Origin of the sequence: Streptomyces sp. NBC_00057 (genome assembly GCF_045041165.1) — a bacterium.
Taxonomy (GTDB): Bacteria; Actinomycetota; Actinomycetes; order Streptomycetales; family Streptomycetaceae; genus Streptomyces.
This window is the reverse complement of the sequence record NZ_CP108256.1, coordinates 400116-512919: the sequence shown is the minus strand read 5'-3', so window position 1 is coordinate 512919 and position 112804 is coordinate 400116. Positions and strand designations below refer to the sequence as shown.

Annotated in this window: 105 protein-coding genes and 19 pseudogenes (1 of these 124 running past the window's edge); 53 read left to right on the top strand and 71 right to left on the bottom strand. The window is 68.6% G+C overall.

Features of this window, described 5'->3' with window-relative positions; genetic code table 11:
- The 8 genes from ppk2 to OG953_RS02595 form a co-directional block, all read right to left on the bottom strand.
- Positions 1 to 155, bottom strand: the 5' end (the start) of a protein-coding gene (ppk2, locus tag OG953_RS02630) for a polyphosphate kinase 2 (RefSeq protein WP_405682240.1). It extends 667 nt beyond the left edge of the window; only the first 155 of its 822 coding nucleotides appear in the window; its start codon is at positions 153 to 155; the stop codon falls past the left edge of the window.
- Between the two features lie 138 nt (positions 156 to 293).
- Positions 294 to 884: a hypothetical protein gene (locus tag OG953_RS02625; protein WP_405682239.1), complete on the bottom strand. Its 591-nt coding sequence runs from the start codon at positions 882 to 884 to the stop codon at positions 294 to 296.
- Positions 881 to 1159, bottom strand: coding sequence for an SHOCT domain-containing protein (locus OG953_RS02620; RefSeq protein WP_405691582.1), 279 nt, complete (start codon positions 1157 to 1159; stop codon positions 881 to 883). The genes OG953_RS02625 and OG953_RS02620 overlap by 4 nt, the downstream gene beginning before the upstream one ends.
- A 520-nt stretch (positions 1160 to 1679) precedes the next feature.
- Positions 1680 to 2642 (bottom strand): hypothetical protein, encoded by a 963-nt coding sequence (locus OG953_RS02615; protein ID WP_405682238.1) that lies wholly within the window; start codon positions 2640 to 2642, stop codon positions 1680 to 1682.
- The gene (locus OG953_RS02610; RefSeq protein ID WP_405682236.1) at positions 2639 to 3316 is read right to left on the bottom strand and encodes a cytochrome b N-terminal domain-containing protein; all 678 of its coding nucleotides are present in this window, start codon (positions 3314 to 3316) and stop codon (positions 2639 to 2641) included. The genes OG953_RS02615 and OG953_RS02610 overlap by 4 nt, the downstream gene beginning before the upstream one ends.
- Complete coding sequence (locus OG953_RS02605; RefSeq protein WP_405682234.1) at positions 3313 to 3501, bottom strand: hypothetical protein; 189 nt, start codon at positions 3499 to 3501, stop codon at positions 3313 to 3315. Before OG953_RS02605 ends, OG953_RS02610 begins: the two co-directional genes overlap by 4 nt.
- A 355-nt stretch (positions 3502 to 3856) precedes the next feature.
- Positions 3857 to 4171 carry an Hsp20/alpha crystallin family protein gene (locus tag OG953_RS02600; protein WP_405682233.1) on the bottom strand — a complete coding sequence of 105 codons (315 nt, stop codon included), beginning with the start codon at positions 4169 to 4171 and terminating at the stop codon, positions 3857 to 3859.
- Positions 4172 to 4481: 310 nt separating this feature from the next.
- Complete coding sequence (locus OG953_RS02595; RefSeq protein WP_405682231.1) at positions 4482 to 4985, bottom strand: hydrogenase maturation protease; 504 nt, start codon at positions 4983 to 4985, stop codon at positions 4482 to 4484.
- A gap of 177 nt (positions 4986 to 5162) precedes the next feature.
- Between OG953_RS02595 and OG953_RS02590 the strand changes: the two genes are divergently transcribed.
- The 5 genes from OG953_RS02590 to OG953_RS02570 are packed head-to-tail and all read left to right on the top strand — an operon-like array spanning position 5163 to position 9762.
- On the top strand, positions 5163 to 6323 hold the full coding sequence (locus OG953_RS02590) for a 4Fe-4S dicluster domain-containing protein (protein ID WP_405682229.1): 1161 nt from the start codon (positions 5163 to 5165) through the stop codon (positions 6321 to 6323).
- Positions 6320 to 6778 (top strand): Crp/Fnr family transcriptional regulator, encoded by a 459-nt coding sequence (locus OG953_RS02585; protein WP_405682228.1) that lies wholly within the window; start codon positions 6320 to 6322, stop codon positions 6776 to 6778. Before OG953_RS02590 ends, OG953_RS02585 begins: the two co-directional genes overlap by 4 nt.
- Positions 6778 to 7614 (top strand): FAD/NAD(P)-binding protein, encoded by an 837-nt coding sequence (locus tag OG953_RS02580; protein ID WP_405682226.1) that lies wholly within the window; start codon positions 6778 to 6780, stop codon positions 7612 to 7614. Before OG953_RS02585 ends, OG953_RS02580 begins: the two co-directional genes overlap by 1 nt.
- 1 nt (position 7615) lies before the next feature.
- Positions 7616 to 8398: an oxidoreductase gene (locus tag OG953_RS02575; protein ID WP_405682224.1), complete on the top strand. Its 783-nt coding sequence runs from the start codon at positions 7616 to 7618 to the stop codon at positions 8396 to 8398.
- Positions 8395 to 9762, top strand: coding sequence for a Ni/Fe hydrogenase subunit alpha (locus OG953_RS02570; protein ID WP_405682222.1), 1368 nt, complete (start codon positions 8395 to 8397; stop codon positions 9760 to 9762). The genes OG953_RS02575 and OG953_RS02570 overlap by 4 nt, the downstream gene beginning before the upstream one ends.
- Before the next feature lie 361 nt (positions 9763 to 10123).
- Here OG953_RS02570 and OG953_RS02565 read toward each other — a convergent pair whose 3' ends face one another.
- From OG953_RS02565 to OG953_RS02520, 10 genes are all read right to left on the bottom strand, one after another.
- Positions 10124 to 10405: a DUF1876 domain-containing protein gene (locus OG953_RS02565; protein ID WP_405682220.1), complete on the bottom strand. Its 282-nt coding sequence runs from the start codon at positions 10403 to 10405 to the stop codon at positions 10124 to 10126.
- A 317-nt stretch (positions 10406 to 10722) separates the two neighbouring features.
- Positions 10723 to 11358, bottom strand: coding sequence for a V-type ATP synthase subunit D (locus tag OG953_RS02560; protein WP_405682219.1), 636 nt, complete (start codon positions 11356 to 11358; stop codon positions 10723 to 10725).
- Entirely contained in the window at positions 11355 to 12734 is a 1380-nt protein-coding gene (locus OG953_RS02555) for a V-type ATP synthase subunit B (protein WP_405682217.1), read from the bottom strand. Before OG953_RS02555 ends, OG953_RS02560 begins: the two co-directional genes overlap by 4 nt.
- Positions 12731 to 14473, bottom strand: a complete 1743-nt coding sequence (locus OG953_RS02550) for a V-type ATP synthase subunit A (RefSeq protein ID WP_405682216.1) — start codon at positions 14471 to 14473, stop codon at positions 12731 to 12733. Before OG953_RS02550 ends, OG953_RS02555 begins: the two co-directional genes overlap by 4 nt.
- Positions 14461 to 14985 carry a hypothetical protein gene (locus OG953_RS02545; protein WP_405682215.1) on the bottom strand — a complete coding sequence of 175 codons (525 nt, stop codon included), beginning with the start codon at positions 14983 to 14985 and terminating at the stop codon, positions 14461 to 14463. The genes OG953_RS02550 and OG953_RS02545 overlap by 13 nt, the downstream gene beginning before the upstream one ends.
- Positions 14982 to 15203: a V-type ATP synthase subunit F gene (locus OG953_RS02540; RefSeq protein WP_405682214.1), complete on the bottom strand. Its 222-nt coding sequence runs from the start codon at positions 15201 to 15203 to the stop codon at positions 14982 to 14984. Before OG953_RS02540 ends, OG953_RS02545 begins: the two co-directional genes overlap by 4 nt.
- A 2-nt stretch (positions 15204 to 15205) precedes the next feature.
- Entirely contained in the window at positions 15206 to 15622 is a 417-nt protein-coding gene (locus tag OG953_RS02535; RefSeq protein ID WP_405682213.1) for an ATP synthase subunit C, read from the bottom strand.
- Complete coding sequence (locus OG953_RS02530) at positions 15619 to 17025, bottom strand: V-type ATPase 116kDa subunit family protein (RefSeq protein ID WP_405682212.1); 1407 nt, start codon at positions 17023 to 17025, stop codon at positions 15619 to 15621. Before OG953_RS02530 ends, OG953_RS02535 begins: the two co-directional genes overlap by 4 nt.
- Entirely contained in the window at positions 17012 to 17860 is an 849-nt protein-coding gene (locus OG953_RS02525; RefSeq protein ID WP_405682211.1) for a hypothetical protein, read from the bottom strand. The genes OG953_RS02530 and OG953_RS02525 overlap by 14 nt, the downstream gene beginning before the upstream one ends.
- 53 nt (positions 17861 to 17913) lie before the next feature.
- Positions 17914 to 18405: a hypothetical protein gene (locus OG953_RS02520; protein WP_405682209.1), complete on the bottom strand. Its 492-nt coding sequence runs from the start codon at positions 18403 to 18405 to the stop codon at positions 17914 to 17916.
- A 136-nt stretch (positions 18406 to 18541) separates the two neighbouring features.
- On the opposite strand from OG953_RS02520, the pseudogene OG953_RS02515 reads away from it, so the two are divergent.
- A pseudogene (locus OG953_RS02515) lies at positions 18542 to 18841 on the top strand (histidine kinase); the annotation flags it as partial.
- A gap of 285 nt (positions 18842 to 19126) precedes the next feature.
- Here OG953_RS02515 and OG953_RS02510 read toward each other — a convergent pair.
- The gene (locus OG953_RS02510) at positions 19127 to 20047 is read right to left on the bottom strand and encodes a pyridoxamine 5'-phosphate oxidase family protein (protein ID WP_405691580.1); all 921 of its coding nucleotides are present in this window, start codon (positions 20045 to 20047) and stop codon (positions 19127 to 19129) included.
- Between the two features lie 228 nt (positions 20048 to 20275).
- Here OG953_RS02510 and OG953_RS02505 point away from each other — a divergent pair, with 228 nt between their 5' ends.
- The 4 genes from OG953_RS02505 (at position 20276) to OG953_RS02490 (ending at position 23697) form a co-directional block, all read left to right on the top strand.
- On the top strand, positions 20276 to 20950 hold the full coding sequence (locus OG953_RS02505) for a CBS domain-containing protein (RefSeq protein ID WP_405682208.1): 675 nt from the start codon (positions 20276 to 20278) through the stop codon (positions 20948 to 20950).
- Between the two features lie 1164 nt (positions 20951 to 22114).
- Complete coding sequence (locus OG953_RS02500; protein WP_405682207.1) at positions 22115 to 22312, top strand: helix-turn-helix transcriptional regulator; 198 nt, start codon at positions 22115 to 22117, stop codon at positions 22310 to 22312.
- Entirely contained in the window at positions 22303 to 23367 is a 1065-nt protein-coding gene (locus tag OG953_RS02495; protein ID WP_405682206.1) for an integrase, read from the top strand. Before OG953_RS02500 ends, OG953_RS02495 begins: the two co-directional genes overlap by 10 nt.
- Complete coding sequence (locus OG953_RS02490; protein ID WP_405682205.1) at positions 23368 to 23697, top strand: hypothetical protein; 330 nt, start codon at positions 23368 to 23370, stop codon at positions 23695 to 23697. It begins immediately after the preceding gene.
- A gap of 171 nt (positions 23698 to 23868) precedes the next feature.
- Here OG953_RS02490 and OG953_RS02485 read toward each other — a convergent pair whose 3' ends face one another.
- From OG953_RS02485 to OG953_RS02455, 7 genes are all read right to left on the bottom strand, one after another.
- Positions 23869 to 25392, bottom strand: a complete 1524-nt coding sequence (locus tag OG953_RS02485; RefSeq protein WP_405682204.1) for an aldehyde dehydrogenase family protein — start codon at positions 25390 to 25392, stop codon at positions 23869 to 23871.
- A gap of 104 nt (positions 25393 to 25496) precedes the next feature.
- A complete protein-coding gene (locus OG953_RS02480) occupies positions 25497 to 26747 on the bottom strand; it encodes a GAF domain-containing protein (RefSeq protein ID WP_405682203.1) in 1251 nt (416 codons plus the stop codon).
- Between the two features lie 105 nt (positions 26748 to 26852).
- Complete coding sequence (locus OG953_RS02475; RefSeq protein WP_405682202.1) at positions 26853 to 27446, bottom strand: N-acetylmuramoyl-L-alanine amidase; 594 nt, start codon at positions 27444 to 27446, stop codon at positions 26853 to 26855.
- Between the two features lie 24 nt (positions 27447 to 27470).
- Entirely contained in the window at positions 27471 to 28487 is a 1017-nt protein-coding gene (locus OG953_RS02470) for an acetamidase/formamidase family protein (protein WP_405682201.1), read from the bottom strand.
- Positions 28484 to 29971, bottom strand: coding sequence for an APC family permease (locus OG953_RS02465; protein WP_405682200.1), 1488 nt, complete (start codon positions 29969 to 29971; stop codon positions 28484 to 28486). The genes OG953_RS02470 and OG953_RS02465 overlap by 4 nt, the downstream gene beginning before the upstream one ends.
- 417 nt (positions 29972 to 30388) lie before the next feature.
- Positions 30389 to 31759, bottom strand: coding sequence for an SWF or SNF family helicase (locus OG953_RS02460; protein WP_405682198.1), 1371 nt, complete (start codon positions 31757 to 31759; stop codon positions 30389 to 30391).
- Positions 31756 to 34650 carry a DEAD/DEAH box helicase gene (locus OG953_RS02455; RefSeq protein ID WP_405682197.1) on the bottom strand — a complete coding sequence of 965 codons (2895 nt, stop codon included), beginning with the start codon at positions 34648 to 34650 and terminating at the stop codon, positions 31756 to 31758. Before OG953_RS02455 ends, OG953_RS02460 begins: the two co-directional genes overlap by 4 nt.
- A 279-nt stretch (positions 34651 to 34929) precedes the next feature.
- On the opposite strand from OG953_RS02455, the gene OG953_RS02450 reads away from it, so the two are divergent.
- From OG953_RS02450 to OG953_RS02440, 3 genes are all read left to right on the top strand, one after another.
- Positions 34930 to 36009, top strand: coding sequence for a fatty acid desaturase family protein (locus OG953_RS02450; RefSeq protein WP_405682196.1), 1080 nt, complete (start codon positions 34930 to 34932; stop codon positions 36007 to 36009).
- A gap of 84 nt (positions 36010 to 36093) precedes the next feature.
- Entirely contained in the window at positions 36094 to 36276 is a 183-nt protein-coding gene (locus OG953_RS02445; RefSeq protein WP_114248565.1) for a hypothetical protein, read from the top strand.
- 40 nt (positions 36277 to 36316) lie between these two features.
- Positions 36317 to 36847, top strand: coding sequence for an MOSC domain-containing protein (locus OG953_RS02440; RefSeq protein WP_405691578.1), 531 nt, complete (start codon positions 36317 to 36319; stop codon positions 36845 to 36847).
- A gap of 86 nt (positions 36848 to 36933) precedes the next feature.
- On the opposite strand, the gene OG953_RS02435 is transcribed toward OG953_RS02440, so the two are convergent.
- Entirely contained in the window at positions 36934 to 37977 is a 1044-nt protein-coding gene (locus OG953_RS02435) for a hypothetical protein (RefSeq protein WP_405682194.1), read from the bottom strand.
- A 232-nt stretch (positions 37978 to 38209) separates the two neighbouring features.
- Between OG953_RS02435 and OG953_RS02430 the strand changes: the two genes are divergently transcribed.
- Complete coding sequence (locus OG953_RS02430) at positions 38210 to 39112, top strand: oxygenase MpaB family protein (RefSeq protein WP_405682193.1); 903 nt, start codon at positions 38210 to 38212, stop codon at positions 39110 to 39112.
- 24 nt (positions 39113 to 39136) lie between these two features.
- Here the strand turns inward: OG953_RS02430 and OG953_RS02425 are convergent, their stop codons facing one another.
- A complete protein-coding gene (locus OG953_RS02425; protein ID WP_405682192.1) occupies positions 39137 to 39736 on the bottom strand; it encodes a class I SAM-dependent methyltransferase in 600 nt (199 codons plus the stop codon).
- Between the two features lie 171 nt (positions 39737 to 39907).
- Between OG953_RS02425 and OG953_RS02420 the strand changes: the two genes are divergently transcribed.
- The 4 genes from OG953_RS02420 (at position 39908) to OG953_RS02405 (ending at position 44305) form a co-directional block, all read left to right on the top strand.
- Positions 39908 to 40786 carry an MHYT domain-containing protein gene (locus tag OG953_RS02420; RefSeq protein WP_405682191.1) on the top strand — a complete coding sequence of 293 codons (879 nt, stop codon included), beginning with the start codon at positions 39908 to 39910 and terminating at the stop codon, positions 40784 to 40786.
- A gap of 63 nt (positions 40787 to 40849) precedes the next feature.
- Positions 40850 to 43414, top strand: coding sequence for a nitrate- and nitrite sensing domain-containing protein (locus tag OG953_RS02415; protein ID WP_405682189.1), 2565 nt, complete (start codon positions 40850 to 40852; stop codon positions 43412 to 43414).
- On the top strand, positions 43411 to 43848 hold the full coding sequence (locus OG953_RS02410; protein WP_405682187.1) for a roadblock/LC7 domain-containing protein: 438 nt from the start codon (positions 43411 to 43413) through the stop codon (positions 43846 to 43848). Before OG953_RS02415 ends, OG953_RS02410 begins: the two co-directional genes overlap by 4 nt.
- 22 nt (positions 43849 to 43870) lie before the next feature.
- Complete coding sequence (locus tag OG953_RS02405; protein ID WP_405691576.1) at positions 43871 to 44305, top strand: DUF742 domain-containing protein; 435 nt, start codon at positions 43871 to 43873, stop codon at positions 44303 to 44305.
- A 112-nt stretch (positions 44306 to 44417) separates the two neighbouring features.
- Here the strand turns inward: OG953_RS02405 and OG953_RS02400 are convergent, their stop codons facing one another.
- Positions 44418 to 44993 carry a TerD family protein gene (locus OG953_RS02400; RefSeq protein WP_189280859.1) on the bottom strand — a complete coding sequence of 192 codons (576 nt, stop codon included), beginning with the start codon at positions 44991 to 44993 and terminating at the stop codon, positions 44418 to 44420.
- A gap of 167 nt (positions 44994 to 45160) precedes the next feature.
- Positions 45161 to 45347: pseudogene (gene tatA / locus OG953_RS02395) on the bottom strand (Sec-independent protein translocase subunit TatA).
- 258 nt (positions 45348 to 45605) lie between these two features.
- Here tatA and OG953_RS02390 point away from each other — a divergent pair.
- Complete coding sequence (locus OG953_RS02390; RefSeq protein WP_405682185.1) at positions 45606 to 47033, top strand: LCP family protein; 1428 nt, start codon at positions 45606 to 45608, stop codon at positions 47031 to 47033.
- A 27-nt stretch (positions 47034 to 47060) separates the two neighbouring features.
- Here OG953_RS02390 and OG953_RS02385 read toward each other — a convergent pair whose 3' ends face one another.
- The 3 genes and pseudogenes from OG953_RS02385 to OG953_RS02375 all read right to left on the bottom strand — a co-directional run bounded on the left by OG953_RS02385 (position 47061) and on the right by OG953_RS02375 (position 49224).
- Positions 47061 to 47609: a GNAT family N-acetyltransferase gene (locus OG953_RS02385; protein ID WP_405682184.1), complete on the bottom strand. Its 549-nt coding sequence runs from the start codon at positions 47607 to 47609 to the stop codon at positions 47061 to 47063.
- A pseudogene (locus tag OG953_RS02380) lies at positions 47606 to 48647 on the bottom strand (cation transporting ATPase C-terminal domain-containing protein); the annotation flags it as partial. The gene OG953_RS02385 and the pseudogene OG953_RS02380, both read right to left, overlap by 4 nt.
- A gap of 211 nt (positions 48648 to 48858) precedes the next feature.
- Positions 48859 to 49224: an ArsR/SmtB family transcription factor gene (locus OG953_RS02375; RefSeq protein WP_405682182.1), complete on the bottom strand. Its 366-nt coding sequence runs from the start codon at positions 49222 to 49224 to the stop codon at positions 48859 to 48861.
- A gap of 346 nt (positions 49225 to 49570) precedes the next feature.
- On the opposite strand from OG953_RS02375, the gene OG953_RS02370 reads away from it, so the two are divergent.
- The 5 genes and pseudogenes from OG953_RS02370 (at position 49571) to OG953_RS02350 (ending at position 53038) form a co-directional block, all read left to right on the top strand.
- The gene (locus OG953_RS02370; RefSeq protein WP_405682180.1) at positions 49571 to 50197 is read left to right on the top strand and encodes a GTP-binding protein; all 627 of its coding nucleotides are present in this window, start codon (positions 49571 to 49573) and stop codon (positions 50195 to 50197) included.
- A gap of 143 nt (positions 50198 to 50340) precedes the next feature.
- Entirely contained in the window at positions 50341 to 50754 is a 414-nt protein-coding gene (locus tag OG953_RS02365; protein WP_405682178.1) for a roadblock/LC7 domain-containing protein, read from the top strand.
- A 95-nt stretch (positions 50755 to 50849) separates the two neighbouring features.
- Positions 50850 to 51947, top strand: coding sequence for a DUF6397 family protein (locus OG953_RS02360; RefSeq protein WP_405682176.1), 1098 nt, complete (start codon positions 50850 to 50852; stop codon positions 51945 to 51947).
- Between the two features lie 41 nt (positions 51948 to 51988).
- Positions 51989 to 52477 (top strand): GNAT family N-acetyltransferase, encoded by a 489-nt coding sequence (locus OG953_RS02355; protein ID WP_405682175.1) that lies wholly within the window; start codon positions 51989 to 51991, stop codon positions 52475 to 52477.
- Positions 52478 to 52512: 35 nt separating this feature from the next.
- A pseudogene (locus OG953_RS02350) lies at positions 52513 to 53038 on the top strand (LAETG motif-containing sortase-dependent surface protein).
- Between the two features lie 93 nt (positions 53039 to 53131).
- Here the strand turns inward: OG953_RS02350 and OG953_RS02345 are convergent.
- A complete protein-coding gene (locus tag OG953_RS02345) occupies positions 53132 to 55279 on the bottom strand; it encodes a SpoIIE family protein phosphatase (protein ID WP_405682174.1) in 2148 nt (715 codons plus the stop codon).
- Positions 55280 to 55523: 244 nt separating this feature from the next.
- Here OG953_RS02345 and OG953_RS02340 point away from each other — a divergent pair, with 244 nt between their 5' ends.
- Positions 55524 to 56615 (top strand): enoyl-CoA hydratase/isomerase family protein, encoded by a 1092-nt coding sequence (locus OG953_RS02340; protein ID WP_405682173.1) that lies wholly within the window; start codon positions 55524 to 55526, stop codon positions 56613 to 56615.
- 57 nt (positions 56616 to 56672) lie between these two features.
- Here OG953_RS02340 and OG953_RS02335 read toward each other — a convergent pair whose 3' ends face one another.
- The 9 genes and pseudogenes from OG953_RS02335 to OG953_RS02295 form a co-directional block, all read right to left on the bottom strand.
- Positions 56673 to 58136, bottom strand: coding sequence for an arabinose isomerase (locus OG953_RS02335; RefSeq protein WP_405682172.1), 1464 nt, complete (start codon positions 58134 to 58136; stop codon positions 56673 to 56675).
- An 81-nt stretch (positions 58137 to 58217) separates the two neighbouring features.
- A complete protein-coding gene (locus tag OG953_RS02330; RefSeq protein ID WP_405682170.1) occupies positions 58218 to 59696 on the bottom strand; it encodes a rhamnulokinase family protein in 1479 nt (492 codons plus the stop codon).
- Between the two features lie 16 nt (positions 59697 to 59712).
- Positions 59713 to 61758, bottom strand: coding sequence for a bifunctional aldolase/short-chain dehydrogenase (locus OG953_RS02325; RefSeq protein WP_405682169.1), 2046 nt, complete (start codon positions 61756 to 61758; stop codon positions 59713 to 59715).
- Positions 61759 to 61816: 58 nt separating this feature from the next.
- A complete protein-coding gene (rhaI, locus tag OG953_RS02320) occupies positions 61817 to 62983 on the bottom strand; it encodes an L-rhamnose isomerase (RefSeq protein ID WP_405682168.1) in 1167 nt (388 codons plus the stop codon).
- Positions 62984 to 63412: 429 nt separating this feature from the next.
- A complete protein-coding gene (locus tag OG953_RS02315) occupies positions 63413 to 63640 on the bottom strand; it encodes a hypothetical protein (RefSeq protein ID WP_405682167.1) in 228 nt (75 codons plus the stop codon).
- An 88-nt stretch (positions 63641 to 63728) separates the two neighbouring features.
- Positions 63729 to 64221: pseudogene (locus tag OG953_RS02310) on the bottom strand (hypothetical protein).
- Positions 64222 to 64346: 125 nt separating this feature from the next.
- Positions 64347 to 65135, bottom strand: a pseudogene (locus tag OG953_RS02305) (FAD-binding oxidoreductase); the annotation flags it as partial.
- A 27-nt stretch (positions 65136 to 65162) separates the two neighbouring features.
- On the bottom strand, positions 65163 to 65609 hold the full coding sequence (locus OG953_RS02300; RefSeq protein ID WP_405682165.1) for a hypothetical protein: 447 nt from the start codon (positions 65607 to 65609) through the stop codon (positions 65163 to 65165).
- The gene (locus OG953_RS02295) at positions 65609 to 66208 is read right to left on the bottom strand and encodes a hypothetical protein (protein WP_405682164.1); all 600 of its coding nucleotides are present in this window, start codon (positions 66206 to 66208) and stop codon (positions 65609 to 65611) included. Before OG953_RS02295 ends, OG953_RS02300 begins: the two co-directional genes overlap by 1 nt.
- A 153-nt stretch (positions 66209 to 66361) precedes the next feature.
- On the opposite strand from OG953_RS02295, the gene OG953_RS02290 reads away from it, so the two are divergent.
- Both OG953_RS02290 and OG953_RS02285 read left to right on the top strand, forming a co-directional pair.
- Positions 66362 to 67207 carry a pentapeptide repeat-containing protein gene (locus tag OG953_RS02290; RefSeq protein ID WP_405682163.1) on the top strand — a complete coding sequence of 282 codons (846 nt, stop codon included), beginning with the start codon at positions 66362 to 66364 and terminating at the stop codon, positions 67205 to 67207.
- A gap of 157 nt (positions 67208 to 67364) precedes the next feature.
- A complete protein-coding gene (locus OG953_RS02285; protein ID WP_405682162.1) occupies positions 67365 to 68729 on the top strand; it encodes a radical SAM protein in 1365 nt (454 codons plus the stop codon).
- On the opposite strand, the gene OG953_RS02280 is transcribed toward OG953_RS02285, so the two are convergent.
- From OG953_RS02280 to OG953_RS02265, 4 genes are all read right to left on the bottom strand, one after another.
- Positions 68689 to 69231 carry a LysR substrate-binding domain-containing protein gene (locus OG953_RS02280; RefSeq protein WP_405691574.1) on the bottom strand — a complete coding sequence of 181 codons (543 nt, stop codon included), beginning with the start codon at positions 69229 to 69231 and terminating at the stop codon, positions 68689 to 68691. The two genes, OG953_RS02285 and OG953_RS02280, sit on opposite strands and share 41 nt — an antisense overlap.
- 95 nt (positions 69232 to 69326) lie before the next feature.
- The gene (locus tag OG953_RS02275; RefSeq protein WP_405682161.1) at positions 69327 to 69512 is read right to left on the bottom strand and encodes a hypothetical protein; all 186 of its coding nucleotides are present in this window, start codon (positions 69510 to 69512) and stop codon (positions 69327 to 69329) included.
- Between the two features lie 4 nt (positions 69513 to 69516).
- Complete coding sequence (locus OG953_RS02270; protein WP_405682159.1) at positions 69517 to 69636, bottom strand: LysR family transcriptional regulator; 120 nt, start codon at positions 69634 to 69636, stop codon at positions 69517 to 69519.
- Positions 69637 to 70042: 406 nt separating this feature from the next.
- Positions 70043 to 70702, bottom strand: coding sequence for an NADPH-dependent F420 reductase (locus tag OG953_RS02265; RefSeq protein ID WP_405682157.1), 660 nt, complete (start codon positions 70700 to 70702; stop codon positions 70043 to 70045).
- A 190-nt stretch (positions 70703 to 70892) separates the two neighbouring features.
- On the opposite strand from OG953_RS02265, the gene OG953_RS02260 reads away from it, so the two are divergent.
- Both OG953_RS02260 and adhP read left to right on the top strand, forming a co-directional pair.
- Entirely contained in the window at positions 70893 to 71444 is a 552-nt protein-coding gene (locus OG953_RS02260) for a GH25 family lysozyme (RefSeq protein ID WP_405691572.1), read from the top strand.
- 185 nt (positions 71445 to 71629) lie between these two features.
- Positions 71630 to 72643, top strand: coding sequence for an alcohol dehydrogenase AdhP (gene adhP, locus OG953_RS02255; protein ID WP_405682156.1), 1014 nt, complete (start codon positions 71630 to 71632; stop codon positions 72641 to 72643).
- 110 nt (positions 72644 to 72753) lie between these two features.
- Here adhP and OG953_RS02250 read toward each other — a convergent pair whose 3' ends face one another.
- Positions 72754 to 73161, bottom strand: coding sequence for a VOC family protein (locus OG953_RS02250; protein ID WP_405682155.1), 408 nt, complete (start codon positions 73159 to 73161; stop codon positions 72754 to 72756).
- Between OG953_RS02250 and OG953_RS02245 the strand changes: the two genes are divergently transcribed.
- The 3 genes and pseudogenes from OG953_RS02245 (at position 73147) to OG953_RS02235 (ending at position 75657) form a co-directional block, all read left to right on the top strand.
- Positions 73147 to 73425, top strand: a complete 279-nt coding sequence (locus OG953_RS02245; RefSeq protein ID WP_405682154.1) for a MarR family transcriptional regulator — start codon at positions 73147 to 73149, stop codon at positions 73423 to 73425. The two genes, OG953_RS02250 and OG953_RS02245, sit on opposite strands and share 15 nt — an antisense overlap.
- A 9-nt stretch (positions 73426 to 73434) precedes the next feature.
- Positions 73435 to 74429, top strand: a pseudogene (locus tag OG953_RS02240) (IS5 family transposase).
- 106 nt (positions 74430 to 74535) lie between these two features.
- The gene (locus tag OG953_RS02235) at positions 74536 to 75657 is read left to right on the top strand and encodes an IS630 family transposase (RefSeq protein WP_405682153.1); all 1122 of its coding nucleotides are present in this window, start codon (positions 74536 to 74538) and stop codon (positions 75655 to 75657) included.
- Positions 75658 to 75677: 20 nt separating this feature from the next.
- Here OG953_RS02235 and OG953_RS02230 read toward each other — a convergent pair whose 3' ends face one another.
- Positions 75678 to 75998 carry a hypothetical protein gene (locus tag OG953_RS02230; RefSeq protein ID WP_405682152.1) on the bottom strand — a complete coding sequence of 107 codons (321 nt, stop codon included), beginning with the start codon at positions 75996 to 75998 and terminating at the stop codon, positions 75678 to 75680.
- A gap of 146 nt (positions 75999 to 76144) precedes the next feature.
- A pseudogene (locus OG953_RS02225) lies at positions 76145 to 77160 on the bottom strand (IS5 family transposase).
- Positions 77161 to 77417: 257 nt separating this feature from the next.
- On the opposite strand from OG953_RS02225, the gene OG953_RS02220 reads away from it, so the two are divergent.
- Positions 77418 to 77687, top strand: a complete 270-nt coding sequence (locus tag OG953_RS02220) for a hypothetical protein (protein WP_405682150.1) — start codon at positions 77418 to 77420, stop codon at positions 77685 to 77687.
- A gap of 90 nt (positions 77688 to 77777) precedes the next feature.
- Here OG953_RS02220 and OG953_RS02215 read toward each other — a convergent pair.
- The 3 genes and pseudogenes from OG953_RS02215 to OG953_RS02205 form a co-directional block, all read right to left on the bottom strand.
- A pseudogene (locus OG953_RS02215) lies at positions 77778 to 78176 on the bottom strand (nucleotidyl transferase AbiEii/AbiGii toxin family protein); the annotation flags it as partial.
- A gap of 109 nt (positions 78177 to 78285) precedes the next feature.
- A complete protein-coding gene (locus OG953_RS02210; RefSeq protein ID WP_405691570.1) occupies positions 78286 to 79794 on the bottom strand; it encodes an ISL3 family transposase in 1509 nt (502 codons plus the stop codon).
- Positions 79795 to 80198: 404 nt separating this feature from the next.
- Complete coding sequence (locus tag OG953_RS02205) at positions 80199 to 80768, bottom strand: hypothetical protein (RefSeq protein ID WP_405682148.1); 570 nt, start codon at positions 80766 to 80768, stop codon at positions 80199 to 80201.
- 501 nt (positions 80769 to 81269) lie between these two features.
- Between OG953_RS02205 and OG953_RS02200 the strand changes: the two genes are divergently transcribed.
- From OG953_RS02200 to OG953_RS02185, 4 genes are all read left to right on the top strand, one after another.
- Positions 81270 to 81737 carry a lipocalin-like domain-containing protein gene (locus tag OG953_RS02200; protein WP_405682147.1) on the top strand — a complete coding sequence of 156 codons (468 nt, stop codon included), beginning with the start codon at positions 81270 to 81272 and terminating at the stop codon, positions 81735 to 81737.
- Between the two features lie 662 nt (positions 81738 to 82399).
- Positions 82400 to 82549, top strand: a complete 150-nt coding sequence (locus OG953_RS02195) for a hypothetical protein (RefSeq protein ID WP_405682146.1) — start codon at positions 82400 to 82402, stop codon at positions 82547 to 82549.
- A 56-nt stretch (positions 82550 to 82605) separates the two neighbouring features.
- Positions 82606 to 83118, top strand: a complete 513-nt coding sequence (locus OG953_RS02190; RefSeq protein ID WP_405682145.1) for a DUF5959 family protein — start codon at positions 82606 to 82608, stop codon at positions 83116 to 83118.
- A 407-nt stretch (positions 83119 to 83525) separates the two neighbouring features.
- Positions 83526 to 83687, top strand: coding sequence for a hypothetical protein (locus tag OG953_RS02185; protein ID WP_405682143.1), 162 nt, complete (start codon positions 83526 to 83528; stop codon positions 83685 to 83687).
- Positions 83688 to 83866: 179 nt separating this feature from the next.
- Here the strand turns inward: OG953_RS02185 and OG953_RS02180 are convergent, their stop codons facing one another.
- Positions 83867 to 85651, bottom strand: coding sequence for a helix-turn-helix domain-containing protein (locus OG953_RS02180; protein WP_405682142.1), 1785 nt, complete (start codon positions 85649 to 85651; stop codon positions 83867 to 83869).
- 195 nt (positions 85652 to 85846) lie between these two features.
- On the opposite strand from OG953_RS02180, the gene OG953_RS02175 reads away from it, so the two are divergent.
- The gene (locus OG953_RS02175) at positions 85847 to 86860 is read left to right on the top strand and encodes a hypothetical protein (protein WP_405682141.1); all 1014 of its coding nucleotides are present in this window, start codon (positions 85847 to 85849) and stop codon (positions 86858 to 86860) included.
- Between the two features lie 48 nt (positions 86861 to 86908).
- Here OG953_RS02175 and OG953_RS02170 read toward each other — a convergent pair whose 3' ends face one another.
- The 3 genes and pseudogenes from OG953_RS02170 to OG953_RS02160 form a co-directional block, all read right to left on the bottom strand.
- Positions 86909 to 87469, bottom strand: coding sequence for a PTS fructose transporter subunit IIB (locus tag OG953_RS02170; protein ID WP_405682140.1), 561 nt, complete (start codon positions 87467 to 87469; stop codon positions 86909 to 86911).
- Positions 87470 to 87533: 64 nt separating this feature from the next.
- Positions 87534 to 88355 (bottom strand): annotated as a pseudogene (locus OG953_RS02165) (1-phosphofructokinase family hexose kinase); the annotation flags it as partial.
- Positions 88352 to 88495: pseudogene (locus tag OG953_RS02160) on the bottom strand (D-beta-D-heptose 1-phosphate adenosyltransferase); the annotation flags it as partial. The pseudogenes OG953_RS02165 and OG953_RS02160, both read right to left, overlap by 4 nt.
- Before the next feature lie 662 nt (positions 88496 to 89157).
- Between OG953_RS02160 and OG953_RS02155 the strand changes: the two are divergent.
- Complete coding sequence (locus OG953_RS02155; protein ID WP_405682139.1) at positions 89158 to 90204, top strand: hypothetical protein; 1047 nt, start codon at positions 89158 to 89160, stop codon at positions 90202 to 90204.
- 94 nt (positions 90205 to 90298) lie between these two features.
- Positions 90299 to 91554: pseudogene (locus OG953_RS02150) on the top strand (Tn3 family transposase); the annotation flags it as partial.
- Between the two features lie 151 nt (positions 91555 to 91705).
- Here OG953_RS02150 and OG953_RS02145 read toward each other — a convergent pair.
- A pseudogene (locus OG953_RS02145) lies at positions 91706 to 92181 on the bottom strand (MerR family transcriptional regulator); the annotation flags it as partial.
- 65 nt (positions 92182 to 92246) lie between these two features.
- Between OG953_RS02145 and OG953_RS02140 the strand changes: the two are divergent.
- The 3 genes and pseudogenes from OG953_RS02140 (at position 92247) to OG953_RS02130 (ending at position 93851) form a co-directional block, all read left to right on the top strand.
- A pseudogene (locus OG953_RS02140) lies at positions 92247 to 92919 on the top strand (ATP-binding protein).
- The gene (locus tag OG953_RS02135; protein ID WP_405682138.1) at positions 92916 to 93209 is read left to right on the top strand and encodes an ATP-binding protein; all 294 of its coding nucleotides are present in this window, start codon (positions 92916 to 92918) and stop codon (positions 93207 to 93209) included. Before OG953_RS02140 ends, OG953_RS02135 begins: the two are co-directional and overlap by 4 nt.
- A 66-nt stretch (positions 93210 to 93275) precedes the next feature.
- A complete protein-coding gene (locus OG953_RS02130) occupies positions 93276 to 93851 on the top strand; it encodes an alpha/beta fold hydrolase (protein WP_405682137.1) in 576 nt (191 codons plus the stop codon).
- 484 nt (positions 93852 to 94335) lie between these two features.
- Here OG953_RS02130 and OG953_RS02125 read toward each other — a convergent pair.
- Positions 94336 to 94476, bottom strand: a pseudogene (locus OG953_RS02125) (IS110 family transposase); the annotation flags it as partial.
- A 646-nt stretch (positions 94477 to 95122) separates the two neighbouring features.
- Between OG953_RS02125 and OG953_RS02120 the strand changes: the two are divergent.
- Positions 95123 to 95656 carry a lamin tail domain-containing protein gene (locus OG953_RS02120; protein ID WP_405682135.1) on the top strand — a complete coding sequence of 178 codons (534 nt, stop codon included), beginning with the start codon at positions 95123 to 95125 and terminating at the stop codon, positions 95654 to 95656.
- A 299-nt stretch (positions 95657 to 95955) separates the two neighbouring features.
- Here the strand turns inward: OG953_RS02120 and OG953_RS02115 are convergent.
- Both OG953_RS02115 and OG953_RS02110 read right to left on the bottom strand, forming a co-directional pair.
- Positions 95956 to 96902, bottom strand: a pseudogene (locus OG953_RS02115) (GDSL-type esterase/lipase family protein); the annotation flags it as partial.
- Positions 96821 to 97663, bottom strand: a complete 843-nt coding sequence (locus tag OG953_RS02110) for a transposase domain-containing protein (RefSeq protein WP_405682133.1) — start codon at positions 97661 to 97663, stop codon at positions 96821 to 96823. The gene OG953_RS02110 and the pseudogene OG953_RS02115, both read right to left, overlap by 82 nt.
- Here OG953_RS02110 and OG953_RS02105 point away from each other — a divergent pair.
- Positions 97650 to 98672: pseudogene (locus tag OG953_RS02105) on the top strand (IS1380 family transposase); the annotation flags it as partial. The gene OG953_RS02110 and the pseudogene OG953_RS02105 sit on opposite strands and share 14 nt — an antisense overlap.
- A gap of 310 nt (positions 98673 to 98982) precedes the next feature.
- On the opposite strand, the pseudogene OG953_RS02100 reads toward OG953_RS02105, so the two are convergent.
- Positions 98983 to 99175: pseudogene (locus OG953_RS02100) on the bottom strand (transposase); the annotation flags it as partial.
- An 84-nt stretch (positions 99176 to 99259) separates the two neighbouring features.
- Between OG953_RS02100 and OG953_RS02095 the strand changes: the two are divergent.
- Complete coding sequence (locus tag OG953_RS02095; protein WP_405682131.1) at positions 99260 to 99643, top strand: hypothetical protein; 384 nt, start codon at positions 99260 to 99262, stop codon at positions 99641 to 99643.
- A 20-nt stretch (positions 99644 to 99663) separates the two neighbouring features.
- On the top strand, positions 99664 to 100668 hold the full coding sequence (locus OG953_RS02090; protein WP_405682130.1) for an IS3 family transposase: 1005 nt from the start codon (positions 99664 to 99666) through the stop codon (positions 100666 to 100668).
- On the opposite strand, the gene OG953_RS02085 is transcribed toward OG953_RS02090, so the two are convergent.
- Both OG953_RS02085 and OG953_RS02080 read right to left on the bottom strand, forming a co-directional pair.
- A complete protein-coding gene (locus tag OG953_RS02085; protein WP_405682129.1) occupies positions 100663 to 100998 on the bottom strand; it encodes a hypothetical protein in 336 nt (111 codons plus the stop codon). The genes OG953_RS02090 and OG953_RS02085 overlap by 6 nt on opposite strands.
- Before the next feature lie 50 nt (positions 100999 to 101048).
- The gene (locus tag OG953_RS02080) at positions 101049 to 101495 is read right to left on the bottom strand and encodes a helix-turn-helix domain-containing protein (RefSeq protein WP_405682128.1); all 447 of its coding nucleotides are present in this window, start codon (positions 101493 to 101495) and stop codon (positions 101049 to 101051) included.
- Between the two features lie 192 nt (positions 101496 to 101687).
- Here OG953_RS02080 and OG953_RS02075 point away from each other — a divergent pair, with 192 nt between their 5' ends.
- Positions 101688 to 102284, top strand: coding sequence for a hypothetical protein (locus tag OG953_RS02075; protein WP_405682127.1), 597 nt, complete (start codon positions 101688 to 101690; stop codon positions 102282 to 102284).
- On the opposite strand, the gene OG953_RS02070 is transcribed toward OG953_RS02075, so the two are convergent.
- Complete coding sequence (locus tag OG953_RS02070; protein WP_405682126.1) at positions 102202 to 103032, bottom strand: IS5 family transposase; 831 nt, start codon at positions 103030 to 103032, stop codon at positions 102202 to 102204. The genes OG953_RS02075 and OG953_RS02070 overlap by 83 nt on opposite strands.
- 478 nt (positions 103033 to 103510) lie before the next feature.
- Here OG953_RS02070 and OG953_RS02065 point away from each other — a divergent pair, with 478 nt between their 5' ends.
- Positions 103511 to 103987: a hypothetical protein gene (locus tag OG953_RS02065; RefSeq protein ID WP_405682125.1), complete on the top strand. Its 477-nt coding sequence runs from the start codon at positions 103511 to 103513 to the stop codon at positions 103985 to 103987.
- A gap of 233 nt (positions 103988 to 104220) precedes the next feature.
- On the opposite strand, the gene OG953_RS02060 is transcribed toward OG953_RS02065, so the two are convergent.
- Together OG953_RS02060 and OG953_RS02055 are read right to left on the bottom strand one after the other, a co-directional pair.
- Complete coding sequence (locus OG953_RS02060) at positions 104221 to 104427, bottom strand: hypothetical protein (RefSeq protein ID WP_405682124.1); 207 nt, start codon at positions 104425 to 104427, stop codon at positions 104221 to 104223.
- Between the two features lie 60 nt (positions 104428 to 104487).
- Positions 104488 to 104901 carry a hypothetical protein gene (locus OG953_RS02055; protein ID WP_405682123.1) on the bottom strand — a complete coding sequence of 138 codons (414 nt, stop codon included), beginning with the start codon at positions 104899 to 104901 and terminating at the stop codon, positions 104488 to 104490.
- On the opposite strand from OG953_RS02055, the gene OG953_RS02050 reads away from it, so the two are divergent.
- Positions 104891 to 105259 (top strand): VOC family protein, encoded by a 369-nt coding sequence (locus OG953_RS02050; RefSeq protein WP_405682122.1) that lies wholly within the window; start codon positions 104891 to 104893, stop codon positions 105257 to 105259. The genes OG953_RS02055 and OG953_RS02050 overlap by 11 nt on opposite strands.
- Positions 105260 to 105306: 47 nt before the next feature.
- Here OG953_RS02050 and OG953_RS02045 read toward each other — a convergent pair whose 3' ends face one another.
- From OG953_RS02045 to OG953_RS02035, 3 genes and pseudogenes are all read right to left on the bottom strand, one after another.
- Positions 105307 to 106146 carry a transposase family protein gene (locus OG953_RS02045; protein ID WP_405682121.1) on the bottom strand — a complete coding sequence of 280 codons (840 nt, stop codon included), beginning with the start codon at positions 106144 to 106146 and terminating at the stop codon, positions 105307 to 105309.
- Positions 106147 to 106204: 58 nt separating this feature from the next.
- Entirely contained in the window at positions 106205 to 106660 is a 456-nt protein-coding gene (locus tag OG953_RS02040; RefSeq protein WP_405682119.1) for a hypothetical protein, read from the bottom strand.
- A 498-nt stretch (positions 106661 to 107158) separates the two neighbouring features.
- Positions 107159 to 108016: pseudogene (locus OG953_RS02035) on the bottom strand (IS30 family transposase); the annotation flags it as partial.
- Between the two features lie 297 nt (positions 108017 to 108313).
- On the opposite strand from OG953_RS02035, the gene istA reads away from it, so the two are divergent.
- Together istA and istB are read left to right on the top strand one after the other, a co-directional pair.
- Positions 108314 to 109846, top strand: coding sequence for an IS21 family transposase (gene istA / locus OG953_RS02030; protein WP_405682118.1), 1533 nt, complete (start codon positions 108314 to 108316; stop codon positions 109844 to 109846).
- Positions 109846 to 110637 (top strand): IS21-like element helper ATPase IstB, encoded by a 792-nt coding sequence (gene istB, locus OG953_RS02025; protein WP_266795039.1) that lies wholly within the window; start codon positions 109846 to 109848, stop codon positions 110635 to 110637. The genes istA and istB overlap by 1 nt, the downstream gene beginning before the upstream one ends.
- Positions 110638 to 110902: 265 nt before the next feature.
- On the opposite strand, the gene OG953_RS02020 is transcribed toward istB, so the two are convergent.
- Positions 110903 to 111103, bottom strand: coding sequence for a CsbD family protein (locus tag OG953_RS02020; protein ID WP_405682116.1), 201 nt, complete (start codon positions 111101 to 111103; stop codon positions 110903 to 110905).
- 409 nt (positions 111104 to 111512) lie between these two features.
- Between OG953_RS02020 and OG953_RS02015 the strand changes: the two genes are divergently transcribed.
- The gene (locus tag OG953_RS02015; protein ID WP_405682114.1) at positions 111513 to 112793 is read left to right on the top strand and encodes an ATP-binding protein; all 1281 of its coding nucleotides are present in this window, start codon (positions 111513 to 111515) and stop codon (positions 112791 to 112793) included.
- The last annotated feature ends 11 nt before the right edge of the window (positions 112794 to 112804 follow it).

Sequence of the window (112804 nt, the reverse complement as noted above, 5' to 3'; positions counted from 1 at the left end):
GCGTCACGTCCCTCGAACACCACGACGAGCCGAGCACCTTCGGCCCGCACCCACTCCTGGAGCTTCACGAGCTCGGTCTGGAGCCGGTACAGCTCCCGCTCGTACAGCGAGCGCGGCAGCTTTCCGGGCTCGCCCGAACCTTTCCCGTCCGACATGGGATGACGATAGGGAGGAGACCACGCTCGAAGTCAAGCGTCAGCGCCGAACGGGCCTCGCTGCGCAGATCCGGTGGGCTCCGGCGGTCGCCGCTCGTCCCGGCCTGCCCGCTACCGGCGCACCTGAGCCGGCAGGCGCTAGCGGCCGGTGACGTCGAGTTCGGTGTACATACCGGCCAGGTAGTGGCCGGGGATGTTGCAGACCAGTTCGTAGCGGCCGGGCCGCAGCGTCAGCGTGATCCATCCGGTTGTTTCCGGGGCGATGCCGTCTCCCGCGCCCGCGCCGCAGCTGCGTGACGCCTCGCCGAGGCTGCCTGTCTCATCGATGCGCCTGTCCGGACCGGTAGGCCGCTGTCCTGGGGCCTGGGCCGTGGACAGCGGCAGCACCATCACCTCGTGCGTGAGGTATCCGGCGTTGACCGCGCGCAGCGACACTGTTCCGGCCGTGACGGTGGTGGGGTGAGCGATCAGACGCATCATGCGCATTCCGCTCCAGCCGGGGCCTGGACCGCTGGGGTGGCCCATATCGGCCAAGGTCACCTGCACCACCTGACCGGGCAGCGGGGGCGCTGTGCACCGCGCGGCGCTCGGCGCCCGCCAGATGGCGGGGTGTGGACTGCGGAAGGCGCCGGTCGTGGCCAACAGCGCCGTCGTGGCAATGCCCAGCAGCAGCGCCGCGGTGGCACCGCCCAGGACCAGCCACATCCGGCGTTGGCGGTCCGTGTTCATCGCTGTTCCCGCAGCAGCGCGAGGCGATGTTTGTATTCGTCTTCGTCGATTTCCCCGCGGGCGAACCGCTCGGCGAGCAGGTCCTCTGCCCGCCTGCCTCCCCACCCATGCTCGCCGGAGGGAGGAGGCGAGCCAGGCTGGTGGCCACGGTGGGCGCTGGTCAGGTAGTGCACAAGGGCAACGATGCCAGCGATCAGCAATGCGAAGAACAGCACCATGACCACGGTCATGACGAACCAGCCGCCCCGGCCCCAGCCGCCGTCGTACCACATCATGCCGATCACTTCCCTTGGCTGGTTCCCTCAATTCCAGCGTGGGTGAGGAACGCCTTCGAGGGAAATCGGGAGCATGGCTTCCGGTGCTGGGCCGAACGGCCCCAGGGGCTCATGCCCGCGGCCTGAAGATCGATCGCAGCGTGAGGCCGCCGTACCGCCGCCCATCCCCCGAGCGGCGCCGCAGCGCATGCGGTCGCCGGGTGCGAGCGGGCTGGTGAGCTCCGCGATCGCCTCCAGGGGGGCTTGAAGCAGCGGCGTACCACCGCCGGACGAGGCGAGCTACGCCGCCGCGTTCCGGCAGACCCTGAACGCGGTGAGCACCGGGAGGGGCGACATCCCGGCCCCGCCCGACATCAGTACCGTCCAGGTGACTGCGGACCTGCCCAAGGTCCGCTCGGCCCGGACCGCGCGAACCTGGATGCCGCCTTGCACGGCAAGGCCCTCGCAAGTCCCGGGTAAGCAGGCCGCCGTCGAGTACATCGTGATCGGCGAGTCCGAGGTGATACGGGTGCCCGTACCGTCAGTGCTGCCGTGTCGTCCGGCGTGAGCGGTAGTAGTCGCGCCAGACGAGGCGGTAGACCCCAGTCCATCGCGGGATCGACCGGACGCCTGGAATGAACGGCACCAGGACGAACGCGAGGGTGAGCAGAGCCATCAGGCCCCAGACCAGGGCGTCGGCGTTGCCTGAGCTGCTGAACGGTTCGATCTGGTACCAGAACGTGTACAGCCACAACCAGGGCTGACCGGGGTAGTTGCCGGTCTCGTTCATCATCCCCCACTGGTCGCCGGCCAGGTGTCGGGCGCGGGCCTGGTCTTCGAGGTACGAGCCGTCGCTCAGGAAGAGCAGCGGTTTGGTGTAGTCCGTCTCGTAGAAGTGCCCGACAGCCAGTAGTTGGCCGTCGAGTGCCCCCGTCTTCGCGAGCTCCAGCAGGCGGGAGGTCAGGACGGGAACGGGGCCGTAGTCGCCGGGCGCGACCAGGACCGGGTCGCCTCCGGGGGCCTTGCCCAGCGCGTTGGTGTAGGCGGCGGCCCATTGCTGTTGACGGCGGGCGGGGGCGGTTCGCCAAGCGGCCAGCCCGGAGGAGACGGCAGCAGGTTCCGGCGCGGCGGTGAGCGGGCGGAGCACGAAGTCGCGTGCGGTGTCGATCGGTGTGGTCACCCCGGCGGCGCGTTGGAGGTTCACCGGCCCGATCTTCTGCCCGGCACCCGGGGTGGCGGTGTACGGGGGGCCGTACTGCGCGGTGCCGCTGGTGCCGCCCAGTTCGGCGACGGCGGTGGCGGTGAAGTCGTTGGGGGCGGCCCTTGCCCAGCGGGCCAGGGTGATCGGTTTCTCGTCGGGTGAGGAGAAGACCGCCGCGAGCCCGACCGTCAGCAGTGTGGTCGCCACCAGCGCGATGGTGAGCTCCTTGACCAGGTCGTACGGTCGCTGAGGGAAGGCGCCGGGGTCGGGCACCGGTTCGCGGTGGGCCTTTCGTGCCCTCATGCGGGCTCCCGTGATCTGTCGGGGACGGGCTCGGGCGTGGTGGTCCCGATGGGCGGCACCACGCCACGCAGCCGCACCAGCAGCATGTGCCACACCGCGAGGACGGCCACCGCCATGGGCAGCAGCACGATGTGCCACATGAACATCTGACCGAAGTCCAGCACGTTGAACCAGGCGCCGATGCCCACCGAGTTCAGGCCGTCCTTGGCCTGGCCCGCGATCCACTGGGAGTCGAAGTTCTGCTGCACCAGGTAGCCGGTGAAGGCGGCGCCGATCGAGGCGATGAAGACGACGGCTCCGGTGATCCAGGTCAGTGTCCGCCGTCCGCGCCAGGCGGCCATGAAGAACTTTCCCCAGAGGTGGACGACCATGACGAACATGAACAGTTCGACGCTCCACAGGTGCAGGCTGTTGATGTACCTGCCGACGCCTGATACGTGCCACCACGCGGGGCCGAAGAGCGCCAGGACGCATCCGGTGGTGATGACGACCACCAGACTGGACAGGGTGAGGACACCGAACACGTAGATCCAGGAGGCCACGTACTCCGGCTGGGTGGTGGGCAGCAGCTTGTCCGGGGGCAACGCGCGCAGGGCGCGCCGCTGCACAGCGCCGGTCCACCCTCCTGCCGAGTTGTCATCCGGGCCGCGGGTCCGCCCTGCGGCGCCGCTCATCGCCGCTGCCGACCGCGGGGGAAGGGCAGCAGCAGCGCCAGCGCGAAAACGATCAGCATCAGAGCGATGACCACAAGGTTTACCGCCGAGATCTGCAGTACGCCCCAGTGGACGTAGTACCCGGTGCCGCTCAGATCCACGGGCGCACTCAGGACATGTTCTGGGTGCATCGGTCCGTCTGTCATCGTGGCCACCCCTTTCCCGGTATGGCGTCCACCTACCGAGGACTATCAGCAGGGTCGAGTCCACGCCCGCTGCGGCCGCCATCCGGCGCAGAGGTTCGCCTGTTCGTGGTCTCGGTCGGGTAGTGAGGTCGGCCTTCGACTCGGGGCGGCGCCGGAGGGAAGGTACGTCCTGGTGCGGTGGGCCCGCAGGGGTGCACGCACTGCAGAAGGCACGCATGACCGAGCCATGCCTCCGTAGATACAAGTCATGACTGTGAATCTCAGGCCGACAGGATTCCGGCCGACCTGCCGAAGTGGGGCGGACGGCGATCAAAGATTCTCCGCCCGACGTACGGGAGCCAGGCGCGGCTGCACGTCAGCTTTCAGTGATCTCGATGTGCCGCGGCTTGGCTGCCTCGGCCTTGGGAACGGTCACGTTAAGCACCCCGTCGGCCAGGGTGGCCGTGTTCTCTTCGGCCTTGACTTCGGCGGGCAACAGCGCCCGGTATTCGAAGTGTCCGGTCCGCCGGGTGCCGCTCCGCAAGACGCCTTCGCGCTCACGCTCTTTGCACTCCCCGGTAATGCGCAGTTCCCGTTCGCCGGCCTCGGCCTTGCCCGGCGAATCGTGCGTCGGGACACCCCACCACTCTTTCCGGTCGCAATTCCCAGACGCTGTAGGAAGGCGCCTCACTGAGCATCGGCACATGGCGGAGTCCTTCAGTCCGGCATTGGTCCTGCACAGGTGGGCTTCGGCGTCCGCAGTGGCGCCGCGTACCGGGTGCCGAGCGGCGCGACAACGCCGTCGAGAGTTTCGTCGCCGTCATTCGGACGTCGACGTCTCGGTCGAGGTGACGCCCGAGGACGCGGCGATCGCCCTCCTGCACGAGGGGCACAATGCCGAGGCGCTGATTCACCGGGGAGCGAGGCCGTGGCGGGCTCACCGGACTTCTGCTCGACCCGGTCAGCCTGACCGTGGCCGCCGTCGTCGTGCCAGTTCGCGCCTATCGGCTGCCGGCAGAACCCACGTGCAGCGCGATTTCTTCCGCGATTCGTTCTGTGAGCGGCTCCACGACGACTGCAACGGATGCTGACAGGCCGGTGCCCAGGCTGCTGTTGGCTCCCTCGATGGCGTAGACGACCAGTTGTCCGGGTAGGCGGTCCAGTTCGCGGGCGAGTTCGACGGCTTCGCCGAGCCCGAGCCCGTGGGAACTAGTCGCACTGCCTGTCTGCGACAGCCGCCCACCATCCAGTTTCAGGCGATGTAGCCGACCGGGATGCCTGGGGTGTGCTTGTGCGGCGTCCACCACGATGGCAAGTTCGGCGTCTTCCCACAGGGCGATCAGTCGGGCGGGGTCGCCGTCGCACACCAGAAGGGCGGTCCCACTCGGCAGTGGCCGTTCCTTGGCCCGTTCTGCCAGCCGGCCCACGACGGCCCAGCCCACACCGTCGTCGTGGCGGAACTCGTTCCCGACGCCGATGACGGCGATCCGCGTAGTGAGGTTCACGCGCCTGCCCCTTCCCGCCGGACAGGCTCGCCAGTGGTACCGGGTCCCTGCGGGGTCCGTACGGGTTGACGGACACAGCCACCTGGACCACGCAGAGGCCGGTCGGCCCGTGCCGGGCAGCAGGTCCGTGCACATACTGGCCGGAACAGCACCATCGGCGGCGTCGGAAGGTTGGCCATGGCGGACGACGGCGGCACGGCCGCGGTGATCGACAAGGACGGCCTGGACGCGCTGATCACGGCCCTGGCCAGGCGTGGCCGGACGGTCGTGGGACCGACCGTCCGCGACGGGGCGATCGTCCTGTCCGAGATCTCCGGCGGTGCGGAACTCCCCTACGGCTGGGGAGTCGAGTTGGAGGCAGGCGTCTACCGGCTGCGTGCCCGCGAGGACGGCGCCGTGTTCGCGCACAGCGCGGGCCCTCAGTCCTGGAAGACGTTTCTGCACCCGCCGCGCGAGCGGCAGTGGACTGCCGATCGCGGTGCCGACGGCGAGCTGGTGGTGACTGAGGACCGGACATCACCGTCGTCGTACGCGTTCCTCGGCGTGCGCCCCTGCGACCTGCGGGCCATCGCGATCCAGGACCGGGTGCTGACCGGCGGGATGTACAACGACCCGGCGTACCGCGGGCGTCGTGAGCGGGCCTTCTTGGTGGCGGCGGAGTGTACCGAGCCGGGTGCCACCTGCTTCTGCGTGTCCATGGGCACGGGGCCGGCCGTGGGGCCCGGCTACGACCTGGCGCTGACCGAGGTACTCGATTCCGACGGCCACCGCTTCCTGGTGCGGACCGGGAGCGAGGAGGGAGAGTCGGTCCTGGCCGAGCTGCCTCACCGTCCCGCCGACGCCACGACTCGGACCGCGGCGAGTGAGCGTGTCGCCGACGCGGCGGATCGCATGGGCCGCAGCATGCCGCTGGTGGACCTGCAGGTACTGATGCGCGAGACCCTCACGGCCGAGCGCTGGGACGACGTCGCGGCCCGCTGCCTGACCTGCGGAAACTGCACCATGGTCTGCCCAACCTGCTTCTGCACCACCACCGAGGACGTCACGGACCTCACCGGAGACCACGCCGAGCGGTGGCGGCGCTGGGAGTCCTGCTTCGACCTGGATTTCTCCCACCTGCAGGCAGGTCCGGTCCGTAACTCCTCACGCAGTCGCTACCGGCAGTGGGCCACCCACAAACTCGGCACCTGGTACGACCAGTTCGACAGCTCCGGGTGCGTCGGCTGCGGGCGCTGCATCGTGTGGTGCCCGGTCGGTATCGACATCACCGAGGAGGCCCACGCGCTGAACCTGGAACGGGAGGCCGCCCGGCAGGAGCCGGGGGAGGGCCCGCAATGACCGTTGTTCGCCACGGGTTTCTCGGTGCCCTGTCGCCCGGCCACCGCGAGCGGCTGGGCACGTTCGCCCACGATGTCTCCTTCCCCGGCGGCACTCGCATCTTCGACGAGGACGGTGTCGCCGACCGGTTCTGGATCATCCGTTCCGGGATCGTTGCGCTCGACGTCCACGTTCCGGGCCGGCGCGAGGCAGTCCTGGAGACCCTTGGTGAAGGCGATCTGCTGGGCTGGTCCTGGCTGTTCGAGCCGTACCGCTGGCACCTGGGCGCGCAGGCCCGCAGCACCGTGTCGGCGTCAGAGTTCGACGCGGAGCGGGTCCGAGCCGCGTGTGAGAAGGATCCGTCGTTCGGCCTGGCGTTGACCAACTGTGTTGCGCAGGTCATCGCACGGCGGCTGAAGTCCACCCGAATCCGCCTGCTCGACCTGTACGGGCCCCCCGACGCCGGTGAGTCGTGATGACGGCTTCCGCACCATTGACTGCTCGGCCGGGAACTGTCCCTGTTCCGTACCGGGTGGTGGAACGCGAGGCCGAGACGCCCGACACCGCCACGATCGTCCTGGAACCGGTCCGCTCGGCCCTGCAGCCCTTCGCTCCTGGGCAGTTCGCGATGGTGTACGCCTTCGGCGCCGGCGACATCCCGTTGTCGGTCTCCGGGATCGACGGGCACCGGCTGACGCACACCATCCGCACGGTCGGAGCGGTCTCCGGCGCGCTGCACGGGCTGCGGCGCGGTGACACGGTCGGAGTGCGCGGCCCGTTCGGCACCGGCTGGGGACTACCCGCCGCAGCTGGGAACGACCTGCTCGTCGTGGCTGGAGGTATCGGTCTGGCGCCGCTGCGCCCGCTCGTACGCGACGCGCTTGCCGCCCCCGAGCGTTACGGACGGCTGAACGTTCTCATCGGAGCGCGCACGCCCCACGAGTTGCTTTACGGCGAGGACGTTCGCGGCTGGCAGCCGGCTGCCCGGGTGTTGATCACCGTGGACCGCGCGGACCCGCTGTGGCAGGGCGAGGTCGGCGTCGTCACGACCCTGCTCGACCGGGCCGCCTTCGGCCCCGGGGCGTCGGCGGCGTTCATCTGCGGCCCCGAACCGATGATCCGGGCCACCGCCGGCGAGCTGGTGCACCGCGGCGTCGATCCGGAACTGATCCGGGTCTCGCTGGAACGCAATATGCACTGTGCCACTGGCCACTGCGGGCACTGTCAGCTCGGCCCCCTCCTGCTCTGCCGCGACGGCCCCGTCGTCAGCTGGACCACGGCCCAACCCCTTCTCATGGTCAGGGAGTTGTGACATGACCACGAGCGATCGCCCGAAACTCGCCGTCTGGAAGTTCGCCTCCTGCGACGGATGCCAGCTCACTTTGCTGGACTGCGAGGACGAACTCCTCGGCATCGCCGAGAGAGTGGAGATCTCACACTTCCTGGAGGTTTCCAGCGCCGACGCGCCGGGCCCGTACGACCTGTCGCTGATCGAGGGATCGGTCACCACCCGGCAGGACGCCGACCGGATCCAGCACATCCGGGCCGTCTCCAAGCGGTTGGTGACCATCGGGGCGTGCGCGACCGCAGGTGGCGTCCAGGCGCTGCGCAACTACGCGGACGTCGCCGACTTCCAGGCTGTCGTCTATGCCAGACCGGACTACATCGAGACGCTCGCCACCTCCACACCCATCAGCGCCCATGTCCTGGTGGACTTCGAGCTGCGCGGCTGCCCCATCGACCGAGGCCAACTGGTGGAGGTCCTCACCGCCTACCTGGCCGACCGCGAACCCGACGTACCCGCGCACAGCGTCTGCTTCGAGTGCAAGCAGCGCGGCACGGTCTGCGTGACGGTGGCCCACGGTACGCCCTGCCTGGGTCCGGTCACCCACGCCGGGTGCGGTGCGATCTGCCCCGCGTACGGGCGCGGCTGTTACGGCTGCTTCGGCCCGTCCAACTCGACCAACTTCCCCTCGTTCATTCCCCTCCTGCGCCGCGACGGCATGGACACCCTCGACGTGGTGCGGGTGCTGCGCACCTTCAATACCGCCGCTCCCGAGTTCGACGCGGCCTCCCGGAAGGAACTGGAAGGGTGACCCACCGCGACTCAAGGGTGTTGAAAGTCGGATCGCTCGCCCGCGTCGAGGGCGAGGGCGCACTGTACTTGCGCATGGACGGCGGCGAGGTTGCAGAGGCCCGGCTGGCGATCTACGAACCCCCACGCTTCTTCGAGGCGTTCCTGCGCGGACGCTCCTACACCGAGCCGCCCGACATCACCTCCCGGGTGTGCGGGATCTGCCCGGTCGCCTACCAGATGAGCGCCTGCCGAGCGATCGAGGACGCCTGCGGCGTCGTCGTGGACGGGCAGTTGGCCGCGCTGCGCCGACTGCTCTACTGCGGTGAATGGATCGAGAGCCAGACGCTGCACATCTACCTCCTCCACGCGCCCGACTTCTTCGGCTGCGACAACGCCATCGACCTCGCACGCACCCGGCGCGCCGACATCGAACGCGGCCTTCGGCTCAAGCAGGCCGGCAACCAGATCATCGAACTGCTTGGCGGCCGCGCGATCCACCCGATCAACGTCCGCCTCGGTGGCTTCCACCGCATCCCGACCACGACCGAACTGCGCCCGCTGGCCGAACGGTTACGCCGGGCCCGGGACGACGCGGCCCAAACCGTACGCTGGGTGGCCGGCTTCGAGTTCCCCGACGCCGGATGCGACAACGACCTGTTCGCCCTGTCCGAGCCCGGCACCTACGCCATCGAGTCCGGCACCCCGACCGTCATGGCCGCGCCGCACACCGCCGGCCTTCCCCCCGAATCCGACCGTGCGCTGCCCACCCGTACCTTTGGGGTCCACGATTTCGGCGCCCACGTCACCGAGAGCCAGGTACCCCACTCCACCGCCCTCCACTCCCTGCTGGACGGCCGTCGCCATCTCACCGGCTCACTCGCCCGGTACGCCATCAGCGGCCGCTGGCTGTCCCCGATCGCCCTTCAGGCCGCCCACGACGCCGGACTCGGCGACCCCCGGCAGGGCACTGTCTGTCGAAACCCCTTCCGCAGCATCATCGTCCGAGCGGTTGAGGTGCTCTACGCGGTCGACGAGGCACTGCGGATCATCGACGCCTACGAACCCGCGCCACGCCCCTACGTCGACGTGCCCTCACGAGCCGGTACCGGGCATGGGGCGACCGAGGCGCCGCGCGGTCTCCTGTACCACCGCTACACCCTCGACTCCGAAGGGACCGTCACCGACGCCGACCTTGTCCCGCCGACCGTACAGAACCTGGGTGCGGTCGAGGAGGACCTCCGCCGAATCGTGCAGGAACGCCTGGGAGACGGCGACCCCACCGACACGGAGCTGACCGCCCTGTGCGAACGGGCGATCCGCAATCACGACCCGTGCATCTCATGCTCGGCCCACTTCCTCAACCTCACCGTCGAGCGAACCTGAAAGCCGAACGATGCGGTGTGTGAATCGGCGCGCCGGCTCACCGGTCCAGCGTCGGCCGCCACGCCGATGCAGCTCGTTGAGGCCGTACTGCAACAGCCGCCCCCGCACCTCGGTGGATGTCGGCGTGCGCGAACTGCACAGACCGCAGGGGAGTGCGGCACGGCACGCATCGGGGCCGCCTCCAGGTGCATCCGGAGCGCGTCGGACGTCGGGCGGAAGCGCCACGGCCAAATGTTGTGCAGTGGCGGTGCCACAACTCCGGCTGAGCCCTGCAGAAGCGGCTCTTCCAGGGGCAGGGGCCGCTCGGCTATGGCGGATCTCTTCCTGCCCACCAGCCGGGGCGGCTGCTCTCGACGCCCGTTCAACCGGGCGCGGCAAGGTCACCCGACGCGGAGTCGGTGCTTCCGGCGCGGAGCAGCTGGTTGCCGAGGTCGATCAATGCCCGGCCGGCGGCGAACTCGTCGCCGATCTCGGGAACGGGTGTGTCGTGAGGGTTGCGCTGGGCGGAGGTACGACTCCGAAGGGTGGTGTCACCGGTGTCGAGGACGGCGTGAACCTTGGTGAGGTCACCTTCCTCGAAGAGGTCAAGACGAACGTTCCACTGCTTGCTGTGTGGCTTCTCGGTGCTGGTGTGCTGGGTCATGGCCAAGACTTCCTTCCGTTGAACGGTCCAGGCTGCAGGGGACGCGGCCGCCGTCGACCGCCGTCGGTACGCCGGGTTTCCACGACGGCGAAGCACGACCGACTCCCGGATTCGGCGCGACAACGATCCTTCTCGAATTGCTCTGGCCTCCATACTGCGCCGCGTGAGCTGTCCCGGGCTTGGGCCTACCGGCCCACAGGGCGTGCCGGGCAGGTCCGTCCGGCACGCCCTGTGGGCCGTCCCGCGAGCACGCCTTGCGGGGCCCGTCCGAAGGCAGGGGCCGCACGCGGCCTCCCGCGCCCGCGACGGACGGCGTGTCATCGGGAGCGCGGTCTTTCTTCCCGCAGCACGCTGGAGGCCCAGCGCCGTCGTACGGCGTCTTCGTGCTCGCTCTGTTCCAGGGCGAGCTCGGCGTGGGTGAGTGCCTCGCGCAGGTTTGGAATCCAGTGGCGTTGCAAGGCGCGGACCCGCTGACGAGTGCTCAGCACCTCCGCGCCGATGATGCGGATGGCGGCAGCGGCGGCGGCGTGCTCGGCGGCCGCCCGGACTGCTTCCCGGTAAGCGGCCTCAGCGTGCACCAGGGCGGTGTTGGCGGGGGCGGCTGCGGTGGGTGAGCGGTCGGGCACGGTGCAGGAGACGTTCGTCGGGTACCGGACGCCCATGAAACCGGCCCAGTGGGCCTTGACATCGGTGGGGTCCAGCGCCTCTGCTGCCGCCTCCAGGGCCCCCTCCCCGCTCAGCAGCAGTCCGCGCAGCAGCCAGGCTTCGGCCTCCCGCAGCCACTCGTGCCAGGCACGAGTGGCTGCCTCCTCGGCCCGTTGCAGACGCTGGTGCTCGGCGCGCAGGATGCGGAGCTTCTGTTCGAGGAGGTCCGCGCCGCGTTCGGCGATGTCCAGGCCGTGCCGCAGACGGAGGCGTCCGGCACGCCCGGGTGGAGCTCGAAAGGTGCTCATGGTCCCGACCCGTGCGCGTCGAGGAGGGCGGTCGGCAGCATGGCGAGCTGACTGCGGGGGAGGGTGAGAAGCACCTGCCAGGCGCGGTCCAGGGTCTGGTCGAGGGTGCGCAGTTCGTTGGGTCGCTGGTCCACGAAGCGGTGCAGGAAGGCCCGGTCGAACTCCAGGTACCGGCGGTCGGTCGGGCTCAGGGCCGCCTGCCCGACCAGGTCGGTGAGTTCGCGGACCTGGCGGGCGCGGGCGAGGGCGGCCAGCAGCTGCGCCGCAACATCGAGATGGTCGTCGCGGGTGCGGCCGGGGCCCGCGCCCTTGCGCATCAGACGGGAGAGCGAGGAGAGCGCGTCCACAGGCGGGTAGACACCCTGGGCGTGGGTCTCGCGGGAGAGTACGATCTGGCCTTCGGTGATGTACCCGGTCAGATCGGGAACCGGATGGGTGATGTCGCCTGCGGGCATGGTGAGCACCGGCAGGACAGTGACGGAGCCGGGTCGGCCCTGGATCCGCCCGCAGCGCTCGTAGAGGGAGGCGAGGTCGCTGTAGAGGTAACCGGGGTAGGCACGACGGGCCGGGATCTCGCCGCGCGCCGCGGACACCTCGCGCAGCGCCTCGGCATAGCTGGTCATGTCGGTCATCACCACGAGGACGTGCCTGCCGCCGTCGAATGCGAGGTTCTCGGCGATGGTGAGTGCCAGGCGCGGGGTGAGGATCCGTTCGATGACAGGATCGTCGGCCATGTTGAGCAGCAGCACCAGTTCGTGGGCGGCGGAGCGCTCCTCCAGTGTGTCCCGTACGAAGGAGGCGTCGGCGTGGGTGAGCCCCATACCGGCGAAGACCACGCAGAACGGCTCTCCGCCGGTGGTGGACTGGGCGGCGATCTGGACGGACAGCTCCAGATGCGGCAGACCGGCGACGGAGAATACCGGCAGCTTCTGCCCGCGGACCAGGGTGGTGAGCCCGTCGACAGCGGCGACTCCGGTGAGCACCGGCTCTCCGGGCGGATCCCGTCGCACCGGGTTGATCGGGGTGCCGCCGACGGCCGCAGTGGTGGGTCCGAAGATCGGGGGCCCGCCATCGGCCGGCTCGCCGCGGCCGTTGCAGACCCGGCCCAGCCAGCCGGGGCCGACCGGGATGCGCAGCGGCCCTCCGGCGAAGGCCATCCGCACACGTGAGGGATCCATGCCGGCGGTGTCCTCCAGGACCTGCACCACAGCAACCTCGCGGTCCACTTCCAGTACGAGGCCGTGTCGCTGCTCACCGGACTCCAGGGTGATCCGGACGAACTCGTCCCAGCCGACCTCGCTCACCCCTTCGACGACGGCGAGCGGGCCGCGCAGCTCACGGATGGCCGTGTACTCGACTTCGCCCCAGGTGGTCACATCAGCCCCTGCAGTACGGCGAGCACGGCGTCCCGCCGCAGGGCCACGCCCGCCGAGCCATGCGGGTCGACTTCCTCGCGGGCGCGCAGCAGGGGGCCGAAGTCCGCCTCCTCGATGGAACCTGTCGGCACACCGGCCTCGGCCAGTTCCCGACACCGTGCGACGACCGTGAGGACCGCTTCGGCCAGAGCCGAGGCCTTCTCCGGGCCGCAGTAGGCATCCTGGTCGGAAAGGGCGCTCTGCTGGAGGACCCCTTCGCGTACCAGTCGGCCACCGAGCACGCTGACGCGCTCCTGGTCGGGGAGTGCGGTGATGCCGATGAGGTCGACGAGATCGGTGAGCCGGTCGGCCTCCGCCAGCAGGGCGCTGATCTCGGCTCGCCTGCCTTGCCAGGCAGGGTCGCCGGCCTCCGCGTGCCCGGCCGCGAGGGCGTCGGCGTCGCGCGAGAAGGAGCCCGCCCAGGAGATCGCCGGGTAGCGGCGGGCGTAGGCGAGCTCGCGGTCCAGCGTCCACAGGCAGCGCACGAACCGCTCGGTGTGGGCGGTCACCGGCTCGGCCATGTCCGCCCCGGGTGGGGACACCGCGCCGATCACGGTGACCGAGCCCGGGTCCCCGCCGAGGGTGGTCACCGCACCGGCCCGCTCGTAGAAGGCGGCGATCGCCGAGGCGAGGCCCGCTGGATAGCCCTCCTCGGCCGGTAGAGCGCCGGTGCGGGAGGCGAACTCGCGCAGCGCTTCGGCCCACCGCGACGTGGAGTCGGCAATGACCACGACGTCTCGCCCCATGTCCCGGAAGTACTCGGCGACCGTGGCACCGGTGTAGATGCTGGCCTCGCGGGCCATCATCGGCATGTTGGAGGTGTTGGCGATGACCACCGTGCGCTCGGCCAGCCGGCCTCCGGTGCGGGGGTCTACGAGCTCGGAGAGTTCGACGATGACATCGGCCATCTCGTTGCCGCGCTCGCCGCAGCCGACGTAGACAATGACGTCTGCGTCGCACCACTTGGCGATCTGCTGGAGCAGCATGGTCTTGCCGGTCCCGAAACCGCCGGGGACTGCGACCGTACTGCCCCGGGCTACGGGGAAGAGCAGGTCGATCACGCGCTGGCCGGTGTTGAGCGCCTGGCGGGCGTCGAGGCGTTCACGGACGGGGCGTGGCCGACGGATCGGCCAGTCGGTGGTCATCCGTACCTGGGTGCCGCCGACGACGGCCAGCACCGAATCCTGTGGGTAGCCCCCTTCCCGGACGATCTCCTGCACCGGACCGGCGCAGCCGGGTGGCACCAGGATCCGTGTCCACACAGGACCCGCTTCCCGCACCTCGCCGAGTACCTGCCCCTCCGTCACCTGATCGCCGACTGCCACGGAAGGGGAGAAGGGCCAGGTACGCCCCTCGGTTCCGCCCCCGCCGCTTCCGGGCAGTAGCCAGTCTTCGCTGCCGGACAGCGGGCGGAGCAGGCCATCGAAGATCCTGCCGAGCAGGCCGGGGCCGAGGCGTGCCGACAGCGGGCCGCCCTGGGGGCGGGCGCGGTGGCCGGGGGCCAGCCCGCCGGTGTACTCGTACGCCTGGGCCGTCACCACGCCGCTGGTGATCGCCACCACCTCGCCGGGCAGCCCGGCCTCTCCGAGGGAAACCAGGTCGTTCATGGCGGTGTCGGCGGTGTACTCCAGCTCGACCAGCGGCCCCGCGACCCGCAGGATCCGAGCATCGGCTCGGGGCGAGCCGGTCACGGCGTCCACAGGGCTTCCGTGTCCGCACCCAGTCGGTCGAGCGCGCGGGCGGCGAGGGCGTCAAGGGTGAAGTCGGCCCGCCGCCCGGCCGCGTGGGCGACCACCCCGCCGCCGGGCTGTTCGGTAACGGTGGCGTCAGGACCGAGGAGCTGGCGGGCCCGCCGCTCCAGCCGATCGCGTACACCGGGGTAGTCCGTTGTGTGCCGCAGGGCCCGGACGCGTTCTGTCACCTGGCGGCACAGCTCCTCGTAGGCCTCCCGGCGGACGGCCAGCTCGCGGGACCTGGCGCTCCGGCGGGCCCGCAGCAGTCCGGCAGCTCCGGCGGCCGCACCCTCGGCCGCACCCTCGCGGCGGGCCTGTTCGACGATCTCCTCGGCCTCGGTCCTCGCGCGGTCGAGTACCAGCTCGTCATCGCGCGCAGCCTGGGCGAGCAGCGTTTCGGCGTCGGCCCGCGCCGAGCGCAGCAACTCGGCGCGTACCGTCGCGAGGGCGTCTGTCTGTCCAGCGGCTGGTGTCGTCATGCCGGCATCACTGCGGTCAGCGGCCGCGTGCTCTCCAACGCCGTTCGGCCGAGCATCTCAGCTGCGGCCGGGGTGACGATCACCAGCGTGACTTCGCCCGACAGGCTCCGCCAGGCCCGCCGGACCGCCTCGGGCTCCTCGGCGACCAGGACTTTCACCCCGGCCAGCGACAGCCCGGCCACCCGTACCCGTTCCCCGATGGCTGCCACCTGCCCCATGATCAGGCCTTGCCCAGCAGCAGGACAGCGACGACCAGCCCGTAGATGGCGATTCCTTCGGCGAGTCCGACGATGACCATGGCCCGGCCGAACAGCTCGGGGCGCTCGCTCATGGCGGCCAGCGCCGCCGCTCCGGTGTAGGCGACGGCGATCGACGCACCGATCGAGGCCCCGGCGACCGCGATCGCGGCGCCGATCAGAGCGGCGGAGTTGGTTCCGGACTCGGCGGCCGTGCTGGATGCTGCCCGCGCGACGCCGCCGTTGAGCGCCACCATCAGCAGCGCCAGTGCGCCGCCGAAGAGCAGCGCGTCAGTGGCGATGATCAACCGGAGGGCGGCATGGCCGCGCCGCCGCGCCAGTCTGCGGGTGACGGGAAAGATCACCGCGAGGACGGGAAGGGCGATGAGCCAGGCGATCACGGTGCCACCTCCGTACGTTGCGTGGACACATGCCAAGGGCGGAAGGGACGACCCCAGGTCTCGAAGACCCGGGAGAACAACTCGTAGAACTCCAGCCGCAGGGCCTGTACGCCCGCGACCAGCGCCTCCAGAGAGAACGCAAGGGCATTGCCGACGGTGAAGACCGCCGCAGCCCCTATCAGCCCGCCAGGACCCGCGTGGGCCAGTGCGGTCGTTCCTCTCCACACGATGTCGCCGAGCGCCGCGTGCGTCAGCCCGAAGGCGGCCAGCCGCGCGAAGGAGACGGTGTTCGAGAAGATCCGCACCACCGCGTCGAAGAGCTGGATCGTAGTCTGCATCGCACCGGGAACCCCGCCGCCCGAAGCGGCGAACAGTCCCGAGGCGGCCAGCACGAGACCGCCGGCCGCGACCACGGCTCCCATGAGGGTGAGGAGCGTGTGGTGCAGATACCCACCCGCGGCGAGGCCGGCGAGTCCGAGGAAAAGGGCCGAACCCGCGATGCCTGAGACCGCGTACAGCGCCCGCGCCGGGCCGCCCTCCCGCCAGCGGTTGACGATCCCCGCGACATACGCCAGCGCGAGCAGCACCACGCCGACTGCGACGGCAGCCGTGAGCAACCGTTCGGGGTGGTCCAGAGGAGCCACCCACAGTACGGGAAGGACCTTCGTCGGACCGAAGAACTCCCCGTAGGCGAAGCCGAACGCCATGCTCGTGCCACCGGCCCCCGCAACGAAGGGCCACATCGCACGGAGTCGCAGCAGCCTCCGGGGGCGGCCGCTACGCAGCAGGAGCGCCATCAGGAGCAGCAGGGCACCATGCCCCACATCGCCGAACATCATGCCGAACATCACCACGTACGCGATCCCGGCCGGCCACGTCGGGTCGACATCGACGTACGGCACTGTCCCATAGGTGCGCACCAGCGGCGTGAACGAACGATGCACCGGTCCGCTGCTGCGCAACAGGGTCGGCGGGTCGACGCCTCGCGGTAGCGTCAACGGCACCAGTACACCGCCGAGATCGACCAACCGCGCGGCCGTCGCCGGGACTTGGGCGGCCGGGCACCAGCCGGCCAGCGCCACCACATTTCCGCGCCGTACAGCGCTGACGAAATGTTCTTCAAGTTGCGCCTCGCCCGCCAGCAGATCCGCGTGGCCTTCTCGTTCCAGGGCGTCGAGGTCGGGAGGGGCAGCGGAGAGCGCCGCTTTGGGCGGCTCGGCACGCAGCCGCTGCAGCCGACGCGCGGCCGGTCCACGCTCGCCCTGCCTGGAGCCCTCGGATCGGTCGATTTCGACGCACCCGGCGTCCGCGAGCCGCACCAGAGTCTCCCGGAGTGCCTTGCGCGGCGCGATGATCGCCACCCGTTGCATGGGAACCGGCTTCGCGGCCTCAGACCAGCGCATCGAACGCCTCCAGCGGCCCGCCGCCCCGTGCGGCCGACTCCAGCGCCGCCCGTACCCGCCAGGCGTCAGTGGAGAGCAACGCGACCGCACCGACAACCGGCGCGGCGTCCAGCCGGGAACCGGTCAGCAGCGCGGAGCCGTCCTGCTCGACCCGCGTCCACCAGTGCGCCTCGGCCCGCCAGAGGTCGGCAGGCTCCTCGACACCGTCCACCGCCCAGCGCGCCGTGCCCGGCAGTTGCCGACGGAAGTCGGCGAAGGCCCCGGCGTGCAGGGCCCCGGAGCCGAGGACCCGGGCAGCGCGCCGAGCGGACGGCTCCGTCAGCCGACGACCGTGAATGAACAGCTCGCGGCCGACCAGCAGGGCAAGGCGCCCTCCCGCCCAGGATGCCGCCTCGGGCACGGCACCCGCCGTGCGGGTGGCGGCCGAGATCCGCAGGCCGATGCCCACCGCCGCCGCAGAGTCGTCCCCCGGATCGCCCCACGCACAGCTGGCCAGCGCGCTCCGCAGCTCGGCCCGCGACCTGGTTTCGGCGAGCCGGGGCCAGGCCGTCGCCAGTCCGCCGAGCCGGTACGGGCTGAGTCTGTCGGCGTCCGTGCCCGACAGCGCGCGCAGGTGCGTGTCCACGTTGGCGACCTCGAACCCGGACGCCAGCACGCGGACTACGCCCGCTCCCTGACGCGGCAGCCAGCCCGCGAGCACTCGCAGATGCCACAGCAGAGTCGCTGCGACGGAGCGCTGGGCGGCCGCCAGCCCGGCCTCCGTGTCGAGGCCGCGCCGGTACGCCGTAACCGCGAGGTGCCCGAGGGCGTCGTCGAGCGTCGCCGCTGCAGCCACCTCCCGGGCGGCACGGGGTCCTAGGCAGCGCGACACCATGGCTCTGGCCCGGGTCACTCCCGCGACCCATCCCGCTCCCACCGGGACCTCCCCCCGGAGCGTCCCCCTGCGGGCACAGCGGAGGCGCCGAGTTGCGCGACGTCCGCCACCACGCTGTTGACTAGGAAAGCCATGCGTTGCTGCGCTCGGCGCTGCAGCAGGGCGACTTCGCGCTCCGACTCCGCAAGACAGCGCGCCGCCTCGCTTTTGGCCAAGCCGCTGGCCTGCGCGGCGCTCTCCGCCCGTACCTCACGGGCGAGGATCCGGGCCCGCCTCACGATCTTCTCGGCCTTGTCGGTAGTGGCCCGCCGGTTCTGTTCCGCCTGTTGAGCGGCCTCCTCGCGGATCCGCTGTGCCTCGGTCTCGGCCTGCTCCAGGCGAGAGAGCACTGGGACCAGTTCGGCTGAGAGGTCCGCCGAACGATCTGCGGGCACACCTGTAGGCGCCGCCGGGCCCGGCGAGCCGGTCGGACGGAACCGCATCAGGAAGTCCCTGAACGCCGCCACGAGAGCTCCTTAAGGTGAATCCCCATATCAGTGTCCACGGCGGTAACATCGCTGTCGCCCTGGACTGGGCCGATCGGCCCGCACTGACGTACTGCGGTCTCTTCGCAGCTCGTCGGATGGGTGCCCGACCGGTCAACGAGATCTGCACGACTTGGCCATTCGGCGGTTGTTAGCGACGGGGATGGCGCTGCAGAGCGTGGTGCGGCTCGTGGATCAGCCACAGGTGAGCGAGCGGTTGCTGCGTGCGGTGGATGATCTGGATGAGACCAGCGAGATCATTCGGTCCACCATCTTCGGCCTCCGTGTCCGTGACTTGGGCCGGGCCGGCCAGGGGCTGCGTGCTCGGACGGTGACTGTGGTCGAGCAGGCCGCACGGACCCTGGGCTTTCAGCTGTCCCTGCGGATGGGCGGGCTAGGCCAGGCCGGCACGGATCGTCCTCGCGTGCCGCTGAGACCGGCGGAACGGGTGTCGAGTTCGGCGTACGGCATGACTCGGTCGAAATCAGCCGTACATGGAAGTCAAGGCTGCCCTGGAGACAGACAAAGTGCCACGGCCACGCGCCGCAGACCAGCGCTGTTACGTGTTCGTCGGCGAGCAGCGTCCTGGATCGCCAAAGCCTGCCTGCGCGAGTCGGCGGGCCCATTGGTCGGGACCACTGTGCGGACAGGACTGGATCGTGGTCGTGGAATGCCCGCCGGGCGCGCGGCAGTCCGCTGTCGGTCATTGATCAGCCGGACTGATGCGCCGCCCTGTGAGGCGCGTGGGCCGGATCGACACCCATGTGTTGCGTTCGCCCCCTGCCCAAGGCGTGGTATGGGCGCGATCGGCAAGCTGCCGCAGTGCGTCGGGCTCTGTAACGATCCGCGCAGGGCCTACGGCAAGCACGCTCCAGCCCTGGCTCATGGCCTCGTCCACGTGGTCGACCTCGAATGCGACATCCGTTCCCCCGGCTGTCGCAGGCACTGAGTCAGGCGCGGTCCGAAAAGCGATCGTGCCATCGATGACCTCGTAGTTCACTGGAAAGACTGCCGGGCCATCGGGTGTCGACACCGCGATGCGTCCTACGCCGTGCGTGGAGAGCCGGGCGCGGCATTCGTCGGGGTTCAGGTCCTGCAGCCGGGGGTGCAGGAGCGCCTGGCCCTGGCCGGGTGGCAGATCGATGCCGCCTCCGCGCAGGGCTGCGACGGTGGTGCCAAGTGCGTCGGCCAGGCTGATGAGACTCGCCAGACTCGGGTCAGCCGGCCGTTGTTCGAGGTATGCCAGGTAGTCCGGCGCCATTCTGGCGCGGCGGGCTGTTTCTGCGCGGCTGAGCCCCTGTCGCTCGCGTTCCATGGCCACGCGCCGGCCGATGTCGCCGGGGTTGGGTGCCCCATCGAGCCGGACCCCGGCGGACTCGGCACCAGGCTCGGCCAAGCCCGGCCGGGACGGCTCGCGGGATCTGCCACCCGGCCTGTGCTCAAGGTGACGGATATGGGCGTCGGGCCCGGGGAACACGAGCGTCACCTGGTCGGTATCCGACCAGTGCACGTCGTAGGGAGGGGTTCCGTCCTCGTGGTGGAGTCCGACAATCTCGCCGTCGCGCCTGCTGGCGCCGGTGGCCGGGCTTTCGACAACAAGTTGATCGCCGAGGTGAGCTCGCATGATCGCCGCCGTTTCCTCATGATGTTGCTGTACCCAACGTGCCACGAGTGGCGTGTCGCCGCACGGGACGAGAAACCGTGATTCCGCAGGGCCGAGGGAGCTGGTATCGGGCCCACTGGTCCACCGACGAGTGGGGCCGGGCCACCTGCGCGGCTCGCGGGCGAGCAGGTCCTGACCCGCTCGGCACATGACCATTACCAGCCGTCACATCCCGAAAAGAGAAGCCGCATGCACCACCGATCGGTCGCAGAGCTCATGACCAGAGACGTCGTCCGGGCACGGCGTGACCTGCCGTTCAAAGAGATCGTCAAGCTGCTGGCAGAGAACGATGTCACAGCGGTACCCGTGGTCGATGAACTGGATCGCCCCATGGGTGTCGTGTCCGAGGCCGACCTGCTGCGCAAGTCTTCCGACCAGGTCGATCCGTCGGGCCGGACACCGATTCCGCACCTGGAGGCGTGGGAGCGGGCCAAGGCCGAGGGGGCCAGGGCCGAGGAACTGATGTCGGCTCCCGCCGTGTGTGCGCGTCCGGAGTGGACCGTGGTCGAGGCTGCCCGCCTCATGGAGGTACAGAACGTCAAACGGCTGCCCGTCGTGGACGAGACGGACAAGTTGCTGGGTATTGTCAGCCGTCGTGACCTGCTGCGGGTCTTCCTGCGCCGCGACGACGCCATCTACGAGGAAATCAACCGGGACGTACTGCAGCGGACGATGGGTCTGGCCCCCTCGGAGGTGACGGTCGAAGTACGTCAGGCACAGGTCGTCCTCGGCGGATCCGTCGAGTTCAAGAGCCTGATCCCCATCATCGAACGGCTGTGCCGGAGCGTTGACGGTGTGGTCTCCGTCGCTGAGCGTGTCGCCTACCGGACCGACGACATCCGGACTTCCCGCACCGACACGTGAGACATTCGGGCCCCCGTAACCCGCCTCACCGCGCACCGCGACGGCAGGGCAGTCGGCACCGGCCCACGGCAAGGCTGACCGAGCACGGACAGGTCGTTGACGGTGAAGTCGGTGCGGAGGATGTCTTCCTGACGGGCCAGGAGCCATCGGTAGTCGATGAGCAGTTCCACGGGTTCAGGCCGCCTGCGGGATCTCGTGCGCGGCCGCTGGAGGGGGCCGGCCAGCACCGCGCTGCTCGTGCAAGACCCCGTCATTGCCCCTGGCCACGTCAACCTGAGGTTGGAAAAGAGTGATCGGCCGTCCCGGAGTCTCCCCCCACGGGCGATGGCCTGGACGCGGGACGAGAAGCGGTGATCACCGGTTTCGGGTCGGTCTCGACGGTGAATTGCACGATCAACGAGAACTGCGGCCGATCACCGAGCTGCCGGTCACAGACCGGAAGCAGGACGCAACTCACGACGTGTAGACGTACTTCGGCTTCCAGCGTCTGCGGCATCTCGTGATCGGGTTGCTCTCTCAGGCCTCGTGATCTCCGGGGGAAGCCCGCGCCTCTCGCGCCGACGCATTCGCCCACGGCAGACACGAAAGAGCCTCAAAGGACCGGGTCGTTCTTCGGGATCATGTCAACGTACAACATCCCCGAAACACCAGGTCAGCAAACGGGTGGGACCGGACTCTCCAGCATTGAAGAGGCGACCCGTCCTCCCGCGCGCGCCGACCCCCTTCGCCGCCCTGCCCCCCAAGGCTCAACCCGAGGAGTCCATCTGTCCAACGCCTGTCCCCGCTCGTTGCGCTTGGCGCCGCCGATCCCGGCATGTCGCGCGGGTCATCGGCGTTTGCAAGTACGTCGGGGCCCACAACCTTGAAAGACTCACCGATGAAGCCCTTCTTGTCCTGGTGACGGACGGCGCGACATCGGTCCACCGCTCGGACTGGCTGTACTCCTGCTACGAGCCCAGCGGGCGTACCAGTGGCGGTGGCACCCTCGCGGCGGTGCGAAACGTAGCCGACGATCCCCGGTTAGCGAAACCGGGGATTCTCCGGATCGTTGATGTCGTCCGCACTGGTTGCATGGCGGTGGATCGATGCGGACGACCGTCTTGTGAGTTCGTGCCGACTCTGGGCGCAGCGTCAGTTGGCCCACCAACCCGAAGGCAGTACCGCATGGCTCGTCCCCCCGCCCTCAAACTCTCCGAGGTTCTCGCGGAAGTCCGTATGAGCCCGTTAGCCTTCTATCGCCTACGTGCCCGGAACCAGGCACCCCGCATGATCAAACTTCCGAACGGCGAGCTCCGTTGCCGTCGGTCCGACCTGGATGCCTGGTGGCAGGCGTGCGAAAGGGATACGCCTGAATGGCGATGAGTTACAAGGTCCGCTTCTGGGACATCCGCGAGCGGCCCCAGCGGCGCAAGTCGTTCGAGGTCCGTTGGACGGTCAACGGCCGCGAGCGGTCGGAGTCCTTCATCACCAAGGGACTGGCCGAGAGCCGGCGCGCGAAGCTCATGACTGCTGCCCGTGAAGGTGAGGCGTTCGACGAGCAGACCGGTCTGCCGGCTTCCGAGATCCGCGCCATCAGGCAGCGCACCACCTGGCATGACCTGGCCCATGCCTACATCAACGAGCGATGGGACCGAACGCCGGGCAACACCCGCCGTACTCTCGCTGATGCACTCGCCACCATCACGCCCGCGCTGGTGCGGCCCGAAGCGCGCTACTCGGAGCCGAGGGTTCTCAGGCGCGCCCTGTATTCATGGGCGTTCAACAAACGAGCTTGGGAGAGCGAGCCGTCCGCCGAATGGCAGCATGCCCTCGACTGGATGCAGCGGCACTCCCTGCCCGTCAGTGAGCTGATGGAACCAGACGTCGTGCGAAGGGCGTTGGACGCGATTGGCCGTAAGATCGACGGCAAGTCCGCCGCGGCGAAGACCGCCCTGCGGAAACGATCGGCCTTCAGCGAGGTCCTCGGAACCGCCGTCGACAAGGGGTACTTCGCGGAGAACCCGCTCGCCAGGGTCAAGTGGCAGGCTCCTGGGGTGAGCGAGGAAGTGGACCCGGCCTGCGTGCCGAACCCCAACCAGGTTGCTCGCCTGCTGACCGCTGTAGGGAAACAACAGGGACGCGGCCCGCACCTTGAGGCGTTTTTCGGCTGCATGTACTACGCGGCCATGCGTCCGGCGGAGGTCATCCACCTGCAGATCTCACAGTGCCATCTGCCAAAGACCGGCTGGGGCATGCTCAACCTGAATGGAGGTGTCGTCACGGCAGGCAAGGAGTGGACGAACGATGGCTCGGTCCACGAAGTGCACTCCTTGAAGCGGCGAGCCGTCAAGGCGGCGCGTCCCGTGCCGATACCGCCGTCGTTCGTGCGCACGCTGCGAGATCACGTCGATCGCTTCGGCGTGGCGCCCGATGGTTGAGTGTTCCGCAATGCGGCTGACGGATACGTCGATGCAGCGGCCTACGGCAAGACGTGGGAGCGGGCCCGTAAGAAGGTCCTGGCTCCCAATGAGCAGTCGACAGTGCTCGCCAAGAGGCCCTATGACCTCCAGCACGCCGGGATTTTGTTCTGGCTGCACTCCGGCGTGGATCCTGCCGAATGTGCGCGCCGGGCAGGCCAGAGCATCCAAGTGCTCTTCCAGTACTACGCCAAGTTCATGGATGGTCTGCAGGAGCATTCCAACCGGCTCATCGAGGAGTCGATGCAGGAGTGGAGTCGGCGCAGTGAGGACGGCAGTCCTACGGGCTGATTCGCAATCTGGCCCGTGTATGGCCCGGAACTGCTGGTCAGGACTGGGATGCGGGCGGGAGGAACTGGGAGAAGGGGCGCATTTCGACGCCGCCGTGATTGGAGCGCCGGGCGCTCCCAGAAGGCGCTTGATCTGGGTAAAGCCCCAGGTCAAGCGCCTTCCTTCGTGCCGTTAGAAGAAGCCGAGCTTCTTCGGGGAGTAGCTCACTAGCAGATTCTTCGTCTGCTGGTAGTGCTCCAGCATCATCTTGTGGTTCTCGCGGCCGATTCCCGACTGCTTGTAGCCGCCGAAGGCGGCATGGGCCGGGTACGCGTGGTAGCAGTTCGTCCAGACCCTGCCTGCCTGGATGGCACGGCCCGCCCGGTACGCGGTGTTGATGTCGCGGGTCCAGACGCCCGCCCCGAGGCCGTACAGCGTGTCGTTCGCCGTTCCGATCGCGTCGTCGAAGTCCGAGAAGGACGTGACCGCCACGACCGGGCCGAAAATCTCCTCCTGGAAGACCCGCATGCGGTTGTCGCCCTCGAAAATGGTCGGCTGGACGTAGTAGCCACCCGCCAGCTCCCCGTCGTACTTGATCCTCTGACCGCCCGTGAGGACCTTCGCGCCCTCCTGCTGGCCGATGTCCAGGTACGAAAGGATCTTCTGCAACTGGTCGTTGGAGGCCTGGGCGCCGATCATCGTGTCCGTGTCCAGTGGGTGTCCGGGCACGATCCTTTCGGTGCGGGCGATGCCCGCCTCCAGGAATTCGCTGTAGTGCCCGCGCTGGATCAGTGCGCGCGACGGACAGGTGCAGACCTCGCCCTGGTTGAGGGCGAACATGGTGAAGCCTTCGAGTGCCTTGTCGCGGAAGTCGTCGTCCGCGTTCCACACGTCGTCGAAGAAGATGTTCGGCGACTTGCCGCCCAGTTCGAGCGTCACCGGTTTGATGTTCTCGGAGGCGTACTGCATGATCAGCCGTCCCGTGGTGGTCTCACCGGTGAAGGCGATCTTCGCGACACGGGGGCTGGAGGCGAGGGGTTTGCCGGCCTCCGCGCCGAAGCCGTTGACGATGTTGACGACGCCGGGCGGAAGGAGGTCGGCCACCAGCTTCAGCAATACGTGGATGGAGGCCGGGGTCTGTTCGGCCGGTTTGAGGACCACCGCATTGCCCGCCGCGAGCGCCGGGGCCAGCTTCCAGGTCGCCATCAGGATGGGGAAGTTCCACGGAATGATCTGCGCGACGACGCCCAGCGGCTCGTGGAAGTGGTACGCGATCGTGTCGTCGTCGATCTCGCTGAGCGATCCCTCCTGGGCGCGCAGCGCACCGGCGAAGTAGCGGAAGTGGTCGATGGCCAGGGGGATGTCGGCGGCCAGGGTCTCGCGTACCGGCTTGCCGTTGTCCCAGCTTTCGGCGACCGCCAGTTCCTGCAGATGTGCCTCCATCCGGTCGGCGATCCTGTTGAGGACCGAGGCGCGGTCGCCTGCCGCGGTGGCTCCCCATGCGGGGGCCGCGGCGTGTGCCGCGTCCAGGGCCCGTTCGACGTCCTCGGTACTGCCGCGGGCGATCTCGGTGAAGGGGCGGCCGTTGACGGGGCTGGGGTTCTCGAAGTACTGGCCACGGGCGGGCGGGACGTAAGCGCCGCCGATCCAGTGGTCGTAGCGGGACTCGTACGAGACAATGGCGCCCTCGGTGCCCGGCGCAGCGTAACGGGTCATCTCTGTGGCCTCCCGGATCCGATGCCGCCCGCCGTTGGACGGCCCTCGGTGTGAGGCTAGGCAGCGCGACGTTGCAACCCCGTTGCGTGGCGGCGGGGGAGCGGCTACCGCTGCTCGGCGTCCAGTGCCCGGGCCCTGGCGAGGAGCGCGGGCCGCTGTCCCGCGGATACGGCCGCGGCGAACGCCTGCCAGACCGGGAGATCGTCCTCGCCCCATGGGCTGTACGCCCAGTCGGCCAGCAGCCCCGGGTCACCGCGAGCGATGAGAGCTGCCCGCAGCTGCTCGTCGAGCCGGCGCCGCAGACGGATGACAGATGGTGCCTGGGAGGCCGGCAGCAGCGGACCCGCGTAGGCGCTGAGTGCTGCTGCCACCGCTCCGGATGCCAGTCTGCGCGCCACCGTGTCGAAATCGGCGTCGACCGGCGCGGAAAGACGGTAGGGGCGGGAAAGGAGGAGTTCGGTGCCGAGCAGTCGCCGCAGTCGCGAGAGTTCGGCCCGCAGCGTTACCGGCGTCACCGACTCGTCCTCGTACAGCTCGACAAGGAGTTCGTCGCCGCCGAGGCCCTCGGGGTGGCGGGCCAGCGTCACCAGGATCTCGCTGTGCCGCCTGCTGAGCGTGATCTTGCGGCCTCCCGCGACGAGCAGGGCCTCGTCCCGGCCGAGCGCACTGAGCCGCACGGTCTCCCCGGCCGGCGAGGGTGCGAGGAGGGCCAGCTGCGACTCGGCGGCGCGTGCCACCGCCTGCACGAACGCCAGGCTGTGCGGATGCGCGAGCCGGTCCCCACCGGTGATGTCCACGGCGCCCAGGACCCGTCCCGTGTGCGGGTCGTGGAGCGGCGCCGCCGCGCACGTCCACTGCTGGACGGGCCGCAGGAAGTGCTCGGCGGCGAAGACCTGCACCGGCCGGTCCACGGCGATGGCCGTACCCGGCGCGTTCGTCCCGGCCGCGGACTCGGCCCAGCGGGCGCCCTCCACGAAGTTCATCCGGCCCGCGGCCCGTCGGGTCAACGCGTGTCCTTCGACCCACAGCAGTCTGCCGTGCGCGTCGCACACCGCGAGAAGATGTTCGCCGTCCGTCGCGTACGCGCTCATCAGCTCACGGATCAGCGGCATGGCGGGGGCAAGGGGATGCCCGTCCCGGTACGGCCCGAGGTCGTCCGCGCCCAGCTCGACCAGGGCCGCACCGTCCGGGCTGACCCGGGCCCGGGCCGAGCGCCGCCACGACTCGCCGACCACCGGCCGCACCGGCCGCTCCAGCCGTCCGGCCGTGGTGAACACCTCGTGTGCGTGCCGCAGTTGGCCGAGCCGTTCACCGGGGTCCGTATCGGCTGCCAGGGCCACCCAGGGATCCGTCAACTCACCCTCCCGTTCAGGGGCGTCGTGCACACCCCATCGTGGCCGCAGCCGACGTCTGCGACAACCACGGTGCGGAGAGCAATCGAACGCGGCGGCGAAGGTGCGTCAGCCGGTTCCGTAGAGATTGACGAGACGGATGTAGCGCACCCAGTCCCAGTTCGGGCCGGGATCGGTATGGTCGGTGCCCGGGACCTGGGCATGGCCGAGGATGTGCGCACGGTCCTTGGGGATGCTGTAACGGTCGCAGACCGAGGCGGTCAGCAACGCCGACTTCTCGTACATGGCGTTGGTGAAGTACGCGGGCTGGTCCACCCAGCCCTCGTGCTCGATGCCGATGCTGCGCGTGTTGTAGTCCCAGTTGCCCGCATGCCAGGCGATGTTCTGCTCCCGGACGCACTGGGCGACATAGCCGTCCGCCGAGCGCACCACATAGTGCGCGGAGACCTGTTTCGCCGGATTCTGGAAGATCCCGATCGTGTTCGGAAACGTCTCCTGGGTGACATGGATGATCACGTACTGGATGGGATAGGCGGAAGGGCGGCTCGACGCCGTGCAGTTGGATGTGGACGCAGGTGTCCAGTGGGCGAGCGGATAGTCGGTGTCGCCTGCTGCCGTGGAAGCCGCAGCGCGGGCGGAGGCAGGGATCAGCGCGGCGGCCGCCGTCGCGGCGGCGCCCTGAAGGATCCTTCTGCGGTGCATGAACACTCCTGTGGGGGAAGAGGGTCAGGGGCTGGCCAGCAGTGTCGCAGTCTCCCGCAGATGACGGTGGAGGCCGCGATGGGGATCGCCTGCGGGCAGCCACTTTTTGCGGATCTTTGCCACACAGGTGTAGTTGGTGTCGCACACATTGGCCAATGGCGCCTCACCGGCCTGGCTGACCAGCTGATAGGCATCGAGTTCGGACAGGCCGTAGTCGCGCGCCAGCCACTGCACCAGGTCCAACTGCGAGATACGGAAGGCGTCTTCGAGCGGGCGTGCGGAGCCGGTCGACATCAGATGGGTGTCGGACTCGATCCGCGGCCACGGTGTCGTGACACCCTTCAGCAGCTCGACCAGCACCACCGTGTTCATCGCGCATTCCACGGCGACCCCGCAGGTCTCGCCCTCGCCCTGACGGGCATGACCGTCCCCGAGGCTCAGCAGTGCACCCTCGACGTTGACGCCCAGATAACAGGTGACGCCCGCCCTCATCTCGGGTGTGTCCATGTTCCCGCCGTGCGCGTCGGGCACCAGCGCGGACCGTACCTCCAGATTGGCCGGCGCCACCCCGACTGTGCCGTGCATCGGATCCATCGGCAGCTCCACCTGGATGTCACTGTCCCTGGCGCTGAACAGACAGGTGCGGCGCGCCCGGTCGAGCTGCCACATCCACACCACCTCGGGCAGCGGAGCCTGCAGTGACGCCGTGGTGTGCGTGGAGGTGAGGGCCCCGAAGAGAGGCACGGTCGTCGACGCGGCCCATTCCCTGGCCGGTTCGACGGACACGAAATGCACCGCGACCGTGTCGCCGGGCTCCGCACCCACCACATGGAAGGGACCGGTCTGCGGGTTGAGGAAGGGGAATTCGCAGACCGCGGAGACCAGGTCCTTCTCGGAGCGCACCCGGCCGGCGAAGCAGTCCTCCGTATACACATCGAGGAACGTCCCCGGCTCGATACGGGCGACCGGCGCCGCTCCGCCGAAGGTCCAGGCGTACTCGCCCTCCTTGGGGCGGACGGTCAGGATTCGGGGGTCGTTCATCGCTGCACTGCTCCTGTCTCGGGTACCCCGGCCGGCTCCGGGGCGTCGTCAAGATGGATCCGTCCCGTCTGTGCCACCCGCTCCGGATGTCTGCGCAGCAGCACCGCCAGTACAACGATCCCGATCAGCATCCAGACACTGACGACCGGACCGGCGTACGAGACGGGCGCACTCAGCTCGGAGACGAAGTCGAAGGCCGGAATCCCGGCGGCCGTCAGCAGCGCGGGGACGAACGCCGCGATGCCGAGTACCGGGAAGAGCAGATGGAGTACGGGGTTGAACGCGTCGCGCCGTCGGCGCAGGAAGTACCCGGCGCAGGCCAGATTCACGACGATGTACACACCGGTGATCACCGTCACGATCACGGTGGCCAGCAGCACGAACGCGGTCACCGGGTCGTAGGCGAAACCCAGTCCGAGCGCCGCACCGACCGCGATCACGAACTGCACGGCCACTCCGGTGACGGGGGAGCGGCGGCGCGGATGAAGCCGCGCGAAGGCCTGCGGGAACACCCCGATGCGGCCGAGGGCGAATGCTGTCCGGGTAGACACATTGGCGCACGCATTGGCGTTGGCCACGGTCGAGTTGACCACGGCGAGGAAGAGCAGCACCCAGAACAGCCCGAACGAGGTGCGGGCCACGCCCTCCCACGACGCCGCGCCCGAAGCGCCGAATCCGGCGAACCTGTCGGGCCCGAAGTACACGGACATCGCATAGGTGGTGAGGGCATACACCAGGCCGATGGAGAGTGCCGCGCCGAGTACCGCACGCCGCATCGTGCGCCGCGGGTTCTTCGTCTCCTCGGCGAGTGGCGCCGCGGCCTCGAAGCCGGCGAAGGCCAGCACGGTGTAGACCGAGCCGGCGAAAATACCGCTGATGCCGCCGAAGCCGTCCGCGGTGTGCGAAGTGCCGAACACCGACAGGGTGTTGTCCGAGCCTGCGTGCTCGATGAGCAGTACGGCGAAGGCGACGAAGACGAGCACCTCGAAGATGCCGAGCACGGTTCCGAACCGGGCGGAGGCCCTTACACCGAAATACCCGGCAAGCGCGATGATCAACGCGCCCAGCAGCGACCACGGCCACCACAGGTCCGCCGGGTAGGAGGACCATTCCTGGTGCAGGGTGCCCGCCGTGGTGAAGCCGAGCTGAAGAAGCAACAGCGCCGGCACCAGCGCTTCGACGAAGACATAGCCCCAGCCGACGAGAAAGCCGATGGCCGGATGCAGCCCCTGCGCCGAGTAGGTGGCTACCGAACCGGCAGCCGGTAAATGGCGCGCCAGCTCCGCGACGCACGACGCGGTGAACAGGCAGGCGACCAGTGCCACCACCACGGACAGCGGCAGACTGCCGCCCGCGAACGCGGCTCCGGCCGGAATGGAAGCGGCAATGGCGGCGGCCGGCGCCATCGCCGTGATGCTCTGGAAAAGGACTTCGCGCAGCCCGATGGCATCGCGTAAGAGTCCGCTGCTCGAATCCCCCGACACCCCGTGGCTCCCTTTGTCCGATGACTGGAAGGTGTTCTCCGATGTACGGCCGAGCGTCTCGCGCGCCTTACCGTACGGGCGTCGCGCGAGTGGTGGAAGACAGCAGGAGAGCTCGAATTCGGGTGTGTGGGCGGGGGAAGCCGCCGGATCATGCCTGCGCGCCTGTTGCCGTCCCGGCGGCACACACCGCTCCGAGCAGGGCGAGCGGCAGGCCGGCGGCAAGGGAACCGCGGACAACACCCTTGGGCATGAGGCATCCTGAGGCACAAACAGTTTGTGCGGCCACCAGGTTCCGCCCTCTCCTTCAATGCACGGTCACATCGAGTCGAACGCAAGGGCGGAACGTGACGACGAGCGGTGACCGGGCGTCCTGCCCGGCCACCGCCCGTTCGCCGCCGATCGGCCCCGATGATGACCTCATTCGTCGGACACGCTTGAGCCTCCCAGCGCCGCCGCCGGATCGTCATCCGCCGGACCTGCCGGAACCCAGCGCCCGCTCTCCTTGCGGTATGGCCACCAGCGCCCGTCCCGCCCGTACCGCAGCTGTACACCGTATTCGACAGCTGTCCAGCGATTGCCCACCCACCGCAGCCGGGGCTGTTCGCCCTCCTCCCACGCCTCGGCGAGCCGGGCCCGGGCCCTGGCCAGAGACTCCGGATCCGGCGTCCACTCCTCATCCAGCACGGTGAGCGCAGCCGCCCCGCCGTACTGCCAGGCACGCACCGCCGCATCGAGTTCGGCTCGCGGCCGCCCCGATCCGGCTGCCAGCCGTGTCGCGATCCAGGGCTCGGGCCGGGTGTTCGCGACCAGCCGCACGGCATCCTGCTGCGGCGTCAAACCGGTCGGCAGCGACTGCTGTTCATGGCCGGGGGAGAGAGCGTCTGCCAGCATCCGGTGGGCGCGCGCCGCACTGTCCGTCGCCAGCAACTCCAGTACCGCCGGATCGACGCCGGGTTCCGGTTGGGTCTCCGTGTCCAGCGACGGCGCAGGGCCGGGCTCCGCGGGCAGCGGCGGGGGAGCGGGCAGTGGGGGCAGGATGTCCCGCGCGGCGAACGCCTCGTCCGCCCGTACGCCGCGGTCCTTCGCCTTGGTGCCGGCGGCACCGGACCCGTCGGAGAGGGCGGCAGGGCCGAACGGCCCGTGCCCCTCGGCGCGGGCCGCGATGCGTACCTGGAGTTCGTCCAGGAGCCGCCGCTCGCCGCGCCCCCGCATGAGCAGCAGGACGAACGGATCCTGGTCCAGCAGCCGCGCCACCTGGTAGCACAGGGCGGTGGTGTGCGGGCAGTGGTCCCACGCCTCGCAGGTGCACTCCGGGTCCAGATCGCCGATCCCCGGCAGCAGCTCCACACCTGCCGCCGCAGCGTCCTCCACCAGGTGCGGTGGCATCTCGCGGTCGAGAAGCGCCGCAATGTGCCCCGCTCTGTCGACGGCCATGTCCAGGAACCGTTCCCACTCCGCCTCGTTCAGCTCCTGGAGGAGCACATCACTGCGGTACGTGGACGAGTCCCGGTCCCGGACGACCGCGGTGATCCGGCCGGGCCGGACGGTAACCGCACCGACCCGGCCCTCGCGGGCGAACCCCCGCCCCTTCTTGAGCTGTTCGCCGTCCAACGCGGTGTCCTCCAGGGCCTTCAGCCATGCCCGGCCCCACCAGGACTCCGCGAAGCCGCGGCCGCGCGCGGGCGGCAGCGCGGCGAAGGTACGTTCCTGCACCGGCGGCGGGGCATCGCTCCCGCCGACTTCGTTTCCTTCACGGTCGTATCTCCCGCTGTCGTACTCGTCGCTCATCGCGTGCCCCCTCGCAGCTCCACCAGATCGGCCAGCTCCGCATCCGTCAGTTCGGTCAGCGCCGCCTCGCCCGAGCCGAGCACCGCGTCCGCCAGCCCCTGCTTGCGGGCCAGCATGTCGGCGATCCGGTCCTCGATGGTGCCCTCGGCGATCAGCCGGTGCACCTGTACCGGCTGGGTCTGCCCGATCCGGTACGCGCGGTCTGTGGCCTGCGCCTCCACCGCCGGATTCCACCACCGGTCGAAGTGCACGACATGGCCCGCCCGGGTGAGATTCAGTCCGGTGCCGGCCGCCTTCAGCGACAGCAGGAAGACCGGGGCCTCGCCCGCCTGGAAGCGGTTCACCATCGCATCCCGCTCCGCGACCGGTGTACCGCCGTGCAGGAACTGCGTGCGCACCCCGCGCGCCGCCATGTGCTGTTCGAGCAGCCGGGCCATCTGCACGTACTGGGTGAACACGAGCACACTCGCGTCCTCCGTCAGGATCGTGTCAAGCAACTCGTCCAGCAGCTCCACCTTTCCCGAACGGCCCTCGATCCGGGGCTCCTTCTCCTTGAGGTACTGCGCCGGATGGTTGCAGATCTGCTTCAGGGCCGTCAGCAGCTTCACGACAAGGCCTCGCCGGGCGAAGCCGTCGGCGCCGGAGATCGCGGCCAGCGTCTCCCGCACCACCGCTTCGTACAGCCCCGTCTGTTCCGCCGTCAGCGACACCGTGCGGTCGGTCTCGGTCTTCGGCGGCAGCTCGGGGGCGATGCCCGGATCCGATTTGCGACGTCGCAGCAGGAACGGCCGCACCAGCGCGGCGAGCCGCTCGGCCGCCGCCGGGTCGCCGCCCTCCGCGGTCCGCGCATAGCGGGTACGGAAGGTGCCGAGCCGTCCCAGCAGGCCGGGCGTCGTCCAGTCGAGGATCGCCCACAGCTCGGACAGGTTGTTCTCCACGGGGGTGCCGGTGAGCGCGACGCGTGCCTGTGCGCCGATGGTCCGCAGCTGCTTGGCCGTTGCCGAGTACGGGTTCTTGACGTGCTGCGCCTCGTCGGCGACCACCATGCCCCACCGGATCTTCGCGAGCTTCGCCGCGTCCAGCCGCATCGTGCCGTACGTGGTGAGGACGAACTCGCCGTCGACCAGGTCGGCCAGGCTGCGTGATCCGCCGTGGAAGCGGCGTACCGGCGTACCGGGCGCGAACTTCTCGATCTCCCGCTGCCAGTTCCCCATGAGCGAGGTCGGACAGACCACGAGCGTCGGCCCTGAGGCCGATTCGATGCTCTGGCGGTGCAGATGCAGAGCGATGAGTGTGATGGTCTTGCCGAGCCCCATGTCGTCGGCGAGACATCCACCGAGGCCGAGCGAAGTCATGGTGTGCAGCCAGTTCAGGCCGCGCAGCTGGTAGTCGCGCAGTGTGGCGGTGAGCGCCGGGGGCTGACCGACCGTCTGCTGCCCATCCGGCTGCCCGCCGGACTCCGGGTCGGCCACCCGGCGGCGCAGCTGCTCCAGCCAGCCGGTGGCCCGGACGCCGACCCGACGGCCGTCGACCTCGGTGGAACCGGTCAGTACGGCTCCGAGCGCATCGATCGGAGTGACCTTGCGGTCCTGGGTCTCGCGGGCGCGCTGTGCCTCCTCGGGGTCGATCAGCACCCACTGGTCGCGCAGCCGTACCACCGGCCTGTTGGCCTCGGCCAGGCGGTCCAGCTCGGCGCGGCTGAGCTTCTGGTCGCCCAGCGCGAACCACCAGTTGAACGTCAGCAGCGCATCGGCCGACAGGAGCGGCGGCGTGTCCGAGCCGGTGCGGACGAACCCCTGGTGTTCCTGACCGTCCCCGTCGTCGGGCGGACCGATCACCGCACGTGCGGTGAGCTTGCGGGCCAGTTCCTTGGGCCAGTGGACCTGGACCCCGGTCGCGGCGAGTGCCCGTCCGGCGGGGCCGAGGAGTTCGCCCAGCTCTTCATCGGCCGGTTCGATGGAGTCGGGCACTGCGGCCGACAACAGCGGAGTCAGCGGTGGCCAGGCACGGGCGGCCCGGCGCAGCGCCAGAAGGGCATCCATCCGGGCCCGGGGGCCGAAGGCGGCAGCGGTCGGCGCGGACCCCGCCCAGACCTCGGCGGCATCGGCCACCAGCGCCGGATCGCTGACGCTGTGGATCTGCAGAACAGCACGGAAGGACGGCCCGGCGGTCGGCTCGTCGTCCTTGCCCGGGGATGTCAGCCCGGATACCTCCATCCGCAACGAGAGCCGGACGCCCGCATCGTGCCCGGCCGCGACATCGGTGGCCCAGGTCCGTTGCCCGGGCAGATGCTGTGGTGCGTCGACGGCGAACGCCGGGCCGCCGGTGGCGAAGGCCGCGGCGGGGGTGCGCGGCAGACCGTCCGCCACCGCGTCGAGGAACGCGCGCAGCAGCACCTCGGGATCGGGCAGCAGCACGGGCTGTGCGGTTTCGTCGAGCGGCACCGCGTGGGCCAGGGGCGGCATCGAGGCCGCGAGCGTACGGATCCGCGACTGATCGTCGGCGGTCAGCGGCCCGGCCCGCCAGGCATCGTGATCCGTCGCACTCAGCCCTGGCAACAGCAAGCCACGGGCGGCGAGTTGCAGAGCGAGGAGCGCGGCGGCACCCCAGAACGCGGCGGCGCCGGAGGCATGCGCCGAGGCCCGCGCCCGCGTCAGTACGGGCAGCGCGTCCCGGACCGGAAGCAACAGCGCCGGTACGGCGTACGTTCGCGCGTCGGCGCCGACGACGGTCAGCTCCTCGACGGAACCGGGACCATCGGGCGGACTGCTGCCGTCCGGACACCAGAAAGCGATACGGCCGGTACGGGAGGGATCCGTGGGCAGGAAGACCACGGAGCAGGTGGAGAGTGCGGAGATCTCGGAGAGCGTTGCCGCAGGGAGCCTGTGCACAGCGATGCCGAATTCCTCAAATTTGACTAGCGGGGTCGGGTCGCCGAGGGTACTCCACCGATGCGCACCCCGTGAGCGCAATCGCAGTGATCCAGCCCACTTTCGGATGGCTTGCCGCTGGGCACGACTGCGCGTCGCGCGCCCAGGGGTGTAGCCAGCACCCCCTGGGGGGAGGGGGCTTACCCCCGGAAATCCCGGGTGGTGGCGCCATGGTTGCCGCAGCTCCGGTCACCGTACGTTTCTACAGGTCAGCACAGCTTTCCAGAGACCGGAGACCCAATGCCCCAGGCCGTAGCCACCGCTGTGGAAGGTACCCGTGACCGTGCGGGAACTGCTGTAGGCGCCGGCAGTACCGGAATCGCCCAGAGTCAGGGAAGCGACTTCGCGCCCCTCCTGCGCGCGGTCAAGGGGCAGGGACTCCTGGAGCGCCGTACCGGCTGGTACGCGATGGGTATCGCCACCAACCTGGTCGCACTGGGTGCCGTGCTCACCGGCATGTTTCTCCTCGGCAACACCTGGTGGACCCTGCTGCTCGCATTGCCACTGGCGATCTTCTGGTCCCGCACCGCGTTCGTCGGACACGATGCCGGACACGCGCAGATATCCGGCGACCGCAGGGCGAGCCGGGCCATCGGCCTGGTGCATGCCAACCTGCTGCTCGGTATGAACGAGGCATGGTGGAACGACAAGCACGTACGCCACCACGCCAACCCCAATCACATCGACAAGGACCCGGACGTCGGCGTCGGTGCCCTGGTATGGACCCAGAAGCAGGCCGCCCAGCGCGAAGGCTTCGCCCGCTGGCTCACCCGTAACCAGGCCCGGCTGTTCTTCCCGATGCTGCTCCTCGAAGGCATCGCGCTCAAGATCTCCGGCTTCCAGTACCTGCGGCGGCAGCCCGCCCGGGAACGCACCCTCTCGGCACTGCTCCTGGTCGCCCACCTCGGTCTCTACGCAACACTGCTGCTCACTGTCATGTCCCCGGGGAAGGCCGTCGTCTTCGCGCTGTTGCATCATGCGCTTTTCGGGCTCCATTTGGGCATGGCCTTCGCACCGAACCACAAGGGCATGGAGATGCCCGATCCCGACGGCGACCGCTGGGGCCACCTCCAGCGTCAGGTACTCACCTCGCGCAACGTACGCGGCGGTGTCCTCACCGACTGGTTCCTCGGCGGGCTCAACTATCAGATCGAGCACCACCTCTTCCCGAGCATGCCCCGACCGCATCTGCGCCTGGCACAGCCCATGGTGCGCGCCCACTGCGAGGCGCTCGGCATGCAGTACACGGAGACCGGACTGATCGAGTCCTACCGGCAGGCACTCCAGCACATGCACGAGGTCGGCGAACCCCTCAGGTGAGGACTTCGGCCGGCTGGAACCGATGGGCGGGCACAGGCGTTCTCACAGCAGGAGCGGCCTCGGGCCGCGAAGGAGGCGTGGACGATGTCGAACAGCGCAAAGATCGCCATCGGGGGAGTCGTTGCGGCAGTCATCCTGATGCCGTTCATCGGATTCTGGCTGTCACTGCTCGTCCTGATCGGAGTTCCGGCGGTCGCGTATCTGCTGCTGGATCCCAGTCAGCGACGCAGGCTCCGCAGGATTACCCGCAAGGAAATAGGCCGCTGACCACATGCTGAAACAGGGGGGCTGCGCAGTGAGCGGGACAGTGACCGTGGTGAGCAGTAACGAGGAGTATTCCTTCACCAAGCCGAACCGCAAGAGTGTCACCCTGCTGGCCGGGCTCGGCGTGGAGGGAGATGTGCACGCGGGAGCCACGGTCAAGCACCGGTCCCGCGTCGCACAGGATCCCAACCAGCCGAATCTGCGCCAGGTTCACCTCATCCACGAGGAACTGTTCGGCGAATTGCGGGCAGCCGGGTTCGAGGTCGCCCCGGGTGATCTCGGGGAGAACGTCACCACCAGCGGTGTCGATCTCCTCGCCCTGCCCGTCGGCACTCTGCTGCACCTCGGCGACGAGGCGGTTGTCGAGGTCACCGGCCTGCGCAACCCATGCCTGCAGATCGACAACTTTCAGGAGGGGCTCCTCAGGCGGGTCGTCGGCCGGGACGAGGCGGGCAGGGTCGTGCGCAAGGCCGGGATCATGGGCATCGTCACGGTCGGCGGAGTCGTCCGGCCGGGCGACCCGATCGAGGTCGAGCTGCCCGTCGGGCCGCATCGGGTGCTGGAACGCGTGTAGTCCGGAACGCGTCTGAGACGTGGCCGGACCGCGTGTTCGGTCGGGTGGTCGACTGTCGGTCTGCTGCCGAGTACCGACAGCCGCGCTCAGGTCGGCCGTACTGCGAGCGCGTCCAGTGCCTCCAACAGGCTGGGCAGTTGCGTGCCGCGCCCGACCGGCAGCACCTCGCCCGGTTCCTCGTCCAGCAGGATGAAGGCGATGTCATCGGTCCTGGCGACCAGTGACCAGCCGGGGCCGTCGGCGCGCAGCATTCGCGTGTCGCCCGTGGCGAAGGAGGACCGGACGCGGCCGGGCGGCGGCAGGGTGTCCACATAGGCACGCGCCTCCGCGAGCGCCCGCCGCACACCGGGGTGCACTCCGGAAGGTGCGTCCTTCGCGGGGTTCTCGGCGGTGGCGTCGAACCCGTCGCTCTCGGCCTCGTTCTCGACCTCGGCTTCAGTCTCGGCCTCGCCCGCAGAGTCGGCCTCCACGTCCACCTCAGCTTTAGGTTCAACCTTGGCTGCAGCGTTGAGCACGTCGTCGCCCTGGTCCTCGCCCTCAGGCCCGGCGTCGACGCCGTCCTCGCCCCCGGCACCGTCCGCCTCGCCCGGAGTGTCGAAGGCCGTCTCGTCGTCGACCTGCTCGCGCCAAGCCGCCCACTGGTGCGCTATCTCGTCCGCACCCATGCGCCGCTGGGCCGGCCCCCACGACTCCGTGTCGGGCGGAGCCAGCGGCGCCGGATCGGTGCCCTCGGTCTCCGGGTCCGGCAGCGGATCGTGGGGGGCGGCCACTCCCTGTGCGGCGACCCCCACCGCGAGGGGCCAGCCGGGCAGCGCGCAGACCACCGAACGGTCATCGGGGGAGAGGTCGTACTCCATTCCGCAGTCCCAGGCCGCGATCGCGACAGCGACCAGCGACACGTCCTCGACGACGACGGTCCAGCGCGCACCACTGCCGTCCTGGCCGAGGACCAGCCCGTATCCCTCGTCGTACGGTTCGAGGGCGAGCGCCGCACACGCGGCGGGGTAGTCGTCACCGAGCACGCTCGGGAACTGCGCAGGTGTCAGCAGCACCGCGGTGAGCACATACAGTGCGTCGTCGTCGGCGACTGTGTCGTTCGTCCCGGCCAAGGCACCCTCCTCGTCCGTCATGGTTGTCCGTCGGCGCACCTTAACGAGTCGGTAACCCGCTCGTCGAGGCCCTGACAAGGGAAGGCGTGGTCCCGGACAAGGGGGAAGACGTGGGCCCGCGGTCCGGTGGACGGCGGGCCTCAGTCGGTGGGCCCTTCCGAGGAACCGTGAGCGCATGACTTGCTCGTACACACAGACGGTCTTCCCCGTCGACGTAGAGTTGGACCATCGACCGGGGAAAGGGGGCAGCACGGTGAAGCGGTACGACCGGCTGAAGGAGATTCAGCGTCTGGATCCGGAACGTGACTTCCTCCGGATCTACCGGATCACGGCAACCTACGAGTTTCCCTGGGACATCACCCGCGCTCTTGAACTGGCTCTGTATCGCACCTATGCAGTCCCCAGCATCGGCCGACTTCTCGCAGAGACAGCCGAACTGACGGACCGTCAGCAAAAGCGCTACGACGACACCGCACTGCTCCTCGACGCGGTCGTGGAGCACGGCTTCGAGAGCGACCCGGGGCGCATGGCCATCCGCCGGATCAATCAGATGCACCGCAGCTACGACATCAGCAACGACGACATGCGCTATGTGCTGTGCACCTTCGTCGTCACCCCGAAGCGGTGGCTGGACAGCTACGGCTGGCGCCGGCTGTCCGACCACGAACTTTGGGCGTGCGCCGCCTACTATCGGACTCTGGGTGCCCTTATGGGCATCAAGGACCTGCCGGAGACGTACGAGGACTTCGAGCGCACCCTCGACACCTACGAGGCCGAGCACTTCGGCTGGGACGAAGGGGGACGCCGAGTCTCCGACGCCACGCTGGACCTGATGGGCTCCTGGTATCCGCGCCCCTTCGCTCCCGTCGCGCGGAAGGCCGCCCTCGCACTGCTCGATGATTCGCTGCTGCGGGCATTCCGCTACGAACGCCCGGGCTCCGCGGCCCGAAACCTCACCCGTGGCGTTCTGCGCCTGAGGGCACGGGCCGTGCGACTGCTGCCGCCCCGTACCACCCCGCACTTTGCCCGGCAGAACCCGGAGATCAAGGGCTACCCGGACGGCTACGAGGTTTCCGGGCTCGGTACGTTCCCCGCCCCGGGCATCCGCGGCTGTCCGGTCCCGCACAAGCGACGCCCCGGCGCTCCGGCCGAGTGAGCAGGAGCGGAGAGCGCTCGCAGATCAGAGCGTCCGTACGGCAAGGGCGAGGAACCGGTCGTCCTCATCCGTGTACGACTCGAGCCGCCAGCCCGAACGCGCCAGCAGCGGGCGGAGGTTGTGCTCGGCACGCAGGTCGTCATCCGTGATCCGGCGGCCGTGGAGCGCGGCCAGGGCGGCCCGACCGATGGGGTGGAAGAGAGCCAGCTGCCCGCCCGGCCGCACCACCCGTGCCAACTCCGCCAGGTCCGGTCCGGGATGCGAGAGATGGGAGATCAGCCCAGCCGCGAACACCGCGTCGAGCGACTGCGGTCTCAGGGGCAGGCGGGCGACATCGGCGAGGAGCAGCGCCCCGCTCCGGTCGCGTCCCGCCCGTACCGCCGCCTCCAGCATCGCCGCTGTGAGGTCCACGCCCAGGACCGTGCCTCGCGGTCCCACGGCCGCGCGCAGGGCGGGCAGCGCCCGTCCCGTACCGCAGCCGGCGTCCAGTACCGCGTCACCGGGGCCCAGCGCGAGGGAGTCGACGGCGGCGGCGTAGGCCGGCCCGTCGTCGGAAAACCGTCTGTCCCAGTCCGCAGCGCGGGCCGTGAAGAAGTCCTGGACGTGTGTGTGGTCATCGGCCATACAGACATGATCGCGTAGTTGCCACCGGAGCGAAACAGAGCGAAACATCGGGAAATGGGGTGCCTATTCGAGCACTGCGTGATCGTTCGGGAACATCTCTCTGTCATATTTCAGCAGCTTTCGAAATGAGCCCCGGGCACGCACCCCCATCGCGACTAGCGTCCCCGATCCATGGGACACCTGGACCACGCCACCTTCGGCTGGCTGACACCTGCGCTGTCGTACGCGATGGCATGCATCGGCGCGGCACTCGGACTGAGCTGCACCGTGCGGGCACTCGACACAACCGGCCGTTCGCGACGCAACTGGCTGATCACGGCCGCATCCGCCATCGGCTCGGGCATCTGGACGATGCACTTCATCGCGATGCTCGGCTTCGGCGTGACCGGCACCGATATCCGCTACAACGTGCCGCTCACTCTGCTCAGCCTGCTCGGCGCCATGGTGGTGGTCGGCGGCGGCGTCTTTGCCGTCGGCTACAGCCGCGACCGGACCAGGGCGCTGCTGCTCGGCGGGTTCGCCACCGGACTTGGCGTCGCCAGCATGCACTACCTCGGCATGGCGGCACTCCGTCTGCACGGCACGATCCACTTCGACCCGCTGCGGGTTGCACTCTCCGTCGCCATCGCTGTCGTGGCCGCTACGGCAGCGTTGTGGGCGGCGCTCAACATCAAGTCGCCCCGAGCCGTCGCGCTGGCTTCCCTCGTCATGGGGGCGGCGGTCAGCAGCATGCACTACACCGGAATGCTGGCGGTCTCCGTGCACGTCGTGCCCTCCGGAAGGGAACTTCCCGGGGCCACGACCATGCAGTTCATCTTTCCTCTGGCTGTCGGCCTGGGCTCGTACCTCTTCCTTACCTCGGCTTTCGTGGCGCTCTCCCCGACGGCCAGGGAACGCGCCGCCTACGTCTTCGCCGAACGCACCGCAGGACCCACCGAAACGGACTCATCCGCAGCCACACAACACGGATTCACCGAGCGCGGGCCCGTCTTCCGGGCACGACGTGGTGACGGGAGTACCCACGACGTATCGCCCGCCACCACGCCCTGACCTCCGTACCCGGCCGACCGGCACCTGCGACACACCCAGCTCCACACCCGGAACGAGGAGGCCATGCGCCCACCCCGCACGACCCCGGAAACCGGTGCGACTGCGACCGCCCGGCCCACCGACCCACCGACGCGCGGACGCCGCGCGCACGCGGGGCAGCCGGCCGACGAGAGCGCCGAGCACGACGTGAGGCCGCTGCTGACACACGACACATCCGCGCCGCGCGGACGGTGGAGGCTGCGTCCCAGGACCGTACGCGCGAAGATCATCTCGCTGCTGATGGTGCCGGTCGTCTCGCTGCTCGCCCTGTGGGGTTTCGCCACGGTCACCACCGCCCAGGATGTGGCACGGCTGCGCCAGTCGCAGCAGGTCGACGACGAGGTCCGGGCTCCCATATCCACCGCTGTCGCGGCACTCCAGAGCGAGCGCCGGGCGGCCATGCTCCAGTCCGCGGCCCCCAGCAGTGCCCAGGCAGCCGCACTGGAGCGCCAGACCGAGCGCACCGACACCGCGCTCGCCGCCCTGCGCCTCGACAGCGGGCACACCATCGCCGACACCGGCAACCTCCCGCCCACCGTTGCCGACCGGCTCGACCGGTTCCTGGGCCTCACCCACCGACTGCGCGTCGACAGGAGCGATGCGGGCGACGAGAACGCCGTGTACGACCAGTACACCGCGGCCGTCTCCGCGGCCCTCGGCGTCCGCGGCGCACTCACCGGCATCCAGGACGACGCACTCGGCTCCGACGCCCGCGTCCTGCTCGAACTCTCCCGCGCCGACGAGATGCTGGCCCGCGAGGACGCCCTGCTGGCCACGGCCGCTCGCACAGGAACGCTCAAGGGCGGCCAACTGCGCCTGTTCACCGGAGCGGTGGATTCCCGAAGGAACTTCACCGAGACCTCGGGCGCAGATCTGCCCACCTCCGAACGGGCCGTCTGGCAGAGGTTCACCGCCCGGGACGCCTACCGGCAGATCCAGGCCGCCGAGGACAAGGTGCTCGCCGCGCCCGCCGGTCGCGATGCCGCGCGGGCAGTGCTTGCTGCCGACTGGGAACGAGCAGCGGACCGCGTACGGAGCGAGCTGCGCACCATCGACACCACCGCCGGCCAGCGCGCCGCCGACCGGTCGAATCCGCTCGCCCGAGGACTGTTCAGCCCGTCCGGAGCCGCCGTGCTCTTCGGCTGCGTCGCCGTCGCCGCCTCACTGGTGATCTCCGTGCGCATCGGTCGCGGACTCGTCGTCGAACTCGTCAGTCTCCGCAACAGCGCCCTGGAGATCGCCCGCCGTAAACTGCCACGCGCCATGCAACGGCTACGTGCGGGCGAGGAACTCGACATCGGGGCCGAGGCCCCGCAGGGCCCGGCCACCCACGACGAGATCGGCCAGGTAGGCGAGGCACTCGGCACAGTGCACCGGGCAGCCCTCAGCGCTGCCGTTGAACGGGCCGAACTCGCCGACGGCATCTCCGGAGTCTTCGTCAACCTTGCCCGTCGTAGTCAGGTGCTGGTCCACCGTCAGCTCAACCTCCTCGACAGCATGGAACGCCGCGCCGACGACCCCGACGAGCTGAGCGATCTCTTCCGGCTCGACCACCTCACCACCCGGATGCGACGGCACGCCGAGAGTCTGATCATCCTGTCCGGCGCGGCGCCGGGACGGGCCTGGCGGATGCCCGTACCGCTGACCAACGTCGTACGCGCCGCCGTCTCCGAGATCGAGGACTACGCCCGCGTGGAGGTACGGCAACTGCCCGACGCCGCGGTGAAGGGCACAGCCGTTGCCGACCTCACCCACCTGCTGGCCGAACTCATCGAGAATGCCGCACAGTTTTCACCGCCCCACACCAAGGTGCGCATCAGCGGCGAGCCCGTGGGCAACGGCTACGCCCTGGAGATCGAGGACCGCGGCCTGGGCATGGGCAACGAACTCCTTGGCGAGGCAAACCGGCGCATCGAACAGGCGGAGGCACTGGACCTCTTCGACAGCGACCGGCTCGGCCTCTTCGTCGTCAGCCGACTCTCCGTACGCCACCACATCAAGGTTCAGCTGCGCACCTCCGCGTACGGCGGGACGACCGCGGTGGTTCTGCTGCCAACGGCAGTGCTGCAGACCGCACTTCCGGCGGCCGAGGTGCCGACCGCGCCTGGGAACACCTCGGTCGAGCGCCAGGACGACCGGGACTGTCCGCCCTTCGGACCCGGACCCGGCCCCCGTACGGCGCGACCGCGGACCACGGCCTTCCCGGCGCCGGTACCGGTACCCGCGCTCGAGTCCCGCACGCAGCCCGCTGCCGCGGTCACCTTGCTGCGCGGGCGTCCGGGCGGAACGGACGAGCACAAGGCCGTGGCCCACTCGCAAGAGCAGCCCGACGACGGCACGCTGCCGCGCCGTGTGCGGCAGGCCAGCCTCGTTCCGCAACTGCGCGAGGAGCCCCGCCCCGAAGAACCGCCACACGGCGACCCGAACGGCAAGGACCGCCCGCCGGAGCGCACCCCGGAGCAGGCCCGGGACCGCATGACCGCCTACCGCAACGGTTGGGTGCGCGGCGGCGGCACCGCCCCCGGCACATCCTCGCCCCGCCCGGGCACCACCTACCCCCGTCCACGCAGCGAAGGAGACCATGCATGATCGCGAACGAGAGGACCGGGGTGCGCCACAGCTCGGGCGAACTCGACTGGCTGCTGGACGATCTGGTGACACGGGTCGGTGAGGTCCGCCACGCCGTCGTGCTCTCCGGCGACGGCCTCGCGGTGGGCGCCTCCAGCGCCCTGAGCCGCGAGGACGCCGAGCATCTGGCCGCCGTGGCCTCCGGATTCCACAGCCTGGCCAAGGGCGCGGGGCGCCATTTCCGGGCCGGGAACGTACGCCAGACCATGGTCGAGATGGACGAGGGCTTTCTGTTCGTCGCGGCAGCGGGCGATGGATCCTGCCTCGCCGTACTCAGTACGGCCTTCGCCGACATCGGACTGGTCGCCTACGAGATGGCCCGGCTCGTCAAACGGGTGGGTGAGCATCTGCGTACCCCGCCGCGGTTCGCCGCACCCCCGTCGGCAGTCGGCTGAGAGGGCGGAGACGGCCGTGTCCATGACCGACGAGGGCCCGGGGGGAATCCCGCGGACCCCGGGCCCACACACACGTCCAGGCAGCCAGTGGTACGACGCCGAAGCCGGCCCGCTGGTCCGCCCCTACGCCGTAACGGGTGGCCGGACCGAACCGGGCCCCACCGGCGTGCAGTTCGATCTGATCGCACTCGTCACCTTCGACGACAACGCACCGGACGGCTCCGAGGAATCCCTGCTCGGTCCCGAGCACCGAGCCCTGCTCACCCTCTGCCGGTCGGAGACCCAGTCCGTCGCGGAGCTCTCCGCCGATGCCGACCTTCCGGTCGGAGTCGTACGCGTACTCCTCGGCGATCTGCTCGAAGCCGGCTACGTACGCGTCAGCCGCCCCGTGCTGCCCGCACAGCTGCCGGACGAACACATTCTTCGCGAGGTGATCATCGGTCTGCGCGCTCTGTAGGGACACTTCGGTGACGCGGTCGGGCCGTACGCGGAGCAGGCGGGCCTCTCTCCTCGCCCCGGCGTAGGGAGGAGAGAGGGGCCGCGCTCGTCGACCGTACGGTGCCTCGGGGTCAGACGTTGACCCCGTAGTCGGATGCGATACCGGCCAGGCCCGAGGCATAACCCTGGCCGACCGCACGGAACTTCCACTCCGCGCCGTGCCGGTACAGCTCGCCGAAGACCATCGCGGTCTCGGTCGAGGCGTCCTCGCTGAGGTCGTAACGGGCCAGCTCGACCCCGTTCGCCCGGTTCACCACGCGGATGAATGCGTTGCGGACCTGGCCGAAGCTCTGACCGCGGCTCTGCGCGTCATGAATGGAGACCGGAAAGACTATTTTCGCGACATCCGCCGGGACAGCCGCCAGGTCCACATTGATGGACTCGTCGTCGCCCTCGCCCTCGCCGGTCAGATTGTCGCCGGTGTGCTGGACCGAACCGTCCGGGCTCGTCAGGTTGTTGTAGAAGACGAAGTGCAGGTCGGAGAGGACCTTGCCGGCATCCGAGCACAGCAGCGCGCTCGCGTCCAGGTCGTGATCCGCCCCCGTCGTCGTCCGAACGTCCCAGCCCAGGCCGACCGTCACTGCGGTCAGGCCGGGCGCCTCCTTCGACAAGGAGACGTTGCCGCCCTTGGCCAGGGTCACACCCATGAACTTCCTCCAGTGATCCAGTGGTTCAGCGATTCGGTGATGTGGTGATCAGTGCTTCTTCGGCCGTCATACGGGTCAATGATGGCGCCTCGCCCGTGGTTTCCTCGCATGCGCAAACCCTGAAGTGACTGGCAGGGAGGGGCGCCGTACGTTGGTGAGCCGATACCTCATGTGCGTGGGTCGGTACCGGGACTCACATCGGTCTCCTTCATGGCCTTCGCCTCACTCTTCAGGATCCGCATGGATTTGCCCAGGGCGCGGGCCGTGTCCGGCAGCTTTTTTCGAGCCGAACAGGGCGATGACCACAATCGCCACGATCAACAGGTGCCAGGGTTCGAGGCCGTTGCGCAACATTTGTGTCCCGCCCTTCCTTTCGGTGTCTTGGTCGGTGTTTCCGCTCGGCGTTCGCGGACGGTGCTTCAGGCTGGTTGTGGCAGGTCCGGTGATCCACTCGAACAGCGATACTTGCCACATTGCGCAACTGTTCAACCATGGGGCGGCGGAGCGAGCGCGTCGTCCACCATGGACGCCGGACGGACGGGGTGGCCGATGACAGGAAGTCACAATTCAGCAGCGGGCAGGCGAAGGGGCAGCCGGCTGCGGCGAACAGCCATGTTCGGGCTGTCGTTCCTCGTGCTGCTTGTCGCGGGCGTCGGGTGGGCTTACCTCAAACTGAACGGCAGCATCGACACCTTCAGCGCGGACGGGATCTCGGGCGACCGGCCGCCCGGCTCGTCGAACGGGCAGAACGTCCTGGTCATCGGATCGGACTCACGCGCGGGCGACAACAGCAAGCTGGGCGGCGGCATGGGTACGGTGGGGCGCTCCGACACCGCGTTCCTTCTCCATGTGTACGCCGACCGCAAACACGCGGTCGCCGTGTCCATTCCGCGTGACTCCCTGGTCGACATCCCGGCCTGCAAGATGCCGAGCGGCGAGTGGACCGCGCCGCAGCACGACGTGATGTTCAACGGTGCGTTCTCGGTGGGGGAGACGGCCGAGGGAAACCCGGCCTGCACCCAGAACACGGTCGAGCAGCTCACCGGCCTGCGCGTCGACCACACCGTCGTCATCGATTTCGCCGGATTCTCCGCGCTGACATCGGCCGTCGGGGGCGTTCCGGTGTGTCTACCCCAGGACATCTACCAGCGAGACCTCAGCCCGAAGCGGCCCACACGGGGTGCCCGGATCTTCGCGAAGGGTCCGCAGACAGTCTCCGGGCAGCGGGCACTCGACTACGTCCGGCTCCGGCACGGCATCGGTGACGGCTCGGACATAGGGCGGATCAAGCGCCAGCAGGCATTTGTGGCCTCCCTCATCAAGAAGGTCAAGTCCCGGGGACTGAACCCCACCACATTGCTGCCCCTCGCCGACGCGGCCACCGACGCGATGACTGTCGACCCCGGGCTCGGGTCGGCCGACCGGCTTCTGTCGTTCGCCATGTCGATGAAGAACATCGACCTGCACAACACCAAGTTCGTCACTGTCCCCTGGCGCTACGAGGGCTCGCGCGTCGCGATAGTCGAACCGGACGCCGACGCGCTCTGGGCAGCGCTGAAGGCCGACCGTACGGTCGACGGCCAGGACGCCAGCGGCAAGGGATCGGCCGAGGGCAGAAGGGCGGCGAGCGGCCCGGCATCGCCCGCGGCCGTCGCCCCGGTCTCCGGCACGGGCATCAGCATCGCCGTCTACAACGGCACCACGGTCAGGGGACTCGCGGCCCGGGCCGCCGAACTTCTGCGCGCCCGACGCTTCACCGTCACCACCACGGCCAATGCGAGCAGCCAGGACTACGCCTCGACCGTCATCGAGTACGGACCGGGCCTGCGGAACGAGGCAGAGACCACTGCACGGCTCTTCGCCGGAGCCCGGACGACCGCGTCCGACACCGTCGGAATCCAGGTGATCCTCGGCAGTTCCTACGCACAGAACCCATCGTTCGCACCCGAAAACCCGGCACCCTCCGCCGTGCCGCCCATCGTCGCCGCCGGGGCGCGGTCGGCCGACGACGACCCGTGCGCGGACCTCTCGTACGGCTGACCTCCCGCGGCGGTGGGAAGGCGGCGCTCAGAGCGGTGCCGGGACCGTCCGGAGCTGCAGCGCCGGGTGACGGGGAGCCGCGAAGCCGCACGACTCGTACAGAGCGGCTCCGTCCCCCGTGGCGTACAGATTGACCACCGTGACGTGGGCCTCCTCGCGGAACCAGGCGAGGAGGGCATCGAGGCAGACACGGGCATGCCCACGGCGGCGCCGTCGGGGATCGGTGCTGACATTGGAGACATGCCCGTGCAGTCCGCTCGGATTCGCCGGGCTGGGGGCATGCGCATCGCATGTCCCGACGGCGCTGGAGACGGTGCCGAGCTCGGGGTCGTCGACCAGGAACGCGGCGAACGTGTCGGGCCGACGCAGCCGCTCGGTGAACCACTCAGCGGAGGCCGCCCGCCATGGGGCATCGACACCACCCGTCTCCATCCCCATGTCGGCCAGCATCAGCCCCCGCAACCGTACCAACGCGGGCACATCGTCGAGCGTGGCGCGGCGAGCACGCACCGCCTGCCCGCCACCGACGCCCGTACTCGTGGCGGACGCCAGGCGGTCGATGCGCGAGAGGGTCATGAGAATCTCCACTTCCGTTCGTAGCGGGTGCGGGCCGCCCACAGTCCGCATGTGTACAGGGCCGGCACCGTTGCGAGCAAAAGGAAATAGAGCGGTGGCAGCGCCCTCATGCCCAGCAGCGGACCGAGCGGAGAGAGCGGCAGCAGCAGGCCGACCACCGCGAGTCCGGACGCTGCCGCCCGCAGCGGGCCGCCGCTGTGACCCTCGGCAGTGCGGCGGCCCGTACGGAGCAGCAGCATCACCAGAGCCTGGGTGAGCAGGTTCTCGGTGAACCAGGCGGAGTGGAACGCCTCCTGCCCGCCCGATGTCGCCGAACCGTGCAATGCGTAGGCCGGCACTGCGAACGTCGCCGGGTCCGCAGTGGCGTTCAGCAGACCGAAGCCCGTGATGAAGCGGAGGAAGTCGCGTGGCGCAGCACCGTGGGTCCGCAGCACCGCAGGTGCGGGCTGGTCGAACGCGAAGGCGAGCTGCGCCATGTCGAAGCACAGGTTCTGCACCAGGACCTGTGCCGGAAGCCTCGGCGGGAACGGCAGCATCAGCCCCGCGGCAAGCATCGCGATGACATTGCCGAGGTTCGAAGTGAGAGTGATGCGCAGATACGTGGCGATGTTCCCGCTGCAGTGCCGGCCGGCCCTGATCGCATGCGAACCCGAGGAAGGCCAGTCCCTGTTCGTCGGCCGTCGTGTACGTACCGAGCCGGGCGGGCCGCTCGCTCCGGGCCACCGCGAGCAGCCGCAGACCGTCCGCGGCCTCGCGCGTGGCCAGGGCCCTCAGCCGGCCCCGTTCGGCATTGTCCAGGGCACAGCGGTCGAGTACTGCCTCCACTGCCCCCTTCGTGACGAGGGTGTGGGTGCCGAGCCTGCCGGGGCTGCGGACGACCGCGGTGGCGAGGCGCCGCACCGGATCGAACGGCAGCGCGGCCACACCGTCGTACGCGCACAGCGCCCCCTCCTGCTCCGCGGTGGCGCCCAGAACCGCCTCGTCGAGTGCGTCGGGGGCGGGCAGTTCAGCGAGCTGCAGCGTCCAAAGTGCGTTCACCTCGGGTTCCTCCGCCTGCCCCTCCAGCAGCCCGCGCGGCCCGCTGTCCAGCGAGCGGAGAACCTGCAAGGAGGTCGGTGCGGCAACCGGCGAAGCGGGCGGCGCGACGCCAGGGGCGGCGCTCCGGCCGACCGCCGCGTCCGCCATCGGCACGATCACGGCGGACGACTGGTCGGGATCGGTGCTGCCGGGACCTGCGGCGGCACTGCTCTCAGGCACCGCGTTCACGGAGGCGTACGGGGTGCGCGGGCGCGTGTCCGGCGCGTTCGGCGAGCTGACCGACCATCAGCCGGACGACCGTCACCACGTCGGGGTCGTCGACCAGATACACCTGCCGGCGGCCTTCGCGGCGTGACCGTACGAGACCGGCCAGTTTCAGCTTCGTCAGATGCTGGCTCACCGAAGGAAGGGTGCCGCCCACCCGGTCCGCGAGGCCGGTCACATCGCTCTCGCCCTGGGAGAGGGCCCACACGATGTGCAGGCGCGCAGGCGTCGCCAGCAGGCCGAAGGCGGCAGCCGCCTCCACCAGTACCTCCGCGGGCGGATCCTCGAAACCGCCGTCGGCAGCTGTCGACACTCTTGCTCTCCCTGTCCGCGTGGGCCATTCCTCGCACCCGAAACACCCAGTGTAGGCGCCGACCTGCCGCCGTCCGCGGGCCCATGCGTTGGTGAGCGGCCCGTGCGCTCACGACCGGGAACAGCAGGCGCACTCCGCCAGACGCATCGGATTGTGGACTCATCCGGGCAGTCGGTGAGCGGGAACGGTCACATCGCTAAAAAAGCGATCCCGTCCCACGGGGCAGGTTCTCGTTTGCCATGCTGTCGCCGTACTCATGCTGACGGTCCACGGAATCTGAGCCCTTCAAGACAGCTCTGACCTGCGTATTCAGCGTCTTGGGACTCACTGGTGAGAGAAGTGATCGATGCCTTCCGAGCACGCTGACAAAACCCACGGGGAGACGGCCGGGGAGGTCGTGGAGACCGACGCCCTCGCACTGAAGATATTGGTCGCCGGAGGCTTCGGGGTCGGGAAGACGACGCTGGTCGGCGCGGTCAGCGAGATCCGGCCGCTGCGGACGGAGGAACTCCTCAGCGAGGCCGGACAGTCGGTCGACGACACCGACGGGGTCGATCAGAAGACCACGACGACCGTCGCCATGGATTTCGGACGCATCACCATCCGGTCCGGTCTCTCGCTCTATCTGTTCGGCACACCGGGACAGGACCGCTTCTGGTTCCTGTGGGACGAGCTCTCCCAAGGGGCGCTCGGGGCCGTCGTCCTCGCCGACACCCGGCGCTTGGAGGACTGTTTCCCGGCCGTCGACTACTTCGAGCACCGCGGCATCCCCTTCGTCGTAGCGGTGAACTGCTTCGCGGGCGCCCGCGCCTACGGCGAACGCGAAGTGTCCCGTGCCCTCGATCTCGACCTCGGCACGCCCGTCGTGCTGTGTGATGCGCGCGACCGGGACTCCGGCAAGGAAGTCCTGATCCGCATGGTCGAATATGCCGGCCGGATGCACACCGCCCGGCTCCTCGACTCGGTGAGCTGACCCTCCCGGCGCACATCTGTCGCGCGCCAAGGGGCCAGGACCCAGCCACATGACCGAGGAGTGCTTGCCCGTACGTGACCAGTGCGCGAGGCTTACGCGAAACGTGGGGCACGGGGAACGCATGAGCGGGGAGGAGCGGGGAAATGGCGCTGGACAGGGAACTCGACTGGCTCCTTGACGATCTCACGAGCAGGGTCGAGCACATACGGCACGCATTGGTGCTGTCGAACGACGGACTGGTGACCGGAGCGAGCACAGGCCTGGCGCGTGAGGACGCGGAGCATCTTGCAGCGGTCTCGTCCGGGCTGCACAGCCTCGCCCGCGGATCGGGACGCCACTTCCGCGCAGGGAAGGCCCGGCAGACCATGGTGGAATTCGACGAGGCACTGCTCTTTGTGACGGCCGCAGGGGACGGCAGCTGTCTGTGCGTGCTGAGCGCGGCCGAGGCCGACGTCGGTCAGGTCGCGTACGAGATGACGCTGCTCGTGAACAGAGTCGGAGAGCATCTCGGTGTTGCCGCGCGGCAGGCGGAAAGCGAAGGAAACAAGCGGACCTGACCCCGGCCTGGGAGTTGTCCACAGGCCGGCCGAGCGATGTCCTCCCGGATTATGGTGCTCACAGAGAGTAATTGTTTCTCACGGGGGAGAGCATCATGACTGTTACCGAAGCTGTGTGTACGGAGACCGCGAGCACGATGGCTGTGGGCACAGCAGCCCAGGAACTTCAGCTGAAGCGCGGCGAGTTCGCCATTGCCGTACATGTGGGTCTGGTCCGCGTGCTGGTGCAGCAGGGTGGCGGAAGGCCGAGGGTCCGCAGGGAGGAGGTCGACCGGCTGCGGTCGCAGGACGGGTTCCCGGAGGCGCTGCGGGAGAGGGTGCACACTGTCGGGACGGCGGAAGGCGCCCAACTGCTCGGGATCAGTCCGGACCGCTTCACCAAGCTGGCCCGTGCGGGATGCCTCACGCCGATCACGTTCTATCTCAACCGCTACCGGGCGGTGGTCTGGCTCTATCTCGCCCAGGAGCTTGCGGAGTTCGCCGCCAGGGAGTCTCAGCTCCTGGTGGGGAAGAGTCCGGCCTGGGTGCGTAGCCGGTTGGAGGGAGGCGCCGACTTCCGTGCGCACGACTGGCGCTCGCGCCGCATTGAACGGCTGATGAGCCTCACGGAGGACCCCTGGGCCCGCGCGGCCGTGCTCGCGGGCACGCTGGACCCGGTGCAGTTGGCAGAGGTGGTCGACGATCCGTACGAGCGCGCCTACCTCGCCAGGATCCGGCCCGAACCGGTCTTCGGGCCAACGGGGTCGCCTTCTGCGAGGGAGGCCATGGGGCGCCTGATGCAGGCCGACGAACCGGACGAGATGCTGTGGCGGCGGGTCGGCCTGATCATGGAGCTGGACAACGCCCGGGAGGCCCGGCCGGCTCCGCGTCCGGGCGACGACTGGCGCCCCGGCCCCAGGAACGAGCTCGGGCTCGGGCTCGAGAGGGGGCGGGAACCTGAGCCCGAACCCGTTGCTGAGCCCGAACCTGCCTCGGTTTGCGAACCCGTCCAGGTCTTCAGCCCCGACCCGGCATTCGGTCCCTTCCCGGCGTCCGAGCCCGCACCAACCTTCGTTCCTGTACGCGATTCCGATCCGGTACGTGATCCGGCGCCCGATCCTGCACCTACGCCGACAGCGGCTCCAGAAGCCGCACTTGGGCTGCTTGCCCGGCTCGGTCTGCGAAGGCGCGCATCCCGGCGTCCCTGCCGATAAACAACTCGCACAGGGAGAACGGCACCGGCATCCTGGCCCACATGCTGATCAGGGAAGCCACTGCCGAGGACTGGCCCGCCATCTGGCCGTTCTTTCACGAAATCGTCGCCGCTGGCGAGACCTTCACCTACCCACTCGATCTCGGTGAGGACGATGCCCGCTCTTGGTGGCTCCTCGAGTCACCGAACCGCACGGTCGTCGCAGTCGACGACGACGGGACCATCCTCGGCACGGCAAAGATGAACAACAATCACATGGGCAACGGCGCGCACATCGCCAGCGCCAGTTACATGGTCGACCCCAAGTGTTCCGGACAGGGTGTGGGCCGGTCCCTGTGCGTGTACACGCTGGAATGGGCTCGCTCGTCGGGGTTTTGGGCCATGCAGTTCAACGCCGTGGTGGAGACGAACACCTACGCTGTCCGGCTCTACCGCTCGCTCGGCTTCGAAATCCTGGGAACCCTGCCCGAGGGGTTCAACCATCCGAAACAGGGATTCGTCGGACTGCACATCATGTACCGCCCTCTGTGACAGTCGCCTTGTCCATCATGTCCCAAGCGGTGGTGATGTGGGGTAGGAGATCGTTGCGTGCTGCGGGGACACTCGCGGCCGCAACGGTGGTCGGCCTGACCGGCACGGTCCTCCCTGCCGGCCCGGCCGCAGCCCATACCCCCACCTGGGCCGTGACCTGCACCGAGGTGACCCTTGACCTGACTGCCTACAACGGCAACGTCACCAACCAGGTGACCGTGACCGTCGACGGCAAGGACCTCCTGCCCACCGAGACCTTCGGTAGGGAGCTCCACAAGAAGATTGAGCTGCCCAAGCACGACAAGGAACTGACGGTTCACCTCGTCGTCAAGGCCGGCGACGGCGACAACTTCTCGCGCGACGAGACCAAGCTGGCGCCGGTGTGCGAGGGCACCACCCCGTCGCCCGTGCCGCCCGAGGCCATGCCGTCGCAGGTCCGGACCTGGCCGAGACGGGTTCCTCGTCCGCCACTCCGATCATCGGTGGAGCGGCTGTGGCCGTCCTTCTGGCCGGTGGCGGCATCATGTGGTCCGTGCGCAGCGTCGTACCGCACAGCATTGACGTAGACGGGTGGTCCTGGCGCAGGATTGCGCCAGGACCACCCGTCGAGGGATGTGTCGCCCCGCGCGGGCGACACATCCCTCTGCGCTTTCGTCACACCTGCTCCTGCTCCTGCTCCGCGGGCGGCAGTGGGGGAGTGGAGGTGGGCGGCGCCGACGGACCGATCTCGCACCAGACGGCCTTCCCTTCGCCGCGAGGCTCGATGCCCCAACGGGCGGCGACGGCATCCAGGAGCAGCAGGCCTCGCCCCGATGTTGCGGTCTCGCCCGGGCTGCGACGACTCGGCCACACGCTCGAACGGTCCTGAACCGACAGCCGGACCCGCCGGACGGGCTCAGGCAGCATCTCCAGAGTGAGTACCGCGCCACCTTCCGTGTGCAGAAGTACATTCACCAGCAGTTCCCCGGTCACCAGCTCGGCGTCGTCGGCGAATTCGGCCATGTCCCAGTCGGTCAGGGCCTGGCGCACGATGGTGCGGGCGTCGGACAGTCCCTCCGGGTCCGCCTGGTGGACGTACTGGTGCAACCGCGGAGCCCGAGGCGACCCAGGGCCTGGGCTGCGCCGCAGCACCAGCAGGGCGACATCGTCCCCCGAACCCCAACGCTCCCACAGCCGGTCCGACAGATGATCGGCCAGCGCCTGAGCACCCGCGGGCCCTGCACTGACCTCGTTGATCAGAGCCTGCACGCCCGTATCGACATCGACCCCCGGCTCTTCCACGAGTCCATCGGTGTACAGGACAATGGTTTCGCCCGGCACCAGGTCGAGACGGGTCTCCGGAAACTCCTCGTCCTCGAAGTCGGTCGAAATGCCCAGGGGCAGACCGCCCCGTACCTGCGGGCTGCTGACCCGGCCGTCCACGTGCCGGATCAGCGGTCCGAAGTGGCCGGCGCGCACCACACGCACGGTCCCCGAGGCGAGATCGACCTGGGCGTACGTACACGTCGCGAAGCGTTCCGTGTCCAGTTCGGCGAGGAAGCGCGAGGCCCGGGCCAGCACCGTCGACGGATGGTGTCCCTCGCCGGCGTACGCGCGCAGGGCGATACGCAACTGGCCCATGATGGCGGCGGCATGCGTGTCATGACCCTGCACGTCACCCACGACGATGCCGAAACGGTTCATCGGCAGCGCGATCACGTCGTACCAGTCACCGCCGACCTGGCGTCCGCTCCAGGCCGCGTGATAGCGCACGGCTATCTCGCCACCCTCGATCTCCTGGACCCGCCGCGGCAGCATGGTCGCCTGGAGGCCGGTGGCGAATTCGCGCTCCTCGTCGAAGAGCCTCGCCCGCTGCAGGGACTGGGCCACGATGGCAGCCAGCCCCAGACACAGATTGCGCTCATCAGCGTTGAAAGTCGTGTTTTCGCGGTAGAAGAGCGCCAGGGTGCCGAGGGAACGCGCCTGGGCGACGAGCGGTAGATAGGCGGCCGCACGGAATTCCAGCCGTCCTGCGTGGCGAGTCAGCACGGGATAGCGGTGTATGAGTCCCGAGACCGAGGTCAGGAACCGGGGGCGGCCGCTGAGAATTGTGTCGGCCAGGGGGTACCTCCGGTCCAGACCCGTGGATCCAAGCTCGTCGATCGCCTCCAGTGGGTCGCCGCTCAGGGCGATGACATTCAGTGTGGCGTTCTCGACCAGACCGAGTGCGAGGCCGTCCGCGCCGAGCCGGTCCAGCCCACCCGGTCCGGTGAGCGCGGCGGTCACATCATCCACGGTCACCGCACGTGACAACGCGCTCGTCGTGCGTTCAACAATGCTCGTCTGGCGCTGTTGCCGCTTTTCCAGGTCCCTCACGAAGGCCGAATGGGTTACCTCCGCCGTCGCGTCCCGTACCACCCCGACGACCCGGTGCGCCCGGCCGTCATCGCTGCGCAGTATCCGCGCCTGGACATGGGTCCACTGGTCCCTGCCGTCGTCGAGCGGTACCCGGAAGCGAACGCTGTACGAGCTGCGCCCACCCTTGATCGCCTCGTCGATCGCCACATGGAGTCTGGTCCGCTCCGAAGGTTCGAGTCGTTCCACCAGGGAATCGGGCCGTGAGTCGAAGGCCAGTGGGTCCAGCCCGAAGACCAGCAGGCCCGCTTCGTCGATGTCGAGCGAGTGGGCATCCATGTCCCACTCGAAACTACCCGTCCGATTCATGGCAAGCCGCTGCGCCGTCGCGGTCTCGCCGTTGTGCGTCTTCTCGATCAGCAGGCGGGGCGGGACGGATGTGCTCGGTTGCCGGTCGTGATCGGTCATTCCTGCTCCGGAGGTCTTCCGGCGGGGCAGCCGGGCGGCACGGCCCGTACGGGGTGTCTCAATTGTCGAACCGGTTCCGGCAGGCTGCCACAGCGGACACCCGGCAAAAACCGGACTGAGGGTCGTTCCGGGCGGCCTCCGCACCCCTGCCGCCCGAGCCCCGGGACCCGCCCCGCAGAATGGCAGAGGAAGATCGTCCACGATCGGCGGGCGATACGGCACAGGGGCTGACCGGAGCGCATTCATGAACCACGACGATCCCGTCCTGCTGCACACCGAAGGACGCATCCGACACATCACGCTCAACCGCCCGCGCGCCCTCAACGCGCTGAACCACGCCATGGTGCTGCGCATCGACGGAGCACTCGCCGAAGCCGAGCTCGACGACAGCGTCACCGCGGTCCTGATCAACGGGGCGGGGGAGCGGGGCCTCTGCGCCGGCGGCGACATCCGCTCGATCCACGAGGACGTCCACGCGGGCGGCGGCACATCGATGGACTTCTGGCGTGACGAGTACCGGCTCAACGCCCGTATCGCCCGATTCCTCAAGCCGTATGTCGCGATCATGGACGGCATCGTGATGGGCGGCGGCGTCGGTGTCTCGGCCCACGGCGACGTCCGGATCGTCACCGAACGCTCGCGCGTCGCCATGCCCGAGACCGGCATCGGCTTCGTCCCCGATGTGGGTGGGACGTACCTGCTCGGTGCCGCGCCCGGTGAGCTCGGCACCCATCTGGCGCTCACCGCGGATGCGGTCGGCGCGGGTGATGCGCTGCTGTGCGGGCTCGCCGACCACTTCGTACCGTCGCAGCGCCTCGCCGAGCTCACCAGGGCCCTCGCCGCCTGCGGTACGGCTGCCGAGATCGAGGAGACGGTGCGGCGGTTCGCCTCGCCTGCGCCGGGCGGCGAACTGGCGGCGCACCGCGAGTGGATCGATTCGTGCTACCGGGCCGAGTCCGTCGAGGAGATCCTCGACCGCCTCGACAACAGCGGTGTCCCCGCCGCCAAGCAGGCCGCCGAGACGATCCTGGCCAAGTCGCCCACCGCGCTCAAGGTGACACTCTCCGCCCTGCGCAGGGCCCGCAGGCTCGACAGCCTGGAGGCGGTGCTCGACCAGGAGTACCGGACTTCGTGCACCGCCTTCACCAGGCCCGACCTGGTGGAAGGCGTGCGTGCCCAGATCATTGACAAGGACCGCAATCCCCGGTGGAGCCCGGCGGATCTGGCCGAGGTCTCCGAGGCCGACGTGGCGCTCTTCTTCGCCACGCTGGGCGACCGAGAACTCGGCCTGGACTCCGGCCTCGGACGACGGACTGATCTGACGAATACGGACTGAGGCAGGCCGAGGCGGACGAAGACGGAACTGAGACGGACCGGGATTGCGGAGGCCGGTTCAGAGGTCGTTGGGGCCGGTGACGGTGCGGAACGGGATGCGGAGGAGGTCTGCCGCGGCCTTGAGGTCCTTGGCGCGGTGGCCGGTGCAGAGAGTCCAGTGATGGCCGATGCCGGTCGAGGACCAGGCGTCGGTCCACTCGCCGGGGTCGAAGCCGAAGTCGACGCGGGAGGTGGTGTTTCCGATCTCCAGCAGAGGTCCCGGGACGACTTCGCCCTCGGAGGCGATGAACGCAAAGCTGCCGTCCGCCTCCTGACCGATCCCGAACGTGGTGACCGGACCGTGTTTGACGTCGAACTCGACGCTGACGCCCCACCCGCGTTTGCCGTGGTACACGCCCAGCCCGCGCAACAGCGGATCCTCGGCGCTGATCGCGAGGTGGGCGGGGCCGTCGTGGCCCATCTCGACGACCCGGTCGCGGAAGTTGAGGGCCTGGAGCTCGGTGAAGGAGCCGCCGGCGCCGATGGTGTCGGCGATGAGCATGGCGAGGCTGGTGCGCAGCTCGTACTCACCGGCCATCGGGACGCCTCGGGCGGTCAGTAGCGACGCGCCGAGGATCATGCCCGCGCCGAGCCGCTCGTGGATCTCGCCCTCGAGTCCGCGGTGGTAGTAGGCGAGGCTGTCGAGCTCGAAGTTTTCGACGAGCCGGTCGAGTCCGACCGATACCCGGGCGGCCCAGGCGAGATCGTCCTCGTCGACGGAGTCGTCGAGGGTGAAGACCGTACGCGCGAGCGCGACGCGTTCGGCGGCCTCCTCGTTCGTCACGGCGGCGACCCGGACCCGCAGGTCGTCGAATTCGAGGACTTCGACGTGTCCGCCGAACTGGGTGGAGACCAGCGTCATGTCGGTGGAGACATCGAGCATCCCGGGGTAGAGGTGGCCCATCAGCCCGTGCCGGCCGTGGCGCATCGCGCCGCGCACCTGCGCGGCCAAGATCCAGCGGCGGATCCGGTTCCAGGCGTTCTCGTCGTGCAGATGGCCGGAGACGGAGCGGAAGGGGATACCGCTTCGCCGGAACACATTGGCGACCTCCGGCAGCGGGCACTGTCCGCAGTACGCCAGCCACCTGCCCGTGTCGGTGTTCAGGTGGTCCATCGCCTCGGTCGGCTGGAGGTCGATGACCAGTACCGGAGTGTGGGTGCGCTGGGCGATCGGCAGGACCATCGAGGCCGTGAGATAGGTCGTCAGGAACATCACGACAATGTCGCAGTCGGTCCTGCGCAGCTGTTCCGCCGCCCTGGCGGCCTCCTGCGGGTCGGAGATGAAGCCGGCGTCGGCGACCTCGCAGCCCATCTCCCCGAACCGCCCGGTCACCAAGCGCGCCGATTCCCGCAACTGGTCGAGGAGGCCGGGGAACTGCGGCCAGTATGCGCCGAGTCCACCGGAGACCAGACCGACACGGGTACGGCGACGCGTGGTGCGGGCGAGCACGCCGTCGAGCACGGCGGGAGATACATCAGTCATGAGTTTCCTTCCTTCGTCATCCAACGAGTACCCGGGCTTCCACGGAGAGGGGCCCGGGCTCCCGGTCGAGGTGTCCAGGACTCAGGACGGCTCCACCCTTGCGGCAGCCCGGTCCCAGGCCCGTTGATCTCCCTGCGGGGTGTAGTGGCGCAATTCCTGCGTCTGTGCGACGAGTCGTCGCATGTCCATGAGATCGCCGACCAGGCCATGGGCGCGTGCCTGCAGCAGTACGTTCCCGAGCGCGGTCGCCTCGGCGGGACCGGCCGTGACCGGGAGGCCGGTGGCGTCCGCGGTCCACTGGCACAACAGCTCGTTGCGTGAACCCCCGCCGACGAGATGGATCCGGGTCAGCTCCCGCCCCGCAAGACCGGCGGCCTGCCGCAGCGTCCTGCGATGCGCCAGCGCCAGGCTCTCCAGCACACACCGCACATACCCGCCGGGAGTGTGGGGCGGTTTCTGTCCGGTCCGTACGAGATGGGCGTCGATGCGCGACGGCATGTCACCCGGAGCGAGGAATGTCGCGTCGTCGGGGTCGATCAACGCGGCGAACGGCCGGGCACGGGCCGCCACTGCGAGCAGTTCGGCCAGGCCCGGAGCCGTACCCCGCCGGTCCCAGGCACGGCGGCACTCCTCCAGCAGCCACATGCCCATGATGTTGCGGAGATAGCGGATGGTGCCGTCCACCCCGCGCTCATTGGTGAAGTTTGCCGCCCGGGACTCCTTCGTCAGCACCGGGGCCGCCAGTTCCAGACCTGCCAACGACCAGGTGCCACAGGACACATAAGCGAATCCGGGCTCGGCCGCGGGCACTGAGGCGACCGCCGACGCCGTGTCGTGCGAAGCGACGGTCGTCACCGGTGTACCGGCCGGCAGCCCCGTGTACTCGGCAACATGCGGCAACAGTGTCCCCGCCGGGTCACCCGGCTCACGCAGTGGCGGAAACCAGGAACGCTCCAGACCCAGTCGGCCGATCAGCGCGTCGGACCAGGTCCCGGCAGATGCATCGAACAAGCCTGTCGTCGACGCGTTGGTGATCTCCGCGCCCACCGTTCCGGTCAGCCAGTGCACCAGCAGGTCGGGGATCAACAGCATCGTCCGTGCCGCACTCCAGTGGGCACTCGCATGATGCGCGGCGAGCTGGAACACCGTATTGAACGGCAGATGCTGCAAGCCGCTCACGGAGTACAGCTCCTGCGCCCCGCATTCGGCCAGCACTTGCTCGGCTGCCTGGCCGTTACGGCTGTCGCGGTAGTGGAACGGCAGCCCGAGCAGTGCCCCGTCGGCATCGAGAAGGCCGTAGTCGACCGCCCAGGTATCGATGCCGACCGAGGCGATCGGACCGCTGCGCGCAGCGGTCCGCAGACCGTCCAGCATCCCTTGGTACAGGGCGAGCACGTCCCACCGCAGGCCGTCCGGCAGCCGGACCGGGGTATTGGGGAAGCGGTGCGCTTCGGTCAGCACGAGCTTCCCGGGACCGGCCCGGCCGGTGATCACCCGGCCGCTGGTGGCACCGAGGTCCACGGCCGCGAAGACCGCGTCGCTTGGTGAGGTCACAGACATGGGACTCTCATCCGGGTCATCGCAGGAATGCCGCCGCCACACCGGCGTCGACGGGAATGTGAAGACCGGTCGTGTGCGTGAGGTCCCCGCCGGTCAGTGCGAAGACGGCGTTCGCGACGTGCTCCGGGAGCACCTCGCGCTTGAGGAGGGTCCGCTGGGCGTAGAACTCGCCGAGCTTCTCCTCCTCGATGCCGTACGTCGCCGCACGCTGGGCACCCCACCCGGCCGCGAAGATCCCCGAACCGCGCACCACACCGTCGGGATTGATGCCGTTCACCCGGATCCCGTGCTCGCCCAACTCGGCCGCCAGCAACCGCACCTGGTGAGCCTGATCGGCCTTGGTCGCCGAGTAGGCGATGTTGTTCGGGCCCGCGAAAACCGCGTTCTTCGACGCGATGTAGACGATGTCGCCGCCGAGGTTCTGCGCCCGCATCACCCTGGCGGCCTCACGCGAGACCAGGAACGATCCGCGCGCCATGATGTCGTGCTGAAGATCCCAGTCCCGGGCCGTGGTTTCGAGCAGCGGCTTCGAGATCGAGATCCCGGCGTTGTTCACGACGAGATCCACACCGCCGAACGCGAGCACCACCGCCTTGAGCGCCCCGGCGATCTGCTCCTCACTGGTCACGTCGACCGTCACCGCGACAGCTTTGTCGGGCCCGCCGAGCTCCTGCGCCACCGAGGAGGCGTTCTCCGCATTCAGGTCCGCGACGACGACACACGCCCCCTCCGCGACCAGCCGGTGCGCGATGGCCTTGCCGATGCCGGACCCCGCCCCCGTGACCAGCGCCACCCGGGTGGCCAGTGGCTTGGGCTTCGGCATCCGGCGCAGCTTGGCCTCCTCCAGTTCCCAGTACTCGATCCGGAACTTCTCGGACTCCTCGATCGGCGCGTACGAGGAGACGGCCTCGGCGCCGCGCATCACATGGATGGCATTGAGGTAGAACTCCCCGGCGACCCGGGCAGTCTGCTTGTCCTTGCCGAAGGAGAACATGCCGACTCCGGGCACCAGCACGATTGCCGGGTCCGCGCCGCGCATCGCGGGGGAGTCGAGGGTTGCGTGACGCTCGTAGTACGCGCGATACGCCTCCCGGTACTCCCTGTGCAGTTCCTTCAGGCGTGCCGCAGCCTCGTCCAGCGGGGAGTCCGCGGGCAGGTCGAGGACCAGTGGGCTGACCTTCGTGCGGAGGAAATGGTCGGGGCACGAGGTACCGAGCGAGGCGAGCCGCGGGTGTTCGGTGCGGGAGAGGAAGTCCAGCACGGGCTCCGTGTCGGTGAAGTGGCCCACCTGCGGACGGTCGGTTGAGACCAGACCGCGGATCAGGGGGGCGAGCGCAGCGGCTCGCTCCCGGCGCTGCTCCTCGGAGAGGGCCTCCCGGCCGGCCCACACGGGGCCGAACGGCTCCGCCTTCCCCTGCTCCTGAAGGAATGTCTCAGCGGTGCGGATCATCCAGAGTGCGTTGTGCTCGCACTCCTCGGACGTCTCGCCCCAGGCCGTGATGCCATGGCCGCCGAGGATCACACCGACGGCCTGCGGGTTGGCCTCCTTGACCGCGGCGATGTCCAGACCGAGCTGGAACCCGGGCCTGCGCCAGCCCACCCAGGCCACCTTGTCGCCGAAACACTCCGCCGTGAGCTTCTCACCGTCGGCGGAGCATGCCAGCGCGATCCCCGAGTCCGGATGCAGATGATCGACATGCGCGGCCTCGACCAGTGCGTGCATCGCCGTGTCGATGGACGGAGCGGCGCCGCCCTTGCCGTGCAGGCAGTAGTCGAACGCCGACACCATCTCGTCCTCGCGCTCCATCCCCGGATACACGTTCTTGAGCGCGCGCACCCGGTCCAGGCGCAGCACGGCGAGACCGGCCTCGGTCAGCGTGCCGAGATCACCACCGGACCCTTTCACCCAAAGCAACTCGGTCTCGCCGCCGGTGACCGGGTCGGTGGCGGTGGCCTTGACCGATGTATTGCCGCCTGCGTAGTTGGTGTTGCGGGCATCGGAGCCGATCCGGTGGGCGCGCTCCAGGAGCGCGGCGACTTCGGCGTGGGTCGCAGACGTCATGAGATTCCTTCGGTGTCGGGTCGGGCTGAATCGGTCGGACGGGGGAAGGGACGGGGGCTCAGGCGCCCCAGCCGGCCTGTTCGCCACCGACCCGGGTGGCCGCGATCCGCTCCTGATTGCCCGAGGCCAGATATGCGGCGAACGGATCCCTGGCCAGCCCGATCTCATCACGCACCTCGGCGAGCAGCGGACGGACATCGGTGTTGTACGCGTCCATCAGGACACCGTTCGCGGCCAGCACATCGCCGGACTGCTGCGCGGCGCTCAGCGCGTCCATGTCGATCAGCAATGCCTTGGCGGTCGCTTCCTGCACATTGGCGACCGACCGGATCACGGCAGGGATCTTCGCCTCGATGTTGTGGCACTGGTCGAGCATGAAGTTGACGTTCGTCTCGGGCTTCATGCCGCCGTTCTTGACCACCTCGTGCATGATCCGGAACAACTGGAACGGGTCGGCGGCCCCGACCATCAGATCGTCGTCGGCGTAGAACCGGGAGTTGAAGTCGAACGCGCCGAGCTTTCCCGCACGCAACAGGAACGCCACGATGAACTCGATGTTGGTGCCTGGCGCGTGGTGTCCGGTGTCCACGACGACCTGAGCCTTCGGGCCGAGATTCAGGCAGTGCGTGTACGCCGTACCCCAGTCCGGCACATCGGTCGTGTAGAACGCCGGCTCGAACAGCTTGTACTCCAGCAGCAACCGCTGGTCGTCGCCCAGCCGCTCGTAGACCTCGGCCAGCGCCTCGGCGAGCCGGTCCTGACGGGCCACGATGTCGTCCTGCCCGGGGTAGTTCGTGCCGTCGGAGAACCAGAGCTTGAGATCGGGGGACCCGGTCTCGTCCATGATGTCGACGCACTCCAGCAGATGGTCTGTGGCCTTGCGGCGCACCTTCGGGTCGGGGTGTGTGACCGATCCCAGCTTGAAGTCGTCGTCCTGGAAGACGTTGGAGTTGATCGCACCGATCCGCAGCCCGAGATCCTCGGCATGCCGGGTCAGCGCTGAGTAGTCCTCGACCTTGTCCCACGGAATGTGCAACGAAACCTTCGGTGCCACACCCGTGAACGCGTTCACCTGCGCCGCGTCCTCCAGCTTCTCGAACGGGTCGCGCGGCACTCCTGGGTGCGCGAACACCTTGAACCGCGTCCCGGAGTTCCCGTACCCCCACGACGGTGTCTCGATCACCTGGGACTTCAGAGCTGCCTTGACGGCCGACACATCAGACATGAACACCTCACAAGCGGAGTCATCCAGCGACCGGTGGTCGCTCGGCGATGTGAATCGTTTCATCTGGAACCTACGCTAGGATTGCCACAAGCCTCCAGTCAAGCGGCCAGTTGTGTTCCCTTCCCGGCTTGAATCAATTCACCCCATAGGTGGATCGGGTGCACTCGCAGACGGGTTGACCACGGGACGAGCGATTGGGTTCGGACCGACAGGCATCGAGTGCGCTCGGGGTGGTCCTGAGAGCGCCCTGCCCGCCTACTCGTTCAGAGCATGGTGGCGCATCGGAGCGACGAGGTGAAGAGCGACGGCGCGACGACGGCTATGCCTGCTGACCGCTGACCGCTGACCGCCGGACGGGGCGGGACTTTCCGTCCCGGTCCGCCCGGCGATGGAGAACACCGCAACCGCGGTGCCGTTCAGCAGATTCGTTCAGCGACCGCTGCCGGACATGCTCGGCTGAAGCGAGCGCACGAGATCGAAGAACCGGGACTCGTTGCCGCAGAGCCCCGCACGCTCCAGCGCGCCATCGGCCTCCGCGATCGGCGAGGCGAGCAATGGCACGTACAAGGGGCCCTCGTCAGGTTCCGCGAGCGCGGCCCGAGTGGCCTCCAGCAGTCGGACATACGCCTGGGCCGCGGCGAGTTCGTCATTGCGCATCTCAGCATCTCCCGGTCAGAGGTGTCGGACCCACCAGCATCCCCCATGGGTCTGACAACGCACTCCCACAGCGACGCGAGGCCGCCCACTAGCCGCCGTTCGACCGTCGGGCACCGGCCGGTGGTTCGACCTCCAGAAACCTTCTGCGCCGCGGTCCGCGGTACAGCAGCGCCGTCCAGCCCAACTCCCGCAGCACAGCCGCGCACCGGGCCAGCTCACCCTCCTCCGCGTGGGCGGCCCCGCTGCCGGGCGGACCGAGCCACTCGACCCTTACGCTGCCCGGCACCTCACCCTGCTCCAGGCGGTACCCGGTCGCCGTACGCAGGCCGGAGTCGTCAACGGCCGAGGCGGCCAGGCCCGACGCCTCCAGGGCCAGGGCGATGGCCCGTATCGGCTGGTTGGTCTCCCACTGCGCGGGTACGCCCTCCGGGCTCGCGTGCCCGGTGTTCGTCAGCCGCCGGATCTGCAGCATCCCCCTCGAACGCCGTCCGTACCGAGGCGCCACGCTTTCCGTTCGGTGCCGGGTACCTCGGGCCGTCCCCGGTGGCCGGTTCGAACCCGGTCTCGTGCTCGGTGCCCATCAGCGTCCCCTTCGCCCGTGCCGTACTGCTGCCAGTGTGCGTCGCCCCACTGACAACCGCTCGGGCGCGAGGCATCCGACTGTCCCGACCGGGCTGCCGAACCCGCCGCCGCACAAACGCCCTGTCTACGCCCGCGGAGCGTCCCCTTCACCGGACGGCGACGACCCGGCCCCGCCGAGCACTTTGCCCGGATTGAGGATGCCGTGCGGGTCCAGCGCCGCCTTCACCGCGTGATGCATGCCCAGCACCGCGGAACCCAGTTCCTTGTTCATGCCGCGCATCGTCAGCAGTCCCACCCCCGTGCTCGCCCGTCACGGTGCCGCCGAGCGCGATCGCCTTGTCGAGGATGTCCTCGAACGCCAACTGGGCACGGGCACGCGCGGCTTCGTCACCGGGCGGGGTGGTGATCAGCGGGTGCAGGTCGCCGTCCCCGGCAAGGGTGATGTTGGCCACCAGAATGTCGTGCCGGGCCGCTGTCTTCCCGATCCGGCCAGCATCTCGGGTACCGCGGTCCGCGGTACACAGACGTCCTCGGTCAGGACCGGACCGAGCCGTTCCAGCGCCGGGTAGGCCGGCCGCCGTGCCTGCAAGAGCGCATCGGCTTCCTGCTGGTCCCTGGAGACCACGGCCCAGGTCGCGCTCGCCCGCTCGAAGCAGTCCAGCACGAGTTCGGACTCGGCATCGCCCTCGGCGCCCGGGGTGTCGACCCGACCGAGCAGCACCAACGTCCGCGTAGGCGGAGAGCCTCATCTTCCACGCGTCGACAGCGGCGAGACAGTGACGGTCGACCAGTTCGAGTGCCGAGGGGATCACGCCCGACGCCGTCACGGCGCTCACCGCCTCTCCCGCCCCACCGACGAGAAGTACCCCGCCACGGTCCGCTCCTGCGGCCGTGCCGGGCGCAGCCGGAGTGTGTGCGTGTGCGCGTTCCGCCGTCGGCGTCAAGCCGGGTCGAAGCCCCGCAGGAAGTGATCGCGCAGGACGGCCCGCCGGCGTGCGTCGGCCAGCCGCTCGTCGACCCAGAGGAAGAAATTGTCCGCGATGGTGTCCGTCCAGTCGTACGCCGGATCGTAGGGACCGGTGTCCGGCGGGGGCAGGTGCGCCTGCCACTGCGGATCGGGCGGACTGTCGACGGCGAAGGTGCGGGTGCCGTCCGGCTGCTGCACGTGCCGGACGGTCACCTTTTCGCAATTCCACCGGTGTTCGCCGTACTGCAGCCAGAGAACCGAATCGACGGCGTACAGGGCGGCAACGGTGCCGGTGCGGTGCGGCAGCACATGGACGAAGCCGTGGCAGCGGCCGGAGGCCGGGGTGAGGAGCCCGGAGGCGGGGTCCAGCGCCCACACCTTGCCATGACGGTCGTAGTCCTGCAGCACTGTCACGGACATCAGCGACGCGGCTCCAGACCGAGCTCCTGGTCGATCGCGGCATTGCTGCGGGTCGCCGCGTCGATGACCGCCGCCCAGTTGCCGTACCTGGCGAACTGCTGGTCGGCCGTCGGGCCCAGCGGGTTGCCGTACTTCGCCATGTTGCGTGCCTCGAGGGCCTTCACGGCCTCCGGCGACATGCCTGCGCGTGTGATGTCCTTGGCCTCGTTGCGCATGGCGACCAGCACGCGGGCGATGTCCTCGTCGGAACGGCCTTCGGCGCGCATCCGCTCCTCGACGTGCTCCATGGAGTCGAGCAGCTGGTGGTAGCGGATCCGGATCTCGCGAGCTTCCGCCCGTTCCTCCGGAGTCATCTCGCGGATCGAGCAGACGACCGGATCGCTGCTGGTGCACGGTGTGTCCGGACCGGTCACGGCCGCGTGCACGACGCCGGCCGATGGCGCGACGGCAGGAACGGCCAGTGCCGTCCCCGGGGCGAACAGTGTGCTGCCCGCCACGGTGAGCAGCGGAAGGAGAAGGGTGACGACCAGTCTGCGGATGAGCGGGCACCGGCGGGACGCGGAGGAGAGCGAGACGGCAGACGATGTACGTACATGCATGGAGAAGTACTTTTTTCGCCAAAGGAACAGGGCGAAACGGACGCTACGGTGGCCTGGGCGTCCGGGAGCGATCACGAAATCGGCGCGTACGGGTGACGGATCCCGATAGGGTCGATCGTCCGACAGCTCCATACCCCAGAGGACCCACGCACTGTGTCCGACAATGTCCAAGGCCCCAGTACCGACCGCACCGATCGTGCTTCGCTGCGCGCCGACTGTGCGAACTGTTTCGGGCTGTGCTGCGTCGCACTGACCCTGACCCGGTCCGCGGACTTCGCGATCAACAAGGATGCCGGTAAGCCCTGTCGCAATCTGCAGGAGAACTTCCGATGCGGCATTCACACCGAACTACGGACCGAGGGCTTCCCCGGCTGCACCGTGTACGACTGCTTCGGAGCCGGCCAGAAGGTCTCCCACGAGACCTTCGACGGGCAGGACTGGCGCCGGGCCCCGCAGACCGCCCAGCAGATGTTCCAGGTGTTCCCGGTCATGCGACAGCTCCATGAACTCCTCTGGTATCTGACGGAAGCGCTGTCCTTGGAGCCGGCGCGCTCCCTGCACGGCGAGATCCGCCGCACCCTCGACGAAACGGAGCGCCTCACCCATCTCCCGGCGGACGCGTTCACGGACCTGGATGTGGCCGCGCACCGCGACGACGTGGCCGCCCTGCTGCTCCGTACCAGCGAACTCGTACGAGCCACGGCGCCCCGCAACAAGAAGCGCGACCGCCGCGGCGCCGACCTCATCGGAGCCCGGCTCAGAGGCGCCGATCTGCAGGGTGCCGATCTGCGGGGCGCGTACCTCATCGCAGCTGACCTCAAGGGCGCCGATCTGCGTCTGGCCGATGTGATCGGGGCCGACTTCCGGGACGCCGACCTGGCCGGCGCCGACCTCACCGGAAGTCTCTTCCTCACTCAGGCTCAGCTCAATGCGACCAGGGGCGACGCGACGACGAAACTCCCGCCCTCGCTCAGCCGCCCCACGCACTGGCACGGGTGAATTCCGGCCCGGACCGCGATTCTGACGGCCCGGACACCGTCTCCGCCGGGCCGGAACGAATCGGCCGGTGCGGCGGGGCACGGCCGACGCCCGTGGTTCGTTGCACAGTGTGGCGTACCCGGAACGCCTTCGACGACCGGACCGAGGAGTCCCGCACATGCCCAGCAGTACCGACCGCCGCCGCACAGAGCAGAGTCGCGCCGACGGGAACCGCACCCGCCTGATCGAACGGCTCATGGAGCAGTTCCCGCACGTGCCCCGGGAAGCCGTCATCAAGGAAGATCTGCTGCGCGGCGGCGTGGCGTTCGACGAGTCCGCCCTCAGTGACAACGAGGGCGGTGATGTCAAGCCGAAGTCGTACTTCATCTTCTCGTTCGACCACGGAACCCTCCCCGAGCTCGGCGCGGCCGCACTGCGCCGTCCGCCGGAGGAGATCGTGCTCACCGGAGGTCCGTACGAACTGCGCAGGACCGTGGTGTCGGTTCGGGTCAACCCGGCGTCCCCGTACCGCGTCGCGGTCGATGACGAGGGCGTGCTCGGGCTGTACCTCGACGACAGGCGGATCTCCGACGTCGGTCTGCCGCCGATGCCGGACTACTACCGGCACACCCTTGAGAACGGCAAGTCCGTGATGGAAGTCGCGCCCACCATCCAGTGGGGCTACCTCGTCTATCTGACGGTCTTCCGGGTCTGCCAGTACTTCGGGGCGAAGGAGGAGTGCCAGTACTGCGACATCAACCACAACTGGCGCCAACACAAGGCGGCGGGACGTCCGTACACCGGTGTGAAGCCGGTCGAGGAGGTCCTGGAGGCACTGGCCATCATCGACAAGTACGACGCCGCGAAGACCTCCACCGCCTACACCCTCACCGGCGGTGCCATCACCTCTCACATCGGCGGCCGCGACGAGGCCGATTTCTACGGGCAGTACGCCAAGGCCATCGAGGAGCGCTTCCCCGGTCGATGGATCGGCAAGGTTGTCGCCCAGGCCCTGCCCAAGGCCGATGTGCAGCGTTTCCACGACTACGGTGTCCAGATCTACCACCCCAACTACGAGGTGTGGGACCGCCGGCTGTTCGAGCTCTACTGCCCCGGCAAGGAACGCTACGTGGGCCGCGACGAGTGGCACCGCCGCATCCTGGACTCCGCCGAGGTCTTCGGCCCCCGCAATGTCATCCCCAACTTCGTGGCGGGCGTGGAGATGGCCGAGCCTTTCGGCTTCACCACGGTGAAGGAGGCCATCGACTCGACCACCGAGGGCCTGCGGTTCTTCATGTCGCACGGCATCACTCCGCGATTCACCACCTGGTGCCCGGAGCCCACCACCCCGCTCGGAAAGACCAACCCGGACGGAGCGCCGCTGGAGTACCACATCCGCCTGCTGGACGCCTACCGCGCGACCATGGAGGAGTACGGGCTCAGCTCGCCCCCTGGCTACGGCCCGCCCGGCCCGGGGCGCGCAGTCTTCTCCGTCAGCTCGTTCATGGACAGTCTTCCGGCCTGTCCGGACGACGTTCAGTAGTACTGGGCCGATTGTCGGGCACCACCGGGGCGGCGGAAGCCAGTTCACGTACGACCCGGGCGAAACCCTGCACCAGGACGTGGTCCGTGCCGTCGCCCCAGGCGAGCACGGTTCGCACAGGCTCGACATCGGTCAGTGGCACCCACGAGAGATCGGGCCGGGTGTATTGGGCCATGCTCAGCGGTGCGAAGCAGATGGCGGAGCCCTCCGCCATCTGCTCCAGCATCTCTTCGACGTTGTCGTTGGTCGGTCCCCACTGCGGACTCGATCCGTCCGGGCGGGGGTTGACCGCCGACCAGTCCACCCATTCGCGCGGCGCCCGCTCGGTCCACATCAGCGGCTCGTCACGCACGGCGAGTACGGATATCCCGTCGCGGTCCGCGAGCGCGTGTCCGGACGGGAGCCCAACGACCCGTGGCTCTGTCTGCACCACCTCGATGCAGAGCCGGGGCAGGTCGTTGGGCAGCCATACGAAAGCCAGGTCGACCAGCCCTTCACGCAGAGCCGCAGCCTCCTGACCCCAGTCGTTCCGGCTTCGGCGCCACGCGGATTACGGGGTGGCGCCGTGCGAACTCGGCCCGCGCCCGGGTGGTGAGTTCACCCGCACCACTCGCCTCGAATCCCACCCGCAGCACGCCAGTCTCCGCGCCGGTGCCGCTGCGCTGCGGCGGTCACCCGCTCGGACTGACTGACGGTGAGCAGGGCCTCGGCAATCACCTTGCGCCCGGCAGCGGTCGCGGACACGCCACCGGCGTGCCGGTCGAAGAGCTGCACACCCAGCAAGGACTTACAGGCTCTTCAGGGCGTAGGACAGGGCCGGTTGACTGACGTACAGCCGTTGCGCGGCCCGTCCGCGGTTCTCCTCTTCGGCGATCACGGTGAGGTAGGTCAGCTGACGCAGGTCCATCCAGCGATCATAAATCGTCTTTATGGAGCGAGAAGGACTCTGTCTTGGACCGCCCGATACCGGCTGGCACAACTGAGTGAGGTCCCCAGCTCGGACGGCAATCAGGAGGGCGACCCCGACAAGGCCGCCGCGGCCGTCCTCACCGCCCTCGCCGCCGAGAAGACGCCGTTCCGGCTGCTGCTCGGCAACGATGCGACCGATGCGATCCACGCCCACCTCGATGCCGCGCGCGCCGAGACTCTTGAGTGGGAGACAGTCAGCCGCAGCACCGACTTCGGCGACTGGGGGTCATGGGCGGCGGGACCGGATTGTAGGGCGCATGTACTGGACCGTCGGGCTCTCGACGGTCCGGTGCACGCGGCGACCGCGCCGGGATGAACCCGTTGATTGCCGGCGCCCCGTGCCGTCAGGCGCGCCACTCCGCCGTGCGCTCCGGGGACGCTTCGGCGAGCGCCTTGGCGACGGCTTCGGCATCGCCCTGATGGCCGTAGACCGGCGTGCCGGGCTGCTGCCGCCAGGACTCGTCGAGGCCGCCCGCGTCCACGGTGTCGAAGCCCAGCTCGTCGATGAGGTCGCGTACGACCTGCTTGGCTGCCGCATCGTCACCAGCCACCGGCAGCGCCTGACGGCCGGGGCTGCCCTTCGGGAGGCCGTTGGCAAGGATGTCCTGCGCGTACGTCCCGTTGAACGCCTTGACCACCGGGTGACCGATCTGTTCCTCGGCCCACCGGCTCTCCGCCAGACCGTCCTCGATTGCAGCGATGCGGCCGTCGCGCTGCTGCGGGTAGTAGTTGTTCGTGTCGATGACCACGACCCCCTCTGCGGCCCCGTCGAGGAACCCGGAGGGCAGAGCGGGGACGGCCTTGACAGGGACGGTGACGACAACGACCTGGGCTTCCCGAGCAGCCTCCGCGGCGGTGACCGGGGTGGCTCCGGTCTCCTCGGCGAGCGCGGTGAGCGTCTGCGGACCGCGCGAGTTGGCGACGGAAACGTCATGGCCCAGCGCCGTGAGGCGCCGGGTGAGGTTACCGCCGATGTTGCCCGCTCCGATGATGCCGATCTTCATGGATCTGACCTTCCGATGGTTCCTGCAGTACGTGATGTGGTCTCGCCGGTTCACCAACTACCCACTGCGGGTCCATATTCCGGGAAATCGCAAAACGATTCGCCCGTTCACCGGGAGGATGGGACCGGATGACTGCGGGCACGTACAGGAAGAGGAACGGAATTACCGAGCCCGCTTGGAGGCGGTGCCCATGTTGCATGGCGTCGATGTCAGCTCGTATCAGTCGTCCTTCGACACGGACGGACTGGACTTCGTCCTCATCAAGGCCACCGAGGGTCGTTCGTACGTCAATCCGCATCTGACCTCTCAGGTCAAACGTGCCAGGGACGCAGAATGCGTGGTCGGCTTCTACCACTTTCTCTGGCCGGGCGACATCACGGCGCAGGCGGAGTACTTCGTGAGCAAGGCTCCGGAGCAGGCGGGTGATCTGCTCGCCGTGGACTGGGAAGAGAACGGCGAGGGCACGCGGGCGAGCGATTCCGAGAAGGACCGCTTCATCCGTGAGGTCAAGCGCTTGAGGCCCCATCACAAGGTTCTGCTGTACTGCAACCGCTACTTCTGGCTGCATCACGACACCACGTCGTATGCAGGGGACGGCCTGTGGATAGCCGACTACGTGACCGCGGGGAAGCCCAGGATCGAGGCGTCCTGGCGCATTCATCAGTATACCGACCAGCCGCTCGACAAGGACGTCGCCGCTTTCTCCTCGCGGACCGCCATGCGTGACTGGGCCGACGGGTAGCGGCGCGGGGGCCGCGCGGCCGGCGATCGGGCACGCAGCACGTGGCATCGAACATCGGGCATAGGGCACGTAAAAGTGAAATCCGGCCATCTGGAATACTCTGTTTCGAGGCTTCCGTCCCCCTCTGTGATGGTGGAGGGTGGCCACTAAGCCGGACGTGCGCGATCGAAGCGGAGGAGTAATCCATGAAAGCCGCCGTTGTCCGCAGCTTCACCGAGCCGCTGGTGGTCGAGGAGAGGTCCGTGCCGACGCCGGCCGGGCACCAGGTCCTGGTGCGGATGGAGACCTCCGGGCTGTGCCACACGGACATTCACGCCGCAAAGGGCGACTGGCCGGTCAAGCCCAGCCCGCCGTTCGTGCCGGGCCACGAGGGCATCGGTATCGTCGAAGCGGCCGGTGAACAGGTCACGCATCTTGCAGTGGGGGATCGGGTGGCCATCCCCTGGCTCGGAGAGGCGTGCGGACACTGTGACTACTGCGTCTCCGGCTGGGAGACGCTCTGCCTGAAGCAGCAGAACAGCGGCTACTCCGTGGACGGCAGTCATGCCGAGTACGCACTGGCGCACGGAACGTACGTGGTGCCGGTACCCGCCGGCATCGACCCGCTGGACGCGGCACCGCTGACCTGCGCGGGCGTCACCACGTACAAGGCCGTGAAACTGTCCGGCGCGCGCCCGGGCACGCGCGCCCTCGTCTCCGGCATCGGTGGTCTGGGCCACCTCGCTCTGCAGTACGCGCGGATCTTCGGCGCCGAGACGATCGCCGTCGACGTCACCGACGAGAAGCTGGCCCTCGCCCGCGAACTGGGCGCCGACCATGTCATCGATGCCCGGGTCCAGGATGTTGCAGAGGAGACTCACCGGCTCGGTGGAGCCGACGCGGCCATCTCGCTGGCCGTGAGCAATGCATCGTTCGGCGCCGCCTACAGTGCGCTGCGCCGGGGTGGCACGCTGGTTTTGGTGGCGCTCCCCGCCGAGGGTGCGCTCGAACTGCCCGTCTTCGAGACGGTGCTGAACGGTACGAAGATCATCGGCTCCATCGTCGGAACTCGTGAGGATCTCGCCGAGGTGTTCCAACTGCACAGGCTCGGCCGCACACGCGTCGTCCGCGAGAGCCGAGGTCTTGAGGACGTCAACGCGTCGATCGACGAAGTACTGAAGGGCAAAGTGTCAGGTCGTCTCGTCTTCGATATGCGCTGAACCTGTTCTGAACCGCACACGTACAGAGCCGCCAACGATGCTTGTCCGCGCTCTTGTCCGTGCCTGGTCCGTGTTCTCGGCCGGGTGCGGACAGGCGCCGCCGGGGTCGCTCAGTACGACTGCAACTCGATGAGGTGGCCCTCGGGATCGCGCACATGTGCGGTGCGGAGCGTGGGGCCCCAGCACGGTCGGCCGCACGCACCGGCGACCGGTGAAGCGCCGTGTTCCAGACAGTGCGCCAGCCCGGCATCGACATCGGCGACCCGGCAGACGAACATCGAACGGTCCTGGGCGGGCGGTGCCTCGCCCGGCAGGCCCGCGGTCCCGGCGACGGCCGCCATCGCACCGCGGTCGAAGAGCACCAGCACCCTTTGACCGTCGGCGTCCCAGTGTGCGTACGGGCCGGACTCGCTGCCAATGGCCCGGGTCGCCCCGATCGGAGCGGTCAGCACCGCATCGTAGAAGCGGAAGCAATCCGTGAACCTGCTGACCAACAGGCGCGGGTGCAAGGCATCCATGACGTGCTCCAGTTAGTAGGTGAAAATTTCGGTCCTCATGTGCAGCGAGAGCTGGCGTCACGGCTCCGGATCGACCGGAGCGACATGGTCAAGATCGTGGACGATCTGGCGGTGGCCGGACTCGTGGACCGGGCTCGCGACACCACCGACCGCCGCCGGGTGACCGTAACGCCCACCCGGGCGGGCCGCGCGATGCTAGGGCGTGTTCCAGGTTCAGATCACTGTTGGGTCAAATCGCTCCGCCGGAGTGGCTCGGGACGGTAGACATCCGGGGTGACGCGAGGCGATCTGACGGATGCAGAGTGGGAGTTGTTCGAGCCGCACCTGCCGCTCGGCGTGAGCGGACCGATCCCTGACCTGCGTAAACAGTTGAACGCGGTGATGTGGAGGTTCCGGACCGGGAGCCCGTGGCGCGACATTCCCGAACGCTACGGGTCCTGGTCCACCGTCTACGGCCGCTTCCAGAAGTGGGCCCTTGCGGGCACCTTCGAGACGCTGATGGAGCGGATGATCGCCGAGGCGGCCCGGCGAGGACAGGCCGATCTGGACCTGGTCAGCGTCGATTCCACCGTCGCACGCGCGCATCACCACGCGGCCGGCATGGCCGTCGACCCCGAGCTCCTGGAGGAACTGGTGAAAGCCGCCGAGGAGGAAAAGGGGCTCCAGCAAAGGGACAATCCGCCCAGGTGACGGCCGAAGGCGACCCGGTCGAGGAAGCGTTACGTGCCGAACGGCGACGGATACGCCGCCGCCACAAGGCCCGCCTGAAAGCTGCCGCGTTGGGGCGCTCGCGGGGCGGGCTGACGGTCAAGACGCACCTGGCCACCGACCGGCGGTGCCGCCCGCTGTCGTTCGTGGTGACGCCGGGACAGGCGGCCGACAGTCCGCGTTTCGCCGGGGTCCTCGACCGAGTCAGGATCCGTGGGCCGGTCGGTCGGCCCCGCACCCGCCCCGGGGCCGTCGCCGCCGACAAGGCGTACTCCTCCCGCGCGAACCGCTCCTACCTGCGTAAACGCCGGATCCAGGCGGTGATCCCGGAGAAGAAGGACCAGGCCGCCCACCGCAAGAAGCGAGGCTCGAAAGGCGGCCGCCCCCTCTCCCACGACGCCGAGCTCTACAAGGAGAGGAACACCGTCGAGCGCGGCATCAACAAGATCAAGGAATGGCGAGGGCTGGCCACCCGCTACGACAAGACTCCTTCCAGCTACCTCGCCGGACTCCACCTACGCGGATCGATCATCTGGCTCCGGAGTCTCCGCCCCACGTGATCCGAACCTGGAACACGCCCTAGTGCCGTGACCGCATTGGTTCGCCGGGTTGGGAATCGTGGCGCTTGGATGTGCAGTGACGTCCGATCCGATGGCTGGGGGTGTGGTGGCTGAGCCTGTCCGTGTGCGCAGGTTGACCGACCAGGAGGGGCAGAAGCTGCAGCAGATCGTGCGCCGGGGCTGCACCAGTTCGGTGCGCTACCGGCGCGCGATGATGCTGCTGGCCTCGGCCGGCGGGAACCGGGTCCCGGTGATCGCGAAGCTGGTCCAGGCCGACGAGGACACCGTCCGCGACGTGATCCACCGGTTCAACGAGATCGGCCTGGCCTGCCTGGACCCTCAGTGGGCGGGAGGCCGTCCCCGCCTGCTCAGCCCTGACGATGAGGACTTCGTCATCCAGACGGCCACCACCCGCCCGGCCAAGCTCGGCCAGCCCTTCACTTGCTGGTCCATCCGCAAACTCGCCGCCTACCTGCGGAAAGTGCACGGCCGCGTAATCCGGATCGGCCGCGAGGCGTTACGGTGCCTGGTGGCCCGCCGCGGTGTCACCTTCCAGCGGACCAAGACGTGGAAGGAGTCCCCGGACTCCGAGCGCGATGCGAAGCTGGACCGGATTGAGGAGGTCGTGGGCCGCTTCCCGGACCGGGTCTTCGCGTTCGACGAGTTCGGCCCGCTCGGGATCCGGCCCACCGGCGGCAGCTGCTGGGCTCAGCGGAAACACCCCGACCGGCTGCCGGCCAACTACCACCGAACCCACGGTGTGCGGTACTTCCACGGTTGCTACTCCATCGGCGATGACACCCTGTGGGGCATCAACCGGTGCAAGAAAGGCGCCGCCAACACGCTGGCCGCACTGAAGTCGATCCGCGCCGCCCGGCCTGACGGCGCCCCAATCTACGTGGTTCTGGACAATCTGTCCGCCCACAAAGGCGACGACATCCGACGCTGGGCGAAGAAGTACAAGGTCGAGCTGTGCTTCACTCCGACCTACGCGTCTTGGGCGAACCCGATCGAGGCGCACTTCGGACCGCTGAGGCAGTTCACCATCGCCAACTCCAACCACCCCAACCACACCGTGCAGACCCGGGCCCTGCACGCCTACCTGCGGTGGCGCAACGCCAACGCCCGCCACCGCGATGTTCTGGCCGCCGAACGTAAGGAACGGGCCCGCATCCGCAGCGAGAAAGGCATCCGTTGGGGCGGACGCCCTCTTGAAGCTGCAGCCTGACCAGACGGGTGAATCTATGGTCAGAGCGTCAAGGACGCGTGCAATACATCAAACATGCCGCGAAGTTCGGTGGCGTCGATCGGATCGATTTCCATTTGCAGGTGACACACATCGTCGTCACCGTTGGGTGTCAGGCGCACGAAGAAGGCGAAACCGTCCCCGACAGGTTCGGCATTCAGCGTCAGCGGGTTGTTGCGTCCGGGAGTCACCGCCGCTGAGAAGCGGTGTCCCGACGGGGCGCAAAGCTGAGAGAGTATCCGCGCGGCGAAGTCTGCTGTTTCCTCGGCGGTGAGGTAGGCGGTGAAGTCGGCCTTCAGCCACGAGCACCAATTGGCGGTCACCCGCCAGTTGTCCCCGCCGGTGTGCACCAGTTCCAGCCAGCAGGTCCGCTACGTGTGCGGCCAGTGCCTGCGGTCCTGGCTCTGCTGCAGCTTCCACCTTCCAACCGCTCCAACCGCCGACCCGGCGGACCAATCCGGTCACAGCACTAGGTTCTGTTCTTGGTTGTGATCAATAGGCTGGCGATCCAGATCGTTGTGGCGCGAAGGTGGACTCCGGCGAGGTAGCTCTCAGGAGTTTTGTCGTACCGGGTGGCGATGCCGCGCCAGGTCTTCAGCTTGTTGATGGCGCGCTCGACGGTATTGCGGTCGCGGTAGAGATCCGTGTCGTGGGTGACGGGGCGACCGCCCCGGCTGCCCTTGTTCCTACGGTTCGCGGCCTGGTTCTTCTTCTCCGGGATGACTGCCTTGATGCGGCGTTTGCGCGGGTGGGCGCGGTTGGCGCGGGAGGAGTAGGCCTTGTCGGCGGCGACTGCGTCGGGCCGGGTACGGGGACGGCCGACCGGGAGTCGGACCCGCACCTTGTTCAAGTTAGGGACGAACTGAGGGCTGTCGGCGGCCTGTCCGGCGGTCAGGACAAGTGCCATCGGGCGGCAGCGCCGGTCCGCGGCGAGGTGGATTTTGCTGGTCAGCCCGCCGCGGGATCTGCCGAGCAGGGCGGCCCCCAGCCGGGCCTTGCGCTGTCGTCGGACGCGCCGGCGCTCGGCCCGGGCGGGGTCGCCTTCGCTGGTCTGCCCGTTCTGTTCCTCGGGTGTTCCCCTTTTTGCCGGACCGGCTCCTCCTGTTCGAGGGCCGCTTCCTCCAGAGTGGCCATGACCTCGTCGTCGAGGTGCATACCGGCCGCGTCCTGGTGAGCCCGCGCGGTGGTGGAGTCCACGCTGACCAGGGACATGTCGACTTCACCCCGTCGCGCGGCCTCGGCGATCACACCTTCCAGCAGGGCCTGGAAGACGCCCGCGTCCCGCCACCGGGCGAACCGCTGGTAGACGGTCTGCCAGGCACCGAACCGCTCGGGCATCTCACGCCACTGACTGCCGGTCCGGAACCGCCAGATCACCCCCTCGAACTGCTCACGCAGCCGCTCGGGGTACGGGCCGAACCTGCCAATCGGCAGGTAGGGCTCGATGAACGTCCATTCCTGGTCAGTCAGTTGCGCACGCGTCACACGAACGTCCTACCAGGCCGCCAACCCGCACGGGGCCAAAACCCGACTTTGATCACAACCGAGAACAGGCCCTAGCGGACCTGCAGGCCGAGGACCTGACTGTGCAGCGGGAACTCCTCGCCCCCCTGACCGGCCCCGAACAGGCGCAGCTGGCGACCCTGTTGAGACGAGTCCACGCCCATGTCCACGAAGGGCCCGAAGAACCGCGGTCAGGTCGCTGAGCGATTCCCCGAGTCCGGTGCGGCAGACTTTCCCGGGTGACCACAGCCGCGGCTCAGCCGCCTCGTGACCGTGCGCTCGGGCGCGGAATCTCCACCCTCATTCCGCAGGCCGCGACCGCAACTCCGGCCGAGCACGCGGCGGCCGTACTGGCGGCCATGCAGAGCGTTCCGGTCCGGGTGGGAGTCCTCCAGGCTGCCGCGGTGCTCCTGGAGGAGCGGGTGCGTGCGACGGAGGACGGCGCGGAGCGCGCGGCGGCAGCGACGACAGTCGCCATGCTGCGCAGCGCGATCGGCCAGGCCGGCTGAACCGAGCAGCCGCGCCGGGAGCCGGCCCGGTGACAGACCTGGGGAGTCGCTCATCAGCGCAGTACGTCCAGTGACAGCTGCCGGGGCGGGCAGGGTCTCGTTGAACACCACATCGAGTTGTACGGTGCCGCCGGGCACCCCGGGTGCAGTCCAGGGCAGCAGCATACGGCGGCCCGGAACCCGGCCATACGTCCAGATGTCCTCCGTCACCATGCCGGCCGCATCGATCCGGACGGAGCCACGGGCGGCGGCTGCAGCGTCCCGGGCGATCGTGTCGAACAGACCCGAGGTCCGGGGACCGTCCATGGCCCAGTCCTGAGGCACGACGAGGAAGTCCAGGTCGCCCGGTTCACGAGCCGCTTCCCCGAACCAGGTGGCCATTAACACGCTGCCACGCAGCACAAGATGCTTGCCCCACGGGCCGTCCGCGACGGCCGCGAGCACCGTATCCAGAGCAGTGCGCCGCGCCCCGTGCCAGGCCCGGCCCATCTCTTCGGCCTCACCGTCGAATTCGGGCTCCCCTGCCCGGTAGGGGTCTGTACAGCGGCGAACGGCTCTGACAAGATTTTCGTAGCCGTTGATCGTGCCTCGGTGTGGATCAGTTGAGCAGGATGCGGTGGCGGAGGAGGCGGAAGCCGGCGCGGCCGTACATCTGTCTCTTGATCAGTTTCGTCTTGGTGTTGACGCCTTCGGTTCCGCCGTTGTGGAACGGGAGGGTGAGTCCGTTGGTGACGGCGTCGTGGTCGCGTTCCAGGCCGCGGGTGAAAGCGTGCAGGTGGGGCAGGTCGTCCTCGCGGACCTGGGAGATCCACTCCTCGAGGTGTCGGGCGTTGTCGGCAGCGGGGGTGAGCAGGGCCGCGAAGGAACGGACGTGCCTGGCCAGGGCGGTCATCTCGGGGCAGGCCCCGGTCAGCTCTGCGCGGAGCTCGCGGTCCTTGTCCTTGAGCTGCTCGGGCTCGGTACACAGCAGGCCCTTGAGGCGGCGAGGTGAGACGGCGGGGCGGTCGGACTCGACGCGGCCCTGGTTGATGTAGCGGTAGAGGAGGTTCGAGCTGCCCTGGTAGCCAAGTTCCTTGATCTCATCCAGGAGCTGCCTGACGCTCACGGCGGGGTCCTCCTCGCGGCGCCGTCGCAGGTGGTCACGGTAGGGGTCGACCAGGGTGGGCCGGTACTGCGGGGCCTTCTTCAGTTGCTCGGGCTCGGGGACGCGGGCATATCGTTTGACGGTGTTCAGCGCCAGTTGCAGGCGGCGGGCGCAGTCCAGTAGGCCGACGCCCTGGTCGAGCAGGGCGTGGACCTGATGCCAGCGTTCCCGGGTGGTTTCCTCGCGGACACGGGCTTGGGAGGGCGGTCCGCATTTCGCCCAGCAGCCGGCGTGCGCGTGGACCTCCTTGAGGACAGCCTCCCCGAGGTTGTGCCACAGGTGCCAGCGGTCAGTGATCTGCGGCACCTGGGGCAGCGCGTCGGTGACAGCCTGCGCGTAGCCGGCCGCGCCGTCCCGGCAGACCGCCTCGACGCCCGGATGGGCACGTAGCCAGGCCGTCAGAGTCTCGGCCTTGCGGTCGGGCAGGACCTCCACGCGTTCGCGGGTCTCGGCGTTGATCAGGATCGTGGCGTAGCGGTGGCCGCGCCGCAGTGCGAAGTCGTCCACACCGAGAACCGCGGGCACCGCCGAGGTGGGCAGGGGGATGCGTAACAGGCAGGTCAGCATGCTCGCCCACGACAGGGTCTGGTGCAGATGGACCAGCAACCGGGCCCCGGCTCTCCCGGCCAGGGCCGTCGCGACCGACGCGATCACCTTCTGCAGGGCGGGGGTCCGCCGCTGGTAGCGCACCGTCAGCCCGGGGACCTGCTCGACGAACGTGGTCTTGGAACAGTCCGGGTTCTCGCAGTACAAGCGGCGCACCGACACGTCGATCACCACCGGTCTCCCGCCGATCGCCTCGTCGGCGACATGCCGCACGTACCGGCTGTGCTCCCACGCCGATTCCTGCCCGCAGCCCGGGCAGATCACCGAGACCCCGGCGGCAGTCCGCACCGTGATCCTGACCAGGCCCTCGCCTGCCTCCACCGCCTCGACCAGCACCGAAGCCAGGTGGGGAAGCAGCGCCGTCAACTCGACATCACACGCCACCAGCCTCCCCCACCAAGGCACTTGCCGAGGCCGATACCGCAAAGTCGATCAACGGCTACGAAAATCTTGTCAGAGCCGTTCACACACCGTACAGACCCCAAATTAGGGTCAGTCTCGATCAAACCCGGAATGGTTCATGGGGGCGTGTTCGGTGCGGTTGTTCGGAGGGGGAGGGGTGTGTGAGGTGCGGGTGTTCCGGCTGGGCTGCCGGTGCTTCGCCGTCCGGCTCTTTTTGGCGTGGCAGGTGTGTGGGTTGTCGGGCATTGGCCGGGTGGGTGTGGGCATCCGGGACCGGGGTGTCCCGGCAGGGGGTGCGTAGAGCGGAACCCCGGCCCGATTCCGGCGGGCAGGGGTTCCGTGTCACGCGGGTGTCTCGATCACCGGCTTTCGTAGCCGTCTTCGTAGCCGTCTTCGTAGTGGCGCGCGAGCACCCGGAAGCTGCCCACGACGCCGTCGTGGACGAAGACGCCGCCCCGGACGTGGCCGGGGAACACGCCGTCGCTGGAGCTGTGAGGTCCGACGGTGGCGATGGGGGCGCCGTTGTCGCAGGTGACCCCGCGGAAGACCTCGATGGTCCTGCGGCTGTCGTTGCGGATGTTGAGACTGTTGGAGCCGAGGCCGCTGACCACGGTGATGCAGCCACCGGGGTCGTCGCTGTAGGTGCGCTCGTTGATGTGGATCCGACCCTCGTAGTGGTCCCGGTCGTCATAGCCTCGGTCGTCGTCGTAGCCTCGGTCGTCGTAGCCTCGGTCGTCGTTGCCCTTGCCTTCGTTGCCCTTGCCGGCGTCGCCGCCGTCGAGGGCCGAAACGGGGGCGGTGGCCTGCTGGGCGACAGGGGATGCGTAGGCCGGCTCGGTGGTGGCGGCCGAGGCGTAGGTGATGCCGGTGGCGGCCAGTGCCGCGGCGGCCGCGATGGCTGCGGTAACGACGGTGGAACGGGTAACCATGTCACTTCTCCTGTCTCAGAGAGGTCGGCCGAGCAGCCGGCCTGTGATTGAACGTAGTGACGGTCCCCATAGCTGTCATATCGGACACGTTGAAGGGTTGGCGCCGGGGCGCCGATCGGGGTACACGAGACACCTATATGCGATTGAAGGGTAATCGGATGAGTTGTCAATTGTGCTTATTTGTAGTCTGGTTGGTGCATCATTAGTCTTTCCGGGCGACTTTCTGACGCCTGCTCACCCCTGGTGGCAGCGTGTCTTTGTTGACACTGCCCGGGCGGGGGTGTGCGCCGTCGTCCTGAATGCCCGTCACTAATGGTCCCGCCATCCTGACCTGCGGTGACGGCCCGTAGAGCCATTGCCGGGCCCCGACGCGCGGCCGGTCCCTCGGAATCGATGCCGGAGTTGAGTCAGAACCAGAACTCGCGACAACCAGTTCCTGCGGAAGAGGGGGATCTCGTCGCTGAGTGACAGTCGCTCCCATGACTCGACGTCAAAAGCCGCATGACAGCAGCGTCCGGGCATGCCCATGCCCTGTGGGCGCCGAGGCACCCAAGCAGGGGGTTTTCGGACACCCTGGGGGATCAGTTGGTGTCGGGGGTTCGTACGTGGCTTCTGCGGTCTGTCGCACGGGTACGGACGAGGACGAAACCTTCCCTCTTTGTCCAGAAGTCCAGAAGCCCTGGAAAGGAAACACGTGTACACCCCGTCCCGAACCGAATCGTCGACCGGCCCACCGGCCCACCGGCCCACCGGCCCGATGCGTCCGAGCATCCGCTCGTAGGCGCCTGGCTGCTCAGCACCGTCGCCATCGTGGATGTCTCCGGTCGCACGCTCGAACACCCCCTGGGACAGCGTCCGACAGGACTGATCACCTCCACCGCGGACGGCCACATGTCCGTGAGCATGCTGCGCGTGCCACGGCGGTGGCGTTACCGAAAAGCGCGGACCTCGCAGCAGCCGAACCGGTGAACAGCATTGACGGAGCGCAGGAAATCTCCACGTCCTCAACGAGAACTCCTCCTGGTGCGAGCCGCGTTTCAGCCGGTCAGCGAATTCCATCGTGCCAGAGGGAAGCCGGCAGTTGTTCCAGGATGTGATCTCTTCGGTTCCGGTTCGGCCCCAGGGCGGGGGCCGGTGCTGCTGTGATGACCGCACGGTCCTGGCGGCGATGGTGTTGGTGGCGGCCTCGGGTTGTATATGGCGGCAACTGCCGCCGGTCTTCGGCGTATCCCGGTAAACGGTGCAGCGTGGCCTTACCGACTGGTCGGCGGCCCGTGCTCGGGCCAAGCTGCACAGGATGGTGCTGGATCAGCTCGGCGCTGACGGGGACCTGGACTGGTCGCGGTGCGTGAACGAATCGATCAGCGTTCGGGCGGTCGACGGGGGCCCTTGACGGGAACGAATCCGACCGATCGAGGCAAGAGCGGATCGAAGAGCTTCGCCTGTCGGGATTTCCGTGACCTGCTGGTGCGCGCTCGCATCCAGCGCGGTGGAGCGATCGTGCTGGTCTGGGACAACGGCCACATCCACGTGGCCACACGGCTGCGCGAGTTCATTGCCGCGAACGCCGACTGGCTCACCATGTTCCAGCTGCTCACCCAGGCACCCGACCTGAACGCGCAGGATGGCCTGTGTCCCTGGTCAAGCGCGACGGCAACCTCGCCGCCGCCGACCTGGGCCGGATCACGCCGGCCGTGAAGCGCAAGCTCAAGATGCTGCAGCACCAACCCCACATGATCGACGACTGTCTGAGCGGCGCCGGCCTGGTCCTGGACCGCTGATCGCGTCGAACGTTCGTCGAGGGGCTCCTGCGTCCGCGCGCGCCCCATGCGCGAGGATGCACGCTATTCGCACCAACCGGGCCAAGAGGAGGCGCACTGTGGGAGAGCCGGAACCAGTCGACCTGATTCATTTGGTGAGCGCAGACGGCGACCGGTGCATCGTTCGCGTCACTGGGCGTCACCAGCCCGGCATTCTGACCGGGCATGACACCCTGCGCGCCGATGTCCTGGTGTCCACCAGCTTTCTCGACGCACGCCTTGAGCTCTACCTCTTTCAGGAGGACCTCTCCTCCTGGAAACACGAGTTGGAAGGGCTGGTTCCAGGGAGTGAGGCGGGAATCGGCGGCGGCCGGGGGCTGGAGCTCGGCATTCGACTCAACGAGGATCAGTCCATGTGCGTGACGATCCACGACCCCGACCGGCTCTCCACATTCTTCTGGATCCAGCCACAGGCCGACTGGATCCAGGACCACAGAGGCCGACTGGACCGACTTCGGCAGGTCTGGCCACGCGAGGTCATCGAGACCGCTCCCATGGTCTACGAATGGAGCCCGGACCGTATGAACTGAGCATCTACGGCACGGCCGGCGCCTGGAAGTCCCGCCCCCCGTGCGGCCCAACCACCGGCCGGGCCGCGCGCGGGAACGAGGGAACTCGGGCAGTGTGGGAGGCGGAGCCCGCCCGGGAACCCTTCGCACGCCGACCGGGCGGGCCTTGTCATCGCCGCTGAGGTGCATCTTTCGCGGACAGGCTGCCCCAACCGGTCACCTGTCGCACCGCCGACCGCCGACCGCCGATGAACCAGCCTTTTCAAGCCACTTGCTCGGCGCGGGCGTCGGGCCTTGTTGGGCAGAACTGCTCTGCCGCTGCCCGACCTCCGGTCAACTCTGCGGCGTCCTGCCTGCAGCACGTATACTCGGCCCCCGCTTCCCCTCACCGGCGGAAGGCGCCCGTACCCCCCGACAGAAAGTTCAACATGAGTTCCGCAGACAGGTCCGAGGCACCGATCTACGCCAGACTTGTGGAGGAGCACGGGGATGTTCCGGCCGAGACCCGCCGGGTGGCCGAGCAGACCTTGCGCGAGGCCGACCGCGCGATCGACTTCAGCGACGTGCGCCCGCCGGTGGCATTCCGCTAGCTCGGCACACGAGTCCCTCGGCCAACTTGAGGGCCGCGATGGGCCCCATGCACTTCGCCGGCCAAGTGCGACTGTTTCGAGAGTGTCAGTGGTCCCCGGCGTGCTGCTGCCCCATGACCGCCTCGCCGGACAGCGCTCACCCGGACCTCGCGCCAAGCATGTACGAGATCGTCAGGGCCCTAACCCGCCGTTCGTCGCATGGTGAGGGCCAGGTGGACCTGCAGCGCGTGGTCGCCGTGGCGCCACTGTGGTCCGAGCAGCGCCGAGATCCGGTCGATGCGCTGATAGAGCGTGTTGACGTGGACGTAGAGGGCGGTGGCGGTACGGCTCAGGTTGCCGTCGCAGGCAAAGTAGGTGAGTGCGGTGCGTACCAGGTCGCTGCCGCGCGTCTTGTCGTGCTCCACCAGCGGGCCGATCGTGCGGCGGATGAAGCGGTCCAGTTCGTCGCGGCCCGCCGGGCCCAGCAGTATGCCGTGGATGCCGAGGTCGTCGCGGCAGGCACCCTCGCCGGCGCGGTCCAGCGCGACCAGTACGTCCAGACAGCGGGCGGCGTCGCGGTGTGCCTCGACGACGGCCGTGGCACCGGGTGCCGCACGCTCCGCACCGACCGTGACGGGGTGTCTGATTCCGGCAGTCAGCAGTTCGGCGAGGGCACGGGCGGCGCCGCCCGGGTCTTCGACGGCGGGCAGGACGACGACGGTGCTGCCACCGTACTCGCCCGCGATGCCGCCGAGCCGGGTGGCATGGCCGCCCGCCAGTTCCGTGATGCGGCGCCGCCTGCCGTGGTCCCCACCCCGGGCCACCAGCACCACATGGTCACGCTCCAGGTCGAGTCCGACCAGCGCGGCCCGGCGGCGCAGCCCTTCGGTGTCGCGGTGCGGGGCGCCCAGCAGGTCTTCGAGGATCTCGCCGCGCAACCGGTGCTCGGCTTCCGCGACCGTACGTTCACCGAGCAGCATGAGGGCGGCTGCCTGGGCGGCCCTTTCCAGGGCGTGGATGTCGGAGGCGTCGAGTCCGCCGCGTACGAGCAGCAGCGTGCCGAGGTGTTCGTCGGTGGCGACGATAGGGGTGACACAGACGGTTCCACGTGATGCGGAGCTGCGGAGGTATCGGGCCTGCGCCATCTCCCGTACGAGGGCCGCCGGTTCGGGCGGTGCGTCACCGGCCGAGGCGAGCGGCCGGTCCTGGGCGTCGAGGACGAGGACGCTGCCGCGCAGCACGTCGGCGAGAGCCGTGGCCAGCCCCGTCGGCCCGCCCCCGTCGAGCGCGACGGCCGTGAGCCGCTCGTGGACGGCGGCGCTCTTGCGGACCTCTTCGAAGAGAGTGGCGTTCTCGATGGCGAGGGCGGCATGGTTGGCGAGCGAGATGAGGAGGTCGACCTCGTCGGGCGAGAAGGGCCGCACCCGGCGGTTGGCGGCGAACAGCACCCCGTACACCTGGTCGCCGAACTTCAGCGGCACGCCCTGGATGGCCACCAGCCCCTCGGCGCCGATGACGCCGTCCACATACGGGGTGTGCTCGAAGCGGGCGTCGTTGGGGTAGTCGGCGGTGTGGTACGGCACGGCGGTCGCGGCGACCAGTCCGCCGAGGCCGGTACCGGCGGCGAGCCGGCCGGTCTTGAACCCGTCCGTCGTGATGCCGTCGGTGACGCGTACGTATGTGTCGCCCTCCTCCGGGTCGGAGAGCAGCAGGTACGCGACATCGGTGCCGATGAGGGTGCGGGCGCGGTACACGATGGCCTGGAGGACGTCCTCGAGGTCGCGCAGCGATGCGAGGTCACCGGCGGTCTCGTAGAGCGCGGCAAGCGCGGCCTCCCGGCGGCGGTGGGCCGCGAACCGGGAACGTATCGCCAGTGCTTCGTCGATGAGCGGCGGTTCGGCGGCCACGGCGCGGAACGCCGTCTCGTCGGCCTCCTCGCGCAGCAGGCGGAGCAGAGTGCCGGTGGTTGTTGGTGTCGTCGTCACCGGGCAAGTGATACCGCACCGTTGCCGCCGTGCACCCCGGGCGGCGGAGAGAATCTCCACTCATCGGCCGTCGACGATGTGGCACACGTCCATTTCCCGCAGGGCGGTGCACGGCCAACCATGACCTCGTCCGTCTCCGTACCCCCCGACTTCCGACTCCGTTCACTGAACGGATCCCAGTGAAGGAGAGCGCACGTGAAGTTCCGCTCACTGCGGGCCGCCGCTGTCACCCTGGTCGCCGCCCTGGCCGCGGCCCTGGGGCTCACCGCCCCCGCCCACGCGGGCGAACCGGGCCTCCCCCGGCTCAACATCACCGACACCTACGTCACCGGAATCTCTTCCGGCGGATTCATGGCCTCGCAGCTCCAGGTCGCCTACTCCGGCACTTTCAAGGGCGCGGGCGTCGTCGCCGCAGGCCCGTACTACTGCGGCAAGGGAGGCATCGTCGTCGGCCTGGTCGCCTGCGGCACAGGTCTGATCTCCACCGACCCCGAGGGCATCGAGCAGATCGCCCGCCGCTGGTCGGCCGAGGGACGGATCGACCCCGTATCGAACCTGGCGGGCAAGCCCGTCTACACGTACCACGGCACCCGGGACCCCGTCGTCCCGACCTCGGTGAGCGACGAAGGGGTCCAGTTCTACCGGGACTTCGGGGCCCGGACCGCGTACCACGACACCGATCCGGCAGGGCACGGCTGGCCCACCCCGAACGCCCCGCTGAGCTGTGGCACCACGTTCTACCCGTTCCTGATCAACTGCCGCAACGACCCGCAGGGCGAGATGCTCGGCCACTGGCTGGGGCAGGTGAACGCGCCGGCCGCCTCGCAGTCGGGCACCGTCAGCCGGCACGACCAGAACCGATATGTGCCGGGCGGCCTGGCCCAGTGGTACAGCATGGGCAGCAGCAGCTTCCTCTACACGCCGGACTCCTGCGCGGCTGGGGCCGCGTGCAAGCTGGTCGTCGCACTGCACGGCTGCATGAGCGACAACAAGTTCGTGGGTGACCGGTTCGCCCGTGAGTCCCATCTCAACGAGTACGCCGACACCAACAACCTGGTGATCCTCTACCCGCAGACCGACATCAGCCTCCTGCGCGGCAACCCGGAGGGCTGCTGGGACTGGTGGGGGTACACGGGCAGCAACTACGCCCAGAAGTCGGGGCCGCAGATGCGCGCCATCCTGAGCGAGGTGCATGCGCTCGGCGGCTGACCGGATCGAGCGGGACATGTACGGAGCGGGTGATCGGCTGACATGCAGTCACCGCCCGCTCCGCCCCTCCTGGCACGGATTGCATGCGGCAGGTGCTACAAGGGGGGTGCCAGTGCGGCCCGGCGAGGCGGCGGGACCTGCCGCACGATTTCGCCCCGCCGGATACCCAGCGGGGCGAAGTCGTGAGACCCGAACTGACCGGCGGGGTCTGTGGTCAGGCATGGCCCTCGCGACGGCGGCGGATGCTATGAGGCGCGGGCTGCCGGGCGCGGCTCCGTCGTCCTGCCGAGCGGCGCCGCCCGCGATGGTGCTGGTCTCGCCGTGCTCCGCCTTCCGCCTGGCTTCGGCGATCAGCGCGGCAGGTCGGTTGATCCCTGCCTTGACCCCGGTGTCGACGATGGGTTTGCCGTCGAACCGTGCCTTCTCGCGTACCTCGACGTCATGCGCCCGGATGACCGCGTCGGCAGCGGTGATGAGCGCCGGATCGAGCCTCTCGAACCCGGCTGAGTCCTGCGTCTCGACGTCGAGCACCACGCCCTCGGCGCGGGCCGCGGCTGCCAGTGACTCGGCGGCCATGTAGGTGTTTGCGATGCCGGTCGGACATGACATGACGGTGACGATCCGGAAGGGTTCGTCGGCCGTTGCACCGCTGTCCGAGGCAAGGCAGTCCGCTGTTGCCCGGCAGCTGCACGGCCGCCGCGCCGTGGGCGACCGCCGCGGCGAGCGCGGCCGGGCCTTTCCCACCCGCGGCGAGGAAGCCTGCGAGGGAGGCGTTGCCCGCTCCGACGTTGCCGCGGACCGTGTCCACCCGGGCGCTGCCGAAGTATGTACCCGCACCGTCGACCAGCAGCTGCCCGTCCGCCCCGAGACTGGCCAGAACGGATCGGGCACCGTGCTCGCGCAGCTCCTCAGTCGGCTTCACCGCGTCGCCCACCGTCGCCGACGGGCGACCGCCGGCCTCGGCGAGCTCCTCCGCGTTCGGCTTGACCACATCCGGGCGCTCCCGCAGCGCCGCGCCGGAGGTCTCGAGGGCGATCCGGGCCACCAGGTCGGCATATCACTGCGGGGGCAGCCCACGGGGCAGACTGCCGCAGCAGGCGATCCGGTCCGTGGTGGCCGACCGGGTCTGTACGGCATCCAGCAGAGCCTCCGCCTCGGCCACGGTGATCTCCGGGCCTACCGCGTTGAACTTGGTGAGCATGCCGTCGGGTTCGACGAGCGTGACGTTGATACGGGTGCTGCCGGCGATCGGTACTCCGATCGCCTCGATGCCGTGTTCGCCGAGCAGCCGGGCGAGCAGTGAGCCCTCAGGCCCGCCGAGCGGTGCGACAGTGATCGTACGGCGTCCGGCTGCCGTGGCCGCGCGCGAGACGTTGATGGATTTGCCGCCGGGGTCGACTCGATCGTCCGTGGCCCGCAGCACGGCACCGCGGGCCAGCCCGGGCATCTCGTACGTACGGTCCAGGCTTGGATTGGGGGTGACGGTGAGGATCACGCGCGTACTACTTCCGTGCCTTGGCCCTCGATGGCGAGGGCATCGTCGGAGCCGAGTCCGGTGTCGGTGATGAGTAGATCGACCTGCGCGAGGTCGACGAAGCGGGCGAAGTGTTCCTGGCCGAACTTGGCGGCAGTCGCCGGCCGGGCCCGATTTCCCCGGGGTGGCCCGGCCCGGCGACGACGGTGTGCCCATCGAACAGAGCACGGGCCTGCCCGTACGAGAGGCGGGCGAGCTCGGTGTCCGGGCATGCACCGCGAGGACTGACAACCTTGCCGGGGCGACGGAGGAATGTCCGACGGGTGTCGTACGGCACGCGGTGCCGTTGCAGGAACTCACTCTCCAGCCCTCTCCTTGGTGGAGGTGTTCATGGAACTCACCCGCGACGTCGTGGACTGGTTCTCGGCGCAGGCGCACCATCAGGGGGTGCTCAGCCGGGGGCGACTCGGATCTGCACATGAGCGACATCCGGCGGGTGCGCAGGGTGTTCGCCGACAGCACGAACATCGGTCATGTGTCGGACGACCAGATGGGCTTCCGTGCTCCCGGTTGGTGTGGCGCAGCAAGATGGCCGCTATGGCGCGGTGAGGGCGGCGTGGTCGGCTTGTTGGGTGGTTGACCGGCTCGAGTCGCTGTGGGGGACGCCACTCACTCAAACCGGGCAAAGTGTGCCACTCTATAGATTGTGCAATTTTCAACTATTGATCAGGGGCAAGGCCGGGCGCCATCGTCACTGGGCCTGCGGCCGCCGCTGACGCGACTCGTCGAAGCGATCCGCCGCGGTTGGGGATGGCATGCCCTGGTGCATGGCGCCAAGAACCTGATCGCGGCGCTGCTCGCCTGGGAGGTCGCCACTCTCTGGATCCAGGGGGAGCGACCGTATGTGGCTGTGGCCACCGCTTTGCTCATGGTCAATGCCGCGACGGTGTACCGCTCTGTGGCGCAGGCCGCGCGGAGCATGGCCACCCGGGCGGCGGGAATGCTGCTGGCTCTCGGCACCGTGTGGCTGCTGGGATCCACCGCCGGGAGTATCGCGGGCATCCTGGGGATCGCCCTGGTGGCGGCCGGGAGCCGAGCTTCCGACGGCCGGCTCCAGGTCGCATCGACGGCGGTTCTCACGCTTGCCGCCGCGGCTGCGGCTCCGGTCGGGCACGTCGTTCTGACGGCGATCGCGGCGCTGAGCGGCGCGGTGGTGGGCGTTGTGGTGAATGCGCTGATCATGCCGCCGATACATCTGGACGGATCCGATGACGCGGTTCGAGACCTCGCCCGAGTCATGGGGGCATTGCTGCGCGACATGGGCCACGGGCTGCGGGAGCGGCAGCATGCCGCCCGCGCGCACGGCTGGGTGGAGGACGGCAGGGGTCTGGGGCGGCGGGTCGCGGACGCGCGCGAGCGCGTGCAGCAGGGGCAGGAGAGTCTGCGCTGGAACACCTGCTGGGCGGTGCATCCGCAGCGTCGGCCTGTGACTTACGGCGACATGCTCAACACATTGCATGGCGTATCTCTCCAGGTGCGCGGAATTGCTCGAACGCTGGCCGACAACGTGGACGACACCCACACCGACCACCACTTGGGACAGCAGTTCCTCGATCGGTACGCCGAGATGCTCAAGTTGGCAGGGCAGGCAGTCGAGGCGTTCGTCGAGGTCGACAGCGCAGCCCGCCCGGCGGAAGCTCGTGAGGGACTGCGTGCAGCGATCGACCGTGCCCGGGCGTGGCACGACACCATGACCGACCTCATCAGCCGGGGCGCGTTGGTCAAGCCGGGTGCCTGGCATGTCTACGGATCCCTTATGACCGACGTGGAGCGTCTCCTGGTCGATCTGGACCATGCCGACAGGCTCTGACCTCCCGGCATAGTCCGAGGACGTGTCCTGCGCGGCAGGGTGTCAGGCGGCGTGTGGAAGCAGCGGCGGTACCCCAGCCGGATTTGGGTGTATGAACTCCGCCAAGTGGGGCGACCCACTTGGCGAAGCTGCTGGCCAGGGAGGCATGGGAGCAGGCCAAACCCGCCGTGCTCGCCTTCCTCGGCCTGCCCGCGGCGGCCGACGAGCACCTGGCGGTGCGGGCCGTGCTGCTGGACAACACCGACCGTGAGGTGGCCGGACGTCTGCCGGACAACGCACAGATCGTCTTGGGCGACGACGGCCGACTGAACTTCGCCGTCCTGGAGCCGGAGCCCGAACCGGCTTCGCTGCTGGACCTTCGGGCGGCGGTGAACGCGATGCTGCCGCGCGTGGACCTGCCGGAGGTGCTGTTGGAGATGTTCTCCCGGACCGGCGCCGACCAGGCGTTGACCTCGTTCACCGGCAGCGAGGCCAGATTGAACGACCTGCACGTCACGATCGCCGCGCTGCTGGTCGCCCATGGCTGCAACGTGGGATACATCCCGGTCATCGGCGGCGTCGACGTTCTGAAGTACGGGCGGCTGTCCCACATCGACCAGACGTACCTGCGGCTGGCTACCTACCGGGCGGCGAACGCCACGCTGATCCAGACCCAGGCGTCGATCCCGCTCGTGCAGGCGTGGGGCGGCGGGCTCGTGGCCTCGGTGGACGGGACGCGGTTCGTCGTGCCGGTACCGAGTGTGTACGCCAGGCCGAACCCGAAGTACTTCGGCCGCCGGGGCGGCGTGACCTGCCTCAACATGATCAACGACCAGCCGGCTGCTCGGCGGGAGGGGCGTAGCCGGCACTCCGCGCGACTCGCTGTACGTGCTGGACGTCCTGTACGACTGCGCCGGCGGCAAGCGCCCCGAGATGGTCGTCACCGACACCGCCTCGTACAGCGACATCGTGTTCGGGCTGCTCGCCCCGGCTGGGTACGCCTACGCGCCGCAGCTGGCGGATCTGCCGGACCAGGAAATGCGGCGGATCGACCGCGCGGCTGACTACGGCGCCTTCCAGGACGCGGCCCGCGACCGGATCGAGCTTCCGGTGCCGTCCGCGCCTACGACATGATCCGGATGCTGTCGCGCGACGGCCGGTTCACCCCGCTCGGCGACGCCATCGCGCACTACGGCCGGATCGCCGGGCTTGATGCTCAACGCCCTCGTCCTGTTCAACACCCGGTACATGGACGCCGCCGTCACCCAGCTACGCGCCGACGGCTTCGAGGTGCGCGACGAGGACGTGTCCCGCCTCTCGCCGTTCGTGCGGCATCACATCAACATGCTGGGCCGGTACTCTTTCCAGCTCCTCGATCTGCCCGGTGGCCTGCAGCCCTGCGTGATCCGGCTGCGGTCGATGCGGAGTAAGGCTCAGCCCAGGACCAGGCCGACATCGGCAGGCGGGTCAGCCGAGACGGAACCGTTGGTGACCCTGGTTCCTTCGGCTGGCGGCCGAAGTCTCATCCGCGCTTGTGGAGGTACGCCTCCAGCTCGGCGGCCCCGGTCAGCATCGCCCGCCCGCGGACGGACAGCCGCCCGCGCCAGTTGCACAGTGCGGCCTCCAGCGGCTCCAGCCCGCCGGCTGCCCGCACCTGGGCGATCAGCGGGGCGATCTGCTCCAGCAGGTAGCCGCCCCGCCTGAGCTGGTGGGCCAGCCGGGCGTCCCGCACGTCGGCCTCGTCGTAGACGCGGTACCCGGTCAGCGGGTCGCGGCGCGGGCGCACCAGCCCGGCGCGCTCCCATTTGCGCAGCGTCGCGGGCCGGATTCCGAGCTTCCCTGCCAGCGGCCCGATGAACGTGCCGCCGGGCCCAGTGTGGGCTCCAGGTCACGGAGGGCGCTCTCCACGGCCTGGAGGGTTCGGCGGTCGTCGAGGAGCTGGGCGTGACTCTCGTCGATGAGGCGGAACGCCTCCTCGGCCGCGCCCTCGTTCACCGCTAGCTTCTCGGCCTTCTAATGCGGCCCTGGCGAGGAGAGGGCACACGAGAAAGGCGGGGTTGAGCATGAGGGCGGCAGGTTCCGCCGCAAGCACCTGGTCCCGGCCCCGGAGGTGGAGGTTCTTGCGGATCTCAACGAGCTTCTGGCGGCGATCGATGTGGCGGAGGACGCTCGGCACATCCCGGCCGTCCTACCTCGATCGGTTTCGACTTCGAGCAGGAGCGGTCGCTGCTGGCGCCGCTGCCGGCAGGTCCCGCCCCCGGATGCCGCTGCCCGAGAGCGCCCCGGAGGACGCGCTGTTCGACGAGGCGTGCCGGGACCTGCGGCTGCCCGTCTTCCGCGAGCGGTTCGTGAAGTTGTCCGCCCCCGCCCGACGCGAGCAGTCCTCCTACAAGCAGTTCCTCCTTGACCTGCTGCAGGTCGAACGCACCGACCGGGATGTCCGTCGCCGGCAGCGGCTGGTCCGCTCGGCGCGGTTCCCACGGCCCAAGCGGCTGGAGGACTTCGATTTCGACCGCAACCCCAAGGTGCTGCCCGAGACGATCGGCAACCTCGTCCACGTCCTGGGTGCGTGAGGGCCGTCCGCTGGTACTGATCGGTGACTCCGGCGCGGGCAAGTCACACCTTCTGATCGGGGTTGGTACGGCGATCGCCGAGGCAGGCATGAGCGTCCGCTACACCACCACCTCCGCGCTGGTGAACGAACGCGCCGAGGCGCCCGCCGCCTGTCGTCCGTGATTGCCTGCTGCAGCAAGGTCGATCTTCTGTGCCTGGACGAGTTCGGGTATCTGAACCGGGACAAGAAGGGCGCGAGGCTGCTGTTCCAGATTTTCACCGAGCGCGAGGAGTGCAAGGCGACCGCGGTGGCCACTAACTCCCCGTTCGCCGAGTGGGACAAGATCTTCGCCGACCCGCGGCTCTGCGCGGCCATCGCCGACCGAATCACCTTCCGCCGCACGCTGATCCAGACCGGCGCCGAGTCCTACCGATTCCAGGCCGCCGAGTCCGAACGGCGGACTCAGCCCTGAGCGGCGACGCCCTCACGATCGGACCTCGTCGAGGAGTGGCATCCAGGCAATGGCAAGCTGACGAACATGACTTCGACGATCCGGCCCGAGCCAAGGCGCGCGGCCACAACAGTGGCCGGGCGTCGCCTGTTCTTCCTCGATTTCGGCGGCCCGGGACACCCGCTGCTCGCCCTGCACGGGCATTTTGGGGAGGGCCGCACCTTCACGCATCTGGCCCGGGAACTGGGCGACCACTGGCGGATCATCGCTCCTGACCAGCGCGGGCACGGCTACTCCGACCGCCCCGCCGATTTCTCCCGCAACGGCTACATCCAGGACGCAGCGAGCATCCTGGAAAACCTGGGCATCAGCGATGCTGTCGTGCTCGGACACTCACTCGGAGGCGTGAACGCCTACCAGTTCGCCGCCCGGCATCCCCACCTCGTCCGCGCTCTGATCATCGAGGACATCGGCGCCGAGGTCGATGACGACCTGTCCTTCAGCCTGTCATGGCCGCACCGGGCACCGACACGGACAGGGCTGCTGGAAGCACTCGGTCCATCAGCCAGCTACCTCACCGACGCCGTCCGCGAGTACCCCGACGGGTGGGGCCTTCTTCAGCCCGCAGGACATGAACACCTCACAGCAGCAGGTCAACGGTGACCACTGGAACGACTGGCTCGCCGGCAGCTGCCCCGCGTTGCTCATCCGCGGCAGCCGCAGCTCGGTCCTCAGCGCCGGGCACGCAAAGGACATTGCAGCGCGACGCCCCCACACTCACCAGGCCGAACTTCCCACCGGCCACACCGTCCATGAGACCGACCCAGCCGGATTCGCTTCAGCAGTCCGAGGATTCCTCAGCACATTGTGACCGCGGCGGGACTGCCGGCCATTGAAACGGGATCACCCCCAGCAACGAAGCCGGGCCCCCACGACCGCGCCTGTCAGGGACACGAGCCAGGAGGACCCGGGGCACCAAATTATCGGTACCCCGTCCGACACCCAGGTGGACACTCCCGCTTCTCACCAAAACGACCCGAAGTCACCCGATAGGGGTGGCTCCCATTCTCATTGCCGATCATGGACCTGTGTCGGGTCCAACCCCCATCACGGATGGCGCAACGTGGCTCCCGGTCTCGTTGGTTGACACGGCCCGTAGTTTCTGTTCGCTGTTGGGCAGTTGCTTGTCGAAGAACTTCGTGCTGGCCGGGGTCGGTCCGTGGCCGTGGTGGGCGCTCTTGTCGACGTCCAGGCCGAGGAAAACGCCCACGTCACCGATGTCGTACAACCCATCCTCCCGAGCGGGGTTCGTGCGGTGCTGGCCAAGGCGTTGGCGCCGTATGCGCGCATCCACGTTATGCAGACCTGCCGCCCGCAAACGGCCGGGCATTGCACCCGGCCAGGCGGTCGGACCTCTCATCAGCGTCTCCAACAGCGCCTTGTTGCTCGTCGGTGTATCCGGGGCTGTCGGGTCTGCTGGACCGGTAACCGGAGTGCCACTGCTTCTCAGCTGCCCAGCCAGGCCTCGCCGCGGTCGCCCCTGGCTGGCGCGAACTGCTCGCGCGGATGTGTGATCACCGCGCCATTATTCGAGCAGTGAAGCATTGTGCCTGTTACCCGATTTGCGCGGCACTGGTGGCGGAGCGCGGGGTGGTGCGGCGGGGCGTAGCGGGGGGTCGGAAAGGGCTTGTCGTCGGGGGCGGCCGGGGTGGTTGCCACGCGCAGTGAATGTCAGGGCCACGCTCGCGCGGAGTGTGTGACCGTTACAGTCGTCGGTTACGGAAATGTCCACATTGTGTAACGCGGACTGAAGCCCGTGCCGGAGCCGGGGCGGGTGCTTCAGAGTGTGGGGCCTCGGCTCGCTGGGCCGGGACCCGCACTGCGCAGTATGGCTCTGACCTGAGCCTGGGCGCCCTTACTTGAGGGGACATCACTTGTCTGCTTCTCATACCGTTCGTCGTCTTGTCGCTACCGCTCTGGCGGCCGGTTCCGTCGTCGCCGTGGTGGCGATGCCGGCCTCCGCCGATGACGGCCACGACCGTGGCCGTCACCACCAGGCATACTCGCGTGTCGTGCTCGGCGACATCCAGTACAACAGCCCGGGCCGTGATGACTACTCCAACCGTTCGCTGAACGGTGAGTGGGTCGAGGTCACCAACACCGGTCGCCGGGCGGTGAACCTGGACGGGTGGACACTGTCGGACCGGGACGGCAACCGATACTGCTTCGACGACCTGCGCCTGGCCGGCCGGGCCACGGTCCGCGTCCACACCGGGCGTGGCCACGACACCCGCACCGACGTCTACCAGAACCGCCGCGGCGACTACATCTGGAGCAACTACTCCGACAGGGCCACGCTGCGCGACGACCGGGGCCGCACCGTCGACACCGAGTCCTGGGGCCGTGACCGCGACCACCGCAACGACGACCGCGACCACCGCAACGACGACCGTGGGCGCCGCCGTTGACCTGACCCCCGCCCGCCACTGAACGCGGGCCCTCCCGGATCTGCTGCGTGCCGCCACCCCCCGCCCCCGGGGTGGCGGCACGTTACTCGTGCGCTCGCCGTCCTTCTCGCCGGCAGAGGTACGCCGGGGCAACACCGACTGACCACGCGGAGGGGCTCTGGTCCGGGAGGGTCACTCTCCGTTGGATGCGTTTCGCACCTGAACAGACGTGCCAGGGTGACAAGGTTGTACCGGGGCTCGTTGGAGGGGAAGATCGAGCCAGTGGCGCAATCCGAATGCGCGGATGAGGAGTGGGAGTTTCAGGCACGCTCGGCGGCGAACGGGCCGCAGCCGAAGGCCAGGCGGCGAAGCGTTCGCCGATGAGGTGGTGTGTGGCGGCGTCCGGGTGGAGCTGGTCGGGCAGCGGTAGTTCGGCGAAGTCCGCGTCGCCGTAGAGGTCGCGGCCGTCGAGGTAGTGCAGGTTCGGGTCGTCGGCTGCCCGTTGCTTCACGAGGCGGGCCAGTTCGTCCCGGATGACGTTGAGGGGCAGCTTCCCGCTCGCGCGTTCCGCGGGGTCGCCCGCGGCCCGGAACTGGAGCCTTCCCGTGCTGAGGTTGCCGAAGTCCGGGGCGCTGGGGCCTGGGGTGTCCTCGTGGATGGGGCACAGAATGGGCGACACGACCAGGAGGGGAGTGGTGGGGTGGCCCTCGCGGATGGTGTCGAGGAAGCCGTGCACCGCGGGGCCGAAGGCGCGCAGGCGCATCAGGTCGGTGTTGACGAGGTTGATGCCGATCTTGACGCTGATCAGGTCCGCGGGGGTGTCGCGCAGGGCGCGGGCGGTGAACGGGTCGAGCAGGGCGCTGCCGCCCAGACCCAGGTTGGTCAGTGCCACGCCGCCGAGGGAGCCGGCCAGCGCGGGGCAGGTTGTGCTGGGGCTTGCGGCATCGGTGCCGTGGCTGATCGAACTGCCGTGGTGTAGCCACTTCTTGCGGCCCCCATCCGGTAGGGGCTCGACGGAGACGTCGGTGCGCAGGGCGACCAGCTGGGTGATTTCGTTGTACGGCAGCCAGATCCCGATGTCCTTGACGCGGTCGGGGAGGCCGGAGAACCGGACGGTGCCGACCGGGCCGGGCCGGGTTTCCGCGGAGCCGGTGGCCATATCCACCATCAGGACGTTGCCACCGGTCACACTGGTCTGCCCGGCCAGCCGACCGTCGACGAGCAGGTCGTACACGCCTTCGGGGCGGGGCGGGGTGCCCTGGTAAGAGCCAGCCGGTGGTCCAGCAGGCTTGTGACCAGCCGGAACGTCTCGGTGTGGGGAAGGCCGACTCGGGGCCCGACGGTCACGGCGTACTGGATGACGCGGACGGTATGGCCCTGGGGCGGCTTGGCCAGGCGACGGCCGGCGGCCCTGGCCTGTCCGTGCCGGACGGTTTCCTTCGGGGTCGGCATGACCGACAGGTAGGAGCCGTCGGGCAGCACCCGCAGCGGGACGAAGACCAGGTTCTTCTTGATCCGCCAGGCCAGGTGGGCGCCGGTGGCCCGGGCCAGGCCCCACAGTTCGTATCCGGAGAAGTTGCGGTCGGTCAGCAGCAGCATGTCCGGCCGCAGGGAAGCCAGCAGTTGGCGAGCGAGACGCTGCTCGCTGAACGTGGCAACGGCGTCGAAGGCCGCGTCGACCAGGGCATGGGTCCCGCACTCGGTCAGCGCCATCAGACGGACCTGCGGGTGTCCGCTCTGATTGGCGCCGCCTTTGCCGGTGAACCCGAACTCCCGTGCATTGGCGTTGGTGTCGGGGACGTCCAGCGCGGTGCCGTCCCAGGCAACCAGCCGAAGCCCGAACGCGAACGCGCCCGAGGTCGCCGTCGTGGCCAGCGTGCCGCAGCGCCGCTCGAACAGTATCTGCAACGGCTTGGCGCCCAGCCGCTGCCGGGCCCGGGTGAGGGCCGAACTCGTAGGCAGGCGCTGCACGCACACGCCCGGCAGGAGTCGCAGCTTCTCCGTCAACGTGCGCAGAACCGTCCGCACCGCTCGGGCCGAAGTGAGGCAACAGGTCTGGAGGTTGGCCGGCGCCTCGGCGCCGGATGCCGGCGGGCAGGTGGCCGTGGACCTGGACGGGGTGCTCGTGCTGGCGCACTCGGAGAAGCAGGACGTCACCGCGACCTGGAAGAAGACCTTCGGACACCACCCTTTGATGGGGTTCGTCGACCACGGCAACGGCGGAAGCGGGGAGCCGGTGGCGGGCCTGCTGAGGCCCGGCAACGCGGGCAGCAACACCGCCGCCGCTCAACTCGCGCTGGACCAGCTTCCGAAGAAGTAGCGGCGCGGACGCCGGACGCTGATCCGTACCGATTCCGGCGGCGGCACCCACGAGTTCGTGGCCTGGCTCGCGAAACGCGGGAGGTGGTTGTCGTACTCGGTCGGGACGACCATCACCGACGCCATCCACCGGGCCGTCCTGAAGGTTCCTGCCCCGGCTTGGACCCCGGCCGTCGAGCCCGGCGGCGAGATCCGCGACGGCGCCTGGGTCGCCGAGATCGACGGAGACTGCCTGAAGGGCCGGCCGAAGGGGATGCGGCTGATCGTCCGCAAGGAACGGCCACACCCCGGCGCCCAGTTGCGTTTCACCGGCGCTGACGGACTGCGGCTGACCTGTTTCGCCACCAACACCGCGAATCCACCGATCGCCGACCTTGAGCTGCGGCACCGCCGACGGGCCCGCGCCGAGGACCGTATCCGAAACACCCGCGCCACCGGACTGCGCAACCTGCCACTCCACGACACCGCGCAGAACCAGATCTGGCTGGAGATCGTCCAGATCGCCCTCGACCTGCCGGCCTGGATGCCCATGCTCGCCCTGACCGGTAAAACCCGCAGGTGGGAGTCCCACCGACTGCGACTCCGCCTGTTCTCCGCCGCCGTCCAGCTCATCACCACCGCTCGCTGACGGCATTTGAGATTCGCAGCCCACTGGCCATGGACCGACGTGATCATCGATGCGATCGAACGGCTCGACGCACTCCCCGCCCCCGGCTGACCAGCAACAACGGCCCACCCCTACGACACCAGCACCCCGACCGGAACCGTGGAACCCGGCGCCCCTCCGACGCGACAGACGGACCTCCCGCCTGCCCACAGCCTGCCCAACAAACCGAAAAGCCCACCAGATGAACCGGCAGGCCGTCACGAAAGATCGAGGCTAGTAGACCGTCGCAGCTATTTTTTGGGATAGAGGTGGCGGAGTTTGATGCGTGCGTCGTGGGTGGTGAAGTGCCAGTCCACCTGACGTTGGTCGGTGTTGGTGGCGTTCTGCCAGGCTGAGAGTTCGGTGTTGAGGATGTCGAGGTTGCCGATCCGGCGGTCGCGGCATTGCCGGGTCAGTGCGGAGAGTTCGATCTCGGCGATGTTGAGCCATGACCCGTGTTTGGGTGTGTGGTGGATTTCGAGGCGTTGGGCCAGGGCGAAGGCCTCTTCTGGGTCGAATGCCTCGTAAAGTGAGGCGATGTTGTGGGTGTTGAGGTTGTCCATCACCAGCACCACGGTCTCCCTCTCTGTCAGCCTTGGGTGAGACGTTCCGCTTCGGCGGGTTAGCCTGAGAGGGCGCGACAGGAGAACCACCCCCTCATGACCAGCACCAAGCCCGCCGGGTCCGACCCGGCTCCCCGGCCGAAGCGCCGCACTTTCAGCCCGGAGTACAAGCTGCGGATCGTGGCCGAGTACGACGCCGCGCCCAAGAACGAGAAGGGCGCGATCCTGCGCCGGGAACGGCTGTACCACTCCCACGTCAAGGAGTGGCGGACCGCGCGGGATGCCGGGGCCCTGGAGAAGCTGGTCGACAAGCGCACCAGCCTGGCGAGGCCGAAGAAGTCGGCCGCCGAGACGGAGAACGAGAAGCTGCGCCGCCAGGTGGAACGGCTGGAGAAGGAACTGGCCCGGAACAAGGCCGCACTGGAAGTCATGGGAAAAGCTTCCGCGCTCTTGGAAATGATCTCCGAGAGCGCGGACTGAGCCCTGCCGCCGACCCGGCGGTGGACGGGGCGTTCACCGGTGTCGAGGGTGAGCTGGGCATCACGGCCGCCTGCCGGCTGACCGGCCGGTCGCGGGCCACCCACTACCGACGGCTGCGGCCCCCATCACCGCGCGGGCCCCGCAAGCAGCAGGTGCAGCCCTCGTCGCTCACGGCCGAAGAACGGGCTGCGGTACTGGAGTTGATGAACAGCAACGAATACGCCGAACTGCCGCCCGCACAGATCTGGGCCCGCGAGCTGGATGCTGGGCGCTACCACTGCTCCGTCTCCACGATGTACCGGATACTGCGGGAGCAGGGCCAGACCGGCGAGCGCCGCCGCCAGGCGACCCATCCGGCCAGGACGGTGCCCGAACTGGTCGCCATCGGCCCGTCGCAGGTGTTCACCTGGGACATCACCAAGGTGGCCGGTCCCGAGAAGGGCGTCTGGTATCACGCCTACGTCATCATCGACATCTTCAGCCGGTACATCGTCGGCCACACCGTCGAGCGGGCCGAGTCCGCCGGGCGGGCCGAGGAGCTGATCCGCGAGACCATCACCCGCAACGGCATCGTGCCCGAGACCGTGCACGCCGACCGCGGCACCTCGATGACTTCCAAGAAGGTCTCCCAGCTGCTGATCGATCTGGGCGTGACACGCTCGCACTCGAGACCGAAGGTCTCCAACGACAACCCCTACAGCGAGGCCCAGTTCAAGACCACGAAGTACATGTCGGACTTCCCGGAAAGGTTCGACTCGCTGGCCCACGCCCGCGAGTGGTTCGACGCCTTCCTCACGTACTACAACCACGAGCACCGGCACTCGGGCATCGGCTGGCACACGCCCGCCTCCGTCCACTTCGGGACCGCCGAGGAGGTCCGCGACCAGCGCGCCGTCACCCTCGCCGAGGCATACGCCCGCCACCCCGAACGCTTCGGCCGCCGCCCCCGACCACCCGCAATACCCCAGACCGCCTGGATCAACGACCCGACCAAGCGTAGAGAGCCCGCACCACAGATCTCATAGCGTCACAACCGTCTCACTGGACTTGAAATCTTCCGTCTCGGCGTCGGGGTAATCCACGCTCAGCAGCTGCTTGACCTGGCCGGCCCAGTCGATCCGGGTCCGCTGGGGCAGTGCCTGAACCCGACGCCATCCGCGCAGGGGTTCGACCCACACGAAGATTGAGCATGTGCCGCAGCGGATGTACTCGCTGTCCTGGCAGACGTCGTGACCAGGGCGGGCCGGGAGCGGGTCGCGGGCATGATCGAGGAGCTGGCAGGGCTTCTCGTCCATGCACACCACCGGACGTGCCGGGTCATAGGGCCGGGCATAGACGGCCAGCACGTCTTCCATCCGGGCCGCGAACTCCGCGTTCGCTCGTGGTGGGATGGTCCAGCACTTCTTCAGATGAGGACGCAGTTTCGTTTTTTTAAGACCCGCCCGATGGTGGAGTGATCCAGATCGGGGATGTCCTCGACCAGCGCGACGTGCTTCTCCAGCAGCCGCAGCGACCACCGGGCATAACCCTCGGGTGGCTGTGAGCACGCCATCGCGATCAGCCGGGCTTCGACCTCACCGGTCACCGGCGAGGGCACCGGCGGGAGGTCGCGCTTCTTCCGCGCGACCGTGGCGTGAACATCGCCACCGGTCTCAGCGAAACGCTTGGCGACCAGTCGCAACGTCTCACCCGAGACCCCGACCCGGGCAGCAATCACGTCCTGCGAGCCGATCGCGCCTGCAGAAGTGTCGAGCGCGAGCAGTATCCGTGCCCGCCTGATCACCGAGGCCGGATGAACCCCCGTCGTGGTCACCCGAACCAACTCTTCACGATCAGCCACGGTCAGCACCACCGGCCTCTTCTGCGAACCCATCACACCAGCCCTGTCTGGCAGAACGGAAGGAGAATCTGCCAGACACCAACCTCCCAACCAAACAACCCATAACTAAGTGCGTTGTGGCAAAGGGAGTCCCTGTTCGATGAGCGGGGGCTTCTTCGTGCTCGGAGCATGACCGTGGAGGGGTAGGGGCAGGCAGCGGACGGCTTGTTGTTGATCGAGGAGGATGCGATGCCGTCGGTGCTGGGGTTGATGGAACGGCGTGAGGCGCGGGCGAGGCAGGATCTGGAGTCCTGGACGGAGGTCCTGGAGCAGGCTCAGGCGGAGGTGAATGCCGCGCGGGAGCGTGTCGATCGGGCTCGGGTGGGGCGGGAGGAGCTCGTGTCGGTGCTGGCCGAGGAGAGCGCGGTGAATACGCCGGCTTCCGTGCCGTCTGGTGGTGAGGTGGCTGCCGCTGTGGGGTCGAGCGGCTCTGGTGCGGGGGCGGGGTATGTCGAGCGGCCGCCGGTGTGGCGGTCGGGTATGAGTGAGGAGGTGCTCAGTGGCCTGTATCGGGAGGTGTTCGCCGCGGTGGCGGCCGCGTCGGGGCCGGTGAGCGGGGTGGAACTGGCGCGGGCGGTGGGCCGGGAGACGGAGATCAAGAATGAGGTGGAGAAGGTCCGTCACCGTGCCTATGCGCTGGAGAAGCGGGGCTGGCTGGTGCGGGAGAAGAACGGACGGTTCATGCCCGCGCCCGGGGCAGTCGGTCGGGACGCTTCTCCGGCCAGCGCGGGGCGTCTCCGGCCAGGCGCCGGGACAGCCTGATCATGGCGGCCCACCACACCATCTGAGTGTGGTGATCGGCCCGGCGTTCGTGGTCGCGGTTGAGGCGGCGTGATCGCGAGAGCCAGCTCAGCGTTCTTTCCACCACCCACCTGCGGGCCAGTACGACAAATCCGCGTTGTCCGTCGGATCGGCGCACGACCTCGATCCGGACCCCGTGGCGGGCGAACGCCTTCGCCAGGGCCGGGCCCTGGTAGGCGCTGTCGACCCACACCAATTTCAGCAGCCGACCCGGATCGGTCATGAACGTCTCCAGCAGCGCGGGGGCGGCCTTTGAGTCGTGAACATCGGCCGTGGTCACGGTCACCTCGAGGAGCAGGCCCTCGGTGTCGGTCAGGATGTGGCGCTTACGCCCGTCACGTGATTTCCCGCCGTCGTATCCGCGGCTGTCCTCGCTGACGGTTTCGGAGGCGTCCACCGACTGACTGTCGATGATCCCGGCACTGGGCTCGGTGTTTCGGCCCTTGCGTTCCCTGGCCGTGCGGCGCAGGCGTTCGTGCAGCTCACGCACGTAGTCGTAGGTCCGCCAGCGGCGGAAGAAGTCGTAGACGGCCCGCCAGTACGGAAAGTCGACCGGCAGGGCCATCCACTTGACGCCGTTGTCGACGAGGTAGCGCACCGCGTCGAGCATCTCGCGGTGGCAGTACGCCTCGGGGCGCCCACCCTGCCTGAGGAGCCAGGCCGGCACCGGCATCGCGGAGCGGACCTCGGCCCACTCCGCATCCGTCATGTCACTCGGATAGCACCGCGCCCGCCGCCCCGGAACGATCGAACCGAACCGGTGCACGTAGCAGTCACACCCAGGGGTGACCGCGGTGGACGCGGCCACAGAGATGCTGCTCAACTGGTCGGACAACGGGCTTCCTTGGTCGTGCTGGGTGTCGTAACCGCGTCACTACCAAGGGGCCCGTTCTTTCATGCCCGCAGCCGCACCCGTAACTCTGTCCAGATAGCCACCCGCGCCGCACACCTCGAACGAGATCCGGTTTGCCACAACGCACTAAGTAGCGACACGCTACTAGTAGAAGTCAGCCTGAGGTTGGGAGATGGTTATCTGTGAAACAAGAATTCATACATGCTGATATGGAGTTCAGTAATCAGCACTAATTCCAGATCTCTCGGAACAGGTTTTCTCCGAAGGATCTGTGGGAGTTTAATGGCGCGGCCTGAAAACAGGACGCCTCCGATCCCTTGATGAAGGGCAATTGATGAAACTCCGTACCTTCCCGTCGCTCGCCGTCGCGACCGCGCTGCTCGCGGTCGGCGGAATGCTGGCGGGTACCGCTCAGGCCTCCGTGTCCGCGCCGGCTGCGGTCCGCCACGCCCAGGCCTCCGGTGCGCGCCCCACGTCCGACACGCTGATCCACCCGAGGGCGACGCTGCACAAGAACCACGCCTGGACCTCGGGCAACGGCCGGGCCATCCTGCGGGTGCAGCAGGACGGGAACTTCGTCCTCTACAAGGACAACCGGCCGGTGTGGCAGGCCCCCGGCGCCTACCCCAACGGCGACCACGCGGTCATGCAGGAAGACGGGAACTTCGTTCTGTACGACCGTGGCGGCCACCCGCTCTGGGCCTCCGGCACCTGGCGCAAGGGTGCGTACCTCGCCGTCCAGGATGACGGCAACGTAGTCGTCTACAACACGGACAGGCGCCCGGTCTGGGCCACCAACACGGGGGACTGACCCTTCGGTAGCGTCGTTCCGGGGTTCCCTGTAGTGCCACCCACGGCATCAGACCTGTTTGCTTCACAGGTCTGATGCCTACTCTTCCGATGCCTCTGCGGTCTCGGTCCCCATTCATCAGGGCCGCGGAAGATGCGGCCTGTCACGCCGATGCGCTCGCCCGGTCCGCCGCGCACGTGCACTTTTCCATCAACTAATTCAGCGCCTGTCCTGAATAAAGATGATGACCAGAGTTATTCGTCGTTGTCCAGCGCGTAGCTGGCGCCCCTCAGATCGTGGTCGTGGGTGGTCAGCTGGTGCAAATCGTCGGAGAGTTCAAGAACAGCGGCGGCCCGGCGGAGACGGTCCCCAGCCGTGAGTGGCTGTGGCTGTCCGAGGCCGGAGGGCTGGACGCTGTGGCCGCCGTAGGTGTCGGTCTGTTGAATTTTTTTGAGCGACATACGCTGGTGATCACTGGCTTCATCGCCCTGGTGACGTTCACGACGTTGTATGGGCACCGCTCACCACGCGCTCTCGAACTGCTCGATGTTTTCTGCGGTGTGCAGAGGCTGTAACAGATGAACAGGCCCGACCGTCATCGCATTCTTTGGCGAACGGCTGGCGATGACCTCGTACCGATGTGCTTCGGCGCCTTGCAACCGGACCACAGCGGGGTTGTCGAGGATCCGCTCCGGGTCCGCCAAGCCGGCGTCGGCGAGGAACACAATGAGGTCGTGATCGCTGTGAAGCTCCGCCATCTTGAAGTGGCTGGTCAGCGGGGTGGCGTGACCTCGTTTCGGGGTGCTCGTGCTGGTCGTGGGCGGCAGTCTGTGTTGTAGATCGTCCGGCGGGGTGGTTTTGCCGATGAATTCACCGTCCTCAAACGGTCTACCCAGCGACACGACCGTTCTCGACAGGAGTGCCATGTCCACCATCCAGCCAGTGATCGTGACTGCCGACCAGGACGTTCTGCTCGGCTTCTATACGAAATTGTTCGGCGCTGAGGAGATCTTCCGGGTACCGGCGGAAGGCCCGGCCTTCTACCTCGGCTTGCGCATCGGCGACACCGACCTCGGGCTGGTGGCCAAGGCGAACCCGGGGGCTGGGGCGGCGTCGCGGATCCTGCTCAGCATCGGTGTCGACGACGTCGACGAGACGCTCGGCCGGGTGGCGGCGCTGGGCGGCTCGGTCCGCAGCGGCCCCAACGACATGCCGTGGGGACAGCGCGTCGCCCACATCCAGGACCCCGACGGCAACCCGGTGAACCTCACTCAGCCGATCCCGGCCCGGTGACGCTGTTCCGGGGGCATGTGCTGATCGTGGGCTACCTGCGGTAGAGATCAATTGTCGATAGTGGCCTCGATGTTCGTCAGGACGAGCAGCGCGCGAAACAGGTGGGTGGCGCGGGCGGGGTCAGTACGGAGCTTGGTGAGGATCCGCCAGTTCTTCAGGTGGGCAAAGCCGCGTTCGACGGGGACGCGTCCGGCGGCCAGGACCCGGTTGGCCTCCTTCTCGGCGGATGAGAGCCTGCGGGCGCGGGTGGCCTTGAAGCCGGTGACGACCACGGGATCGTCCCCGTCGTCGTCCAGGCCGAGGAAGCCCAGGTCGGCCAGGGCGCCGAGGCCGGCAGCACGCAGGTGGGCCAGGATGCGGTCGCGGCGGGCGGCGGTGATGTCGTGGGTGCGGCCGGGCCGGGCGGCCGATATCCAGATCATCCGGCCTCGCTCGTCGGTCAGCGCGAGGACGTGCAGGCCGTGGCGGCGATGCTTGCCGGAGTAATTCGGGCGGTTCGCCTCTCCGGTACGGCGCTGGGTGGGGATGAGGGTGCCGTCGATCAGGACGACCTCGCCGCCCCGCCGGGCGATCTTCTTCAGGGCGCGGTCCAGGCGAGGGGCCTTCGCGGCCAGCAGGTGGATCAGCTCGTCGCGCCAGCGCCGGATGGTGGTGGCGGAGATGTCGTTGCCGCCGGCCATGTCGGCCAGGCGCTGATCGTGCCGCAGCACAGCCAAGACAATCACCGCGATCCTCCCGGGCGGCAGCGCCCGCCACCTCGACCGTATCGCTTTGAGATGGCGTCGCAGCAGGTCGGTGAGGTAGTGCAGGGTGTGCGTGGACAGCGGCAGGCGGCACTGGTAGACCAGGGACACGGTGTCTCCGGCGTGCTCTTCGGTTTTCGTCACACAATTCCAACAGCCGCCGGGGGTACCTTGGTTACGCCCCGATCGCCGTGCGGACCGGTCACGGGCGGGTGGTGAACTTCCCGTCGGGTCGTTTGTGCAGCCAGCCGCGGTCGGCCAGCTTCGTGAGCTTCCCGCGCAACGGCTCCAGCTTGCCCCGTACCCCGGTGTCCAAGCCCAGCACCTCGCCGATCTGCCGGGTGGCGACCGGGCCGGCGGCCTGCCGCACCGCGGTCAGGATGCGCTGGTACTCCGCCGGCAGTGCGGACTCAGCCACCCCCGGCCCACGGTCCGGGGGTGGCCGTACCGCCCGACCTGCCACCTGGACCACCGGCGACCCGGCCTCCGTGCGCTCGTCGGCGAGCTGCTCGCTCATCCGCTGCCACACCCGCTCGGCCACGGCCAGCTCATCGCGCTCAGCTCGTACCTCCGACAGCTGCTTGACCAGCTGCTCTTCGAGTCCGTCCAGCTCCGCACGCCGCGCGGCGATCCGCTCCAACACCTCGAGATCCATCATGGGCCCGAGCGTAGGAGCGGCACCCGCGACGACGGACGGGAATCCACAAACCCACTCCCGCCAGACGATCTACACCCCAGACTGCCGCCCACGACCAGCACGAGCACCCCGAAACGACATCACACCAGCACCCTGACCAGCCACTTCAAGATGGCGCAGCTTCTGTGTGCGAGTCCGAGTCTTTCGTCGCGACTGTTGAGTGCACGGTCACGGGCCGGGCGCCGGACGGGGTGCGTGCGTGGATGGTGATCGGTGGTGCTGCCATGGCTCCAGGGTGGCCCAGCGTGACGGCGGGCGCATCTGGCCGGCCCAGATGCGGCGGTGCGGGTCTGGCATGAGGATGGAGACACCGGCGGTGGCCCGGTCGCCCCTGGCCTGTCTCCCTAACTGGCTGGCCGGGCCGCCTGCCGGTATCTGGCGTTCTTGCGGATCTTCGCGTGGCGCAGTGTGACCTGCCGCCTGATGGGCGAAAGCGCCGTGGGCGCTGGTTGCGTCTCACGAAGTTGCCATTTCCTCCCCGCGTTGCCAGGCCACCCAGAAGGGGCTGGCCGGGTCGCAGAAGTAGGCCGGGATGTCGGTGGCCACGGTGAACGCCCGGTGAGCGGCTATCTCCGAGCCCTGGTCCCAGGTCAGGGACCGCCACAGGTGCGGCGGGAGGGTCTGGACGGTGGCGGCGAGTGCGTTGCGGGTCGCGATGGCACTGTGGCTGGGTGGCAGGTGCACGAGCATTACGTAGCGGGTGGACCGCTCGACGAGGGTGCCGATGGCGGAGCGCCCGTCCTTGCCGATGATGAGGTTGCCTTCCCAGTGGCCGGGAACGGCCGGGTCCTCGGCTTCGGCCGGCCGCTCGCTGATCATGACCATGTTCTTGACGGCGCGGGAGCTGCGTTTGTGAGCATGGCGGTGCGGGCGCCGGCAGGCCCGGCCGGTACGAAGCGCGCGGGTCAGTTCCCGGCGGAGTTCCCCGCGGCCCTGCACGTAGAGGGCCTGGTAGATCGTCTCGTGGGTCACGTGCATCTCCGGCCGGTCGGGGAAGCGTGCCCGCTGAGCCTGACAGATCTGTTCAGGGCTCCACCGCATCGTGAGGTAGTCCTGGATGAAGTCCCGCAGCTCGGTGTTCTGGCTGATCTTGCCTGGCTTCGGCCGAGGGAGCCGCCTTTCGGCGCGACGGTGGGCGTGAAACGACTGGTAGGCAAAGCCGCCCTTGGGCATGGGGTGCCGGTTGCGGCGTATCTCCCGGCTGATGGTGGAGGGGCTGCGGCCCAACTCTGCGGCGATCTGCCGGATGGATGCCTTCTCACGCAACCGGTCGGCGATGTGGACGCGGTCGTCCTGCTGGAGATAGCGCGACGCAGGGGCCGGCAGCTCCTCCTGGTCCTGCGTGCTCACAGGCGTCTGCCCGTGAGCCCGGTAGATCGGAGGAACCCCTGCCGGGCGAGTGGTGGCCGTTACGCCACTTCTTGCCCGTGCGGAGGTTGACACCGACGTTCCGGTCCGTTTCCCGGGTGACTCTGCTCCATGAGTGACCGTGGCCTCGGCATACTCCCCATAGGCGGCCATTTACGGCCCCACTGATGGCCAGGGATTTCCCCACGGACGGCCAGATATCTCCCCGCTCGCCCCAGACGTACCCGGTCGGCGAAGCTCGAGCGGGTGAAGAACAGCAGGGAGATCATGGACATCCTTGAGGCGTACGACCTCACGGGCAGTTACCGCGCGGCGGCCGAGCTCGCCCGGTGCGACCACCACACGGTGGCCCGATATGTGAAGATGCGGGCCGCTGGACAGCACCCCGACGTCCGTCGGCACCGCGACCGTGCGATCGACGTGTTCCTGCCGAAGATTGAAGAGCTGGTGGTCCGCTCGAACGGGCGGATCCGTGCGGATGTGGTCCACAAGAGGATCACCGCGATGGGCTTCACGGGCGGGGAACGCACCACCCGCCGCACCGTCGCCGAGGCAAAAGCCCAGTTCAGGGCCGGTCAGCGTCGGGTTTACCGGCCCTGGATCACCGAGCCGGGGCTATGGCTGCAATGGGACTGGGGCGAGGGCCCGCAGATCGGCGGACGACGCACTTCTTTGTGGTGCGCGTGGGTGGCCTGGTCGCGTTTCCGCGTGGTGATCCCGGTTTGGGACAAGACGCTGCCGACGATCACCGCGTGTCTGGACGCGACGCTGCGGCGGATCGGCGGGGTCCCGGCCTACGCGTTGACCGACAACGAGAAGACGGTCACCACCGACCACATCGCCGGGATCGCGGTCCGCAACCCCGAGATCGTTGAGGTCGCCCGCCACTACGGCATGACGATACGTACCTGTCTGCCGGCGGACCCCGAAACCAAGGGCGGGAGCGAGGCGACCGTCCGCATCGCCAAGGCCGACCTGGTCCCCAAAGACGTCAACCTCCTTGAGGAATACCGCAACTTCGCCGCCCTTGAGTCGGCCTGCCGCACCTTCTGCGAGGAGGTCAACAACCGGGTCCACCGCGAGACCCAACGACGGCCCGTCGAGATGCTCGCCGAGGAACGCCAGCGGCTGCATCCGCTGCCCAAGCAGCCCTTCACCGTCGCGTTCGGCACCACCCGCAGGGTCTGCTGGGACTCCACGATCTCGGTCGAGGCCGTGCGCTATTCGGTCCCGCACCAGCTGATCGACACCCGGGTCTGGGCCCGATTCCACGGCGACGAACTGATCGTCACCGCCGTCGGCCCTGCCGACGGTCATGCCCGCGAGGTGGCCCGCCACCCGCGCGGATCGGCTGGCACCCCGGTCCTTGACGACGCGCACTACCCGCCGCGCGAGAACAAGGAAGGCGATCGCGTCCCGAAGGCGACCAGCGCGGAGGAGGCCGCGTTCTTGATGCTCGGCCCCGGCGCCGCCTCCTGGCTGGTCGAGGCCGCCACCGCCGGAACACGCAAGGTCAAGACGAAGATGGCCGAGGCCGTCGCCTTCTCCAAGCTCTACTCCACTGCCGAGGTCGACCGGGCCCTTGGCACCGCCGCGGTCACCGGCCGGTTCGCCGAGAAAGACCTCATCTCCATCCTCGACTACCAGGTCGGCCTGGAAAACGTCGAGGTCACCCGCGCCAGCGAAACCCACAGCCTGCAGCCCGGCACCTCCGCCTGGTCCCGCTTCGGCACCATCCCGCTCGAACACGACGACGAAGACGAAGGCGACACTCTCTGATGGCCACCCCACTGCGCACCGTTTCCGGCTCCAGCGGCGACCAGCTCGCCGAGGCCATCGAACTGACCAAGCGGCTCAAACTCCCGCACATCCGCAAGGCGTTGACCGATGTGATCCCCACCGCGAAGGCCCAGAGGTGGGACCCCGCAGAAGTCGTACGCGTCCTCCTCTCCGAAGAGGCCGCCGGCCGCGACCGAGCGAACCTGCACACTCGACGCAAGCGGGCCGGGTTCCCCGCCGGGAAGACGTTCGGCGACTGGGACGAGCAGGCATCCTCCATACCTCGCGCGACCCAGGACTCCATCAAGACCCTCGAATGGGTCCAACGCAGGGAAAATCTCTGCGTAGTCGGCCCATCGGGGACCGGGAAAAGCCACTGGTGCGAGGCCCTCGGGCAGGCCGCCGTCGAGGCCGGGATGGCCGTCGCCTGGTTCTCCATCGAAGACCTCGGCGCCCTCGTCCGCCGTCACCGGGCCGACGATTCCATCGCCAAGGCCCTGACCCGGGTGATCCGATCCGACCTGATCATCGTCGACGACATCGGCCTGCTGCCCGTCAGCCCCGACGCCGCCGAGGGCTTCTACCGCCTGGTCGACGCCGCCTACGAACGACGCGCGCTCGCCGTCAGCAGCAACCTCCACCCCTCCGGATTCGACGAGATCATGCCGAAGACGCTGGCCACCGCGACCGTCGACCGGCTCATGCACCACGCTCACATCGTGGTCACCCAGGGTGACAGTTTCCGGCTCACCCAGGCCACCTCCGGACAGGGAGTCAAGCCCTTCAGCTGATCACAGCACTCACCACGGCGGGGAATTATCTGGCCGCCGTTGGGGAGATCTCGCAGGCCGCCAGCGGGGAGCACTCCTGGCCGCCTACGGGGAGAACTTCGAGGCCATTGACACATGAGCTGGAAGTATGCGGCCCGCTCTCGGATCAGCCTCCCGGCCCCCGGCGTCCTGTTCTTGCGGATCTCGAACTCCATTGCACCCCTTGAACCGGGGTGTTGCGACGACCACTAGAACTAAAGATCGGACGGGGGCCCGGGGCCTGTAACTACTCGTCGTCGGTGATCAGTGGATCCTTCGGGCCGGACCTTCCGGGAATGCGCTTCTGGGCGTCATCTACGGCTTCCTTCGCCCGCCCCTTGGCCTGGTCTGCCTTCCCTTCGGCTTCCTTGCGTCGGTTGCCAGTCATCTTGCCCATGGCTTCCTTCGCCTTGCCTGTGAGCTTGTCCTTGCTGCTTCCGTGAGTCATCACGACTCCTCGCGTGGACGAATTCTTGCCCCTCCCAAACTAGGACATCTCAAGTCAGGTCGCCTTGTCTGAGACGCAGTGAGAGGGAGGATGCACCTGGCACACTGGCCTTGACTCCGCCGCACCCTCGTCGGCGGGGTCACCCACAGGTGTCCTGGGCCATAGAAGCTTGAGCGTTGCCGCTGAAGATTGAAGACCGTGCCACCGACATTGAGCGGCCGGGACTTGTCAGGACTGCTGCCGATTATCAAACGCCGGGATCTCTCCCCGGGTGGACACCCGCCCGCCCGGTCGACGGGCATCTGATTGGCGCGGAGAATGAGGTAGGAGCAGGAGCGGGGCAGCCGCTGGATAGGCCGCGGCCAGGGTGTCGGCGTGGCGGCGGCGACCTGCCGACAAGGTGGCGATGATGCCGACGTGGCGATTGCGGGACTTCCGTGACGACGATCTGGACCGTGCAATCCAGATATGGGATCAGGACCGGCAGGATGACGATATGCCTCCCGTGTTCCCCGTCTCTGAGGCCATGGCTTCAGCCCGGACCGGCGGGACCGTAGTTGTTGCCGTGGTCGGCGAGGACCTGGTGGGCATGGCAGTGGCGCAGGCCCAGGGCGAGCGGGCCTGGATCACGCTGGTGGCGCTCGCAAGGATGTGGCGTAGCCGCGGACTCGGGAGCGCCCTGATCGCGGAAATCGAGAGGCGTCTGCGCATACAGGGGGTGCGCCGGATCGGTGCGTTGCTCGCCCCGGGGGCCACCGGAACTACGGCGCTGGAAAACTCCGGCTACCGCATTCGCGACGGGTTGACCTTCTACGAGAAGGTCGAGCATCTCGGGGCGAGTGATGCAGGTCTGCTCGCTGAGCTCGGCGGAAGGGTGCTACCGCAGGGGCTCTGGGATGCCCTTGCGGGCATGGAACGAGAGAGAGAAGCCATCGAGCGGCGGATCGTGCTGCCACTGGCCGAGCCCGTGTTGGCCGACCGGTACGGAGTGACGCCGCCGAAAGCCGTCATCCTCTTCGGCCCGCCGGGCACCGGAAAGACCAGTTTCGCCAAGGCGGTCGCCTCCCGGCTGGCCTGGCCGTTCGTGGAACTCTTTCCCTCTCGGCTCACGGAGGGTGCCACCGGCGGACTGGCAGCCTCACTGCGGGACACGTTCGCCGATCTGGCGGAGCTGGAATCCGTTCTGCTGTTCATCGACGAGGTCGAGGAGATCGCCGGCGTCCGGTCCGGTCAGGCCGTCGATCCCGGCCACGGAGTCACCAATGAACTACTCAAGCTGATCCCCGGTTTCCGCGACCACGACAACCGCCTGCTGATCTGCGCCACCAACTCGGTCCGCTCCCTCGATCCGGCGTTCCTGCGCCCCGGCCGGTTCGACTACGTCATTCCGGTCGGCCCGCCAGATCCGAAAGCACGGGCGGCGATCTGGCAGCGCTACCTCGGCCCCGCCGCCAACGACATCAAGCTGCACCGACTGGTGTCAGCCAGCGAGATGTTCACACCCGCCGACATCGAGTTCGCCGCTCGCAAAGGCTCCCACGCCGCATTCGAACGCGAAGTCACCGACCGCAAAGGCGCGCCGGCCAGCACCGAGGACTACCTCGCTGCCATCGCCGACACCCGGCCCACACTTACCGACCAGGCTCTCACCAAGTTCAGAGAAGACATCGAGCACCACGCGCGCATGTGATGCCGGTGTTC

Bases quoted from the DNA above. Each gene is read 5' to 3' on its own strand.
- OG953_RS02580 (WP_405682226.1), top strand. From the start codon at position 6,778: ATGACGGCTTCCGCACCATTGACTGCTCGGCCGGGAACTGTCCCTGTT.
- OG953_RS02445 (WP_114248565.1), top strand. From the start codon at position 36,094: ATGTCGAACAGCGCAAAGATCGCCATCGGGGGAGTCGTTGCGGCAGTC.
- adhP (WP_405682156.1), top strand. From the start codon at position 71,630: ATGAAAGCCGCCGTTGTCCGCAGCTTCACCGAGCCGCTGGTGGTCGAG.
- OG953_RS02250 (WP_405682155.1), bottom strand. From the start codon at position 73,161: ATGGATGCCTTGCACCCGCGCCTGTTGGTCAGCAGGTTCACGGATTGC.
- OG953_RS02425 (WP_405682192.1), bottom strand. From the start codon at position 39,736: ATGGCCGATGACCACACACACGTCCAGGACTTCTTCACGGCCCGCGCT.
- OG953_RS02330 (WP_405682170.1), bottom strand. From the start codon at position 59,696: ATGTCTGTGACCTCACCAAGCGACGCGGTCTTCGCGGCCGTGGACCTC.
- istB (WP_266795039.1), top strand. From the start codon at position 109,846: ATGGCCACCCCACTGCGCACCGTTTCCGGCTCCAGCGGCGACCAGCTC.
- OG953_RS02270 (WP_405682159.1), bottom strand. From the start codon at position 69,636: ATGGACCTGCGTCAGCTGACCTACCTCACCGTGATCGCCGAAGAGGAG.
- OG953_RS02020 (WP_405682116.1), bottom strand. From the start codon at position 111,103: ATGACTCACGGAAGCAGCAAGGACAAGCTCACAGGCAAGGCGAAGGAA.
- OG953_RS02050 (WP_405682122.1), top strand. From the start codon at position 104,891: ATGTCCACCATCCAGCCAGTGATCGTGACTGCCGACCAGGACGTTCTG.
- OG953_RS02450 (WP_405682196.1), top strand. From the start codon at position 34,930: ATGCCCCAGGCCGTAGCCACCGCTGTGGAAGGTACCCGTGACCGTGCG.
- OG953_RS02585 (WP_405682228.1), top strand. From the start codon at position 6,320: ATGACCGTTGTTCGCCACGGGTTTCTCGGTGCCCTGTCGCCCGGCCAC.
- OG953_RS02500 (WP_405682207.1), top strand. From the start codon at position 22,115: ATGGCTCGTCCCCCCGCCCTCAAACTCTCCGAGGTTCTCGCGGAAGTC.
- OG953_RS02560 (WP_405682219.1), bottom strand. From the start codon at position 11,358: ATGAGCACCTTTCGAGCTCCACCCGGGCGTGCCGGACGCCTCCGTCTG.
- OG953_RS02325 (WP_405682169.1), bottom strand. From the start codon at position 61,758: ATGACGTCTGCGACCCACGCCGAAGTCGCCGCGCTCCTGGAGCGCGCC.
- OG953_RS02615 (WP_405682238.1), bottom strand. From the start codon at position 2,642: ATGAGGGCACGAAAGGCCCACCGCGAACCGGTGCCCGACCCCGGCGCC.
- OG953_RS02095 (WP_405682131.1), top strand. From the start codon at position 99,260: ATGACCAGCACCAAGCCCGCCGGGTCCGACCCGGCTCCCCGGCCGAAG.
- OG953_RS02435 (WP_405682194.1), bottom strand. From the start codon at position 37,977: ATGACGGACGAGGAGGGTGCCTTGGCCGGGACGAACGACACAGTCGCC.
- OG953_RS02040 (WP_405682119.1), bottom strand. From the start codon at position 106,660: ATGATGGATCTCGAGGTGTTGGAGCGGATCGCCGCGCGGCGTGCGGAG.
- OG953_RS02340 (WP_405682173.1), top strand. From the start codon at position 55,524: ATGAACCACGACGATCCCGTCCTGCTGCACACCGAAGGACGCATCCGA.
- OG953_RS02200 (WP_405682147.1), top strand. From the start codon at position 81,270: ATGACAGCAGCGTCCGGGCATGCCCATGCCCTGTGGGCGCCGAGGCAC.
- OG953_RS02355 (WP_405682175.1), top strand. From the start codon at position 51,989: ATGCTGATCAGGGAAGCCACTGCCGAGGACTGGCCCGCCATCTGGCCG.
- OG953_RS02540 (WP_405682214.1), bottom strand. From the start codon at position 15,203: ATGGGGCAGGTGGCAGCCATCGGGGAACGGGTACGGGTGGCCGGGCTG.
- OG953_RS02485 (WP_405682204.1), bottom strand. From the start codon at position 25,392: ATGACCCGTTACGCTGCGCCGGGCACCGAGGGCGCCATTGTCTCGTAC.
- OG953_RS02590 (WP_405682229.1), top strand. From the start codon at position 5,163: ATGGCGGACGACGGCGGCACGGCCGCGGTGATCGACAAGGACGGCCTG.
- OG953_RS02345 (WP_405682174.1), bottom strand. From the start codon at position 55,279: ATGACCGATCACGACCGGCAACCGAGCACATCCGTCCCGCCCCGCCTG.
- OG953_RS02385 (WP_405682184.1), bottom strand. From the start codon at position 47,609: ATGACCCTCTCGCGCATCGACCGCCTGGCGTCCGCCACGAGTACGGGC.
- OG953_RS02285 (WP_405682162.1), top strand. From the start codon at position 67,365: ATGCCCAGCAGTACCGACCGCCGCCGCACAGAGCAGAGTCGCGCCGAC.
- OG953_RS02260 (WP_405691572.1), top strand. From the start codon at position 70,893: ATGTTGCATGGCGTCGATGTCAGCTCGTATCAGTCGTCCTTCGACACG.
- OG953_RS02610 (WP_405682236.1), bottom strand. From the start codon at position 3,316: ATGAGCGGCGCCGCAGGGCGGACCCGCGGCCCGGATGACAACTCGGCA.
- OG953_RS02545 (WP_405682215.1), bottom strand. From the start codon at position 14,985: ATGACGACACCAGCCGCTGGACAGACAGACGCCCTCGCGACGGTACGC.
- OG953_RS02410 (WP_405682187.1), top strand. From the start codon at position 43,411: ATGATCGCGAACGAGAGGACCGGGGTGCGCCACAGCTCGGGCGAACTC.
- OG953_RS02370 (WP_405682180.1), top strand. From the start codon at position 49,571: ATGCCTTCCGAGCACGCTGACAAAACCCACGGGGAGACGGCCGGGGAG.
- OG953_RS02205 (WP_405682148.1), bottom strand. From the start codon at position 80,768: ATGGTTACCCGTTCCACCGTCGTTACCGCAGCCATCGCGGCCGCCGCG.
- OG953_RS02300 (WP_405682165.1), bottom strand. From the start codon at position 65,609: ATGTCCGTGACAGTGCTGCAGGACTACGACCGTCATGGCAAGGTGTGG.
- OG953_RS02605 (WP_405682234.1), bottom strand. From the start codon at position 3,501: ATGACAGACGGACCGATGCACCCAGAACATGTCCTGAGTGCGCCCGTG.
- OG953_RS02130 (WP_405682137.1), top strand. From the start codon at position 93,276: ATGACTTCGACGATCCGGCCCGAGCCAAGGCGCGCGGCCACAACAGTG.
- OG953_RS02470 (WP_405682201.1), bottom strand. From the start codon at position 28,487: ATGAACGACCCCCGAATCCTGACCGTCCGCCCCAAGGAGGGCGAGTAC.
- OG953_RS02565 (WP_405682220.1), bottom strand. From the start codon at position 10,405: ATGACCCAGCACACCAGCACCGAGAAGCCACACAGCAAGCAGTGGAAC.
- OG953_RS02190 (WP_405682145.1), top strand. From the start codon at position 82,606: ATGCACGCTATTCGCACCAACCGGGCCAAGAGGAGGCGCACTGTGGGA.
- OG953_RS02415 (WP_405682189.1), top strand. From the start codon at position 40,850: ATGCGCCCACCCCGCACGACCCCGGAAACCGGTGCGACTGCGACCGCC.
- OG953_RS02420 (WP_405682191.1), top strand. From the start codon at position 39,908: ATGGGACACCTGGACCACGCCACCTTCGGCTGGCTGACACCTGCGCTG.
- OG953_RS02360 (WP_405682176.1), top strand. From the start codon at position 50,850: ATGACTGTTACCGAAGCTGTGTGTACGGAGACCGCGAGCACGATGGCT.
- OG953_RS02475 (WP_405682202.1), bottom strand. From the start codon at position 27,446: ATGCACCGCAGAAGGATCCTTCAGGGCGCCGCCGCGACGGCGGCCGCC.
- OG953_RS02460 (WP_405682198.1), bottom strand. From the start codon at position 31,759: ATGAGCGACGAGTACGACAGCGGGAGATACGACCGTGAAGGAAACGAA.
- OG953_RS02170 (WP_405682140.1), bottom strand. From the start codon at position 87,469: ATGTCATGTCCGACCGGCATCGCAAACACCTACATGGCCGCCGAGTCA.
- OG953_RS02070 (WP_405682126.1), bottom strand. From the start codon at position 103,032: ATGACGGATGCGGAGTGGGCCGAGGTCCGCTCCGCGATGCCGGTGCCG.
- OG953_RS02185 (WP_405682143.1), top strand. From the start codon at position 83,526: ATGAGTTCCGCAGACAGGTCCGAGGCACCGATCTACGCCAGACTTGTG.
- OG953_RS02400 (WP_189280859.1), bottom strand. From the start codon at position 44,993: ATGGGTGTGACCCTGGCCAAGGGCGGCAACGTCTCCTTGTCGAAGGAG.
- OG953_RS02405 (WP_405691576.1), top strand. From the start codon at position 43,871: ATGACCGACGAGGGCCCGGGGGGAATCCCGCGGACCCCGGGCCCACAC.
- OG953_RS02575 (WP_405682224.1), top strand. From the start codon at position 7,616: ATGACCACGAGCGATCGCCCGAAACTCGCCGTCTGGAAGTTCGCCTCC.
- OG953_RS02530 (WP_405682212.1), bottom strand. From the start codon at position 17,025: ATGCGCTGGTCTGAGGCCGCGAAGCCGGTTCCCATGCAACGGGTGGCG.
- OG953_RS02510 (WP_405691580.1), bottom strand. From the start codon at position 20,047: ATGCGAGCTCACCTCGGCGATCAACTTGTTGTCGAAAGCCCGGCCACC.
- OG953_RS02505 (WP_405682208.1), top strand. From the start codon at position 20,276: ATGCACCACCGATCGGTCGCAGAGCTCATGACCAGAGACGTCGTCCGG.
- rhaI (WP_405682168.1), bottom strand. From the start codon at position 62,983: ATGTCTGATGTGTCGGCCGTCAAGGCAGCTCTGAAGTCCCAGGTGATC.
- OG953_RS02265 (WP_405682157.1), bottom strand. From the start codon at position 70,702: ATGAAGATCGGCATCATCGGAGCGGGCAACATCGGCGGTAACCTCACC.
- OG953_RS02495 (WP_405682206.1), top strand. From the start codon at position 22,303: ATGGCGATGAGTTACAAGGTCCGCTTCTGGGACATCCGCGAGCGGCCC.
- OG953_RS02315 (WP_405682167.1), bottom strand. From the start codon at position 63,640: ATGCGCAATGACGAACTCGCCGCGGCCCAGGCGTATGTCCGACTGCTG.
- OG953_RS02085 (WP_405682129.1), bottom strand. From the start codon at position 100,998: ATGGAAGACGTGCTGGCCGTCTATGCCCGGCCCTATGACCCGGCACGT.
- OG953_RS02065 (WP_405682125.1), top strand. From the start codon at position 103,511: ATGAAACTCCGTACCTTCCCGTCGCTCGCCGTCGCGACCGCGCTGCTC.
- OG953_RS02620 (WP_405691582.1), bottom strand. From the start codon at position 1,159: ATGATGTGGTACGACGGCGGCTGGGGCCGGGGCGGCTGGTTCGTCATG.
- OG953_RS02625 (WP_405682239.1), bottom strand. From the start codon at position 884: ATGAACACGGACCGCCAACGCCGGATGTGGCTGGTCCTGGGCGGTGCC.
- OG953_RS02295 (WP_405682164.1), bottom strand. From the start codon at position 66,208: ATGCATGTACGTACATCGTCTGCCGTCTCGCTCTCCTCCGCGTCCCGC.
- OG953_RS02335 (WP_405682172.1), bottom strand. From the start codon at position 58,136: ATGACTGATGTATCTCCCGCCGTGCTCGACGGCGTGCTCGCCCGCACC.
- OG953_RS02365 (WP_405682178.1), top strand. From the start codon at position 50,341: ATGGCGCTGGACAGGGAACTCGACTGGCTCCTTGACGATCTCACGAGC.
- OG953_RS02055 (WP_405682123.1), bottom strand. From the start codon at position 104,901: ATGGTGGACATGGCACTCCTGTCGAGAACGGTCGTGTCGCTGGGTAGA.
- OG953_RS02015 (WP_405682114.1), top strand. From the start codon at position 111,513: ATGCCGACGTGGCGATTGCGGGACTTCCGTGACGACGATCTGGACCGT.
- OG953_RS02390 (WP_405682185.1), top strand. From the start codon at position 45,606: ATGTTCGGGCTGTCGTTCCTCGTGCTGCTTGTCGCGGGCGTCGGGTGG.
- OG953_RS02060 (WP_405682124.1), bottom strand. From the start codon at position 104,427: ATGTCGCTCAAAAAAATTCAACAGACCGACACCTACGGCGGCCACAGC.